Source organism: Sulfitobacter sabulilitoris (assembly GCF_005887615.1).
Taxonomy (GTDB): Bacteria; Pseudomonadota; Alphaproteobacteria; order Rhodobacterales; family Rhodobacteraceae; genus Sulfitobacter_E; species Sulfitobacter_E sabulilitoris.
The window spans coordinates 560,785-672,455 of record NZ_VANS01000002.1 but is presented as its reverse complement, the minus strand read 5'-3'; the positions used below and the strand labels follow the sequence as shown (position 1 = coordinate 672,455).

118 protein-coding genes, 1 tRNA gene and 1 other RNA gene (2 of these 120 only partly in view) are annotated in these 111,671 nt (G+C 64.0%); 54 read left to right on the top strand and 66 right to left on the bottom strand.

Going from position 1 to position 111,671, the window contains the following annotated elements:
- A protein-coding gene (locus FDT80_RS11665) for an extracellular solute-binding protein (protein WP_138662441.1) crosses the window boundary here: on the bottom strand, positions 1–814 show its beginning. It extends 1,124 nt beyond the left edge of the window; the window shows 814 of its 1,938 coding nt (coding positions 1–814); the start codon lies at positions 812–814; the stop codon falls past the left edge of the window.
- Between the two features lie 185 nt (positions 815–999).
- Positions 1,000–1,509: a c-type cytochrome gene (locus FDT80_RS11660; RefSeq protein WP_138662440.1), complete on the bottom strand. Its 510-nt coding sequence runs from the start codon at positions 1,507–1,509 to the stop codon at positions 1,000–1,002.
- Between the two features lie 123 nt (positions 1,510–1,632).
- Between FDT80_RS11660 and FDT80_RS11655 the strand changes: the two genes are divergently transcribed.
- A complete protein-coding gene (locus tag FDT80_RS11655; protein ID WP_138662439.1) occupies positions 1,633–2,478 on the top strand; it encodes a prephenate dehydratase in 846 nt (281 codons plus the stop codon).
- A gap of 14 nt (positions 2,479–2,492) precedes the next feature.
- On the opposite strand, the gene FDT80_RS11650 is transcribed toward FDT80_RS11655, so the two are convergent.
- The 4 genes from FDT80_RS11650 to nudC are packed head-to-tail and all read right to left on the bottom strand — an operon-like array spanning position 2,493 to position 4,777.
- The gene (locus FDT80_RS11650) at positions 2,493–2,933 is read right to left on the bottom strand and encodes a hypothetical protein (RefSeq protein ID WP_138662438.1); all 441 of its coding nucleotides are present in this window, start codon (positions 2,931–2,933) and stop codon (positions 2,493–2,495) included.
- Entirely contained in the window at positions 2,921–3,229 is a 309-nt protein-coding gene (locus tag FDT80_RS11645; protein ID WP_138662437.1) for a hypothetical protein, read from the bottom strand. Before FDT80_RS11645 ends, FDT80_RS11650 begins: the two co-directional genes overlap by 13 nt.
- Before the next feature lie 55 nt (positions 3,230–3,284).
- Positions 3,285–3,767, bottom strand: a complete 483-nt coding sequence (locus FDT80_RS11640) for an SRPBCC family protein (protein WP_138662436.1) — start codon at positions 3,765–3,767, stop codon at positions 3,285–3,287.
- 41 nt (positions 3,768–3,808) lie between these two features.
- Positions 3,809–4,777 carry an NAD(+) diphosphatase gene (nudC, locus tag FDT80_RS11635; protein ID WP_138662435.1) on the bottom strand — a complete coding sequence of 323 codons (969 nt, stop codon included), beginning with the start codon at positions 4,775–4,777 and terminating at the stop codon, positions 3,809–3,811.
- A 209-nt stretch (positions 4,778–4,986) separates the two neighbouring features.
- Here nudC and FDT80_RS11630 point away from each other — a divergent pair, with 209 nt between their 5' ends.
- The 3 genes from FDT80_RS11630 to FDT80_RS11620 all read left to right on the top strand — a co-directional run bounded on the left by FDT80_RS11630 (position 4,987) and on the right by FDT80_RS11620 (position 7,623).
- On the top strand, positions 4,987–6,807 hold the full coding sequence (locus FDT80_RS11630; RefSeq protein WP_138662434.1) for a 5'-nucleotidase C-terminal domain-containing protein: 1,821 nt from the start codon (positions 4,987–4,989) through the stop codon (positions 6,805–6,807).
- A gap of 51 nt (positions 6,808–6,858) precedes the next feature.
- Positions 6,859–6,955: signal recognition particle sRNA small type (gene ffs, locus FDT80_RS11625), an RNA gene on the top strand.
- 95 nt (positions 6,956–7,050) lie between these two features.
- A complete protein-coding gene (locus FDT80_RS11620) occupies positions 7,051–7,623 on the top strand; it encodes a TetR/AcrR family transcriptional regulator (protein WP_138662433.1) in 573 nt (190 codons plus the stop codon).
- 5 nt (positions 7,624–7,628) lie between these two features.
- Here FDT80_RS11620 and ypfJ read toward each other — a convergent pair whose 3' ends face one another.
- Entirely contained in the window at positions 7,629–8,471 is an 843-nt protein-coding gene (gene ypfJ, locus FDT80_RS11615; RefSeq protein WP_138662432.1) for a KPN_02809 family neutral zinc metallopeptidase, read from the bottom strand.
- 63 nt (positions 8,472–8,534) lie between these two features.
- On the opposite strand from ypfJ, the gene FDT80_RS19205 reads away from it, so the two are divergent.
- From FDT80_RS19205 to FDT80_RS11585, 6 genes are all read left to right on the top strand, one after another.
- A complete protein-coding gene (locus tag FDT80_RS19205; RefSeq protein ID WP_342777648.1) occupies positions 8,535–8,864 on the top strand; it encodes a DUF202 domain-containing protein in 330 nt (109 codons plus the stop codon).
- Between the two features lie 43 nt (positions 8,865–8,907).
- Complete coding sequence (locus FDT80_RS11605; RefSeq protein ID WP_138662431.1) at positions 8,908–10,671, top strand: DNA polymerase III subunit gamma/tau; 1,764 nt, start codon at positions 8,908–8,910, stop codon at positions 10,669–10,671.
- A gap of 71 nt (positions 10,672–10,742) precedes the next feature.
- Complete coding sequence (locus FDT80_RS11600; RefSeq protein ID WP_138662430.1) at positions 10,743–11,087, top strand: YbaB/EbfC family nucleoid-associated protein; 345 nt, start codon at positions 10,743–10,745, stop codon at positions 11,085–11,087.
- A 76-nt stretch (positions 11,088–11,163) separates the two neighbouring features.
- Positions 11,164–11,757: a recombination mediator RecR gene (gene recR / locus FDT80_RS11595; protein ID WP_138662429.1), complete on the top strand. Its 594-nt coding sequence runs from the start codon at positions 11,164–11,166 to the stop codon at positions 11,755–11,757.
- A gap of 174 nt (positions 11,758–11,931) precedes the next feature.
- The gene (locus tag FDT80_RS11590) at positions 11,932–13,017 is read left to right on the top strand and encodes a bifunctional transcriptional activator/DNA repair enzyme AdaA (RefSeq protein WP_138662428.1); all 1,086 of its coding nucleotides are present in this window, start codon (positions 11,932–11,934) and stop codon (positions 13,015–13,017) included.
- Complete coding sequence (locus FDT80_RS11585) at positions 13,004–13,771, top strand: isocitrate lyase/PEP mutase family protein (RefSeq protein WP_138662427.1); 768 nt, start codon at positions 13,004–13,006, stop codon at positions 13,769–13,771. The genes FDT80_RS11590 and FDT80_RS11585 overlap by 14 nt, the downstream gene beginning before the upstream one ends.
- Positions 13,772–13,917: 146 nt before the next feature.
- Here the strand turns inward: FDT80_RS11585 and FDT80_RS11580 are convergent, their stop codons facing one another.
- A complete protein-coding gene (locus FDT80_RS11580) occupies positions 13,918–14,700 on the bottom strand; it encodes a DUF1013 domain-containing protein (protein ID WP_138662426.1) in 783 nt (260 codons plus the stop codon).
- A gap of 128 nt (positions 14,701–14,828) precedes the next feature.
- On the opposite strand from FDT80_RS11580, the gene FDT80_RS11575 reads away from it, so the two are divergent.
- Positions 14,829–15,458 (top strand): ribonuclease T2 family protein, encoded by a 630-nt coding sequence (locus tag FDT80_RS11575; RefSeq protein WP_138662425.1) that lies wholly within the window; start codon positions 14,829–14,831, stop codon positions 15,456–15,458.
- Positions 15,459–15,716: 258 nt separating this feature from the next.
- On the opposite strand, the gene FDT80_RS11570 is transcribed toward FDT80_RS11575, so the two are convergent.
- From FDT80_RS11570 to FDT80_RS11560, 3 genes are all read right to left on the bottom strand, one after another.
- Entirely contained in the window at positions 15,717–16,691 is a 975-nt protein-coding gene (locus FDT80_RS11570; RefSeq protein ID WP_138662424.1) for a quinone oxidoreductase family protein, read from the bottom strand.
- A gap of 61 nt (positions 16,692–16,752) precedes the next feature.
- Entirely contained in the window at positions 16,753–17,736 is a 984-nt protein-coding gene (locus FDT80_RS11565; RefSeq protein WP_138662423.1) for an NAD(P)H-quinone oxidoreductase, read from the bottom strand.
- Positions 17,737–18,044: 308 nt separating this feature from the next.
- The gene (locus FDT80_RS11560) at positions 18,045–18,755 is read right to left on the bottom strand and encodes a COQ9 family protein (RefSeq protein WP_138662422.1); all 711 of its coding nucleotides are present in this window, start codon (positions 18,753–18,755) and stop codon (positions 18,045–18,047) included.
- A gap of 127 nt (positions 18,756–18,882) precedes the next feature.
- Here FDT80_RS11560 and rpsU point away from each other — a divergent pair, with 127 nt between their 5' ends.
- Positions 18,883–19,089 (top strand): 30S ribosomal protein S21, encoded by a 207-nt coding sequence (rpsU, locus tag FDT80_RS11555; protein WP_138662421.1) that lies wholly within the window; start codon positions 18,883–18,885, stop codon positions 19,087–19,089.
- A gap of 248 nt (positions 19,090–19,337) precedes the next feature.
- Here the strand turns inward: rpsU and FDT80_RS11550 are convergent, their stop codons facing one another.
- Complete coding sequence (locus FDT80_RS11550; RefSeq protein WP_138662420.1) at positions 19,338–20,255, bottom strand: hydrogen peroxide-inducible genes activator; 918 nt, start codon at positions 20,253–20,255, stop codon at positions 19,338–19,340.
- Positions 20,256–20,381: 126 nt separating this feature from the next.
- Between FDT80_RS11550 and katG the strand changes: the two genes are divergently transcribed.
- From katG to FDT80_RS11535, 3 genes are all read left to right on the top strand, one after another.
- Positions 20,382–22,556 (top strand): catalase/peroxidase HPI, encoded by a 2,175-nt coding sequence (katG, locus tag FDT80_RS11545; RefSeq protein ID WP_138662419.1) that lies wholly within the window; start codon positions 20,382–20,384, stop codon positions 22,554–22,556.
- A gap of 428 nt (positions 22,557–22,984) precedes the next feature.
- Positions 22,985–23,713 (top strand): DUF2189 domain-containing protein, encoded by a 729-nt coding sequence (locus FDT80_RS11540; protein WP_246039926.1) that lies wholly within the window; start codon positions 22,985–22,987, stop codon positions 23,711–23,713.
- Positions 23,714–23,822: 109 nt separating this feature from the next.
- Positions 23,823–24,254, top strand: coding sequence for a universal stress protein (locus FDT80_RS11535; protein WP_138662418.1), 432 nt, complete (start codon positions 23,823–23,825; stop codon positions 24,252–24,254).
- Positions 24,255–24,357: 103 nt separating this feature from the next.
- On the opposite strand, the gene FDT80_RS11530 is transcribed toward FDT80_RS11535, so the two are convergent.
- From FDT80_RS11530 to FDT80_RS11515, 4 genes are all read right to left on the bottom strand, one after another.
- Positions 24,358–25,896, bottom strand: coding sequence for an AMP-binding protein (locus tag FDT80_RS11530; protein WP_138662594.1), 1,539 nt, complete (start codon positions 25,894–25,896; stop codon positions 24,358–24,360).
- A gap of 274 nt (positions 25,897–26,170) precedes the next feature.
- Positions 26,171–27,754: a GMC family oxidoreductase gene (locus FDT80_RS11525; RefSeq protein WP_138662417.1), complete on the bottom strand. Its 1,584-nt coding sequence runs from the start codon at positions 27,752–27,754 to the stop codon at positions 26,171–26,173.
- Between the two features lie 33 nt (positions 27,755–27,787).
- Positions 27,788–28,153, bottom strand: a complete 366-nt coding sequence (locus tag FDT80_RS11520; RefSeq protein WP_138662416.1) for a hypothetical protein — start codon at positions 28,151–28,153, stop codon at positions 27,788–27,790.
- A 34-nt stretch (positions 28,154–28,187) separates the two neighbouring features.
- The gene (locus tag FDT80_RS11515; protein ID WP_138662415.1) at positions 28,188–28,646 is read right to left on the bottom strand and encodes an Lrp/AsnC family transcriptional regulator; all 459 of its coding nucleotides are present in this window, start codon (positions 28,644–28,646) and stop codon (positions 28,188–28,190) included.
- A 142-nt stretch (positions 28,647–28,788) separates the two neighbouring features.
- Between FDT80_RS11515 and ald the strand changes: the two genes are divergently transcribed.
- The gene (ald, locus tag FDT80_RS11510) at positions 28,789–29,907 is read left to right on the top strand and encodes an alanine dehydrogenase (protein ID WP_138662414.1); all 1,119 of its coding nucleotides are present in this window, start codon (positions 28,789–28,791) and stop codon (positions 29,905–29,907) included.
- Positions 29,908–29,970: 63 nt separating this feature from the next.
- Here ald and mscL read toward each other — a convergent pair whose 3' ends face one another.
- On the bottom strand, positions 29,971–30,405 hold the full coding sequence (gene mscL, locus FDT80_RS11505; RefSeq protein ID WP_138662413.1) for a large conductance mechanosensitive channel protein MscL: 435 nt from the start codon (positions 30,403–30,405) through the stop codon (positions 29,971–29,973).
- A 151-nt stretch (positions 30,406–30,556) separates the two neighbouring features.
- Here mscL and FDT80_RS11500 point away from each other — a divergent pair, with 151 nt between their 5' ends.
- Positions 30,557–31,264 carry a glutathione S-transferase family protein gene (locus tag FDT80_RS11500; RefSeq protein ID WP_138662412.1) on the top strand — a complete coding sequence of 236 codons (708 nt, stop codon included), beginning with the start codon at positions 30,557–30,559 and terminating at the stop codon, positions 31,262–31,264.
- Between the two features lie 4 nt (positions 31,265–31,268).
- On the opposite strand, the gene FDT80_RS11495 is transcribed toward FDT80_RS11500, so the two are convergent.
- The 4 genes from FDT80_RS11495 to pheS all read right to left on the bottom strand — a co-directional run bounded on the left by FDT80_RS11495 (position 31,269) and on the right by pheS (position 36,948).
- On the bottom strand, positions 31,269–32,879 hold the full coding sequence (locus FDT80_RS11495; protein ID WP_138662411.1) for a GMC family oxidoreductase: 1,611 nt from the start codon (positions 32,877–32,879) through the stop codon (positions 31,269–31,271).
- A 59-nt stretch (positions 32,880–32,938) separates the two neighbouring features.
- Positions 32,939–33,388 (bottom strand): YtoQ family protein, encoded by a 450-nt coding sequence (locus FDT80_RS11490; RefSeq protein WP_138662410.1) that lies wholly within the window; start codon positions 33,386–33,388, stop codon positions 32,939–32,941.
- A gap of 24 nt (positions 33,389–33,412) precedes the next feature.
- The gene (pheT, locus tag FDT80_RS11485; RefSeq protein WP_138662409.1) at positions 33,413–35,812 is read right to left on the bottom strand and encodes a phenylalanine--tRNA ligase subunit beta; all 2,400 of its coding nucleotides are present in this window, start codon (positions 35,810–35,812) and stop codon (positions 33,413–33,415) included.
- Positions 35,813–35,874: 62 nt separating this feature from the next.
- Complete coding sequence (gene pheS / locus FDT80_RS11480) at positions 35,875–36,948, bottom strand: phenylalanine--tRNA ligase subunit alpha (RefSeq protein ID WP_138662408.1); 1,074 nt, start codon at positions 36,946–36,948, stop codon at positions 35,875–35,877.
- 144 nt (positions 36,949–37,092) lie between these two features.
- Between pheS and FDT80_RS11475 the strand changes: the two genes are divergently transcribed.
- Entirely contained in the window at positions 37,093–37,500 is a 408-nt protein-coding gene (locus FDT80_RS11475; RefSeq protein WP_138662407.1) for a GFA family protein, read from the top strand.
- 258 nt (positions 37,501–37,758) lie between these two features.
- On the opposite strand, the gene rplT is transcribed toward FDT80_RS11475, so the two are convergent.
- From rplT to pyk, 4 genes are all read right to left on the bottom strand, one after another.
- Positions 37,759–38,124: a 50S ribosomal protein L20 gene (rplT, locus tag FDT80_RS11470; protein WP_138662406.1), complete on the bottom strand. Its 366-nt coding sequence runs from the start codon at positions 38,122–38,124 to the stop codon at positions 37,759–37,761.
- An 18-nt stretch (positions 38,125–38,142) separates the two neighbouring features.
- Positions 38,143–38,343, bottom strand: a complete 201-nt coding sequence (rpmI, locus tag FDT80_RS11465; protein WP_138662405.1) for a 50S ribosomal protein L35 — start codon at positions 38,341–38,343, stop codon at positions 38,143–38,145.
- Between the two features lie 140 nt (positions 38,344–38,483).
- Positions 38,484–38,708 carry a hypothetical protein gene (locus tag FDT80_RS11460; protein ID WP_138662404.1) on the bottom strand — a complete coding sequence of 75 codons (225 nt, stop codon included), beginning with the start codon at positions 38,706–38,708 and terminating at the stop codon, positions 38,484–38,486.
- 32 nt (positions 38,709–38,740) lie between these two features.
- The gene (pyk, locus tag FDT80_RS11455; protein WP_138662403.1) at positions 38,741–40,186 is read right to left on the bottom strand and encodes a pyruvate kinase; all 1,446 of its coding nucleotides are present in this window, start codon (positions 40,184–40,186) and stop codon (positions 38,741–38,743) included.
- 137 nt (positions 40,187–40,323) lie between these two features.
- On the opposite strand from pyk, the gene FDT80_RS11450 reads away from it, so the two are divergent.
- Together FDT80_RS11450 and FDT80_RS11445 are read left to right on the top strand one after the other, a co-directional pair.
- Positions 40,324–41,061, top strand: a complete 738-nt coding sequence (locus tag FDT80_RS11450; RefSeq protein WP_138662402.1) for an N-formylglutamate amidohydrolase — start codon at positions 40,324–40,326, stop codon at positions 41,059–41,061.
- A gap of 23 nt (positions 41,062–41,084) precedes the next feature.
- The gene (locus FDT80_RS11445) at positions 41,085–41,411 is read left to right on the top strand and encodes a DUF1244 domain-containing protein (RefSeq protein ID WP_138662401.1); all 327 of its coding nucleotides are present in this window, start codon (positions 41,085–41,087) and stop codon (positions 41,409–41,411) included.
- 85 nt (positions 41,412–41,496) lie between these two features.
- Here the strand turns inward: FDT80_RS11445 and FDT80_RS11440 are convergent, their stop codons facing one another.
- From FDT80_RS11440 to dgcN, 3 genes are all read right to left on the bottom strand, one after another.
- Positions 41,497–42,360: a D-amino-acid transaminase gene (locus tag FDT80_RS11440; protein WP_170311851.1), complete on the bottom strand. Its 864-nt coding sequence runs from the start codon at positions 42,358–42,360 to the stop codon at positions 41,497–41,499.
- Between the two features lie 8 nt (positions 42,361–42,368).
- Entirely contained in the window at positions 42,369–43,334 is a 966-nt protein-coding gene (gene dgcA / locus FDT80_RS11435; protein ID WP_138662400.1) for an N-acetyl-D-Glu racemase DgcA, read from the bottom strand.
- A 67-nt stretch (positions 43,335–43,401) separates the two neighbouring features.
- Positions 43,402–44,403, bottom strand: coding sequence for an N-acetyltransferase DgcN (gene dgcN, locus FDT80_RS11430; protein ID WP_138662399.1), 1,002 nt, complete (start codon positions 44,401–44,403; stop codon positions 43,402–43,404).
- A 266-nt stretch (positions 44,404–44,669) separates the two neighbouring features.
- On the opposite strand from dgcN, the gene FDT80_RS11425 reads away from it, so the two are divergent.
- Positions 44,670–45,626, top strand: coding sequence for an L-malyl-CoA/beta-methylmalyl-CoA lyase (locus FDT80_RS11425; RefSeq protein WP_138662398.1), 957 nt, complete (start codon positions 44,670–44,672; stop codon positions 45,624–45,626).
- A gap of 95 nt (positions 45,627–45,721) precedes the next feature.
- On the opposite strand, the gene FDT80_RS18890 is transcribed toward FDT80_RS11425, so the two are convergent.
- The gene (locus tag FDT80_RS18890) at positions 45,722–45,883 is read right to left on the bottom strand and encodes a hypothetical protein (RefSeq protein WP_170311850.1); all 162 of its coding nucleotides are present in this window, start codon (positions 45,881–45,883) and stop codon (positions 45,722–45,724) included.
- A 291-nt stretch (positions 45,884–46,174) separates the two neighbouring features.
- Between FDT80_RS18890 and FDT80_RS11415 the strand changes: the two genes are divergently transcribed.
- Positions 46,175–47,137 carry an acetyl-CoA carboxylase carboxyltransferase subunit alpha gene (locus tag FDT80_RS11415; RefSeq protein ID WP_138662396.1) on the top strand — a complete coding sequence of 321 codons (963 nt, stop codon included), beginning with the start codon at positions 46,175–46,177 and terminating at the stop codon, positions 47,135–47,137.
- 69 nt (positions 47,138–47,206) lie between these two features.
- Here the strand turns inward: FDT80_RS11415 and FDT80_RS11410 are convergent, their stop codons facing one another.
- Together FDT80_RS11410 and FDT80_RS11405 are read right to left on the bottom strand one after the other, a co-directional pair.
- Positions 47,207–47,857, bottom strand: a complete 651-nt coding sequence (locus FDT80_RS11410) for a GntR family transcriptional regulator (RefSeq protein ID WP_138662395.1) — start codon at positions 47,855–47,857, stop codon at positions 47,207–47,209.
- Positions 47,858–47,900: 43 nt separating this feature from the next.
- Positions 47,901–48,593: a M48 family metallopeptidase gene (locus FDT80_RS11405; protein WP_138662394.1), complete on the bottom strand. Its 693-nt coding sequence runs from the start codon at positions 48,591–48,593 to the stop codon at positions 47,901–47,903.
- A 112-nt stretch (positions 48,594–48,705) separates the two neighbouring features.
- On the opposite strand from FDT80_RS11405, the gene FDT80_RS11400 reads away from it, so the two are divergent.
- The 3 genes from FDT80_RS11400 (at position 48,706) to FDT80_RS11390 (ending at position 50,266) form a co-directional block, all read left to right on the top strand.
- Positions 48,706–49,035, top strand: coding sequence for a TIGR02300 family protein (locus FDT80_RS11400; RefSeq protein WP_138662393.1), 330 nt, complete (start codon positions 48,706–48,708; stop codon positions 49,033–49,035).
- Between the two features lie 116 nt (positions 49,036–49,151).
- Positions 49,152–49,227: transfer RNA gene (locus FDT80_RS11395), tRNA-Ala, on the top strand.
- A 124-nt stretch (positions 49,228–49,351) separates the two neighbouring features.
- The gene (locus FDT80_RS11390; RefSeq protein ID WP_138662392.1) at positions 49,352–50,266 is read left to right on the top strand and encodes an MBL fold metallo-hydrolase; all 915 of its coding nucleotides are present in this window, start codon (positions 49,352–49,354) and stop codon (positions 50,264–50,266) included.
- A gap of 13 nt (positions 50,267–50,279) precedes the next feature.
- Here FDT80_RS11390 and FDT80_RS11385 read toward each other — a convergent pair whose 3' ends face one another.
- The 11 genes from FDT80_RS11385 to FDT80_RS11335 all read right to left on the bottom strand — a co-directional run bounded on the left by FDT80_RS11385 (position 50,280) and on the right by FDT80_RS11335 (position 58,979).
- The gene (locus FDT80_RS11385) at positions 50,280–50,714 is read right to left on the bottom strand and encodes a DUF302 domain-containing protein (RefSeq protein WP_138662391.1); all 435 of its coding nucleotides are present in this window, start codon (positions 50,712–50,714) and stop codon (positions 50,280–50,282) included.
- A gap of 57 nt (positions 50,715–50,771) precedes the next feature.
- A complete protein-coding gene (locus FDT80_RS11380) occupies positions 50,772–51,215 on the bottom strand; it encodes a DsrE family protein (protein ID WP_170311849.1) in 444 nt (147 codons plus the stop codon).
- 54 nt (positions 51,216–51,269) lie between these two features.
- A complete protein-coding gene (locus FDT80_RS11375; protein ID WP_138662390.1) occupies positions 51,270–52,301 on the bottom strand; it encodes a c-type cytochrome in 1,032 nt (343 codons plus the stop codon).
- Positions 52,285–53,547, bottom strand: coding sequence for a sulfite dehydrogenase (gene soxC / locus FDT80_RS11370; RefSeq protein ID WP_138662389.1), 1,263 nt, complete (start codon positions 53,545–53,547; stop codon positions 52,285–52,287). The genes FDT80_RS11375 and soxC overlap by 17 nt, the downstream gene beginning before the upstream one ends.
- Before the next feature lie 30 nt (positions 53,548–53,577).
- Positions 53,578–55,275 (bottom strand): thiosulfohydrolase SoxB, encoded by a 1,698-nt coding sequence (soxB, locus tag FDT80_RS11365; RefSeq protein ID WP_138662388.1) that lies wholly within the window; start codon positions 55,273–55,275, stop codon positions 53,578–53,580.
- Between the two features lie 99 nt (positions 55,276–55,374).
- Positions 55,375–56,172, bottom strand: a complete 798-nt coding sequence (soxA, locus tag FDT80_RS11360) for a sulfur oxidation c-type cytochrome SoxA (RefSeq protein WP_246039938.1) — start codon at positions 56,170–56,172, stop codon at positions 55,375–55,377.
- An 84-nt stretch (positions 56,173–56,256) separates the two neighbouring features.
- Positions 56,257–56,586, bottom strand: coding sequence for a thiosulfate oxidation carrier complex protein SoxZ (gene soxZ, locus FDT80_RS11355; protein WP_138662386.1), 330 nt, complete (start codon positions 56,584–56,586; stop codon positions 56,257–56,259).
- Positions 56,587–56,606: 20 nt separating this feature from the next.
- A complete protein-coding gene (soxY, locus tag FDT80_RS11350; protein ID WP_138662385.1) occupies positions 56,607–57,023 on the bottom strand; it encodes a thiosulfate oxidation carrier protein SoxY in 417 nt (138 codons plus the stop codon).
- A 45-nt stretch (positions 57,024–57,068) separates the two neighbouring features.
- Entirely contained in the window at positions 57,069–57,542 is a 474-nt protein-coding gene (soxX, locus tag FDT80_RS11345; protein WP_138662384.1) for a sulfur oxidation c-type cytochrome SoxX, read from the bottom strand.
- A gap of 115 nt (positions 57,543–57,657) precedes the next feature.
- Positions 57,658–58,227, bottom strand: a complete 570-nt coding sequence (locus tag FDT80_RS11340; protein ID WP_138662383.1) for a thioredoxin family protein — start codon at positions 58,225–58,227, stop codon at positions 57,658–57,660.
- Between the two features lie 14 nt (positions 58,228–58,241).
- A complete protein-coding gene (locus FDT80_RS11335; RefSeq protein WP_138662382.1) occupies positions 58,242–58,979 on the bottom strand; it encodes a cytochrome c biogenesis CcdA family protein in 738 nt (245 codons plus the stop codon).
- 76 nt (positions 58,980–59,055) lie between these two features.
- On the opposite strand from FDT80_RS11335, the gene FDT80_RS11330 reads away from it, so the two are divergent.
- From FDT80_RS11330 to FDT80_RS11320, 3 genes are all read left to right on the top strand, one after another.
- Positions 59,056–59,430, top strand: a complete 375-nt coding sequence (locus FDT80_RS11330; RefSeq protein WP_138662381.1) for a thioredoxin domain-containing protein — start codon at positions 59,056–59,058, stop codon at positions 59,428–59,430.
- A 108-nt stretch (positions 59,431–59,538) separates the two neighbouring features.
- A complete protein-coding gene (locus FDT80_RS11325; protein ID WP_138662380.1) occupies positions 59,539–59,874 on the top strand; it encodes an ArsR/SmtB family transcription factor in 336 nt (111 codons plus the stop codon).
- A 39-nt stretch (positions 59,875–59,913) separates the two neighbouring features.
- Entirely contained in the window at positions 59,914–60,960 is a 1,047-nt protein-coding gene (locus FDT80_RS11320; protein WP_138662379.1) for a YeeE/YedE family protein, read from the top strand.
- Here the strand turns inward: FDT80_RS11320 and FDT80_RS11315 are convergent.
- The 6 genes from FDT80_RS11315 to FDT80_RS11290 all read right to left on the bottom strand — a co-directional run bounded on the left by FDT80_RS11315 (position 60,944) and on the right by FDT80_RS11290 (position 66,036).
- The gene (locus tag FDT80_RS11315; RefSeq protein ID WP_138662378.1) at positions 60,944–62,698 is read right to left on the bottom strand and encodes a SulP family inorganic anion transporter; all 1,755 of its coding nucleotides are present in this window, start codon (positions 62,696–62,698) and stop codon (positions 60,944–60,946) included. The two genes, FDT80_RS11320 and FDT80_RS11315, sit on opposite strands and share 17 nt — an antisense overlap.
- Before the next feature lie 24 nt (positions 62,699–62,722).
- Positions 62,723–63,607 carry an MBL fold metallo-hydrolase gene (locus tag FDT80_RS11310; protein ID WP_138662377.1) on the bottom strand — a complete coding sequence of 295 codons (885 nt, stop codon included), beginning with the start codon at positions 63,605–63,607 and terminating at the stop codon, positions 62,723–62,725.
- Between the two features lie 11 nt (positions 63,608–63,618).
- A complete protein-coding gene (locus FDT80_RS11305; RefSeq protein ID WP_138662591.1) occupies positions 63,619–64,071 on the bottom strand; it encodes a DUF6691 family protein in 453 nt (150 codons plus the stop codon).
- A gap of 3 nt (positions 64,072–64,074) precedes the next feature.
- The gene (locus FDT80_RS11300; RefSeq protein ID WP_138662376.1) at positions 64,075–64,506 is read right to left on the bottom strand and encodes a YeeE/YedE family protein; all 432 of its coding nucleotides are present in this window, start codon (positions 64,504–64,506) and stop codon (positions 64,075–64,077) included.
- Entirely contained in the window at positions 64,506–64,721 is a 216-nt protein-coding gene (locus tag FDT80_RS11295) for a YgaP family membrane protein (RefSeq protein WP_138662375.1), read from the bottom strand. Before FDT80_RS11295 ends, FDT80_RS11300 begins: the two co-directional genes overlap by 1 nt.
- Before the next feature lie 331 nt (positions 64,722–65,052).
- Positions 65,053–66,036, bottom strand: a complete 984-nt coding sequence (locus FDT80_RS11290) for a response regulator (protein ID WP_170311848.1) — start codon at positions 66,034–66,036, stop codon at positions 65,053–65,055.
- 464 nt (positions 66,037–66,500) lie between these two features.
- Here FDT80_RS11290 and FDT80_RS11285 point away from each other — a divergent pair, with 464 nt between their 5' ends.
- The 9 genes from FDT80_RS11285 to FDT80_RS11245 all read left to right on the top strand — a co-directional run bounded on the left by FDT80_RS11285 (position 66,501) and on the right by FDT80_RS11245 (position 76,116).
- Positions 66,501–67,379, top strand: a complete 879-nt coding sequence (locus tag FDT80_RS11285; protein WP_138662373.1) for a LysR family transcriptional regulator — start codon at positions 66,501–66,503, stop codon at positions 67,377–67,379.
- A gap of 91 nt (positions 67,380–67,470) precedes the next feature.
- Positions 67,471–68,298: a putative hydro-lyase gene (locus FDT80_RS11280; protein ID WP_138662372.1), complete on the top strand. Its 828-nt coding sequence runs from the start codon at positions 67,471–67,473 to the stop codon at positions 68,296–68,298.
- Positions 68,299–68,348: 50 nt separating this feature from the next.
- Entirely contained in the window at positions 68,349–69,380 is a 1,032-nt protein-coding gene (locus FDT80_RS11275; RefSeq protein WP_138662371.1) for a TRAP transporter substrate-binding protein, read from the top strand.
- Between the two features lie 33 nt (positions 69,381–69,413).
- Positions 69,414–69,962 (top strand): TRAP transporter small permease subunit, encoded by a 549-nt coding sequence (locus tag FDT80_RS11270; RefSeq protein ID WP_138662370.1) that lies wholly within the window; start codon positions 69,414–69,416, stop codon positions 69,960–69,962.
- A complete protein-coding gene (locus FDT80_RS11265) occupies positions 69,959–71,242 on the top strand; it encodes a TRAP transporter large permease (RefSeq protein WP_138662369.1) in 1,284 nt (427 codons plus the stop codon). The genes FDT80_RS11270 and FDT80_RS11265 overlap by 4 nt, the downstream gene beginning before the upstream one ends.
- A 91-nt stretch (positions 71,243–71,333) precedes the next feature.
- Positions 71,334–72,014, top strand: coding sequence for a DUF1045 domain-containing protein (locus FDT80_RS11260; protein ID WP_138662368.1), 681 nt, complete (start codon positions 71,334–71,336; stop codon positions 72,012–72,014).
- Positions 72,015–72,074: 60 nt separating this feature from the next.
- Positions 72,075–72,485, top strand: a complete 411-nt coding sequence (locus FDT80_RS11255; RefSeq protein WP_138662367.1) for a rhodanese-like domain-containing protein — start codon at positions 72,075–72,077, stop codon at positions 72,483–72,485.
- A gap of 151 nt (positions 72,486–72,636) precedes the next feature.
- Complete coding sequence (locus tag FDT80_RS11250) at positions 72,637–74,790, top strand: DEAD/DEAH box helicase (RefSeq protein ID WP_138662366.1); 2,154 nt, start codon at positions 72,637–72,639, stop codon at positions 74,788–74,790.
- 180 nt (positions 74,791–74,970) lie between these two features.
- Positions 74,971–76,116 (top strand): sensor histidine kinase, encoded by a 1,146-nt coding sequence (locus FDT80_RS11245; RefSeq protein WP_138662365.1) that lies wholly within the window; start codon positions 74,971–74,973, stop codon positions 76,114–76,116.
- A gap of 348 nt (positions 76,117–76,464) precedes the next feature.
- On the opposite strand, the gene FDT80_RS11240 is transcribed toward FDT80_RS11245, so the two are convergent.
- The 5 genes from FDT80_RS11240 to FDT80_RS11220 form a co-directional block, all read right to left on the bottom strand.
- Positions 76,465–77,520: a fatty acid desaturase gene (locus FDT80_RS11240; protein WP_138662364.1), complete on the bottom strand. Its 1,056-nt coding sequence runs from the start codon at positions 77,518–77,520 to the stop codon at positions 76,465–76,467.
- Positions 77,521–77,674: 154 nt separating this feature from the next.
- Positions 77,675–78,940, bottom strand: coding sequence for an ABC transporter permease (locus FDT80_RS11235; protein ID WP_138662363.1), 1,266 nt, complete (start codon positions 78,938–78,940; stop codon positions 77,675–77,677).
- Complete coding sequence (locus FDT80_RS11230; protein ID WP_138662362.1) at positions 78,937–79,743, bottom strand: taurine ABC transporter ATP-binding protein; 807 nt, start codon at positions 79,741–79,743, stop codon at positions 78,937–78,939. The genes FDT80_RS11235 and FDT80_RS11230 overlap by 4 nt, the downstream gene beginning before the upstream one ends.
- 36 nt (positions 79,744–79,779) lie before the next feature.
- Entirely contained in the window at positions 79,780–80,178 is a 399-nt protein-coding gene (locus tag FDT80_RS11225) for a Rid family hydrolase (RefSeq protein ID WP_246039925.1), read from the bottom strand.
- Positions 80,179–80,265: 87 nt separating this feature from the next.
- Positions 80,266–81,276 carry a taurine ABC transporter substrate-binding protein gene (locus tag FDT80_RS11220; RefSeq protein WP_138662361.1) on the bottom strand — a complete coding sequence of 337 codons (1,011 nt, stop codon included), beginning with the start codon at positions 81,274–81,276 and terminating at the stop codon, positions 80,266–80,268.
- 398 nt (positions 81,277–81,674) lie between these two features.
- Between FDT80_RS11220 and FDT80_RS11215 the strand changes: the two genes are divergently transcribed.
- The 8 genes from FDT80_RS11215 to FDT80_RS11180 all read left to right on the top strand — a co-directional run bounded on the left by FDT80_RS11215 (position 81,675) and on the right by FDT80_RS11180 (position 92,789).
- Complete coding sequence (locus tag FDT80_RS11215; RefSeq protein ID WP_138662360.1) at positions 81,675–83,066, top strand: aminotransferase family protein; 1,392 nt, start codon at positions 81,675–81,677, stop codon at positions 83,064–83,066.
- Positions 83,067–83,413: 347 nt separating this feature from the next.
- Entirely contained in the window at positions 83,414–83,671 is a 258-nt protein-coding gene (locus FDT80_RS11210; RefSeq protein ID WP_138662359.1) for a glycine zipper 2TM domain-containing protein, read from the top strand.
- Positions 83,672–83,806: 135 nt separating this feature from the next.
- A complete protein-coding gene (gene pdxR, locus FDT80_RS11205; protein WP_138662358.1) occupies positions 83,807–85,270 on the top strand; it encodes a MocR-like pyridoxine biosynthesis transcription factor PdxR in 1,464 nt (487 codons plus the stop codon).
- Between the two features lie 108 nt (positions 85,271–85,378).
- Complete coding sequence (xsc, locus tag FDT80_RS11200; protein ID WP_138662357.1) at positions 85,379–87,157, top strand: sulfoacetaldehyde acetyltransferase; 1,779 nt, start codon at positions 85,379–85,381, stop codon at positions 87,155–87,157.
- A 3-nt stretch (positions 87,158–87,160) separates the two neighbouring features.
- Positions 87,161–88,255 carry an acetate/propionate family kinase gene (locus tag FDT80_RS11195; protein WP_138662356.1) on the top strand — a complete coding sequence of 365 codons (1,095 nt, stop codon included), beginning with the start codon at positions 87,161–87,163 and terminating at the stop codon, positions 88,253–88,255.
- A 25-nt stretch (positions 88,256–88,280) separates the two neighbouring features.
- Positions 88,281–91,085, top strand: a complete 2,805-nt coding sequence (locus FDT80_RS11190; protein ID WP_138662355.1) for a molybdopterin oxidoreductase family protein — start codon at positions 88,281–88,283, stop codon at positions 91,083–91,085.
- Positions 91,086–91,170: 85 nt separating this feature from the next.
- Positions 91,171–91,917 (top strand): 4Fe-4S dicluster domain-containing protein, encoded by a 747-nt coding sequence (locus FDT80_RS11185; RefSeq protein WP_138662354.1) that lies wholly within the window; start codon positions 91,171–91,173, stop codon positions 91,915–91,917.
- Positions 91,917–92,789 carry a dimethyl sulfoxide reductase anchor subunit family protein gene (locus FDT80_RS11180; protein ID WP_138662353.1) on the top strand — a complete coding sequence of 291 codons (873 nt, stop codon included), beginning with the start codon at positions 91,917–91,919 and terminating at the stop codon, positions 92,787–92,789. Before FDT80_RS11185 ends, FDT80_RS11180 begins: the two co-directional genes overlap by 1 nt.
- Before the next feature lie 3 nt (positions 92,790–92,792).
- On the opposite strand, the gene dapA is transcribed toward FDT80_RS11180, so the two are convergent.
- Entirely contained in the window at positions 92,793–93,668 is an 876-nt protein-coding gene (gene dapA, locus FDT80_RS11175; protein WP_138662352.1) for a 4-hydroxy-tetrahydrodipicolinate synthase, read from the bottom strand.
- Positions 93,669–93,798: 130 nt separating this feature from the next.
- Here dapA and FDT80_RS11170 point away from each other — a divergent pair, with 130 nt between their 5' ends.
- Complete coding sequence (locus FDT80_RS11170) at positions 93,799–95,772, top strand: lytic transglycosylase domain-containing protein (RefSeq protein WP_170311847.1); 1,974 nt, start codon at positions 93,799–93,801, stop codon at positions 95,770–95,772.
- Here the strand turns inward: FDT80_RS11170 and FDT80_RS11165 are convergent.
- Both FDT80_RS11165 and mnmC2 read right to left on the bottom strand, forming a co-directional pair.
- Entirely contained in the window at positions 95,737–96,624 is an 888-nt protein-coding gene (locus FDT80_RS11165) for a DMT family transporter (RefSeq protein ID WP_138662351.1), read from the bottom strand. The genes FDT80_RS11170 and FDT80_RS11165 overlap by 36 nt on opposite strands.
- Positions 96,621–97,292, bottom strand: coding sequence for a tRNA (5-methylaminomethyl-2-thiouridine)(34)-methyltransferase MnmC2 (mnmC2, locus tag FDT80_RS11160; RefSeq protein WP_138662350.1), 672 nt, complete (start codon positions 97,290–97,292; stop codon positions 96,621–96,623). Before mnmC2 ends, FDT80_RS11165 begins: the two co-directional genes overlap by 4 nt.
- Positions 97,293–97,356: 64 nt before the next feature.
- Here mnmC2 and FDT80_RS11155 point away from each other — a divergent pair, with 64 nt between their 5' ends.
- Entirely contained in the window at positions 97,357–98,403 is a 1,047-nt protein-coding gene (locus FDT80_RS11155) for an NAD(P)/FAD-dependent oxidoreductase (RefSeq protein WP_246039924.1), read from the top strand.
- Between the two features lie 7 nt (positions 98,404–98,410).
- Here FDT80_RS11155 and FDT80_RS11150 read toward each other — a convergent pair whose 3' ends face one another.
- From FDT80_RS11150 to FDT80_RS11140, 3 genes are all read right to left on the bottom strand, one after another.
- Positions 98,411–98,953, bottom strand: a complete 543-nt coding sequence (locus tag FDT80_RS11150) for an NADPH-dependent FMN reductase (protein WP_138662349.1) — start codon at positions 98,951–98,953, stop codon at positions 98,411–98,413.
- 124 nt (positions 98,954–99,077) lie between these two features.
- Positions 99,078–99,743, bottom strand: a complete 666-nt coding sequence (locus tag FDT80_RS11145; protein WP_138662348.1) for a YiaD family glycine zipper/OmpA-like lipoprotein — start codon at positions 99,741–99,743, stop codon at positions 99,078–99,080.
- Positions 99,744–99,912: 169 nt separating this feature from the next.
- Positions 99,913–100,773, bottom strand: a complete 861-nt coding sequence (locus tag FDT80_RS11140; protein ID WP_138662347.1) for a methylated-DNA--[protein]-cysteine S-methyltransferase — start codon at positions 100,771–100,773, stop codon at positions 99,913–99,915.
- Between the two features lie 154 nt (positions 100,774–100,927).
- Between FDT80_RS11140 and nth the strand changes: the two genes are divergently transcribed.
- The 3 genes from nth to FDT80_RS11125 are packed head-to-tail and all read left to right on the top strand — an operon-like array spanning position 100,928 to position 103,158.
- The gene (gene nth / locus FDT80_RS11135) at positions 100,928–101,572 is read left to right on the top strand and encodes an endonuclease III (protein ID WP_138662346.1); all 645 of its coding nucleotides are present in this window, start codon (positions 100,928–100,930) and stop codon (positions 101,570–101,572) included.
- Positions 101,569–102,558 carry an adenosine kinase gene (locus tag FDT80_RS11130; protein ID WP_138662345.1) on the top strand — a complete coding sequence of 330 codons (990 nt, stop codon included), beginning with the start codon at positions 101,569–101,571 and terminating at the stop codon, positions 102,556–102,558. The genes nth and FDT80_RS11130 overlap by 4 nt, the downstream gene beginning before the upstream one ends.
- Before the next feature lie 3 nt (positions 102,559–102,561).
- Complete coding sequence (locus tag FDT80_RS11125) at positions 102,562–103,158, top strand: GNAT family N-acetyltransferase (RefSeq protein ID WP_138662344.1); 597 nt, start codon at positions 102,562–102,564, stop codon at positions 103,156–103,158.
- 7 nt (positions 103,159–103,165) lie between these two features.
- Here FDT80_RS11125 and FDT80_RS11120 read toward each other — a convergent pair whose 3' ends face one another.
- Together FDT80_RS11120 and FDT80_RS11115 are read right to left on the bottom strand one after the other, a co-directional pair.
- Positions 103,166–103,648, bottom strand: coding sequence for an RNA pyrophosphohydrolase (locus FDT80_RS11120; protein WP_138662343.1), 483 nt, complete (start codon positions 103,646–103,648; stop codon positions 103,166–103,168).
- Positions 103,645–104,103, bottom strand: coding sequence for a GNAT family N-acetyltransferase (locus FDT80_RS11115; RefSeq protein WP_138662342.1), 459 nt, complete (start codon positions 104,101–104,103; stop codon positions 103,645–103,647). Before FDT80_RS11115 ends, FDT80_RS11120 begins: the two co-directional genes overlap by 4 nt.
- A gap of 100 nt (positions 104,104–104,203) precedes the next feature.
- Here FDT80_RS11115 and FDT80_RS11110 point away from each other — a divergent pair, with 100 nt between their 5' ends.
- Positions 104,204–106,231 carry an NADPH-dependent 2,4-dienoyl-CoA reductase gene (locus tag FDT80_RS11110; protein ID WP_138662341.1) on the top strand — a complete coding sequence of 676 codons (2,028 nt, stop codon included), beginning with the start codon at positions 104,204–104,206 and terminating at the stop codon, positions 106,229–106,231.
- A gap of 2 nt (positions 106,232–106,233) precedes the next feature.
- Here FDT80_RS11110 and FDT80_RS11105 read toward each other — a convergent pair whose 3' ends face one another.
- A complete protein-coding gene (locus FDT80_RS11105; protein ID WP_138662340.1) occupies positions 106,234–106,578 on the bottom strand; it encodes an antibiotic biosynthesis monooxygenase family protein in 345 nt (114 codons plus the stop codon).
- The gene (locus FDT80_RS11100) at positions 106,575–106,922 is read right to left on the bottom strand and encodes an NIPSNAP family protein (RefSeq protein ID WP_138662339.1); all 348 of its coding nucleotides are present in this window, start codon (positions 106,920–106,922) and stop codon (positions 106,575–106,577) included. The genes FDT80_RS11105 and FDT80_RS11100 overlap by 4 nt, the downstream gene beginning before the upstream one ends.
- 78 nt (positions 106,923–107,000) lie before the next feature.
- Between FDT80_RS11100 and FDT80_RS11095 the strand changes: the two genes are divergently transcribed.
- Entirely contained in the window at positions 107,001–107,681 is a 681-nt protein-coding gene (locus FDT80_RS11095) for a metalloregulator ArsR/SmtB family transcription factor (RefSeq protein ID WP_138662338.1), read from the top strand.
- 25 nt (positions 107,682–107,706) lie between these two features.
- On the opposite strand, the gene FDT80_RS11090 is transcribed toward FDT80_RS11095, so the two are convergent.
- Positions 107,707–108,159 carry a DUF4399 domain-containing protein gene (locus FDT80_RS11090; protein ID WP_138662337.1) on the bottom strand — a complete coding sequence of 151 codons (453 nt, stop codon included), beginning with the start codon at positions 108,157–108,159 and terminating at the stop codon, positions 107,707–107,709.
- Between the two features lie 148 nt (positions 108,160–108,307).
- Between FDT80_RS11090 and FDT80_RS11085 the strand changes: the two genes are divergently transcribed.
- Both FDT80_RS11085 and FDT80_RS11080 read left to right on the top strand, forming a co-directional pair.
- Positions 108,308–109,249, top strand: coding sequence for a zinc transporter ZntB (locus tag FDT80_RS11085; RefSeq protein WP_138662336.1), 942 nt, complete (start codon positions 108,308–108,310; stop codon positions 109,247–109,249).
- Between the two features lie 145 nt (positions 109,250–109,394).
- A complete protein-coding gene (locus FDT80_RS11080) occupies positions 109,395–110,300 on the top strand; it encodes a LysR family transcriptional regulator (protein ID WP_138662335.1) in 906 nt (301 codons plus the stop codon).
- Between the two features lie 66 nt (positions 110,301–110,366).
- Here the strand turns inward: FDT80_RS11080 and FDT80_RS11075 are convergent, their stop codons facing one another.
- Positions 110,367–111,320 carry an OmpA family protein gene (locus FDT80_RS11075; RefSeq protein ID WP_138662334.1) on the bottom strand — a complete coding sequence of 318 codons (954 nt, stop codon included), beginning with the start codon at positions 111,318–111,320 and terminating at the stop codon, positions 110,367–110,369.
- Positions 111,317–111,671 carry the 3' portion of a peroxidase-related enzyme gene (locus tag FDT80_RS11070; RefSeq protein WP_138662333.1) on the bottom strand. The gene runs 218 nt beyond the window's last position, so 355 of the gene's 573 nt are visible here — the last part of the coding sequence; its start codon lies beyond the right edge, outside the window; its stop codon occupies positions 111,317–111,319. Before FDT80_RS11070 ends, FDT80_RS11075 begins: the two co-directional genes overlap by 4 nt.

Sequence of the window (111,671 nt, the reverse complement as noted above, 5' to 3'; positions counted from 1 at the left end):
CCCTGGCCCAATAGTCCGGGTTGCGCTTGTAGACGATCCGCCGGTTCACATCGACGCTGTCGATCATGTAGGGCCCCGACCCCGGCGAGACATCGAGCCGGCTTTCATCGAGACCATAACCGGTCTTTTCATACCACGCCTTGGAATAGACCGGCACGCCGCCGACCTGGTCGATCAGGCTGCGCCTGGAGATGCCTTCGGCAAAAAAGAACTTGATCGTATGGTCGTCGATCACTTCGGCATTGGGGATGCGTTTGCGCACCGCGTCACCATAGGATTTCAGGCCCTCATCCAGCAAAAGGTTATGGCTGAACAGCACGTCATGCGCGGTCACGGGCGTGCCGTCGGAAAACCGCGCTTCGGGGCGCATGTGGAAAATCACCCATTCCTTCGACGCCGGATATTCCACCCGCTCGGCCAGCAGACCGTATGCTTCGCCGTACGCATCCGCAGGAGCCGATCCGCCCTCGGCCGGCATTTCGCCCAGCAGGCTTTCGTAGATCATCCACGACAAGGTGCCGGCACGCCCCTTGCGGCTGTAGGGGTTCATCGAATCAAACGTGCCCAGCGCGGAAAACGCGATCTCGCCGCCCTTGGGGGCATTGGGGTTCACGTAGTCGAAATGCGGAAAATCCGGCGGATAGCTCAGATCGCCGTAGAACGAATACCCATGGCTGACGATCATTTCACCGTCTTGCGCGCGCGCGGCAGAGGCCCAGACCAAAGCGGCGAGCGCCCAGATCAGCACGGCCCCGACAAGCGACCCTGTCAGGCTTGGGCTGCGGGTCATCGCGGGGCGGGCGGATCGTATCATCTGGCGCGGTCTCCTGTGGGGGGCCCGGATCTGTGGGCGCGTGGTGATTGGATGTAAGCTAACGGGGCAACGCGCCAAGTTACAAGTTGCGAAAATGTGATCTTGGGGCCGCCGCGCGTCGCCTGCCCACGAAAAAGGCCGCCTGCATCCCAGCAAGCGGCCCCTGTCGGTCGTTACGATCCGGATCAGTTGTCGAGGCTGTCGAGATAGGCGATCAGGTTGGCGCGGTCTTCGACCTTCCTCAGACCGGCAAAGCCCATCGACGTACCCGGTGCCCAATCGCTCGGCTTTTCGAGAAAGCCGTTCAGGTTCTCAGGGCTCCATTCGCCTTCTTTTTCGGACAATGCGCCGGAGTAGGAGGTATAGCCGTCGGCGCCCGCAATATCGCGGCCCACGACACCATAAAGGTAAGGACCGACACCATTGGCGCCCTCTTCCAGCTTATGGCAGGCGCTGCACTTGCGGAACACGTTGGCGCCCTTGTCGATGTCGGCGGTTGCCAGAACCTCGTCAAAGCTCGGTCCGCCCGCGACCTCTTCGGTGCTTTCGGCTTCGGCCACTTCGATCACGTAGGACGCTTCGCCATGCGCCTCCACATGGTACATCTCCTCCGCGGCCCACTTGCCCAGCAGGAAGACGAGCAAGGCGCCGCACAGGCCGCTTGCAACTTTGGTAAAGGTCATCGTGTCAAACATTGGTGTCAGGTCCATTGCTATGCGTTTGGGCGGTATCTATTGCTTCACCTTGGCGCTGGCAAGGTGTAGTTACCGCGACCAAACGCCCTGCCTGCCCTTTCAAGACGCAAGAAAGCCCCGAACATGAGCGCACAGACCCCCGCCCGCATCGCCTTTCAGGGAGAATTGGGCGCCTATAGCCACGAGGCCTGCCGCACCGCGCGGCCCGACATGTCGCCCGTGCCCTGCGCCACGTTCGAGGATGCGATCGATGCCGTGCGGCGCGGCGACGCGGAACTGGCGATGCTGCCGGTGGAAAATTCGACCTATGGCCGGGTCGCCGACATCCATTCGCTTTTGCCGCAATCGGGCTTGCACATCATCGAGGAAGCCTTTGTTCGGGTGCATATCAATCTGCTGGCCCTGCCCGGAACGGCGATCGCGGACGTGAAATCCGCGATGAGCCATACCGTTCTGCTGGGACAGTGCAAATCGTTCCTGGCCGGGCACGGTATCAAGCGGGTGACCGGGGCGGATACGGCCGGGTCGGCCAAGGATGTGGCGGCCCTTGGCGATCCCTCGATGGCGGCACTGGCCAGCGAACTGGCAGGCGAAATCTATGGCCTCGACGTTCTTGCCCGCCATATCGAGGATCAGGGCAACAACACCACGCGGTTCCTGTTGATGTCGCCGCAGGCCGACCATACCCGACGCGGCGCACACGGCATGATCACCAGCTTCGTCTTCGAGGTCCGCAACATACCCGCCGCGCTGTACAAGGCGATGGGCGGCTTTGCCACGAACGGCGTGAACATGACCAAGCTCGAAAGCTACATGGTCGGCGGATCTTTCACCGCGACGCAGTTCTACGCCGATATCGAAGGCCACCCCGAGGACCCGCCGGTGCGCCGCGCACTGGAGGAATTGGATTACTTCACCAACATGATCGAAATCCTCGGCGTCTATCCCGCGCACCGCGACCGCAACTGACCCCGCGCGCGCCGCTATCCGTGCGATGGCAGCCCGAAGACATCGATGTCGGAGGGCGTCAGCAGTCGGGCAGAGGCGACGAAACCGGCCCCGCCGTGGCGCACGACGATGACCTGCGGCGCGCTCAGATCAAACTGCGTGCCTGCGACCTCGATCGCGGCGCCGTCTTGCGTCATCGCGAACCCGACACGCCCGGCGCCGGAAAATTCGCGGTAGCCTTCGCCGCTGTTGGCGTTCCATCCGCCGCCGGCCGAGGGCCGATCGACCTGAAACCACACGACCGCAAGCCGCCGGTCGGTGCCATGGCGAAAGATATAGTCGAACGGACGGCCCTGGTGTTCGGCCGACCATGAACCATAGGTAGGCAACGCGCTTTCTCCTCCTGCCGCAAGTCCGGACGCGGCGAACAGCAGCAGCGACATCGCGCCCGCCCGCGCAAGCATCAGTACGGGCACCACCAGAAATCCCTGCGCAGGCAATTTCCCTGACCGTCGCCAAAATGATGGTAGGTCCGCTTGAACCGCTTTTCGTCGATCCCGAACAGCGCCGCCACCTGGGCCAGTTCGGCTTCGCTGCATCCGCATTTCTGATCCAGATCGCCGAAATAGATCCTGCTCAGCCCGCCCGCTTCGTCGAAATCCAAGGATTGCCGGAAGAACGCCAGATCGGCCGGGTCCAGCTTTTTCAACGGCGACCGGTCAAAGCCTTCGGACGTACAATAATCGTCGAACATACTGCGAGATGTAATCATCTGCCTCTCCCTCGATCAAAATATAGGAAAAACATGTCCGCTGGCATACGACCGGTCAAGGCTTTTGCGGTGCCGTACCCGAGGTGTAGCGATCTTCCAGCGACTTGGCGTATTCCGCGACGCGCAGTTTGTAGCGCTTGGTCAGGGACGACTTGGCCAGCTTCAGCGATTGGACGAGAAGCCGCGCCGACAGATTGTGCGGCACCAGCCCGAAATCGACCAGCACCCGGGTCCGATTGCGCGCCAACGCCATCAGCTCAAGCCGCATCGTGCCCGACAGCCCTGTCGATGTGCTCAGCAGCTCCATCTCGCTGGGGTGATCGAACTTGATCATCTCGATACGAACCTGACGCTGCTTGCCGCGCAAGGCAAAGGCGGCGTCCCACATCATGCCGACGCTTGGTTTGCGCAGCGTATCGACGCGCTGCACCTCGGCGCCCCGGCGCATCGCCGACCGCTCGAAGCCTTCGAAATCGCAGAGCATCGCGAACACGGCATCAATCGGCGCTTCAATATCTTCTTTCGTGGAAAATTTCATCGCCTGCTCGTTTCTTAATGTTGGTTAACGCTATAGTTGCGTTAATCCAGTGTGTCCGCAAGCCAGTTCTCCAGCAAGAAATGCGCGATCGCGCCCTTGCGCGCAGGCAGCATCGTGGGGTGGTCACCGGCAAAAGCCTGCATCATCTCCTCGCGCGGCACCCACATCGCATCCTCGATCTCGACAGGGTCGATGGTGATCTTTTCGCTGACCGCCTCGCCCGCGCAGCCAAACATCAGTGACGCCGGGAACGGCCAGGGCTGGCTGGCCAGGTAATCGACCGCGCCCACCTCGACCCCGGTTTCCTCGAACACCTCCCGGCGGACAGCGGCCTCCAGGGTTTCGCCCGGCTCCACAAAACCCGCGAGCAGCGAATACATGCCCTGCGGCCACCCCGGCGACCGCCCCATCAGCACCGAATTGCCCCGCGTGATCAGCATGATGACCACCGGATCGGTGCGTGGAAAATGCGAGGTTCCGCAGGCCGGGCATCTGCGGTTCCATCCTGCCTGCTGGACATCGCTGGGCGCGCCGCAGCGTGAACAGAACCGATGTGCCTCGTGCCAGCCCAATATTGCCTTGGCCGTTGCGGCAAGTTCGGCGTCGCGCGGGCTGAGCCATGACATGACCCGGCGCAATTCGGCAAAGGCCATCGTGTCGGGCAGGGCCGGGTGGCGCTGTTCGCTCGGATCATGGAACGCCCCGAGCGTGGCCATGTCCGCGCCCTCGGGCACCCAATGCGCCAGATCGAATGCGAACCGCGGCGCGCCGTCTTCGCGACCCAGCAGAATGACGTCACCCGCCGCACCGGCCAGCACCGCATGATCCAACGGCAGGCGCACCAGCTCGGCCGGGTTTTGCGGCGCGATCAGCGGCTTGCCCCGCCAGAACAGGATCGCCCGCGCATCCGGCTGTGAACGGGCCGCCGCCACCGCCGCGTCATCTGCCCGGATTTCGCCCGCCCGGTCAAAGGCGGAGCCGCCAAATGTCACTGTTTCCGCGTGTCGCATCTGATTGTGTCCGTGTTGATCGTTACTGTATCCGCGCTGTCGGGCACAACGAGTGGCACGCAAGGTTGGCTCGTGCAATCCCCTCGTGCAATCGCCCCGACGGCGTTCGCGTGAAACGGCCCTTGCACCCCATGCTGCGTTCTGTAGGTTCACAACACAGGCTAAGGTTGTCTCGAGGGGCGGAAAATCTCTGATTAGGGGTGGTAGGGATGCCGAATTCCCAATCGCGAACCGGCACAGTCGGCGGGCGTCTGCGGCTGCTGGCGACCACGGATATTCATATGGCCCTGCTTGGGCACGACTATGTCACCGACCGTGCGCTGGCGACCGGCGGTCTGGCGCGGCTTGCCCCCCTGATCGCCACCGCTCGTGCCGAAGCGCATGACGAAGGTGCCGCATGCGTCCTGTTCGACAACGGCGACCTGCTGCAAGGCACGCCTTTGGGCGATCACCTGTCCGCGACCCCCACCGATCCGCCGAATCCGGTTTCCGCCTGCCTCAATCATCTTGGCTATGACGCGATCGGGTTGGGCAACCATGACTTCGACCACGGGTTGCCATATCTGGCGCAGATGATGCAGCACTTGCGGATGCCGGCGATCAGCACGAACCTGGCATGCCGCGATTTGCCGCGCCTGCAGGCCGGCGTCATCGTGACCCGCGACATGGCGCGCACGACGGCCCCGGGCGCGCCGCCGCTGCGCATCGGCGTTCTGTCGGTGTTGCCGCCCCAGACAACGCAGTGGAACCGCCACCACATCGGCGAGAAAGCGGCCACCCGGCCCCCGATCGAGGCACTGGCCACGGCCGTTCCGGCGCTGCGCGCGGACGGGGCCGATCTGGTGATGGTGCTGGCGCATCTTGGCATAGGCGGCCCCGCAAGCGGACCGGGCAGCGAAAACGCCGCCGAAGCCATCGCGGCGCTGGACGGTGTCGACGCGGTCATCGCCGGGCATACGCATCGCCGGTTCCCGGGGCCGGATCACTTGGGTGTCGCCGGCGCGGATCCGTCCAACGGCACCCTGAACGGAACCCCCGCCGCAATGCCCGGCGCCTTTGGCCGTGATCTGGCGGTGATCGATCTGGATCTGGTGCACGAGGGGGGGCGGTGGCGTGCGCGCGCCCACAAGACGCAGTTGCGACCGTCGCCGCGCGACGGGCCGCAGGATGCGGATCTTGTCGGCGTGCTGACCCCGGCCCACAGTGCGACCCGGCAGGCCCTGGCCGCCCCGATCGGAAGCCTGAAGGCCACGATGCACAGCTATTTCGCGCGCGCCCGCCCCGGCCCGATCACCGCGTTGATCGCACAGGCGAAAATGGCCGTCCTCCGCGATGCGGTGGCGGGGGGGCCGGATGCCGATCTGCCTGTGCTCGCGTCGGCGGATGCGGCCCTGTCCGGCGGTCATGCGGGGCCCGATCACTTTATCCACCTGCGCGGCGGCGCGGTTGCGCAACGCGATATCGCGGGCCTGTGCCCCTATCCGAACTACGTCTGGGCGGTGCGGGCAACCGGCGCACAGGTCATCAACTGGCTGGAACACGCGGCGCGATTCTTTGCGCATCTGCGCGCCGGCGATCCCGATCAACCGCTGACCGATCCCACCGTGCCGGGTTTTCGGTTCGATACGCTCTATGGTCTTGATTACACCATCGACCCGACCCGCCCGCACGACCGGATCAGCGGTGTATCCTATCAAGGCAGGCCGGTGCGGCCCGGTCAGACCTTTCTGGTGGCCACCACGCAATTCCGTGCGGCGGGCGGCGGCGGGTATCATGTCTTTGACGACGACGCGCTGATGATCCGGGGCCAGACAACCCTGCGCGATGCGCTGGTCGCGTATCTCAGAACCCCCGACTGCGCCGCCGTACGCGGCGCGCCGCCCTGGCGGTTCAAACCGGGTCTCGGCGTTCAGGCCGTGCTGCACACCCACCCTGACGCGATCACCCACCTTGCCGATATCGCCGATCTGGCACCAACCCCCCTCGGCAAGACCGAAGACGGGTTCTTGCGTCTGCGCCTGTCGCTGTGATGTCTGCCGCGGGGCTTGCACCGGGCGCGCGCCTTGCCTATATGCAGCCATGAGAGGTTGGCGCGGGCAGGCGCCTCGCCAACCCGGTCAGATCCGGAAGGAAGCAGCCGTAACGAGCCCCGCTTGGGTCGTTGTCCAGCCTCTCACCCTCCCCTCCCCCTCTTCTGTCGGGCCCTGATGCGGTCCGGCACCGCCCGGATGGTGTGACTGGACCGTCCGGTCCAGCTCTGCCAGAATGCCGCGATGAACACCCGCTCCCCTTCGCTCGCGCTTTCGACCAAGGACCGTTTGATCCGCTCGGCGGCGACGTTGTTTCGGACGCGCGGATATCATGGCGTCGGGCTGAACGACCTGCTGGCGGATGCAAAGGCGCCCAAGGGATCGCTCTATCATCATTTTCCGAACGGCAAGTCCGACCTGGCCCTGGCCGCCGCCACATGGGCCTCGGATGAAATGCTGCGCCTGATCGCCGTCAGCTTCGCCGATGCGCCGACGTTCAAATCGGGCGCAACCACACTGTGTCACAAGCTTGCCAAGCTCTTTGACCTGTCCGGCAAATGGGATGGCTGCCCAATAGCAGCGACGCTGTTCGAGGGGCCCGACAACGCCGATTTCCGCGCCTGTGCCCAGCGGCTCTATGACGGGTGGATCGCCGAAGTGCACGATCACGCCGACCGTTTCGGCCTTGCTCCGGACATCGCCGACCACCAGGCGCGACACCTGTTCGTTCTGATCCAGGGCGGCTGGCTTCTGGCCCGCGCGCGCCGGTCCTCGGACGTACTGCGGGCGCTGCCCGATCTCATCGCCGAAGCCTGATCTCGCTACAGGGTGCGCGCGGCGAAGGTATCGCATTGGCGCACGTCGCCGGTGTCGAACCCCTGCCTGAACCAGCGCGCGCGCTGCTCTGACGTGCCGTGGGTAAAGGTATGCGGCTGCGGCACCTGACCGGCCTGCCGTTGCAGGTAGTCGTCACCGATCTTGCGCGCCGCGTTCAGCGCCTCTTCCAGATCGCCCCGCTCCATCAACCCCTTCACGTTCATGGCCCAGATCCCCGAAAGGCAATCGGCCATCAGTTCCAGCCGTACCGTCAGGGCATTGGCCTCGGTCCTGCTGGCACCTTGGCGCGCCTCGTTGACCTGCCCCAGAACGCCGATCTGGTTCTGCACGTGATGCGCGACCTCATGCGCGATCACGTAGGCCGCGGCAAAATCGCCGCCCGCGCCCATGCGCTGCGCCAGCAGGTCGAAAAATTCTGTATCCAGATAGGCCTTTTGATCCGCCGGACAGTAAAACGGCCCCGTCGCCCCCGACGCACCGCCACAGGCACTGCGCGTGACGCCGGAAAACACCACCAGTTGCGGTGGCGTGTAGGGGCCGCCCAACTGTTGTTCGAACACCTGCGCCCAGACGTCCTCGGTCGTGGCCAGAACCTGGCTGACGAATTGCGTCGCGCCATCGTCCTGCGCTGACACCGGCCGGCTCTGCACCGGGGCGCCGCCTCCGCCGCCAGTCAGCAGCGGCGTCACGTCGATTCCGGTGAAATATCCGATCGCCAGAACCGCCAGAACCCCGACCAGGCCCAACCCGCCCGCGCGCCCGCGCCCGCCGCCGGATCCGCGCCGCACCTCGACATTCCGACTGCGCCGAATACCCTTGAGCCGCATGGTTTTCCTCCTGACCTGGTCATTCCATATTGCCAGCGAAAGTTTCCGAACCACAATAGGGACATGACAAACGGCACCGAACTGGCCAAAGATCGCACGGACCGGGCCAACGACCGCCGCTTACTCGCCAACGAGCGGACCTTTGCCGGGTGGATCCGCACCGGAATGGCCTGGATCGGGGGGCGCGGAAATCCTCGTCATGGCGGCGTTGCTGATCTTCCGGGCCGCGCGCAGACAGGCCTGGGCCACTGTGGACCGCCTCAACCAGCACGAGGCCAAGGCTCGACCCACCCGACACGTGACCCTGGCGAGCATCGTTCTGTCGCACGCGGCATTGGCGACCGGGGCCATTCTTTGGTGGCTCTAGTGGACCTTGGCGCGCGGGCGTCATAGTTTGGCCGCGACCCTCGCGAATCCCCCCTGAACAAGGCTGCCCATGACCGACGCCCCGCAAACCGCCTATCAGGTTCTGGCCCGCAAATACCGGCCTGAAACCTTTGCCGATCTGGTGGGCCAGGACGCAATGGTGCGCACCCTCAAGAACGCATTTGCCGCCGACCGCATCGCGCAGGCCTTCATCATGACGGGCATCCGCGGCACCGGCAAAACCACCACGGCCCGGATCATCGCTAAGGGCATGAATTGCATCGGGCCGGATGGTACGGGCGGGCCCACGACAAACCCCTGCGGTCAATGCGAACACTGCGTCGCCATCATGGAAGGCCGCCATGTCGATGTCATGGAGATGGACGCGGCCTCGCGGACCGGCGTGGGCGACATCCGCGAGATCATCGACAGCGTGCATTACCGCGCGGCCAGCGCCCGGTACAAGATCTACATCATCGACGAGGTGCACATGCTCAGCACCTCGGCCTTCAACGCGCTTTTGAAAACACTGGAAGAGCCCCCCGCGCATGTAAAGTTCATCTTTGCCACGACCGAGATCCGCAAGGTGCCGGTCACGGTGCTGTCGCGCTGCCAGCGATTCGACCTCCGCCGGATCGAACCGGAAGTGATGATCGCGCTGCTGAAAAAGATCGCCACCGCAGAGCAGGCCGACATCGCCGAGGACGCAATGGCGCTCATCACCCGCGCCGCCGAAGGGTCGGCGCGTGACGCGACATCGCTCCTGGATCAGGCGATCAGCCACGGTGCGGGTGAAACCACCGCGGCGCAGGTCCGCGCAATGCTGGGGCTGGCCGACCGGGGCCGCGTGCTCGATCTGTTCGACATGATCCTGCGCGGCGACGCGGCGGGTGCCCTGACCGAACTCAGCGGGCAGTATGCCGACGGCGCCGACCCCATGGCGGTGCTGCGCGATCTGGCGGAAATCACCCACTGGGTCTCTGTGGTCAAGATCACGCCCGAAGCCGCCGAGGACCCCACCGTATCGCCGGACGAACGCGCCCGCGGACTGCAGATGGCCGAAACCCTTCCGATGCGCGTGCTGACGCGCCTGTGGCAGATGCTCCTGAAGGCGCTGGATGAGGTCGCAAGCGCCCCGAACGCGATGATGGCCGCCGAGATGGCGATCATCCGGCTGACGCATGTCGCGGATCTCCCCTCCCCCGAAGAACTGGTGCGCAAGCTCAACGGCCAGACCCCGCCGCCCGCACCCCCCGGTGGCGGCCAGGCGGGTGGCACCGGCGCCGCGGCACAGACCACCGCCCCGGCACCGACACAGTATCGGCGCGACACCGGCGCCGTCTCCGGCGGTTCGGGCGGTCCCTCCGCGGCCCTTGCCATAGACGCCGACGCCGCGCTGGCGCGCTTTCCGACGTTCGAACATGTGGTCGAACTGATCCGCATCAATCGCAACGGGAAACTGCTGGCGGATGTCGAAACCGATGTCCGGCTTGTCTCGTACCGGCCGGGCCGCATCGAATTCGAACCCACCGATCGCGCGCCCCGTGATCTCGCGCAACGCCTCGGACAACAGTTGCAGATGTGGACCGGCAACCGCTGGGCCGTGACCGTGGTCGGTTCCGGCGGCGGCAAGACCATCGACGAGGTCCGGAACGCCAAGCAATACGCGCTTGAGGCGGAAGCAACCGGTCACCCGCTGATGCAGGCAGTGCTCACCCAGTTTCCCAACGCCCGCATAACGGCCATCCGCACCCCCGACCAGATCGCCGCCGCAGCCGTCGAGGAGGCCCTGCCGGAAGTCGAAGACGAATGGGATCCCTTCGAGGACAACTGAGCGCAGCGGCTCTTGCCCGACAGGGATCAGGCCCACATATAAAGACGTAGCCAAACCAACAGGAGAGACAGATGCTCAAAGGACTAGGAGCCATGGGTGACATGGGCAAGATGATGAAGGCCGCGCAGGAAATGCAGGGCAAGATGGCCCAGTTGCAGGAAGACATGCACAGCATCATGGTCGAAGGCGAAGCCGGCGCGGGACTGGTCAAGGCGACCTGCACCGCCAAGGGCGAGCTGAAGTCGCTCGACATCGACCCCTCGATCTTCAACGGCGACGACAAGGAAGTCGTCGAGGACCTGATCCTCGCCGCGATCAAGGACGCCCAGGGCAAGGCCACCGAACGCGCGCAAAAGGAAATGTCGAAACTGACCGAAGGCATGGGTCTGCCCGCCGACATGAAGCTGCCGTTCTGACCTTCCAAATGGACATAAATACCGCCGCCGGAGGCATATTTCTCTTTCGGCGCGCCCTGCGCCACCGGCCAGCGTCGTGAGCAGCACCAGGGACATCGACGCCCTGATCGAGCTGATGGCCAAGCTTCCGGGCCTTGGCCCCAGATCGGCGCGGCGCGCGGTCTTGCACCTCATCCGCAAGCGCAGCCTGCTGCTCACGCCTTTGGCCGATGTCATGCAGATCGTGGCCGCCACGGCCCGCGAATGCCTCAACTGCGGCAACGTGGGCACCACCGATATCTGCGATATCTGCACGTCGGAAAAACGCGCCAATGGCGAACTTTGCGTGGTCGAGGACGTGGCGGATCTGTGGGCGATGGAACGATCGGGCGTGTTCAAGGGGCGCTACCACGTCCTGGGCGGGACGCTGTCCGCGCTGGATGCAGTGGGCCCCGAAGACCTGCGCATTCCCCGTCTGGTCGACCGCGTGGCCTCCGAGGGGATCGACGAAGTGATCCTCGCGCTCAACGCGACGATCGACGGGCAAACGACGGCGCATTACATCGCCGACCAACTGGAGGGGCGGGCCCGCCTGACCTCCCTCGCTCAGGGCGTCCCCATCGGGGGCGAGCTGGACTATCTCGATGACGGAACGATCACCGCCGCCATGCGGGCCCGTAAAGCGCTCTGAACCGCTCGGTCGCGCGGCACCCGTAACGAGTCTCCTTGAAAGCGAACGGCGTGGATGAATCGAATTATCCGCGCCCCTCGCCGGGCGGTCAGAGGTCTGCAAGAAATTCCGCCTATTTGAAATACGCGCCCGATTTCCGGCGGCACCGCGATACGTAATCGGCTATCAATGGTCATGCTTTTTGATCTCCCTGACCACACCACGCTTTACCGTGCGCTTCTCGACCGTGATGCACGCTATGACGGGCAGGCCTATGTCGGCGTTTCCTCGACCGGCGTGTTCTGTCGCCTGACCTGCCCGGCGCGCAAACCGAAATCCGAAAACTGCCGCTTCTACCCATCCGTCGGCGACTGCATCTCCGCCGGATTTCGCGCCTGCAAGCGGTGCCACCCCCTGCAGCCGATCGCGCAGGCGGACCCCGTGATCGCCAGGCTGCTTGCCGCGTTGGAGGCCAGACCGGAGCACCGCTGGACCGAAACGGACATCGCGCGAATGACCCTCGATCCCTCCACGGTGCGGCGAAGCTTCAAGCGTCATTTCGGAATGACCTTTCTCGACATGGCGCGTCAGCGTCGCCTGCGCGAAGGGTTCACGGCGCTGTCGCAGGGCGCCAAGGTGATCGAGGCACAGATCGATGCGGGCTTTGCTTCGCCCAGCGCCTTTCGCGCCGCTTTTGCCAAGTTGCTGGGGCGCGCACCGGGCAGCCTGACGGCGCAGGCGCTGTTGCTGGCCGACTGGATCGAAACGCCGCTGGGGGACATGATCGCCATCAGCAGCGCCACCCATCTGCATCTGCTGGAATTCATCGACCGCAAGGCCCTGCCACGCGAAATCGCCGTCCTGTCACAACAGGCCAAGGGCAATCTGGGCATCGGATCCCATTCCCCGACGGAAATGATCCGGTCCGAGCTTGCCGCCTTTTTCGCGGGGCAATCGGCCAGCTTCGCAACCCCGCTTGCGCTGCAGGGCACCGCCTTTTCGCGACAGGTCTGGGCCGAACTGCGGCGGATCTCTCCGGGCACCACTCAAAGCTATTCGGACATCGCGCGGCGCATCGGCCGACCCTCGGCCATCCGCGCCGTGGCGCGGGCGAACGGCGCCAACCAGATCGCGCTGGTCATTCCATGCCATCGGGTGATCGGCGCGGATGGCGCATTGACCGGCTACGGCGGCGGTCTCTGGCGCAAGCAGCGGCTGCTTGAAATCGAACGTCAGTACAAAGCGGCTGACCCCAGGGATGGACACCATGACCCAGATTGAAAAGGCCCGCGATTTCCGGGCTCTGCACAGGCCCGGCGATCCCCTGGTCCTCTACAACGTCTGGGACGCAGGCGGCGCCGAAGCGATTGCCAGGGCCGGCGCGCCCGCCATCGCGACGGCAAGCTGGTCGGTGGCCGCGGCGCAGGGCTTCGAGGACGGTCAGGCGATCCCCTTCGCCTTGCTGCTCGGCATCGTCAGTCGAATGGCAGCCGCCGTCGATCTGCCCGTCAGTGTCGATTTCGAAGGCGGGTATGCCGAGGATACCGACAAGCTCCAGGACAATCTGCGCCAGCTTGTCCGCGCGGGCGCCATCGGGATCAATTTCGAAGACCGCGTGATCGGCGGATCGGGTCTTTACCCGCTGGCCGACCAGGAGGCGCGGATCACGGCATTGCGTCACGCCGCCGACCGCGAGGGCGTCCCGCTTTTCATCAATGCCCGGACCGACCTGTTTCTTGAGGCCCGTCCGGATGGCAAACCCGCCGCATTGATCGAGGAAGCGAAAACGCGGGCTGCCGCCTATGCCGCTGCGGGCGCGGATGGTCTTTTTGTACCGGGGCTGACCGATGCTGACCTGATCGGCGCCTTGTGCCGGGACATCGAAACGCCGGTGAACGTGATGATGACCGGCGATCTGACGATCGGGGCAGCAACGCAGGCCGGCGTCTCGCGGATCAGCTTCGGGCCCGCGTCCTATGCCGCGGCGATGAACGATCTCGCGGCGCGCTACCGCGCCCTGAACCTCGCCGGTTGACCGAACGGCCTGCCGCGACTGGGGGCAGGGGCAATCCCTCGGGGGGTTGATGGCGGTCGTTCGCGCGACGCGGGCTGCCTGGAACAATGACACCCGGCGCATCGCTGCACCGGGTGTTCAAACGACTGGTCGTGGCCAAGACGATATCAGCGGCTGGGCGCGTCGTCGTCGTCCTCTTCATCCTCGCCGTTGCCTTCGGGCAGCTTGAAGAAGCTGTCGGCATCCGAGTAGTCGCCCTTGTCGGCGGTCTCTTCCTCGTCGTCCTGCGCGTCGTCACCAGACAGGGTGAAAGTCTCCAGACCTTCGATCGCCGTGGGCATCCGGGGCTCTGCCTCCATGCCAAGGCTCTGCTCGGTGCTGACCAGCTTGCGGCGCTCGTCGTCGCTCATCACGGGTGCATCGGCAGCCTTCTTGGCGGCGGCCTTTTGCACCGCGGCGTCCAGTTCGGACTGCTTGCACAGACCCAGGGCAACCGGATCGATCGGCTGGATGTTCGCGATGTTCCAATGTGTCCGCTCGCGAATCGCCTGGATGGTCGGCTTGGTCGTGCCGACGAGCTTGCTGATCTGGCCATCGGTCAGTTCGGGGTGGAATTTCACCAGCCACAGGATCGACGCCGGCCGGTCCTGACGCTTTGACAAAGGTGTATAGCGCGGGCCCCGGCGGGCTTGCTCGCCCTGTGCGGCGGCGTTGAATTTCAGTTGCAGCTTGTGCGCCGGATCGGCCTGCGCGGCGTCGATTTCGTCCTGCGTCAACTGGTTGTTGGCGATGGGATCAAAGCCCTTGACCCCCTGCGCCACATCGCCGTCCGCAATGCCCTGCACTTCCAGTTCGTGCATGCCGACGAAATCGGCGATCTGCTTGAAACTGATCGTTGTGTTGTCCACCAGCCAGACGGCTGTCGCCTTGGCCATGATCGGTAGTGCCATGTCTGTCGCTCCTCTAAGCATACCTTCCCCGTCGCCTGAAGTGGCTGTCCCGGTGGCCGGAACGGTTTCCATTGTGGGGGAACTTGGGGCCTATATAGTAAGACACAGCGAATAAAGAAAGCCCCTCAATGCGTACCCTCGTGATCTGGCTGATGATGGCCCTGCCGCTGGCCGCCGAAGGCGAGCGCGCCGGCGCGTTCGACTATTACGTGCTATCCTTGAGCTGGTCGCCCAACTGGTGCGCGCTCGAGGGTGACGCCCGCGGGTCCGAGCAATGCGACGCCCGGCACGATCACGGCTGGATACTGCACGGGCTCTGGCCGCAATACCATCGCGGCTATCCCAGCTATTGCACCACATCGCAGCGCGGCCCGTCGCGCACCATGACCGAAGCGATGGCCGACATCATGGGCACCAGCGGACTGGCCTGGCATCAATGGAAAAAGCACGGCCGGTGCAGCGGGTTGTCGGCACAGGCGTACTTCGCCCTGTCGCGCGCCGCCTATGACAGCGTGCTGCGCCCGGAGGTCTTTCGCAAACTCGACCGAGCGGTCCGCCTGCCCGCGCGGGTGGTCGAAGAAGCCTTCATGAAAGCGAACCCCGACATGGAAGCCGACGGCGTGACGATCACCTGCAAGGCGGGCCACATCCAGGAGGCCCGCATCTGCCTGTCGCGCGACCTTGCGCCGGTGCCCTGCGGGCAGGACGTCGTGCGCGATTGCGCTCTGACGGACGCGCTTTTCACCCCTGTCCGCTGACGCATTGCACGCCGTACCAAGAACGATCCTGCCTCCGGCCGAGGTATCTCAGGCCAAAAGAAACGGTATGTAACCACGGCGGGACGGCCTGCTGCCACGGAACAGGCTGAGGAGCCGATGACCGTGCCAGAAGACGCCCCTTTGGCGACAGCGCGTTGTTCCTGCCCACGCGTTGCCCCGACGTGGCAGCGCGCGGGCAAACCGCTTCTTTTGGCGATAAACACCTCCGCCGGAGGCAGCGGGCACCGTCCGTTTTACCTAAACCGTCAGGATCGTGCTGCCGGTGGTCTTGCGCGCCTCAAGCGCCTGATGCGCGGCAGCGACGTCCTCCAGCGGGAACCGCTGATCGATCTTGATCTTGACGTCGCCCGACCGCACCTTGCCGAAAAGCTGTGATGCCATCTCCTGACAGGCGTGATGATCCGCGATATGCGTGAACAACGTCGGACGCGTGATCTTGAGCGATCCCTTCTGCCCCAGAATACCGACCGAAAATGGCGGCACCGGGCCAGAGGCATTGCCGAAACTGATCATCATTCCCAGCGGTTTGAGCGAATTGAGCGAACCGTCAAAGGTGTCGGCCCCCACGGCATCCATCACGACATCAACACCCTTGCCGTCGGTCAGCTTCTTGACCTGCGCAACCCAATCCTGTGTCCGGTAGTTGATGCAGTGGCTGGCGCCGTGATCCAGCGCCAGTTGGCATTTGTCATCCGTGCCCGCCGTCCCGATCAGGGTGATCCCTTCGGAGCGCGCCCACTGGCAGGCGATCAGGCCAACGCCGCCCGCTGCCGCGTGAAACAGGACCGTGTCGCCGCGCTTGAGCGGTGTCGTGCGGTGAAAGAGGTAGACGACCGTTAGCCCCTTGAGCATCATCGCGGCACCGTCATCGAAGGAAATATCGTCAGGCAGCGGGCAAACCTGTGCCGCCGGCATCACGCGGGCCTGTGCATAGGCGCCCGGTGGCATCGAGGCATAGGCGGCGCGGTCGCCCGCCTTGAGGTGCGTGACGCCCTCGCCCACGGCTTCGATCACACCGGACGCCTCCATCCCGAGCGGATGCGGCAGTTCGAGCGGATAAAGCCCGGTGCGCTGGTAGACGTCGATGAAGTTCAGCCCGCAGGCTTTGTGGGCAATGCGGATCTCGCCAGGTCCCGGTTCGCCCACCGGGCGGTCCACGACCTGCATCACCTCCGGTCCGCCAAACGCCTCTATCATAACTGTTTTCGCCATGTCGTGTCCTTTCGCTGCGCGGGGCTTGCCCGCAAAATACCTGTCGCCGGCGGAATCCGGATCAAGCGACTTTCAAAACGATCTTGCCAATATGCGCGCTGCTTTCCATGCGCGCATGGGCCTGCGCCGCGTCGGCCAGTGCAAATTCCTGGTCCATCACGGGCGCCACCTTGCCCGCCGCCAGCAGCGGCCAGACCGCCTCCGCCAGATCCTGCGCGATCCGTGCCTTGGCCAGGTCGCTTTGCGGGCGCAGGGTGCTGCCGGTCATCGTCAGCCGCCGCATCATCAACGGCGCGAAATTGACTTCGACCTTGGGCCCCTGCAGGAACGCGATCTGAACCAGCCGCCCGTCCATCGCCAGCGCCTCAAGATTGCGCGGGATATATTCGCCGCCCACCATGTCGAGGATCAGGTTCGCCCCGCCTTGCGCCTTCATCACCTCGACGAAATCGGACGTGCGGTAATTGATTGCCTCTTCCGCCCCCAGGTCGATGCAGGCAGAGCATTTCTCGTCCGAGCCGGCGGTGACGAAGACGCGCGCACCAAAGGCATGCGCAAGCTGGATCGCGGTCGTGCCGATGCCAGACGATCCGCCATGCACCAGGAACCGCTCGCCCGCCTGCAATCCTCCACGGGTGAAGACGTTGGACCATACGGTAAAGAATGTTTCGGGCAGGCAGGCCGCCTGCCCGAGGCTGAGTCCGTCGGGGATTGGCAGGCAATGCGCCGCGGGGGTCGCCACATATTCGGCATAACCGCCGCCCGGCAGCAACGCGCAGACCTTGTCGCCGATGGCCAGATCGGTGACGCCGTCGCCCAGCGCGACCACCTCGCCCGAGGCTTCCAGCCCCGGCAGATCGCTCGCGGTCGGGGGCGGCGCGTACATGCCCGCGCGTTGCAGCGCATCGGGCCGGTTGACCCCCGCATATGCCACCTTGATCACGACCTGGCCGTGCGCGGGCTCGGGCACGGGCCTTTGGGTGAGTTGCAACACCTCCGGCCCGCCCGGTTTGGTGATTTCAACGGCGCGCATCTGGTCGGTCATCTGCTGTTTCCTGATCTGTGGTCAATGTGTCGCGACCAGCATCGCGCATCGCAGGGCCGGGCGCAATCACGGCTGGACGCACATTTTTCTCTCACCCTGTTTCTCTCGCCCTGCGCTCGCACGATGATCGTCGTGTCGCAGCCTGCCAGTGCTCTTGTCACCTTTGCCATGGCTGCGGCTCTGCGGCACGATGAGTCTCGGGCTCTGTCCGGTGCTTAACCGCTACACGCTCATGACGCTGCGCGCCATGCGGTGGCGATCGCCGGATCCGGCGGTGGTGGCCTGCAGACCGCAACGCGGCTTGTCGGCTAGTGATCCCGGCTTTCGCGTGGGTCTGCCCAGCGCCCCGGCAATCCCGACCGGCTGGCTTTCGACGGGGCCTTGATGTGCCCCAAAAGCCAGTTCGGCCCGGCCATCAGCCGCGACAGGGTCGGGCTGTCGCGCACATGCGCTTTCAGCTTTTCGATCTGCATCACATTGTCGATCCGACGATCCAGAAAGGCCCATGTCGCCTCGTTGTCCGTGCTGCTGTCACCCAGCCAATAGAGCAATGTGGCGCTATAGACCGCGCTGAGCGTCGCACGTTTGGTGTACCAGTTCACATCGTCCGACGTGTCGCCAAGCGCCGTCCAGATGGCATCGGCCGTTCCCCAGATCAGCGCGCTGCCTTCGGCGGCGTGATGCGGCAACGCAAAAAGCGTGGACCCGCGCCGCGCCAATTCCTTGTCGGCAATCAGATCGAGCCGGATTCGGACCGCAGCGGCGATCTTGTCGCGAAACTTCATGCCGTCAAAACTGGCATCCCTGATCCGCTGCACCATCTGCGCATCGCCGCGCTTGTGATAGGCCACCGCAAGGTCCAGCGCCCCACGCGGACAGACCGCCCGTGCAACGCCGGCATCTATACCGGTATCGCGCACCGCGTCCTCGAAGGTCGCGGGCGACCAGCCCTCAAAGGCGACATGCTTGAGCGCGGCATCCAGCAGGTCGTTCTTGGCTTTTTCGTAGGCTACGGTCATCGCTTCGCTCCTTTTGCGCCGGTGGTTCGCGCAGGCATCCTTGGACTGGACAAACTAGGGCATGCTTGCTATATGCCCACTTCCTGCAATTCCTTGCAACTCAACTTAGAAAGGTGGTGAAAACCACATGCAGGTTAGTGTTCGCGACAACAACGTCGATCAGGCGCTTCGTGCCCTGAAGAAAAAGCTGCAGCGCGAAGGTGTCTTCCGCGAGATGAAGCTCAAGCAACATTTCGAGAAGCCCAGCGAGAAACGCGCGCGCGAGAAAGCTGAAGCGATCCGCCGTGCCCGCAAGCTGGCACGCAAGAAAGCACAACGCGAAGGCATGATGTAAGTCATCCCTCGCATTTTGCGACAGAGACAACGACCCCCCGCAGGCACCCGCCCGCGGGGGTTTGTGTTTGTGGGGTCGGCGGATTAGGTGCCGTACCGGTCAGGCGGCGAGGATGCTACGCGAAGCCGACCCTGCCCAATCCTGACCGACGTCCGAGCAGACCGGATCACCCCCTGTCGTTCCGCCGACGCGTCATGACGAAAACGCGGACACATCCCGCGACTCCCCCATACTGTGGTGCGAAACGGCTATTGCCCTTGTGCGCGGCTATCACGCTTTTTCTGCCCGACTTCGCGGATGATCGCCCCGATCGTCATCAGCTGGTCCGACAACGGGTTCGTCTTTCTCCAGACCATTCCGATGGTCCGCGACGGTCGCGATTGGGGAAACCGCGCGATGGAGACGTCAGCAGACCGTGTTTCGAGCGACAGCGCGATTTCCGGAATAAGCGTCACGCCCATGCCCGCGCTGACCATTTGCACCAGCGTCGAAAGCGAATTCCCCTCCATCAACTGGCGCGGCTTGGTCTTGGCGAACTGGCAGAACGACAAGGCCTGATCGCGAAAGCAATGCCCCTCCTCCAGCAGCAACAGGCGCATCGATTGCAGCATTTTGGGGCTCGGAACGGGTTTGCCCGCGTCTTCGGACGGGCGCACCAAAACGAAATCCTCTTCGAAAAGCGCGAATTCCCGCAACGTGGGCTCAGACATCGGCAATGCTACGACCGCAAGGTCAAGCCGCGCTTCCAACAGGTCGTCGATCAAGGATCGCGTCACCGATTCGCGAAGTTCCAGCTCGAGCCCGAGGAACCGCTGAGACAGCGCGGTAATGATTTCCGGCAGTATGTACGGCGCGACGGTCGGGATGATTCCCAGTCGCAGCCGGCCTGCCAGCGGTGTGTTGGACGCCCGCACGAGATCCTCGAGCTCTTCCACTGCAAGCAGGATTTCGCGGCCCTTCCTGATGAAATCCTCACCGGTCGATGTCAGACGGATCTTTCGGGCATTGCGCTCGACCAGCGGCGTGCCGAACATCCCCTCCAACTCCTTGACCTGCAAGGACAGGGCCGGCTGCGAGATCGAACATGCCTCGGCGGCGCGCCCGAAATGCTGATGACGGGCCAGCGCATCGAAGTATCGCAGTTGCTTGATCGTCAGGTTCATCATTAGCGTAGCTTATAGCGGCTTTAAGATTATTCAATTGGAGTTTATAGATGCCGTAGGCTATTTTGCGCAACCAATGTACCGGCGCATCGCCGCTGGCTCGATCGATCAAACCAATTGGAGAGACTCATGGACGGAAACAACGTGAACGCGACAGGGGGCTGCCCGGTCATGCACGGCGGCAATACCACGGTGGCAAGCCCGGTGACGAAGTGGTGGCCCAGAGCGCTGAACATCGACATCCTCCATCAGCATGGCGCCCGCACCAACCCGATGGATGCCGACTACGACCATCGCGAGGCGGTCAAGGGTCTGGATTTCGAAGCTGTCAAAGCCGATCTTCATGCCCTGATGACCGACAGCCAGGACTGGTGGCCCGCCGACTGGGGTCACTACGGCGGTCTGTTCATCCGCCTTGCGTGGCACGCGGCGGGTTCTTACCGTTTGGGCGATGGCCGTGGCGGTGCGGGCACGGGCAACATCCGTTTCGCGCCGTTGAATTCCTGGCCGGACAACGCCAGCCTCGACAAGGCGCGGCGCCTGCTTTGGCCGATCAAGAAGAAATACGGCAACGCCCTCTCCTGGGCGGACCTGATCGTCCTGTCGGGCACGGTCGCCTATTCCTCCATGGGGCTCAAGACCTTTGGCTTCGGCTTCGGACGCGAGGACATCTGGGGCCCGGAAACCGACATCAACTGGGGCAACGACAGTGTTCTGGAGGCGCCGACGGACGAGCGTGTCGAGGACATCAACGACCCAAGCACGATGTACAACCCGCTGGCGGCGTCGCACATGGGCCTGATCTATGTGAACCCGGAAGGCGTGAACGGCAATCCGGATCCGGCGCTCACGGCTGAATACGTCCGCACGACGTTCTCGCGCATGGCGATGAACGACGAAGAGACCGCCGCGCTGACGGTGGGCGGGCACACGGTCGGCAAATGCCACGGCATGCAGGCCGAAATCGGCGCGGCACCCGAAGGTGCGACCCTCGCGGAAGCGGGACTTGGCTGGAGCAATCCGAAGTTCGAAGGCAAGGCCAACCAGGCGCATACATCGGGCCTTGAGGGCGCATGGACGACCAACCCGACCCAATGGGACAACGGATACCTTGAACTTTTGTTCGGCTACGAGTGGCAGACCACGAAATCCCGCGCCGGTGCGTGGCAGTGGGAACCGATCGATATCGCCGAAGAGCACAAGGTGCCGGATGCCTCCGATCCGTCGGTCAAGCACAACCCGATCATGACAGATGCCGACATGGCGATGAAGGTCGATCCGATCTACCGCGAAATTTGCGAGCGGTTCCACAAGGACCCCGAGTACCTTGCCGAGACCTTCGCGCGGGCGTGGTTCAAGCTGACGCACCGCGACATGGGGCCAAAGGTGAACTACTACGGCCCCGACGTACCGGCCGAAGATCTGATCTGGCAGGATCCGGTCCCGGCGGGCAACACCGGCTACGATCTGGCGGCCGTCAAGTCCAAGATCGCCGACAGCGGCCTGAGCGCGGCCGACATGATCGCAACTGCATGGGACAGCGCGCGAAACTTCCGCGGCTCCGACAAGCGGGGCGGCGCCAATGGCGCGCGCATCCGTCTGGCGCCGCAGAAGGACTGGGTGGGCAACGAGCCCGAGCGTCTGGCCAAGGTGCTTGGCCTTCTCGAGCCCATCGCCACCGAGACGGGCGCGTCACTGGCGGATGTGATCGTTCTGGCCGGCAATGTCGGGCTTGAGCAGGCGATCAAGGCCGCTGGCCACGATGTCGAGGTGCCCTTTGCCAAAGGCCGCGGCGACGCGACCGAGGAGCAGACCGACGCCGACAGCTTCACCGATCTTGAGCCCCTGGCCGACGGATTCCGCAACTGGCAGAAGGAAGACTATGCCGCCCGTCCCGAAGAGCTGATGCTGGACCGGGCGCAACTGCTTGGCCTGACAGCGGCGGAGATGGTCGTGCTTGTGGGTGGCATGCGCGTTCTCGGCACCAATTACGGTGGGTCCAGGCATGGAGTGTTCACCGACCGCGAAGGCCAACTGACGACAGACTTTTTCGTCAACCTGACCGATATGGGCTATAGCTGGCACCCGGTCGATCAGGACGGGATCTATGAAATCCGCGATCGCAAGACCGGCGCGGTCAAATGGACAGCGACAAGTGCCGACCTGGTGCTGGGGTCCAACTCGATCCTGCGCGCCTACGTCGAGGTCTACGCCCAAGACGACAACGCCGAAAAGTTCGTGCGCGACTTCGTGGCGGCCTGGACGAAGGTCATGAATGCGGACCGGTTCGATCTGGTAGCCTGAACCACATGTCCGGGCAGCCCGTCTGCCCGGACATTTTCCGGCCGCTTTGAACGGTCGAACATACCCCCCCGCCCCTGCTGTCGCGGCGAGGGTTCGCCAGGCAACGGCATCTGATCGCACGGCGGCTTTTGCAGGTCCGGCCCGTGTTGCATGCCCCGAAAAGCGGGCGATCCGCGCGTACTGCGCGCGCATCTTGATCCACATCAAGGATACTTCGTGCGGCCCATGGTCCCTGGTGTCAGGGGTGGCAGGGGTCCGGCCTTGTCACCACGACATCACTGAACACCCCGTTCAGTGAAGACAACGGCGGCGCATCACGCCCCCGCAAGGCAGACCAGACCACCGTGCAAGCAACTGACCCACAGCCCCATCGCGCCGCACGTCAGGCGTTATCCGGTGCGCCCCGCTTCAGGGCGCCGACGCTTTCGTTGCTTGTGCAGGCCTTGGCGCTCGGCTGGTCCGATCTGCGGCGCGCGCCGCGCTTTGGCCTGATGATATCGGGGTTCTACGTGCTTTTCGGTTGGCTGATGGCGTGGATCACGGCACAGACGGGAAACACGTACTGGCTTGTCCTCGCCGCTTTCGGGTTTCCCCTCTTTGGACCATTTGCCGCCGTTGGGCTGTACGAGGTGTCGCGCAGGTTGCAGACCGGTCAGCCGCTCGACTGGTCCGGCGTGATCGGCGTGGTGCTGCAACAACGCGAACGGCAACTGCCGCTGATCGGGGCCGCGATCATCTTCATATTCCTGTTCTGGTTTTTCATCGGGCATATGATCTTTGCCCTGTTCCTCGGCCTGTCCCGGATGACCAACATCTCAAGCTCGTTTGCCGTCTTCCTGACGCCGAATGGGGTGACGATGCTCGCGGTGGGGACGGCGGTCGGCGCACTTTTTGCGCTTTTGCTGTACAGTATCACCGTGGTGGCATTGCCGATGCTGCTGGACCGCGAAGTCGATGTCATGACCGCGATGATTGCCAGTTTCAGCCACGTCATGTCCTACCCCATGGTGATGTTGGGGTGGGCCGCCTTTGTCGCGGTCGCGACACTGGCGTCGCTTGCGCCATTCTTTCTCGGGCTTCTTGTCGTTTTCCCGATCCTCGGCCACGCGACCTGGCACTTCTACGACCTGTCGATCCTTCCCGCGGACCCGGCTTGAAACCTCAAGGCTGCGCAACGGCCTGCACTTCGTGCACCTTGATTTCAATCAAGGATTCACCGCCGCCCGGTATCGCATAGTTTGACCGCACCAAAACGAAAGGCACGTGATGTTCAAGAAAATTCTGGTTTCATTCGACGGCTCCGACCACGCCGAATCGGCGTTGCGCGTCGCTGCCGATCTTGCGGAAAAGTACCAAGGGAGCCTTGAAATCGTCCATGTTCCCGAACTCCAGACGACCGCCATCGCAGTGGGCGCAAGCGCCGTCGTGATCCCCGTGAACGAAGAGAAGGTGCGCCAGGCCGCCGACGACGTGCTGGCGCGGGCAGCGGACATCGCGCGGCAATCGGGCCACGACGCCACGACGCAGGTTCTGCAAGGCAGTCCCGCCGAGGCCATTCTGCACCATGCCACGGACACGGGCGCCGATCTGATCGTTGCCGGGCGTCGAGGGCTGGGCACGCTGCGCGGGCTGCTGATGGGCAGCGTCTCGCAAAAGCTGACCGCGCATGCGACCTGCCCCGTCCTGACCGTTCTGTGACCGGTCGCGGCCCGACAAGCCCGGGCGCCGGCCGGTCGGGCACCGGATACGTCGGCCCGCCGCGAAAGGGCCAAAAAGACCGCGGGCAGCACGGCCTGTCCCTTCAGGGCGCCGATCCGTCGGCGTCCTCGTGCAGTCTGGCGCGCAGGTCGGTCTTGAGCACCTTTCCGTAGTTGTTCTTCGGCAGGGCCGCGACAAAATGATATGCCTTGGGCCGCTTGAAGCGGGCGATCCGCGCAAGGCACAACGCATCGAGCGCAGCGGTATCGACAGTCTGTCCCTCGTGGCCCACCACAAAGGCCACCACGACCTCTCCCCATTCGGGATCGGCCTGCCCCACCACCGCGACCTCGTGCACCCCCGGATGGCTCAGCAGGACGTCCTCCACCTCTCTCGGATAGATGTTGGACCCGCCCGAGATGATCATGTCCTTGGACCTGTCGTGCATGGTGACATAGCCGTCGGCATCCATCCGGCCCATGTCACCGGTCCACAGCCAATCGCCGCGCAGCGTTTTCGCGGTGGCCCCGGGATCTTGCCAATACCCCGCCATCACGGTGGCCCCCCGGACCGCGATTTCGCCGATCGCGCCGTGCGGTAGTTCCTTACCATCCTCGCCAAGGATCGCGACATCGACCAGGCTCTGCGCCGTGCCGACCGAATTGAGCCGCTCGCGCCAGCGCCGATGATTGCGGTCGGCCACGTCATGCCGGGTCAGCGCGGTGATGCCCATGGGGCATTCGCCCTGACCGTAAATCTGGACGAACCGGGGACCCATGACATCCACCGCCTCCAGGATATCAGCCTCGTACATCGGTCCGCCCGCATAGACGACCGTACGCAGCCCGTCGCCGGTGCTGCCTGTCGTTTTCGCGACATCGACAAGACGGCGCACCATGGTCGGCGCGGCGAACATGGACACCGGGCCGATCCCGGGTGCCAGTTGGAGGATCTCCCGCGCGTCGAATCCGCCACTTGCGGGAACGACGTGGCGTGCCCCGCGCAGGACATGCATGAAATTGTAGAGCCCCGCGCCATGGCTCATCGGTGCGGCGTAAAGGATCGCATCCTCCGCGCGGACATCGTCCACATCCACAAAGTAGCACATGGTCATCGCGGCAATATTTCCGGCGGTGATCATCACGCCCTTGGGTCGGCCCGTCGTTCCGGAGGTATAGAACAGCCAGAGGACATCATCGGCGCTGCAGGCCGCCGGTGCCGCGGCAGGTGCGCCATGCCGCATCGCGTCAAAATCCCCGCGCCCGACCGAGACGACCTGAACCCCCTTTGGCGTGAGGCCTTTCAAGCCGGCGGTTGTTTTGTCATCGCCGAATACCAGGCATGCGCCCGAGGTTCCGATGATCCAGGCCGCTTCGCGGGCATGCAGCTTGGCGTTGATCGGCACCGCAACCGCGCCGATCCACCAGATCGCATAAAGCGCCTCGAGGTAGGCGGTGCAATTGCTCAGAAACAGCGCGACGCGGTCACCCTTTTCGACACCTCTCGCGGCAAGCGCCCCTGCGACGGCTGCGGACCGCCCGGCAAATTCCGAATAGGTCGCATCCAGCCGGGTCCCGGTGAGCAGTGCAGGCGCCTTGGGCGACCGACGCGCGGTACGGCGCAGCCATTCAGCCGGGTTCATGCCAACGATGCGTGCGTCCATACCTGCCTCCCGGTTCCGGGCCAAATGATACCGCCCGATGCCATACGGGCCAATTCCGCGTCGCGGCGCAACCCGATCCCCATGAACGGCCCTGCGGCGATCGCGTTCGATCATGCGTCGAATGGGCGAATCCAGCCCAGAACCGGATGATCCGCCGTCGCGGCAGCACCTTTGCCGACATCTGCGGCCTGGGCGGCATGATCCGACAGGGCAAGGCCGCACGAGCCCTCGGGTGCGTGGCACATGATCCGGGTCAATCCCGCCCCAGGATCATGTCGCTCGCCTTTTCCGCCATCATGATCGTCGGCGCGTTGGTGTTGCCGCTGGGGATGCTCGGCATGGCGCTGGCGTCGACCACTCGCAATCCTTCCACCCCGCGCAGGCGCATCTGACCGTCCAAAGGGGCAGCCGCGTCGTTGCCCATCCGCACGGTGCAGGTCGGGTGAAAGATCGTCGTGCCGATACGCCCCGCCGCCTCCATCAGCGCCTCCTCGTTGTCGGATGACATGCCGGGGCTGATCTCTTGCGGGGCATAGCGGGCCATCGGGGATTGCGCCATGATGCTGCGCGCCTGCCGGATGGCATCGACCGCCACGCGCCGGTCGCCCGGCGTGCTCAGGTAGTTCGGCGCGATGACGGGCGCGTCATGCGGATCGGCGCTTGCGATCCTGATTGTGCCCCGGCTTTCGGGGCGCAGGTTGCACACGCTGGCGGTCAGGGCCGGAAAATCATGCAGCGGCTGGCCGAACGCCTCGAGCGACAGGGGCTGTACGTGATATTCCAGATCGGGCGTCGCAAGCCCCTCGCGCGAGCGGGAAAAAGCGCCAAGCTGGCTGGGCGACATCGACATCGGGCCCGAGCGGTTGATCAGGTATTCCAACCCGATCCGCGCCTTGCCCCAAAGCGAATTCGCCATCGTGTTCAGCGTTTTGGCCCCGGTCAGCCGCCACGCGCAGCGCAGTTGCAGATGGTCTTGCAGGTTTTCACCGATCTGCGGCACGTCGCGAACGACGTCGATGCCGTGATCACGCAACACGCCGCCCGGCCCCAGACCGGAGAGTTGCAGGATCTGCGGGCTGTTCACCGCCCCCGCGGACAGGATCACTTCGGCCTCGGCGCGCACGACATGAGCAGTGCCGCCATGGTCATATTCCACGCCGACGGCGCGGCCGCCCTCTATCACGATGCGGCGGGTGTGCGCCTGGGTCAGCACCTTCAACCCCGGCCCGCCGGTGGTGCGCAGGAATGCCTTTGCGGTGTTCATCCGCCAGCCGCCACGCTGGTTGACGCGGAAATACCCCACACCTTCGTTGTCACCGGTGTTGAAATCCGTGACCGCCGGCAGCCCCCAGGCCACAGCGGCATCGCGCCAGTGATCCAGCACGTCCCAATGCAGGCGCTGGTTTTCCACCCGCCATTCGCCCCCCGCGCCATGCAGATCGCTGGCGCCCTCGACGTAATCCTCGGACCGTTTGAAATACGGCAGCACATCGTCCCAGCCCCATCCGGTCAGACCCGTCTGCCGCCATCCATCGTAATCCGCCGCCTGCCCGCGCAGATACAACATTCCGTTGATCGAACTGCACCCGCCCAGGACCTTGCCGCGCGGATACAGCAAAGACCGCCCGCCCAGGCCCGGCTCGGCGGCGGTGCGGTACATCCAGTCGGTGCGCGGATTTCCGATGCAATAAAGATACCCCATCGGGATATGCACCCAATGATAGTTGTCCTTTCCGCCGGCTTCCAGCAGCAGCACGCGGTTGCCTGCCTCGCTCAGCCGTTTGGCCAGCACGCAGCCCGCGCTGCCCGCGCCGACGATGATGTAATCCCAAGTCAAGCCGATGCTCCTGCGGTCACGTGGCCCCAGTCTCTACAGAAAGCGTGCAGATACAATCGTATAGTTGAACCGCTGCACCGTGGGCCCCGGCACCGTACAGCCAAGAGGGTTGGACCGCCCGGGCGACCATGTTCCGGTCCGTTCGCGGCTGCGCCTTTGGTTCTGATAGGTCCAGTCGACACGGTAGGTCACGGAAATCCTGCGGTCGGGATGCGCATTGCGCAGCTGCAGATAGCGCCCGCCAAATCCTGCCGGCCCGCAGGGCTGGTTCGCGACCACCTGCAAAAAGCCGCGCGCGTTTTCCGCCGGCGCATCCTGCGTCGTCGGCGGGGTCATCGTGCAGGCCGCCAGCGCCAGTGACAAGATCGCCGCCTGCCCCGCCCGTGAAATCATTGCCAATACCACTGCCGCTCCTCCCTTTGCTGCGGTTCCATCATACCGGCAACGCCGTGGTCTTGAAGACCGTGCGCAACGCGAATGACGACTGCATCTGCCCGACCCCCGGCAACCGCGCGAGGTACTGACGGTGGATGCGCGCGAAATCCTCGGTGTTTTCGGCCACGACCTTGAGAAGATAGTCCGCCGATCCCGCCATCAGGTGACATTCCAGAACATCGGGAATGAGCCGCACCGCGCGCTCGAAGGCGTCCAGCACCTCATCCGCCTGCCCCTGCAGCGTGATTTCGACGAAGACCGTCGTGGCCACGCCGAGCTTGCGCGCATCCAGAAGCGCCACATAGTCGCGGATGTATCCTTCCTGCTCCAATCGCTGCACCCTGCGATGGCACGCGGATGGCGACAAATTAACCGCCTCCGACAGCTCGGCGTTCGACATCCGCCCCCTGCGTTGCAGCGCGGTCAGGATACGGCGATCTGTGGCGTCTAACGGCATTGGCGCACGAACCTTCGAACTTGTGACCCTTTGACCGCAGGTTATTCGACAAACAGGCGCTTTGGCGACCCACATTCGCTGCGCAATTGCATTGGCGTCGCTTTATGATCCGCGACAAACAGCACTTACGGAGGATGGATCCATGAAAATCGGCTGCCCGACAGAGATCAAACCACAGGAATTCCGCGTGGGCCTGACACCCAACGCGGCGCAGGAAGCGGTCAACCACGGCCATACCGTCCTTATCCAGTCCGGCGCCGGGATCGGTGCCGGGTTCGAGGACGCCGACTATATCGCCGCCGGAGCCGAGATCATCGCAACGGCCGAGGATGTGTTTGCCAAGGCCGACATGATCGTCAAGGTCAAGGAGCCGCAGGCGGGCGAGCGCAAGATGCTGCGCGAGGGCCAGTTGCTGTTCACCTACCTGCATCTGGCGCCCGACCCCGCGCAGACCAAGGATCTTCTGGCCAGCGGCTGCACCGCCATCGCCTATGAGACGGTAACCGATCGCAACGGTGGCCTGCCGCTTCTGGCGCCGATGTCCGAGGTGGCCGGGCGCCTTGCGCCGCAGGTCGGCGCGTGGACCCTGCAAAAGGCCAATGGTGGGCGCGGCGTACTGATGGGCGGCGTGCCCGGTGTTGGCCCTGCGCGAGTGATGGTGATCGGCGGCGGCGTCGTGGGCACCCATGCGGCGCGCATCGCCGCGGGCATGGGCGCGGATGTCACGGTGCTCGACCGGTCGCTGCCACGGCTGCGCTATCTTGACGATGTCTTTGGCGGCACCTTCAAGACCAGCTACGCCAGCGCCGGCAATACCATCGAACTTGCCCGCATGGCCGACATGATCATCGGCGCGGTTCTGATCCCCGGCGCAGAAGCGCCCAAGCTGATCACCCGCGCGCAACTGTCCGAACTGAAGCCTGGCGCGGCCCTTGTGGACGTGGCGATCGATCAGGGTGGCTGTTTCGAGACGTCAAAGGCCACGACGCATCAGGATCCGATCTATGACGTCGATGGGATCATGCATTACTGCGTGGCCAACATGCCCGGCGCGGTCGCGCGCACTTCGACCATCGCGCTTGGCAACGCCACGATGCCGTTCATGCTGGCGCTGGCCGACAAAGGCTGGAAGCAGGCCTGCCTCGACGATCCGCACCTGATGGACGGGCTGAACGTACATGCCGGCCATCTGACCTATTACGCGGTCGGCAAGGCGCTAGGGATCGACGTGATGTCACCCAGCATCGCCGTCAAGCATTAGGCGCTTGTCCCGTCCGGCCCGCCGGTTGATATCGGCGGGCCGGATCTTTGCGAGGGCGCGTGTTCAGCGGCCCTTGGCCAACTGGTCGCGGATCTCCAGCAGAACATCCAGTTCGGACGGGCCCGTCTTTACCTCTGGCGCAACGTCGTCCGGCTTTTCCGCCGCCGACTTCAGCTTGTTGACCGCCTTGACCAGCATGAAGACCACGAACGCGATGATCAGGAAATTGATGCAGGCCGTGACGAATGCACCGTAGGCAAATATTGCCGCACCGCTTTCGCGGGCCGCGTCAAGGCCAACACCGGCGGGCACATTGCCCGACAATACGACATACATGCTTGTGAAATCGACACCGCCCAGGATCAGGCCGATGATCGGGTTGATCAGATCGCCCACCAGCGACGACACGATAGCGGTGAAAGCGGCACCGATGATGATGCCCACCGCCAAATCCATCACATTGCCCTTGGCAATGAAGTCCTTGAATTCATTGATCATAAAGTTCCCTCGCACGCAGTGCCCTCTTTTGGGGCGGTGTTGATTATGGTCGACTGTGCACTGATTAACACAGCCCCGCGCATTCTACGCAGTGTTTTTGTCGCCCGGCATGATTAGCTGATGTCGTACATTTTTCTCAAAGAGGTGCCCCATGGCTGACCTGTCTGTTTATCCGATCACCAAGAAATGGCCGCCGCAGAATCCCGAAATTCTGCAGCTTTATTCCTTTCCCACCCCGAACGGCGTCAAAGTGTCCATCGCGCTCGAGGAAATGGGCATCCCCTACGAGGCGCATACCGTGACCCTGTCGGACAAGGACGTGAAAAGCCCCGAGTTCCTGTCGCTCAATCCCAACAACAAGATCCCCGCGATCATCGATCCGAACGGCCCCGACGGCACACCCGTGACGCTGTTCGAAAGCGGTGCGATCCTGCTGTACCTGGCGCAGAAATCCGGGCGGCTGATCGGCCGGACCGCCGCCGACAAGGCGCATGTCACGCAGTGGCTGATGTTTCAGATGGGCGGCCTTGGACCGATGTTCGGACAGATGGGATTTTTCAGCAAATTCGCCGGGTCCGAATGGGACGACAAGCGCCCGCAGCAACGCTACATCGACGAAAGCAAGCGCCTGCTGGCGGTGTTGGAACGGGAACTGGCGGGCAAGGAATGGATCGCGGGCGACTATTCGATCGCGGACATCGCGATTGCGCCATGGCTTGCCGCGCTTGAATTCTACGGCACCCAGGACGCAGTCGGCTGGTCGGATCATCCGAACGCCGTGGCCTATCTTGACCGTTTTCTGGCGCGGCCCGCCGTGATCAAGGGGCGCCAGATTCCGCCGCGCGAGGTTGCCGCCTAAGGGATCACGACGCCGCCGCGCGGATCATCGCGGCGGCTTTTTCGGCGATCATGATCGTGGGCGCATTGGTGTTGCCGCCGATCAGTCGCGGCATCACCGACGCGTCCACCACCCGCAACCCCTTGAGCCCGTGGACACGGCACGACGGATCCACCACCGCCATGTCGTCCGTGCCCATCTTGGCCGTGCCGACGGGGTGATAGATCGTATCGGCGCGGTTGCGGATGTCCGCCTCGAGCGCGGCATCAGATCCGTCATGCGGGTAAAGCTGCGCATCGCGCCACGGATCCAGCGGCGGCGCGGTCAGGATCGCTTGCATCTTGCGCGCGCCCAGCTTGAGCAGTTCAAGGTCGCGCGGATCGTCCAGATAGTTCGGATCGATCCGCGGGGGCTTGCGCGGATTGGTCGACTGCAGACCCACGTGCCCCCTGCTGAACGGGCGCAGCACGCAGACATGGCACGAAAACCCATAGCGAAAGTGGATCTTGCGCATGTGCTGATCGACGATACCGACCACGAAATGCAGTTGCAGATCGGGTCGGTCCACGTCCGGCGTCGATCGCAGAAACGCACCGCCTTCGGCAAAGGGCGAGGCGAACATCCCCGTTCCGTCACGCCGCCAACGCAGGCCGGCCGCGGCCAGTTGCATCAGCCCCTTTGGGCCAAGCCCGACCACGTCGTCGCGCTTCGACCGATAGCTCAGAACGTAATCCAGGTGGTCCTGAAGGTTCCGGCCCACGCCCGGCAATTCGTGCTCCACCTCGATCCCGTGGCGGGCCAGCTCGTCGCGCGGCCCGATGCCGGACAAAAGCAGGACCTGCGGCGACCCGAACGCGCCGCCGGACAGAACGACTTCGCGTCGTGCCTCGACCACCTCTCGCCGGCCGGCGCGGTCGATCACGACGCCGGTGGCGCGACCGCCCTCGATCACCACCTTCATCGCGATGGTCTTTGTCAGAATGGCCAGGTTCGGCCGTTGCCGCACGGTCGGGGACAGATACGCCGCCGCCGCCGAACACCGCTCGCCCCGGTGCGGCCCAGCGTGGAATTGCGTCACCTGGTAAAGCCCGGCTCCTTCCTGCCGGGGGCCGTTGAAATCGTCGGTCTGGCGCACCTGTTGACAGGCCGCCGCCTCGACAAAGGCATGGGTTATCGCGCGCGGCTCCGATTGTTCGGCAACCTGCAGGGGGCCGTCGGCACCATGATAGGCATCCGCGCCGCGCACATTGCCTTCGGCCTTCTTGAAATAGGGCAGAACGCTGTCCCAATCCCAGCCCGCGCATCCCATGTCGGCCCATTCGTCATAGTCACGCGCGTGACCGCGGGCATACAGCATCGCATTGATCGCGGATGACCCGCCCAGCCCCTTGCCGCGCGGCTGGAACCCGCGGCGTCCGTTCAGGCCCTTTTGCGGTTCGGTGTGAAACGCCCAGTTGTTGATCCTGGGGCGGCCCGACACCATCGCGGCCACCAGCGCGGGCGCACGGACAAAAATGTCGCGCCCCTCCCCGCCCGCCTCGATCAGGCAGACCTTCGCCTTTGCGTTCTCGCTCAGCCGCGCGGCCAGCACGCATCCGGCAGAACCACCGCCGACGATCACGTAGTCGAATTCCATAAAGCCGCCCCCCTGCTTCCCGCTATCGTAGTGGGGCCGGGGGGCGGCTGGCAAATGGATTAGCCGGGCAGCGCCCCCGTCAGCACATAACGCAGGATCTGTACGACCTGCGCCGGGTCTTCGGCCACGGCGAGGGCCGCGGCGTCCACCTCTTTCAACGCATGGGCATGATCCGGCCCATGCAGGATGATCAGCGACTTGCCCAGTGCCGCGGCATAGCCCGCGTCGAACGCCGCGTTCCACTGCTTGTACTGGTCGCCGAACCGCACGACGACGACATCGGCCTCGGCGATCCCCTTGCGGGTGCGGATCGCATTGACCATCGCCCCCTTGTGGTCGTGCCAGTATTTCCTGTCCTCGCCGCCCAAGATCGCCACGCCGCAATCGTCGCTGGCGGCGTGATCGGTCACCGGGCTGCCAAAGACCACATCGAGCCCGTGTGCACCGGTCGTGATCTGCTCGCGCCAGTCGGTGTGGATTTCACCCGACAGATAAACCTTCAGCGTCATCGCTTAACTCCTTCGATCTGACTTTCAGCCGCGCAGCACGCCGCCGGTGGCCTTGGTCACCTTTTCGATCACCTTGGCGCCCACGGCTTCGATATCCTTGTCCTTGAACGTCTTGTCGGTGGGCTGCATCCGCACCGTCAGCGCGAGCGATTTCTTGCCCTCGCCCAACGACCCACCGATGAATTCGTCAAAGACCCGGACTTCCTGAACGATCGCCTTGTCCGCCCCCATCGCGGCGTTGATCAGCGCCTGCGCCTCGACCTCGGCATCCACGACAAAGGCGAAATCGCGCTCCACCGCCTGCAGATCGCTGACCTGCAACGCGGGCCGGGTGGCGCCCGTCTTGCGCGGGATCGGCACCTCGGCGGGCCAGAGGGTAAAGGCCATCGCCGGCCCTTTGACATCCATCGCCTCCAGGACGCGGGGGTGTACCTCTCCGAACACGCCCAGCACCTTTTTCGGACCAAGGCAGATCATCCCGTGCCGGCCGGGGTGCCACCAATCCGCCGCCCCGCGCAGAATCTGCGACTTGGCGGGTGCGCCCATCGCGGCAAGAACCGCCTCGGCATCGGCCTTGACGTCAAACACATCGACCGCGCGCGCGGCGCCATGCACATCCTTGGGCCCGGTGCGCCCGACCAGCAGCCCCGTGACCAGCAGATGCTGCTCGCCAGGCTCGCCCCCGTGAAATGCGGGGCCGACCTCGAACAGCGCCATGTCGGCAAAGCCGCGCGCCTGGTTGCGGGCCGCCGCCTGCAACAATCCGGGCAACAGCGCAGGGCGCATATGGCTCATCTCGCTGCTGATCGGGTTTTCAAGCCGGGTCGCGTCGTCGCCGCCGCCGAACAGCTTGGCCGACGCTTCGTCGATAAAGCTGTAGGTGACACATTCGTTGTAGCCCAGCGCCGCCGCCGTACGCCGCGCGATACCTTCGCGGCGCTGCATCGGCGATAAGATCGGGCGCGGCACCCCCGGCGTCAGACGCGGCAGCGGCCGCCCCTCGAGTTTGGTCAGCGACGCGATGCGCGCGACCTCCTCGACCAGGTCGGCCTCGCCCTGAACGTCGGGCCGCCAGCTTGGCACATGCGCCAATGTCCCCTCGAGGATGAAACCCAGCGCCGTCAGCGTCTGGCGCTGCTCGCTTTCGGGAATGTCCATGCCCACGAGCGATTGAACGCGCGCGGCGTCCAGCTTGTAGGCGCGGCGCGTGTCCGGGATCTTGCCCGCCACGATCACCTCGGACGCTTCACCGCCCGCATGGTCCAGGATCATCCGCGTCGCATGCTCGATCCCGTAGGGCGTCCATTCCGGGTCGATCCCGCGTTCGAAGCGATACCGCGCGTCCGAGTTGATCTTGAGCGCGCGGCCCGTGTAGGCGGTGCGGACCGGGTCGAAATAGGCCGCCTCGAGAAACACGCTCACGGTCTCTTCGGTGCAACCGGTGCGCAGCCCGCCCATCACGCCCGCGATGCTTTCCACGCCATTGTCGTCCGAAATCAGCGTCATGCCTTCGTCGAAGGTGTATTCCTTTTCGTCCAGCCCCATCAACGTCTCGCCGCCTTTGGCGCGATGCACGCGCAGGGTATCGCCCGCGATCTTGTCGGCATCAAAGACATGCAGCGGACGATTGCGATCGTAGGTGAAGAAATTGGTCACATCGACAAGGAACGAGATCGGGCGCAATCCGATGGCGCGCAGACGATCCTGCAACCACTGCGGGCTGGGGCCGTTCGTGACGCCCCGGATCATCCGGCCAAAGAACACCGGCGCCTGTTCCAGCGTGTCGGCGTCGATGCTGACCTTGACGGGGCAGGCAAATTCACCCGGCACCGCATCGACTTCGCGCTTTTTCAGCTTGCCCAGGCCGCGCGCGGCCAGATCGCGCGCAATGCCGCGCACGCCCAGCGCGTCGGGCCGGTTCGGTGTGATCGCGATCTCGATCACCGGATCGACCTTGGCGGGGTCATGTTCGGCAAGCCAGTCGACGAAACTGTCACCGACGTTGCCCGCGGGCAGCTCGATGATGCCGTCGTGCTCTTCGCTCAGCTCCAGCTCGCGTTCCGAGGCCATCATGCCGTAGCTGTCGATGCCGCGGATGTTGCCCACGCCGATCGTGGTGTCGATGCCAGGCACGTAGACGCCCGGCTTGGCCACAACGACCGTGATCCCCTCGCGCGCGTTGGGTGCGCCGCAGATGATCTGCTTGACGCCCTCGTCGGTCTGCACCTGGCAGACCCGCAAACGGTCCGCGTCGGGGTGCTTTTCCGCGCTTTCCACATAGCCCAGCGTGAAACCCCGCAGGGCGGCACCACGATCCTCGACCCCCTCGACCTCAAGCCCGAGATCGGTGAGCGCATAGGTGATCTCGTCCAGCGTGGCGGTGGTCTCAAGATGATCTTTGAGCCAGGAGAGTGTGAATTTCATCTGTGTCTTCCCGTGTGTGGCCGCGAAATGGCCTTGTCAGGTCGTAAAGCCGTAGCCGCGAGTTACCGCGACAGCCCGCCATGCAGCGTTGGCTGGTCCAGTGACGCGAAACCATAATGCCGCAACCACCGCAAATCGCTGTCAAAGAACGCCCGCAAATCCGGGATGCCGTATTTCAGCATCGCGATCCGGTCGATTCCCATGCCAAAGGCAAAGCCCTGCCACTTGTCGGGGTCGATCCCGCCCGCGGCCAGCACCTTGGGGTGCACCATGCCCGAGCCGAGAACTTCCATCCAGCCGTCGCCCTCGCCGATGCGCAATTGACCGTCAACCCATGAGCACTGAATGTCCACCTCCGCCGACGGTTCGGTGAAGGGGAAATGGGAGGCGCGAAACCGCGTCTTGATGCCGTCGATTTCAAAGAAAGCGCTGAAGAATTCCTCCAGCGTCCACTTCAGGTTTGCCATCGATATGTCGCGGTCAATGGCCAGCCCCTCGACTTGGTGGAACATCGGTGTATGCGTCTGGTCATAGTCCGCGCGGTAGACGCCACCGGGACAGATGATGCGCAACGGCGCGCCCTGCGCCTCCATCGTGCGGATCTGCACCGGGCTGGTGTGGGTGCGCAACACGTGTGGCGGACGGTTGTCGCCCTCGGCGCGGTGCATGTAAAACGTGTCCATCTCGGCGCGCGCGGGGTGGTGGCCGGGAATGTTCAGCGCGTCGAAATTGTACCAATCGGTATCGATGCGCGGGCCCTCTGCCACGGAAAACCCCAACTCGGCAAAGATCGCGGCGACTTCCTCGCTGACCTGGCTGATCGGGTGGATCGTGCCTTCGCGCCGCGGGCGGACGGGCAATGTCACGTCCAGCCATTCCGACCGCAACCGCTCGTCCAGCGCCGCATCGGCAAGGCCGGCCTTCTTGGCGCTCAGCGCCGAATTGATCTCGTCCTTGAGGGCATTCAGCGCCGGACCCGCGGCCTGACGCTCTTCCGGCGTCATCTTGCCAAGCTCGCGCATCTTCAGCGCGACTTCGCCCTTTTTGCCCACGGCGGCAAGGCGGATCACCTCAAGAGCGGCCTCGTCGGTCGCCTCGGCAATCTGCCCCAGATATTTGCGCTTGAGATCGTCCATGACCGCTCCGCCTGCTTTATGTCGCAGACGTGCTACCAGAACCGCGCCTGAATACAAGCCGCCGCACCCGGTTTCGCGCATCCCTCTTGCCGCGGGGCCGCGTCCGCCCCACACTGGACACGCCCGGCAAGAAGGAGACAGCGGATGACACTGACAGGCGGATGCTACTGCGGCGCGCTGCGCTACAGCGCGCAGGGCGCGCCCACGTTCAAGGCGCAATGCCATTGCCGCGAATGCCAATACATATCCGGCGGCGGGCCGAATTTCTTCATGCTGATGCCGCAAGACGGGTTCGAATACACCAAGGGCAGCCCAAGGTTTTTTGCCCGAAGCGATCTGGACACACCGGTGACGCGGGAATTCTGCACCGACTGCGGCACCCACATCGCGACGCGGCGCCCCGGGTTGGCCTCCGTCATCCTCAAGGTCGGCACTTTGGACACCCCCGCGGCCTATGACCAACCGGCGATGGCGATCCACACCCTCGACCGACAACCCTTTCACCAGATCAAGGACGGCCTGCCGCAGTTCGAGCGATTGCCGAAAAGGTAATGCCCGTTCGCCCGGTTCTACCGCGGTCGGGGCTCGGCCCCAGTTCCCGGGGCATTCAGACACAAAAGAAGCGAAAGACAGCCTACTTCTTTTGTTTTCTAAATATCCCCGCCGGAGGCACCGATCGCGGATCTTTTGTAAAAAAGATCCGCGAAACATGTCGCGCGGCGCAAGCCGCACATCAAGACAGCGTCGGACATGAAAAAAGCGCCGCTTCGGCATGAAGCGGCGCTTTGGATACCGTTTTGACAGCGGCGCTTATGCGGCCAGTGCGTCCTGCGCCTGCTTCACGATCGCACCAAAGGCGTCGGGTTCGTGCACGGCCAGATCGGCCAGGACCTTGCGGTCCACTTCGATACCGGCCAGCGACAAGCCGTTGATGAAGCGCGAGTATGTCAGCGCCTCGTCATGGCTGCGCACGGCGGCGTTGATCCGCTGGATCCAAAGCGCACGGAAGTTGCGCTTGCGGTTCTTACGGTCACGGGTTGCGTATTGGTTGGCCTTGTCGACGGCCTGACGCGCGACCTTAAAAGTGCTCTTGCGGCGACCGTAGTAACCTTTGGCGGCCTTGATGACCTTCTTGTGGCGGGCGTGGGTGACTGTTCCACCTTTGACTCGGGACATGTCTGTATTCCTTCTGGCTTAGCGGTCGTAGGGCATGAAGCCCTTGATGATCTTGGCGTCGGGCGCGGACAATACCGTCGTACCCCGTGCGTCGCGGATGAATTTCTTGGTCCGCTTGATCATGCCATGCCGTTTGCCGGCCTGGCCGCCGATGACCTTGCCAGTGGAGGTCACCTTGAAGCGCTTCTTGGCGCTTGATTTCGTCTTCATCTTGGGCATTTCCGTCTCCTATGGTTCGGGTCGGTATTGCGCGCGACTCGGCATGCCACATTGGCCGGTCCCGCGGATCGAAGTGCGCCGTATAGGCGGCAATCGCAGGACATGCAAGAGGGGTCGGACCGCCCGGACCCAACATGGCCTCAGGGCATGTACCGCCCCACGACACGCACAAAGATGTCCGGCACCTCCTCCAACGCGTACCCGCCCGGAGTGTACTGGATCGCATAGAGAACCAACCCCCCCGCAATCAGTATCGTGAGGGCAGATGCCCGCGGCGCGCGCCCGTCGCTGATCGCCGAAAGGATCGATGGAACCGAGAAAGCCGCAACAATAATGCCCAACACCAAGGCGAGATCGGGGTCCATGACGGGTACTCCACTATTTACGTGGCGTCACGCTACTCCGGATCGGTGCTGAAAATCAAACGTTCGTCGCAGGGCGCGACCCGCAGGATGTTCGTGCTGCCCGGCACGTTGAACGGCACCCCGGCGGTGACGACGATCTGATCCTGCGGTCCGGCAAACCCTTCGGAACGCGCCGCGCGTGCCGCGGCAACCACAGCCATCTTGAACCTGTCCAGCGTTTCGGTCAGTACGCAGTTCGTCCCCCAGCTTAGCGCCAGGCGCCGCGCCGTGCCGACAAGCGGCGTCATCGCGATGATCGGAACGCGGGGGCGTTCGCGCGCCGTCAAGAGCGCTGTCGTCCCGCTTTGGGTGAAGCAGCAGATCGCCTTGATGTCGGTAGTCTCGGCGATCTCGCGCGCGGCCGACACGATGCCATCGGCGATCGACTTGCCTTCGGTGATACGCGAGGCTTCGATGATCTGGGTATAGGTCGGATCCTGTTCGACCTCGATGGCGACATTGTTCATCGTCGTCACGGCCTCGACCGGATAGCTGCCCGCCGCCGATTCCGCCGACAGCATCACTGCGTCGGCCCCCTCATAGATCGCGGTTGCCACGTCCGACACCTCGGCACGGGTCGGCATCGGGCTTTCGATCATGCTCTCGAGCATCTGGGTCGCCACGATAACGGGCTTTGCCGCCGTACGGCATTTGCGGACCAGTCGCTTCTGGATCGGCGGCACATTCTGGACGGGCAATTCAACGCCCAGATCCCCGCGCGCCACCATTATCCCGTCGCTGGCGGCGAGGATCGCCTCGAAATGCGTCACCGCAGAGGGTTTTTCGATTTTCGACAAGATCGCGGCCCGGCCCTTGGCCAGATCGCGCGCCTCGACGACGTCTTCGGCCCGCTGGACAAAGGACAGGGCAAGCCAATCCACGCCGAGCGCGCACACGAATTCCAGATCGGCGCGGTCCTTGTCGCTGAGCGCGGCCAACGGCAGCATGACGTCGGGCACGTTCACGCCCTTTCGATTGGAGATCACACCGCCCGCGACCACCGTGCAGTCGGCGTAGTCGTCGCCGCACCTCTCGACCCTGAGGCGGATCTTGCCATCGTTGACCAACAGGCTGGCCCCCGGTTCGAGCGCCGCGAAAATCTCGGGGTGCGGCAGGCAGACCCGGGTCCGGTCGCCTTCGGCGTTGTCCAGATCGAGCCGAAATGCATCGCCTTCGTCAAGCTGCTCGCTTTCCTGTGCAAAGACACCGACGCGCAATTTCGGCCCCTGAAGGTCCGCGAGGATACCGATCGTCGATCCGGTATCCTGTTCGATCTGCCGAATGATCCGGTGCTTTTCGCGAATCTCGTCATGGCTTCCGTGGCTCATGTTCAAACGGAAGACATCCGCGCCGGCCACATGCAGCGCGTGGATCATGTCGTAAGTGTCCGACGCCGGACCGAGGGTCGCCACGATCTTGACATTGCGAAGCCGTCTCATCCTATCATGCATCCTTTTTTCTGTCGTGGCGCGCCCAAATCATTGCGATGTTATCGCTAACGACGCCCAGGGCTTATCACCCGGTTTTCATTTTCAGGCAACTGCCCTAACAGTGCGATGACTAAGGTGTAAGGTAAATGACATACACTCCTTTTTTTAGCGATGGCCTCGACCGACCAGGGCGCTGGCTTGTCGTATGCGACCACGCGTCGAACCTGGTTCCGCCGGCGGTCGCAGGCGGTGACCTGGGCCTGTTGCCCGCGGACATGGACCGGCATATCGCGTTCGACATCGGCGCCGCCGGGGTCAGCCGTGCGCTGGCGCAGCGGCTCGACAGCCCGGTGATCCTGTCCAATTTCTCGCGGCTTGTCGTTGACCCGAACCGCGGCGAAGACGACCCGACGCTTCTGATGAAGCTCTACGACGGTACGTTGATCCCCGGCAACCGCCACGCCGACGCGGCAGAACGCGAACGCAGGCTCGATCTGTGCTACCGGCCCTACCATGCCGCGCTGGCCGATCTGGCCGCGCGTCCGGGCACGGTCATCGTGTCGGTTCACAGCTTTACGCCGCAGTTGCGCGGGCGACCGCCCCGGCCATGGCAGATCGGCGTCCTGTATGCCGACGACCGGCGGTTCGCCGACCCGTTGATGGCGCATCTGGCAGCAGAGCCGGACCTGACCCTGGGCGATAACGAACCCTACACCGGCCGAATGCGCGGCGACACGATGGACCGCCACGCCCTGCGCCACGGCCGGCCGCACGTGCTGATCGAACTGCGCAACGACCTGATCGCAGAGGACTACGGCCAGACCGCCTGGGCCGACCGGATGGCGCCGATACTTGAAACGGTTCTGGCCCGGACCGATCTTTGACTGACCCAACAGGAGCTTCCGACATGCCCGATGCCACCCCGACCCAGACCGAAATCGAACTGCAGGCCGCGGCCTACCGGCGCCTGCAGCAGCACCTGATGCAGGACCGCACCGATGTGCAGAACATCGACTTGATGAACCTGGCGGGGTTTTGCCGCAACTGCCTGTCCCGCTGGTATCAGGAAGCAGCGGCGGAACGCGGCATGGAGATGACCAAGGACGAGGCGCGCGAACTGTTCTACGGCATGACGATGGACGAGTGGAAGGCCACCTACCAGACCGAGGCCAGCGGAACGCAACAGGATGCCTTCAAGACCGCTTTCACCGAAAACGTCGAAAGGAAATCCTGACCCGACCGCACCGCCCGTCGTCTTGCAAGGGAAACGGACCGGAACTTTCAGAATTCCGGGCAGGGACCGCAAGCCGCCGCAGATGTCAGATCGCGGCCTTGCGGCTCTCGTCCAGATAGATCTCGCGCAGGCGTGGCGCGACCCGTCCCGGCACACCGCCGCCAAGCGCGACCCCGTCGATCTCGACCACAGGCATCACGAAAGTGCTGGCCGAGGTGACAAAGGCCTCATCGGCCTCCTGCGCCTCGGCGATGGTGAAATCACGCTCCTCGACCTCCATCTGCGCTTCGCGGGCAAAGCGCAGCACGGCGGCACGCGTGATACCGTGCAGAATGGACTGCGACAGGCTGCGGGTGATGATCCGGTTGCCCTTGACGATATAGGCGTTGTTGCTTGTGCCCTCGGTCACCACGCCGTCCTCGACCATCCATGCGTCGTCGGCGCCCGCCTTTTTCGCCATCATCTTGCCCATGCTGGGATAGAGCAGTTGCACCGTCTTGATATCGCGCCGCCCCCAGCGGATGTCTTCGATGCTGATGACCTTGATCCCCTGTTTCGCCGCCGGATTGTCGGCCAGTCCTGGCTTGTTCTGAGTAAACAGAACGATCGTCGGATCGGTCGTTTCGGGATCGGGAAAAACGAAATCCCTGTCGCCCGGCGCACCGCGCGTGATCTGCAGATAGATCATCCCCTCGTCGATCCCGTTGAGGCGCACCAACTCCCGATGAACCTCCAGCAGATCCTCGCTCGAGATCGGGTTGCGCATGTCCAACTCGTCCAGTGACCGCTGCAACCGCAGGGCATGACCTTCGAAATCTATCAGCTTCCCATCCAGCACCGACGTCACCTCGTAGACGCCGTCGGCCATCAAGAACCCGCGATCAAAGATCGACACCTTCGCCTCAGTCTCGGGCAGGTACTCGCCATTCACATATACCGTGCGCATCATCGTCTCTCCTATCCCCAGAGGGCCGCGCTGGGCGGATGCACCCCGCGGGCGTCAAACTTCAAGGCCATCTCACGGTCTTCGGCCAACAACAGTGGCCCGTCAAGGTCGGTGATCGTCGCCCCCTGCGCCACCAGCGTCGCGGGCGCCATCGCCAGGCTCGACCCGACCATGCAGCCGACCATCACGCCATACCCCTGCGCAATGCCCTCTGCCCGCAGCGCCAGCGCCTCTGTCAGACCGCCGGTCTTGTCCAGCTTGATGTTGATCACATCGTATTTGCCCTTCAGCCCGGCCAACGACCCGCGGTCGTGACAACTTTCATCCGCACAGACAGGCACCGGCCGGTCCATCCCGATCAACGCCTCGTCATCGCCCGCGGGCAAGGGCTGCTCGACCAGGTCGACGCCCAGGCGCAGCAGGTGCGGCGCCAGGTCCGCATAGACCTCCGCCGACCAGCCCTCGTTGGCGTCGATGATGATCCGCGAGGCCGGCGCACCGGCGCGCACCGCCTCCAGCCGCGGCATGTCGTCGGGTGTGCCCAGCTTGATCTTCAGCAGTGGCCGATGCGCGTTTCGCGCGGCCTGCGCCTGCATCTTCTCCGGGCTGTCCAACGACAGGGTATATGCCGTGATCTCCGGCCCCGGTTCGGGCAGCCCGGCCAGCTCCCAGACCCGCCTGCCCGCGCGCTTGGCCTCAAGATCCCACAGCGCGCAATCCACCGCGTTGCGCGCGGCCCCCGCCGGCAACAGATCGTAAAGCGCCGCACGCGTCACATCGCCCGGCAGCGCCTCGATCTGCGCCGCCACAGTATCCAGCGTCTCGTCGTAGCGCGCGTAGGGCACGCATTCGCCCCAACCGGTCAAATCGCCCTCACCGATTCGAACCGTCAGCACCTGCGCCTCAGACCGGGATCCACGGCTGATCGTGAACACCTGCGCCAGCGGAAAGATATCCCGGCTTACCTCAATGCGCATCACATCCTCTTCTTTGGGTCCAAAATACTCCCGCCGGAGGCTCCGGCGGTGGCCGCAAGTGCGGGCCTCACAGGCGTTCCAGCGCGTCCGCCAAACGCGCCGCCCCCTGTCGGAACGGATCGACCGTTGGCAGCCCCGTCTCACGCTCGACCTGCGCCAGATAGGCCAACGCCTCATCCTCGCCCAAGGCCTGCGTGTTCACCGACACGCCAATCACCTCGCAGGCGGGGTTGGCCACCCGCGCCATCGTCAACGCCGTCTCGCGCAGCGCCTCCAGCGACGGAAGCGCGTAATCCGGCAGGCCGCGCATCGTCTTGCGTGTCGGCTCGTGGCTCAGGATCAGCGCGTCGGGCTGCCCGCCGTGGATCAGCGCCATCGTGACGCCGGAATAGGACACGTGGAACAGGCTGCCCTGCCCCTCGATGATGTCCCAGTGATCCTCGTCATTGTCGGGGGTCAGCCATTCCACCGATCCAGCCATGAAATCCGCGATCACCGCGTCCAGCGGAATGCCTTCTCCGGTGATCAGGATCCCGGTCTGCCCGGTGGCGCGGAAGGAACTCTTCATGCCCCGCGCCTTCATCGCGGCGTCCAGCGCCAGCCCGGTGTACATCTTGCCCACCGAACAATCGGTGCCGACCGCCAGCACGCGCTTGCCACGCCGCCTGACGCCATTGGCAATCGGATACTCCACCGACGGCACGCGCACGTCGTGCAGCGACCGCCCGTTCGCCTGCGCCGCCGCGGCCAGTTCCGGCACGTCGCGCAACAGGTTGTGCAATCCGCTCGCCAGGTCAAAGCCCGCCTCGAGCGCCGCGACCAGCACCTCGCGCCAGGCGGCGCTGATCTTGCCGCCGCGATTCGCCACGCCGATCACCAGCGTCCGGGCGCCGGCGGCCTTCGCCTCCTCCAGCGTCATGTCGGGCAGGCGCACATCGGCCTGACACCCATCCATCCGGAACTGGCCGACGGCGTTTTCGGGCCGCCAGTCCTTGATGCCCTGCGCCACTTTCGCGGCCAGTTGATCCGGCGCGTCGCCCAGAAAAAGAAGGTACGGGGTTTCGATCATGGCTCAGGCTCCTTATGCGCGATTGCTGCAGCCTGGCCGATATATCGCGCAATGACCGTGCTTTTCCATCCCATGCCGCCGGTTAGTTGCACAATTCTGCGCCCGGCGCCGGTTTTCGCGCCGGTTGATAGCGTTCAGCGGCACAGCCGACCCTGCCCGCAGCGACCGGATCATGCTGCACCTGCAAAATCGGCTTGCGGGCGGTCGCGCAATTTAATACCAGACCGACCAATGCAACCGCAATAATATTACTCGAAAGGTGCCCCATGAGCTTCCGTATTCAGCCCACAGCCCCCGCACGCCCCAACCGCTGCCAGTTGTTCGGACCCGGATCGCGCCCGGCCATCTTCGAGAAAATGGCGGCAAGCGACGCCGACGTGATCAACCTCGACCTCGAAGACAGCGTGGCCCCGTCCGACAAGGACAGCGCGCGCGCCAACGTCATCGCGGCCATTTCCGACATCGACTGGGGCACGAAAACGCTGTCGGTGCGGATTAACAGTCTCGACACGCCCTACTGGTATCGCGATGTGATCGACCTGCTGGAACAGGCGGGCGACCGTTTGGATCAGATCATGATCCCCAAGGTGGGCTGCGCGGCGGATGTCTATGCCGTCGACGCGCTGGCCACGGCGGTCGAAACCGCCAAGGGCCGCACGAAAAAGATCAACTTCGAGGTCATCATCGAAAGCGCCGCGGGCATTGCCCATGTCGAGGAGATCGCCGCCAGTTCCCCCCGGTTGCAGGCGATGAGCCTCGGCGCCGCGGATTTCGCCGCGTCGATGGGAATGCAGACCACCGGCATCGGCGGAACCCAGGACAACTACTACATGCACCACGATGGACAGCGGCATTACTCCGACCCGTGGCACTGGGCGCAGGCGGCGATCGTGGCCGCCTGCCGGACCCACGGCGTTCTGCCGGTCGATGGCCCCTTTGGCGATTTTTCCGATGACGAGGGCTTCCGCGCGCAGGCGCGCCGCTCCGCGACCCTGGGCATGGTCGGCAAATGGGCGATCCATCCCAAACAGGTCGCCCTGTCGAACGAGGTCTTCACCCCCTCGGACGAGGCCGTCGCCGAGGCGCGCGCCATTCTCGAGGCGATGGAGAAAGCCACCGCCAAGGGCGAAGGCGCCGCGGTCTACAAGGGGCGCCTGGTGGATATCGCCAGCATCAAGCAGGCCGAGGTCATCGTCCGCCAGTCCGAGATGATCAAGGGCTGACGCCGACCGCGACACGGCCTGCGCCGCCGCGCGGGCCGTTCTTGACAGGCGCGGCCGGACAATCAGCCCCGTCGCCATGCGCCGATACGGTTCCGTCAGACAGAGGTCTTTTTGTCATGGGCCGCGCACTGGTGCGCCTCGGATGTCCAGCCGGGCGCATCGATCATCTCAAAGCTCAGACTGACGCGATCGAGATACAGATAAAGTGCCGCAACAGCCCCAAGAATGCCCGACAGCATGTAATTCACCAGCGTCATGATTGGCCTCGATTTCGCCCAGATTTCGCCTTATTTCACGCCAGAGCTAACAAAAACCGGCCACGGCACAAGGAATCGCGAGGAAACAATCTGTTTTCCGCTCTGTCATGGTGCCTGTCGCGTCGATGCCGGGCGATTGACCGGAGATGCGAAACAATCGGCAACGCTCTGCCGGGGCCCCGGCGTCCCGCTGTGGACGATGATCCAGGCCAGCCGGCCCACCCGCTTGCGAAGCGTTGCAAATGCGCGCAAGGCCCGGCATACAACTGCAACCCCAAGCGGAGCCAGCGAATGACACAGTATATGGATTTCGAAAAACCCCTCGCCGAGATCGAAGGCAAGGCCGAGGAATTGCGCGCGCTGGCCCGCAACAATGAAGACATGGACGTCACATCGGAAGCCGCGGCGTTGGACGCAAAGGCCAAAGCGATGATGATCGACCTGTACAAATCGCTGACCCCTTGGCGCAAGTGCCAGGTCGCGCGCCACCCCGAGCGACCGCATTGCAAGGACTACATCGAAGCGTTGTTCGACGAATACACTCCGCTGGCCGGCGATCGCAATTTCGCCGACGACCACGCGGTGATGGGCGGACTGGCACGGCTGGGCGATACCCCGGTCATGGTGATCGGCCACGAGAAAGGCAACGATACCAAGTCGCGGATCGAGCGGAATTTCGGAATGGCGCGGCCCGAAGGCTACCGCAAGGCGATCCGCCTGATGGATCTAGCAAACCGCTTTGGCCTGCCGGTCATCACGCTGGTCGATACCCCGGGCGCCTATCCCGGCAAGGGCGCCGAGGAGCGCGGGCAGTCGGAGGCGATCGCGCGTGCAACCGAAAAATGTCTGCAGATCGGCGTGCCGCTGATCGCCGTGGTGATCGGCGAAGGCGGATCGGGCGGTGCCGTCGCCTTTGCCACCGCGAATCGCGTCGCCATGCTGGAACATTCGGTCTATTCGGTGATCAGCCCGGAAGGCTGCGCATCGATCCTGTGGAAAGACGCGGAGAAGATGCGCGAAGCGGCCGAAGCACTGCGCCTGACCGCGCAGGACCTGCGCCAATTGGGCGTGACGGACCGCGTGATCGACGAACCGCTGGGGGGTGCGCACCGCGATCCCGCCAAAGCCATCGAAGCGGTCGGCAAATCCATCCAGGCGATGCTCAAGGAGCTTTCCGGCAAAAGCCGCAGCGAACTGATCGATGATCGGCGCCAGAAATTTCTCGACCTCGGGTCCAAGGGTCTTGCCGCCTGATGTCCCAGTGACCGATTTGGTGCATGGAAAACGGACCGGAAATTTCGAACATTCCGGCGCGCCGCGCGGCTAGCTCGCCAGCATCCGCAAGCCCTGCGTAACGTCCGATCGCACGGCCAACCGCAGCCCCGGCTCGTCGCCCGCCCGCAGGGCCGCGATGATGAGCTTGTGAAACTGCGGCGCTTCGGTCCGTCGCAGCCGCCCATAGAGCGCGCGCATCGTCGGGCCCATCTGCAACCACACCGTTTCCGCCATCGCCAGCATCGCAGGCGCCTGCGCCCGCAGGTAAAGCGTGCGATGAAACTCCAGGTTGGCACGGATATAGCTGACCGCATCGCGATGGGCGATCGCCTCGGATACCGAAGTATTGATCGTTTGCAGCCGTTCGATCAGCGCCATGTGCGCACGCGGCAACGCGCGGCTGGCCAACTCGACCTCGATCAGCGCACGCAGCGCCGCCAATTCCTCGATCCGCTCGTTGCTGAGTTCGGGCGTGGAAATGCGCCCCGACACGGACATGGTCAGCGCCCCTTCGGCGGCCAGCCTGCGCACGGCTTCGCGCACCGGCGTCATCGACACCTCGAATTCGCGACCGATACCGCGCAGGGTCAGCGCCTGACCCGGGGGGATGTCGCCATGCATGATCCGCGTCCGCAGACGGCGGTACACGCGGTCATGGGCGACGGGGGCGGCATCGACGGGGCGCGGGCTGAGGTTCATGGGTGAACTTGTGATCACAACCGCCGCCGGGGTCAAGCGGCACCTAGGGCGCGAACCGATAACGGTGCAGATCGCCGCCTTGACCGCGCAACCATCCGCGCGGGCGGCTGTAGTCGCCATAGGCGTCTGTCACACGCGCCCAAAAGGCGGGCGAATGGTTCATCTCGACCAGATGCGCGACCTCATGCGCCGCGACATAGCTCAAGACCTCGGGCGGAGCCAGGATCAGCCGCCACGAATACATCAACCCGCCATCCGCCGTACAAGACCCCCAGCGCGACCGCGTATCGCGCAGCGTGATCCGGTCATAGCGCACCCCCAGACGCGCGGCGAAATGATCCGATGCTTCGGCCAGCCGATTGCGCGCCAGTTGCTTGAGGTGCCCGGCCAACCGCGGCCCCACGTCCTGCGCGGCGCCGGGCACGGCGATTCGACCCGCCGCGATCTCGATCCGCCGCCCGACGCCCGGCACCACATGGTGCGGTGTCCCGCCAATCGGCACATGCGCCCCGTGCCGCACCACCACATCCGCGCCGCGTGCGTCCAGATGGCCGCGAATCCACTCTTCTTTCTGTGCGGCGAAACGCAAGGCTTCGGCATCGCGCACGCCGCGCGGAAGGGTCAGGGTGACACGCCCGTCCAATTGCGAGATTCGCAGTGAAATGCGCCGCGCTCTGGGACTGCGGCGCAGGATCAGCGGAATCGGCGGTGCGCCGGGCAGAAAGTGATCGCTCATCGGGCCCTCTTGATCAGCCGCCACATGGGGTCAGGCCTTTACAGCACTCACCTCATATGGCACTTGGCCTGAATCATCTACACGCAACAGCAATTCGAAAAGGGGGTTTTTCATGCCCAAGGAAGAATGGGGAACGAAGCGCCTCTGCCCCACAACCGGCAAACGGTTCTATGACCTCAACAAGACGCCGATCATCAGCCCTTACACCGGCGAAGAGGTCGTGGTCGACAACTCCAAGTCGCGCATGATCGCGGCGGATGCCGAAGACGCGGCGACAGCCAAGGCGAAGAAGTCCGAAGAAGCCGAAGACGTGGTCCTGGACGACGATGACGAAGATGTCGATGTCGATCTGGGCGACGATATCCTCGACGACGACGAAGAGGACGACGACGACGTGTCGCTTGACGAGATCGCCGATGTCGCCTCGGACGACGACGACTAAAAACTGAATATCGGCAGGACCGGGTTTTTTTGACTTGATCCTGCCTATGGATGCGCCTAGACACCGGCGCACCGGATCAGGCAATGATCCTCGCGGGGCCCAGGGCCCTTCGGTTTGGGGCCTTAGCTCAGCTGGGAGAGCGCCTGCATGGCATGCAGGAGGTCAGCGGTTCGATCCCGCTAGGCTCCACCAAACCGACCCAATCCGTACATATTCCGTACCCTTTCTGACTTGTTACCGGCCGCACTGTGCGCTTGCATGAGCGGTCGCGTTACGGCATCATATTCTCATAAGTGAATTTATGGGGCGCCGCAAAATGCAGATCACCCGACGCATGCTTTTGGGCGGCCTTGGCGCCGGGGTGCTGGTCGCGGGCCCGACGCGGCTGCTGGCGCGCCAGACCCTGAGCCTTGGCGATATCGAAGTGACCACAGTCAGCGACGGTCATCTGGTGCTGCCGGGTCAGTTCCTGTTTCCCGACCTGCCCGAGGACGAACTGGATTCGATCCTGTCGCAGCACGGCGTTTCGCGGGACGCGGTGCAGCCACCGTGCAACGTGACGCTGATGCGCGCGCGGGGTCGGACCGTCTTGTTCGACGCGGGCTCCGGCGACGGGTTCATGCCAAGCGCGGGACGCCTGCGCGACGCACTGGGCGCGATCGGAATCATGCCAGAGGATGTCACCGACGTCGTGTTGACCCACGGTCATCCCGACCATCTTTGGGGTGTTCTGGATGATTTCGACGACCCGATGTTTGCCAACGCCAGTTACCTGATGGGCCAGCGCGAATTCGACTACTGGTCCGATCCGGACACCGTGGACAGCATCGGACCCGAGCGTGCCGCCTTTGCCGTGGGCGCGGCCCGGAGGCTGGAGGCGATAGCCGAACACTGCACCTTTTTCGGCGATGCGGAGGAACTGCTGCCGGGCGTCATGGCGCATGCCACTTTCGGCCATACACCCGGGCACATGGGATTCGAGATCCGACAGGGGTCCGAAGCGGTGCTGGTCGCGGGCGATGCCATCGGCAATCACCACGTGGCCTTTGCCCGCCCCGACTGGCGCAGCGGGGCCGATCAGGACCGCGACATGGGCGCCGCCACGCGCCTGCGGCTGCTGGACATGCTCGCACAGGATCAGACCATGCTCATCGGATTTCATCTGCCCGATGGCGGGATCGGCCGGGTGGAACGGTCGGGCGATGCCTACCGGTTCGTCCCGGCGCTCTAGCCGGCCGCGCCGGTTACTCCAGCGCTTCCATGGCGATGTCATCCAGAAGGGACTGAACCTCTTGCATGGCCCCGTCTGGATAGGTGCGATAGCCGATCATCACCTCGCCCCCCCGATCGGCGACGAAGACGCCATAGGGGCAATGGGCGATGTTCATCGGGTCCGCCTCCATCACCGCACGCGACACCTGAGCCGAGCAGAACAGGAAGACGTCGGCCTGCGTAAACAGCTCGACGTCCGAGCCCACATCCGCGGCTGTCCGGTTCAGCATATCGCCGACGTGGCTTACGTAGTCGATCACCAGCCCGCGCCCGACAATCGCGCTTTCCACGGCAAAGGTCGCGTCCTCGAACGAGCCTTCGAATGGATAGCTGACAGCCTGATCCTCGGCTGCGGCAGGCACTGCCAGACCCGCGACAAGGGCAAAAGAAAGCAAAGAACGTTTCATCACAGTGTCTCCTTCCTCAAAATGGGGCAACGTGGATCACGCGGCCCTGCAACGGCATCATGGCCGCACGATCGTCCATCCCGCTTCGTCCAGCGTGATCAGATCGACCACTCCGGCAGGCACATGTTCGGCCATCGCCACGACCGGGATCTCCTTGCCCTCCTTGCGGGCCATTGCCGCCACGGTGTTGTCGCAGGCCGCAAAGCTGACGTTGTGCATGGATTGATCGAAGGATTTCAAACGCTCCAGCACCGGCGATGTATCCTCGCGCAGCATGTGAAGCCCGGCGTTGAAGGCCACGATCCTGATCTCCACCTCCTCGCCAAGATCGGAATAGTGGCGCGCCACGTTCGCCGCCACGTTCAGCACGGTGTTCATCTTTTGCGGATCGTTGTCGCTGATCTGAAGCGCGAGGCGGTGCATGCCATCCTGGGCCATCGCCGCCGTCGCCAGCGTCAGTGCCACGATCGCAACCGCCAGTCGATTGAAGAGTGCAGTCATTGAAATCCTCCCGGAAATGAAAAGCCCGGGCGCTTGGGCCCGGGCAACTGTCGTTCAGTCGAATGTGGCGAGATAGGCCGCCACCGCCGCGCGGTCGTTCTCTTTTTTCAGACCCGCAAAACCCATCTTGGTGCCCTTGATGTAGGACCTTGGAGCCAGCAGGAATTCCGACATCGTGTCAGACGTCCAGACCAGCCCCTGCCCGGCCATTTCCGTCAAAGGTTTGGAATAGCGGAAATCATCGACCGCCCCGGCCGCGCGGCCGATCACGCCGTTGAGGTGCGGGCCGACGCCGTTCTCGGCCTCCTCACCGACCTGGTGGCAGGCCTTGCACTTGCGGAACACCTTCTCTCCGGCTTCGATCAACGCCGGATCCACGGCGGCGACCTCGGTCTCGGGTTCGGTCTCGGGCGCGGCGGCGGCATCCGCTTGCGTGGCGGCCTGCTCGGCGGCCTTGGCGGCGGTTTCCTCGGGCGTGACATCGATCACCGCGGCGCGCGCCGTGATCTTCACCTCGGTCTTGCAACCGCTCATGCAGGGCTCGGCGCTAAACTGGGTCAATTCGACCTCCGCCCGGTCATCCATGAAGAACCCGCCCTCATTGGGCATTTCCACTTGGGTGAACGTGTCGCGGCTCAGCTCGAAATCCTCGTCCACGATGTAGTTGAGGTAAAGCAAGTAGGCCGTGATCGCATAGACCTCGTCGGCCTCCAGCGACTGGGCATAGCCGAATGGCATCGCGCGGTTCACGTAGTCATAGACCGTCGAAAGATAGGGCCAGTAGGAGCCGACAGTCTTGACCGGGCGATCGTTGGTCAGGCTGCCTTCGCCACCCGCAAGCACCGGCCAACGACCCACCGCCTCGCCGAAATCACCGTGGCACACCGCGCAATTGTCGGCAAAGAGCAACTCGCCGGTGGCCACGTCGCCCGACCCTTCGGGCAGGCCCAGACCGTCCGGGCGCACGTCTATGTCCCAGACCGCGATCTCTTCGGGCAGGGCCTCGCGGCCAAGACCCAGCGGCCCGGCCTGCGCGGTGCCGGCGGCGAGTGTCGCAAAAAGCGCGGCTTTAAGAAATCTCGACATTTTCCGCGATCCCTTCCGCGTTGATGGCCCATGTCTGGATGCCGTTGTTGTGGTAGATCGAATTCTCGCCACGGATCTTGCGCAGCATGTCCTTGGTCGGCTGCACATAGCCTGTGCTGTCATGCGCCCTGCTTTGCAGCAGCAGGGGCGACCCGTCCCAATCGAATTCATAGTAAAAGCGGTGCATCGATTTTTCCAGCGACGGCCCCGACATCCGCGCCTGGTGCCAATTGATGCCGCCATCGAGCGTGACATCCACCCGCGGGATCGTTCCGCGCCCGGACCAGGCGACACCGGTGATGACGGTATGGCCCTTGCCGTGGGTGATCGGCGCCTGCGGGCTGGGCGAGGTGATGACCGATTTCGCATCCATCTCCCAGGTAAAGCGCCGCGCGGAGCCATCGGCCAGAAGGTCGGTGTATTTGCTGGTCTCTTCGCGGTGGTGCCAAGGCTGGTCGCCCACTTCGATCCGGCGCAGCCATTTGACCCACATGTTGCCTTCCCAGCCGGGCACGACAAGGCGCACGGGGTATCCCTGCTCGGGGCGCAGGGCCTCGCCGTTCATCTTGAACGCGACAAGGCAATCGTCCATCGCCTTTTCCAACGGCACGGACCGCGTCATGGCCGATGCATCCGCACCTTCGGGCAGCAGCCATTTGCCTGCGGTCCTGACGCCCGCTTCCTCAAGGATCAGGCGCAGCGGCACACCGGTGTACATGACGTTGTGGATCATGCCGTGGGTGAACTGGCAGCCATTGAGCTGCGCGCCACGCCATTCCATGCCGGAGTTGGCCGCACATTCCAGGAAATACACGTGGTTTTCGCGTGGAAAGCGCATCAGGTCCTCGAGCGTGAACACCATCGGCGTGTCCACCAGACCGTTGATCATCAGACGGTATTCGCGCGGGTCCAGCCGCGCGACGCCCGCGTGGTGCCGCTCGAAACACAGCCCGTTAGGGGTGATGATGCCATCCAGCTCGTGCAACGGGGTAAAGTTGATCGACGATACCGTGTCTGCCGTCAGCCATTCGACGTTGCGCCGCTTGACGTGCGCCTCGTACTCGGACGGCATACCATACGGTGACGTATCGACGCCGTCGCCCAATTCCTGCATCCACGGCTTCACGGCAATCGCCGGATCCGCCGCCCGGGCCTGACCCCCGAGGGTCAAACCCGCGCCCATCGTGGCCGCGCCTTGCAGAAAGGCCCTTCGCGACGGCTTCTTGCCATTGAACTTCAGTGTCATCTTGTCTGCCTCTCCTTTGTCCGCGCGCCCTTACGCGCCGACCACGTCCACGCTGGTGTTGGGTGTCACGGAAACGGTGCCCTGTGCCCGGATATGGTCTTCGACCACGTCCCAGATCGGCGGGCCTTCGGTGCCTTCGTTGACCGAGGCCCACCCCGCGACCTGATAGCTGCGCGCGGGGTCGATGCGCTCTCCGGTCTTGAGCAGCGTCAATTCGGTGATGCGGCTGCCCTGTGGTTGAGTGATGTCGATCCGATAGCCAAGCCCGCCCGTGCGGACCATGTCGCCGCCCTGCTGGTAATAGGGATCGGGGTTGAACAGGTTGTCGGCGACATCCTCAAGCACCACGTGCAGAAATTCGCCGGTCATTTCCGTCCGGTACGCCTCCGGATAGGTCATGGACGTGACGTTCCAGATATCCTCGCGCGTGATGTCCTGCCCCGGCAGGATCGACGGTCCCCAGCGCACGCCGGGCGACAGGGCGATCTCGGCTTCGCGCTGCGTCAGAAGCGCGTCGCAAATCAGATCGTCCCAGGTGCCGTTGAAATTTCCGCGCCGGTACAAGAGTGCATCGCTCTGTCCGATGACCTCGCTCAGGTGTTCGGTGAAGGGCGCGCGCTGTTCGTCGATCACGGCCGTGACCGCCGGATCGGGCGCGATCACATCCGAAAAGATCGGGATCAACTTGTGGCGGAAGCCCATCATGCGCCCGTCGCGCACATCCAGATCGACGCGGGACACGAATTTCCCGTTGGAGCCAGATGCCACGATGATCGTCTCGCCCACCAGAACAGGTTCGGGCAGCGCGTCATGGGTATGGCCGGACAGGATCACGTCGATGCCACCGACGATGCCCGCCATCTTCTTGTCCACGTCAAAGCCGTTGTGGCTCAGGCAGACGACAAGTTCCGCGCCCTGCGCCCGCACCTCGTCCACCATCTCCTGCATGTGCTCGTCGCGGATGCCAAAGGCGTATTCGGGGAACATCCAGCCGGGATTGGCGATGGGCATATAGGGGAACGCCTGACCGATCACGGCGATCCTGACGCCGCCACGCTCAAAGAACCGGTAGGGCGGGAAAAGTTCGGCCGGTTCATCCCATTCGGCGTCGAAAATGTTCTGACCCAGCGCCGCGAAGGGCAGGTTTTCGACGATTTCATTCACGCGGTCCGACCCGAGAGTGAATTCCCAATGGAACGTCATCGCGTCGGGCTTGAGCGCGTTCATCACGTTGACCATGTCCTGCCCTTGCGTATGGTAGCAGGTATAGCTGCCATGCCACGTGTCACCACCGTCGAGCAGCAGCGCATCGGGGCGCTCGGACCGGATCTGGTTGATGACGGTGGACACGCGATCCAGCCCGCCGACACGGCCATAGCCCTGCGCCAGCGCGGCAAAATCGCCCGAACTCAGCGCGTAATGCGACGGGCTGCCATCCTCGATCCCATAGAGGCGGCGGAAATCGGCGCCGGTGACATGGGGCACCTTGCCCTTGTTGGGGCCGACGCCGATGTTGACGGAAGGTTCGCGGAAATAGATCGGCTTTAGCTGTGCGTGAATGTCAGTGACATGGATCAGCGACACGTTGCCAAAGGTATCGAACTGCAACAACTGGTCCTGTGTCAAAGCCTGTTGCGCGGCCAGCCGACCCCAGTTGCCGAACCCCGACGTGCCCAGAATGGCCGAAGCCGCCATGCCAGTCTGAAGAAAATCGCGCCGCGAGATCATGTCGAGCCCTTCCCAGTCGCATAACACATGCGAATTTGTGAATGTTTATGAGTGTGCAAAACCCCGCTCCGCACACGCGGCGCGGGGCCCTGCCCGTCTTCAGTTGCGAACGGATGGGCCTTCGACGCCAAGCCCGTTGCCGCGCGACGCCACATAAAGCTCAAGCGCCACGAATTCCGGGCTACCCGCATCGTAGGTTTCCGCCCGCGTGTCCCGAATGCAGCCCTTGAACCGCGAATGCACCGCGTTCAGCTTGGTGTTCTTGAGCCGGTAGGTCGGAAAGCCGTTGATCTGGCCCTGGCTCAGATGATCGGCGCGGATCATCCTGCCATAGTTGTCCTCGTGACAGTTGGCGCAGGACAGTTCGAGCTGACCGGTCCGGGTATAGTACAGTTCCTTGCCCTGCTCCCAGGTGGATTGCGCGGGGCCGTCGATGGCCACGTCGACGGGCATGCCACGCGACACCGACGCCAGAAGCGCCGTCATGTTGACCATGTCGCCGCCGGTGTATTTCCACTTGTCCGCGCCCATGCGGGTGGTCCGGCAATCGTTGATCTGCATCTCGAGCGTGCGAACTTCGCCAGCGGCCTCGTTCCACTTGGGATAGACCGGGCGAACGCCGGCCATTTCCTCGGGGGCGCCGTGGCAATCGGCACAGGATTTGCCTTCGGAGCCATCTGCGGAGGCCCATTTTTCCTCGGCCTGTTCAACAAAGATCATGCCGGGATTGTCGAAATCATCCGCCTGCATGGCCCGTGTTTCGGCACCGCGGAACAGCCAGCCGGACATGACCTCGTCCAGGGCGTCCGAAATATGCGCGGGCGCCGCCGTGCGGGTGACGATTTCCGTTTCCTCGTTGATGATCAGCGTGTCGTCGACCGGATCGGCAAGGCCCATCGACGCCGAAAACAGCACCACCCCCAGCGCGCCAAGCGCCTGTGTCGTTCTTTTCATGTTCCATCCTCCCTGATGCATGATCGACTAGCCGATCGCGATGCTCTTGCTGTCTTCGTAGATCGACCCGTCATCGTCGTACCAGGTGAACTTGAACTCACCGGCCTCGGGCACGGTGGCCATGAACTCGAAATAGGGGTTGGTGGAAATCGCCGGTTCCAACGTCACGTCGATGACGTTCTCGCCGTTGAAGTCGCAAGTGAAGCGATTGATGATCGACCGCGGAATGACGTTGCCGTCATCGTCCTTGCGCTGGCCCGATTCCATTTTGTGACTGATCAGCGTCTTGATCGTGACAGCTTCGCCAGCGGCGGCTGTCTTCGGGACCTTGACGCGGGGTTTTACACCAGATGCCATGTTCAACTCTCCTTGATGCCTTAGCCGCCGCAGCCGCCGATTGTGACTTTGACCGTGGCTTTCGCCTGCGCAAACGACCCGTCCGCCAGCCTGGCGATCGCCAGAACGTCCTGCGTGCCTGCCAGGCGGATCCGGGTTGACGCGGATTGGCTTGCGGCCAGCGGACCGAACTTGAACGTCGCCACCGGCGGGGTCGGATTGCCGAGCGCCAGCACCATGATCTCGCTCGCGCCCGGCGCGGATACTTCGATCGGAACGGTGTTTCCGTTTTCGGCGATTTCAGGAGCGGTCAGCGTGATGCCGGTGTCGGCCAAGGCCGCGCCACCGGTAAAGGCTTGGATCGCCTCCTCGCCTGCCGCATAGGCGGTGTGGGGCAGATGTGCCGCCAGCAGCGCACCCGCGCCCAGCGCAATCGCCTGTCGTCTGGTCAATTCCATGTCTGTGAACTCCTGATCTTGATCATTGCCGGGGGGTGGCGCGCGTCACTCTTTCAGCGTCGCGAGATAGGCAACCACGTCTTCGATTTGCTGCGCCGCGAGGATCGGACCGAATGTCTCGTCCGCGGCCTTGCCGGTGTAGGCATTGCCGGGCCGGATGAAACCTTCGGTCTTGTAGAAGGCGGGCATCATGGTTTCGGGGAACATCATCTTGGCATTCGCCACGATTCCGCGCAGCTCCGCTTCGCTCCAGCGGTCGCCGGCCCCGTCAAGCATCGGGCCGATCTCGCCCTGGAACGGAACCTCGCTGAGGTCGCCGACGGCGTGACAGGCCACGCAGTTGCCCAGCTTCTTGCTGCCGACGATTTCACGCCCGGAGACCGGATCGCCCGGTGCACCGCTCAACGACTGTGCGACCTGACCATCGTCAAAGGCCACTTGCGTCGGTGCGATTTCGCCGGCCCATGCTGATGTGGCGCAGGCCACCGCGGCAATGGCTGTTGTGATATGAAGTTTCATGCGCCCTCCCGAAACACATTCAAAGTTTCGTATATCATAGGGCGCGAAAACCAGACTGCGCAAGATCAAATTCCGAAAAATGAATTTATCCTGCTTGACGCTTGTTCTCAAAGCCCTATTCGGCGCGCCGCTGTTCGATCATTCGGGCGTGATACTTCTGGAAACTTGCGTCTTCCTCTGTCGCGTAGCGTTTTTCCCGCACCCAGGTCAAAAGATCGAGCGTGGTGCCCGGTCCAAAGGCGCCGGGCATCGTCGCCACGGCTGCCTGAGCGGCCGAGTGTCCCTCCGGCACGTCCTCGGGCAGAAACAGGATCGTCGGCGTGAACAGCAGACCCCATTTGCCGGCCGCCTGTTTCTCGGTCAGGACCTCGCCATCGAAATCCGTCAGCTCGACGTCGCCGAACAGGTTCATCTGCACGACAAAGAAATGATCGCGGATATAGCTGTCGATCTCCTCGCGCGGGAACACCTCCTGATGCATCTTGGTGCAATAGATGCAGCCGCGTTGCTCGACCAGCAGCACCAGCCTTTTGCCTTCGGACTTGGCCTCCGCCAGGTCTTCGCGCAGATCCTTGAACGTGTCGCGCATCCAGTCCGTCTTGTGCAGCCCGTCATCGCCAAGCTCCGCCGCCCCGAGCGGCAAGGCCAGAATCAGCGCGGCCATGGTCAGCAATAACCGTTTCATTTCATTCTCCTCCCTCAGATCGATTGAAAGACATCGAATGTCTCCAGCATCCATTGCGCGATGATATTCACGCTGTCGGTCGCGATCAGCACGGCGAACACGATCAACAGACCACCCATCGCCTTTTCCACCAGGGGCAGGTACCGCCGGAACCCCGCCGCGAAACGCAAGAACGGCCCGATGAACAAAGCCGCCGCCATGAAGGGCGCGGTCATCGCAAAGCCGAACACCAGCAGCAGCAGCAACCCGCGCATCGCGGTCGCTTCGGTGCTGGCGGCAAAGATCACGGCCGTGAGAACGCCGCCGACGCAGGGCGTCCACCCGGCGGCAAAGGCAAGCCCCACGACATAGGCGCCCAGCACAGACATCCTTTGGGTGCTGCCCGCCTGTGTCTGGAACACCCGGTTCAGTACGCCAATGCGCAACACGCCCAGAAAATGCAGCCCCATGATCAGCACGACACCCGCCGCGAACAGCCGGAATTCCGTCATGTGACTGCGGAACGCCTGGCTGAACCCAAAGGCCGCCGCCCCCAGCAGGACGAACACCGTGATGATCCCCAGCGAAAACATCACCGACGCGGCAAAGGCGCGGACCCGCAGACCGGGCGGCAGATCGCCCTCTGCGCTGATTTCCGCCATCGACGCGCCCGCCATGTAGCTTAGGTAAAACGGCACGATAGGCAGCACGCAGGGTGAAAAGAACACGATAAGCCCGCCTGCCAGCGCACTGAGGATGGAAACATCCAGCATACGAGCCCTCCCCGACTTGCGCGTTTGACACATTCAAACTATGTTATGTGTTACATCGGCGTCAATCGGAACTGTCATGCATCGCATCCTTGCTGCTCTTTTCTCATTCTGGGTCGCGATTGCCGGCACGGCGACCTTCGCGCGCGCCGCAGAATTGGTGATGGTCGAACAGCACGGCTGCCATTGGTGCCAACAGTGGGACGCAGAAATTTCGCATATCTATCCCAAGACCCAAGAAAGCCGACGCGCGCCGTTGCGGCGGGTGCAATTGCACGATCTGCCCGCCGATATCGCATTTTCGTCGCCGCCGGTGTTCACACCCACCTTCGTCCTGGTCGATGCGGGCCGGGAACTTGGCCGCATGGAAGGCTACGCCGGAGCCGATTTCTTCTGGCCGATGCTGTTGCGTCTGCTCGACACACATCCCGACGCGACAGTGCCGCAATCGTGATCTCCACGGCCTGTGCCGGGTCAATCGAGGGCGCGAAACAATTGCAACGGTGCGTCGATTGCCGCTAAAAGGACGGCTATCGCCCCTTTCGGGAGACCAGAGGCCACAATGACACTGCCTGTAATCTCAAACGACATGTCCGACGCCGAGATTGAGCGGATGATGACCAGCGCCTGCGATGCCGCGAATTTCCTCAAAGCGCTCAGCCATGAGGGACGCCTGATGATTCTGTGCCACCTGGCGACGGGCGAAAAATCCGTCACCGAACTGGAGGAGTTGCTGTCGGCGCGACAGGCCGCCGTATCCCAGCAGTTGTCGCGCCTGCGCACCGAAGGGCTGGTGACGCCGCGCCGCGACGGCAAGGCGATATACTATCGCCTGAGCGACAGCCGGGCGATCAAGGTGCTGGACGTGGTATATGATCTGTTCTGCAAAACCGGTTGACCGACCCGGACTGCAGCATCCTGACGGGGGGACGGTGACATGCTGAGCGGGCTTTCGGAACCAATGTTGATCGCACTGATCGGATGCGCGGGGGGCGTGCTTTTGGGCCTTGCCGCACGGCTGGGCCGGTTCTGCACTCTCGGCTCGATCGAAGATGTCCTGTATCAGTCCAGCGATGTGCGTCTGCGGATGTGGGGGCTTGCCATCGGCATCGCGGGTCTGGCCAGCTTCGGGCTTGCGGGGCTGGGGGCGCTCGATCTGTCGCAGACGCTGTATTACCGGGTGCCGTGGTCGCCGCTGGCCAGCGTCCTGGGAGGGCTGATGTTCGGCTATGGCATGTCGATGGCGGGCAACTGCGGCTTCGGCGCGCTGGCACGCTTCGGCGGCGGCGACCTGCGGTCTTTCGTGATCGTCACCGTGATGGGGCTTTCGGCCTTTGTCATGCTGTCCGGGCCACTGGCCGGTTTGCGTGTCAGCTTCGAGGCCGCTACCGCGATATCGTCGCAAATGCGTGGCTATCCCGACCTGCTGCAGGGGCTGACCGGCCTGCCCGTCGTCATCGGCGGGCTGCTTATCAGCCTGGCCATCACGCTTGCGTCGCTGGGTGCCCGGCATTTTCTGGCCGACCGGCGAGCGGTGCTGTGGGGCACGGTGGTGGGGCTTGCCGTGGCCAGCGGTTGGGCCGGCACGCAGTGGGTCGCCGACACCGGGTTCAGCGGACAGACCGTCGTGTCGCATACGTTTTCCGCCCCCTTGGGCGAAACGATGCTCTACCTGATGACCTCCAGCGGCGGCGGCCTCAGCTTTGGGGTCGGATCCGTATTTGGCGTGCTGGCCGGAGCATTCTGCGGCAGTCTGATCAAGGGGCATTTCCGGTGGGAGGCCTGCGAGGATCCGCGCGAACTCAAGCGCCAGATCCTCGGCGCGGTGCTGATGGGCTTTGGCGCGGTTCTGGCCGTCGGCTGCACCATCGGCCAGGGAATATCGGCGTTTTCGGTGCTGTCGTTCAGCGCGCCGATCACGTTTGCCGCGATCTTTGCGGGGGCCGCGATCGGCCTGCGCCAGTTGATCACCGGCTTTGCGTAGCCAGACGAACCGGGCGGCTGGGCGTCGGCGCGAGCGCCATGACGGCATCGTATTGCGACATGAAGACCTGCCCTGTCAGCTTCTCAAGGAAGTCGGCCCGCTTGAGCCGGTCCATGACCGGGCCCTTGACCTCCGACAGATGCAGGGTGACGTCGCGCTCCGACAGGCGCGTGTTGATCGCCTCGAGCGAATCCAGCGCACTCAGATCAATCTCGTTGACCGCTGAACACATCAACACCACATGTTCGATCGACGGGCTCTTGGCCACGCGGTCATGGACGTAATCCTCCAGGAACCGGGCATTCGCGAAATAGAGGCTTTCATCGACCCGAAGGCTGAGAAGGCGTGGATCGGTCAGCACGTCATGCCGTTCGATGTTGCGAAAATGCTGCGTGCCCGGCACCAGGCCCACCTCGGCCACATGCGGGCGCGACGTGGTGTAGAGATAGAGCAACACCGACAGCACCACGCCCGAGGACACGCCCACCTCGACCCCCAGGGCCAGCGTCATCAGGATCGTCGTCGCCACCGCCATGCAGTCCGCGCGCGAATAATTCCAGCTGCGGCGCAGGACTTTGAAATCCACAAGGCTGAGCACGGCCACGATGATCGTGGCGGCCAGCGTGGCGGTGGGCAGAAAATAGATCAGCGGCGTCAATGCCAGCGCCGCGATGGCCAGCCCCATGGCGGTGAATGCCCCCGCAGCCGGGGTTTCAGCGCCCGCATCGAAATTCACCACCGACCGGGAAAACCCGCCCGTCACCGGAAACCCGCCGGTGAAGGCGGCCGCCATGTTGGCCGCACCCAGCCCGATAAGCTCCTGATCGGGATCGATGCGCTGGCGTTTCTTGGCCGCCAGCGTCTGCGCCACCGAAATCGATTCAACGAACCCGATCACGGAAATCAGCAATGCGGGCACCAGCAACGGCCCGATCACAGCGGGCGACAGCGACGGCACCGTCAGCGGCGGAAGGCTTTGCGGGACATCGCCCACGATCGACACCCCGCGCGCCGCCAGATCGAACTGCCAGACCGCCGCCGTGCTGAGCGCGACTGCCACGACCGGGCCGGCCTTTGTCAGCACATCGGCCAGCCCCGCGCCGGCGCCGAGCCGTCGCAAGACCGGCTTCAGCCCGTGCCGCACCCAGACCAGAAACGCGATGACGGAGCCGCCGATAGCCAGGGTGATCCAATGCACGTCGCCCAGATGGGTCGCTAGCGATAGGGACAATTCGATCAGGGTGTGCCCCTCTGCGCCGATCCCCAGCACATGCTTGAGCTGACTGCCCGCGATCAGGATGCCGGAGGCGGTGATGAAACCGGCGATCACCGGATGCGACAGGAAATTCGCAAGAAAGCCGAGCCGGAATATACCCAGCGCCAACAGAATTGCCCCCGACAGAGCCGCCAAGGTGAGCGCGGCCACCGCATAGCCCATCGTGCCCTGCGCGGCCACCTCGCCCAGCGCGGCGGCGGTCATCAGCGACACGACCGCGACCGGCCCGACCGCCAGCGCGCGGCTGGTGCCGAATATCGTATAAAGGATGATCGGTGCGATCGAGGCGTAAAGCCCTGCTTCGGGCGGCAGGCCCGCCAAAAGGGCATAGGCCAGCGATTGCGGGATCAGCATGATCGTGACGATCACCGCCGCGATCAGATCACCGGTCAGCGCGCCCCTGTCATACCGCCGGCCCCATTTCAGGATCGGCAGATAGCGCGCTAATTCCTTATGGCTCATGTCCGGGCCCGACCCGGAAACAGGTCACAGGCCATTCACCGGCACCTTGAGCATCGGGCGCCCGTCCTTGTCCTTGGGCACCTCGCCCGCGCGCATGTTCACCTGCAGCGAGGGGATGATGAGCTTGGGCATGTCCAGTTGCGCATCGCGTTCGGTGCGGAACTTGATGAAATCCTCGCGCGTCTTTCCGCCGCCGACGTGGATGTTGTGCGCCTTCTCCTCGGCCACCGTGGTTTCCCACTGAATTTCGCGGCCGTTGGGGCCGTAGTCGTGACACATGAAAAGCCGCATGTCGTCAGGCAGGCTCAGCACCTTTTGAATGCTGTCATAAAGCTGGCCCGCGTCACCGCCCGGAAAATCGGCGCGCGCCGAACCGCCATCGGGCATGAACAGGGTATCGCCCACAAAGGCGGCATCGCCCATGACATGCACCATGCACGCGGGCGTATGCCCGGGCGTATACATCGCAAAGCCCTGCATTTTGCCGACCGCGTAGGTATCGCCGTCCTTGAACAGCGCGTCGAACTGGCTGCCGTCGCGTTGAAATTCGGTGCCTTCGTTGAAGATCTTGCCGAAGGTCTCCTGCACCACCATGATCTTTTCGCCGACCCCGATCTTGCCGCCCAGCTTCTGCTGGATATAGGGCGCGGCGCTCAGGTGGTCCGCATGCACATGGGTTTCGATGATCCAGTCCAGCGTCAGCCCCCGCCGCTGCACCTCGGCGATCAGCGCATCGGCGTGATCGTACGTGATGCGCCCGGCGGCATAGTCGATGTCCATCACGCTGTCGATGATGGCGCAATGGTCGCTGTCGGGATCCTTGACGATATAGCTGATCGTGTTGGTCGCAGGGTCGAAATGGGCCGAGACGTCGGGCTTGACGTTCATGTTCACGGGATATTGCGTCATGTGTGTCTCCGTTATGATTGAGCCGACGAACGCGCGCCAGGGGTGCCGGTCTGCACGGTGCGGGCCACCGCCTTGGCCAGCAAGATACCAGCAATCAACGCCGCCACAAAGACGAACACCTCTGTCCGGCCGGTGCCCAGCGCGGGAAGCGCACCGCCGGGACAGAACCCGGCAAGCCCCCAGCCCACGCCGAAGATCGCGGCACCGCCCAGCAACCACGGGTCGAGTTTCGTGTTGCTTGGCAATTGAAACTGCGTCTCGAGAACCGGGGCCGGCCGAGCCAGGACAAAGCGATAGCCGAGAAAGGTCACCGCCAGCGCGCCGCCCATCACGAAGGCAAGGCTGGGGTCCCACGCCCCTGCCACGTCAAAGAAATTCAGGACCTTGGCCGGATTGGCCATGCCGGACAGCGAAATCCCGACGCCAAAGATCAGACCGATCAGGTATCCTGCAACAAGTCGCATCATCTATCCTCCGAACCCGTGGCGCACCAGGTAGACGGTAAGCGCCGTGGCCACCATAAATGTCCCGGTCGCGGCGAAGGATCGCCGGGACAACCGGGCCATGCCGCAGACGCCATGCCCCGAAGTACAGCCCGACCCGAAGGTCACACCGACCCCCACCAGGACACCGCCCAGCACGAGCATCGGCCAGGATGACGGCACCTGCACGACGGGCATCTCTCCGCTGAGCAGCCACAATGCCGCCGGGCCGCTGATCATGCCGGCCAGCACGGCCACCCGCCATGACCAGTCACCCAGGGACACAGGCGACAGAACACCCGCCAGGATCCCCGTGGCACCCATGATCCGGCCCAAAACCAGCATCAACAAGACCGACGCGATGCCGATCAGCGCACCACCCCCCAGCGATTGCCAGGGGGTAAAAACCGTTTCCATTACGTTCTCCCGTTGGTGGACAGGCCCAGAACCGAATACAGGGGGCAGGTTCCGGCGATCGCCGTGGCCAGCAAAACGATCCCGACGATCACGCTGGAATAGGTCAGATAGACGTTTTCGAACCCACTCCAGACGTTCACAAAGGGCAGCACCAGCAAAACAAGGCCGAGGACGGCCCGGATCACGCGATCGGTTGTTCCTACATTGGCAGTCATAGCTTGAACTCCTTTTGCTAATAGCGCGGAGTTTAGGGCCAGTGTGCAGGCGGTTAAGTGACTTAAGTCACCAAATTCCGGGGATTATGAAATTTTTCCCTGCACCGGGGAACATGGGCACCCGGCCAAAGCCGGGGGCGGATCACGTCACCGCATTTCCGGGGCATCGGGCCGGGCGTGCGGACCGTGAAGAGAAGGGGTATTCAGGGATCGGCGCACCAGGCCGCCGGGGATTGACGCCCCCCCTTGAAAAGGCCGCGCCGGTCGCTGATCGCGGATCGAACGCGCGAACGAAAAGGGGCCGCACGATCGGCGGCCCCCTTGTCTGACGTCAGTGCGAAGCGACCCTGTCGGGTATCCGCTGTTCTACCACGTCGCTGCGTTCTTTCTTGTCGGACCGGGTCTCGACCCGGGCGACCACGCGGTCGAATGTCTTTTTCACCCGCTGGGTGCGGCTTGCGTTGGGCCGAAGCGGGCTGCCCACCGACGCTTGCAGGGCCATTGGCTGTCCGTCGTCGAACGTCGGGTTGGTTTCCGTCAGCAAAGCCTGGATATTTTCCTCCAGCTCCTGGCAGGGCAGCAACGCGGGATTGTTGGAGATGCAAATGAACACGCCGTTGCCCGCGTAGGACATCAGGTAGCCGTCAGACACCAGAACCTGCGAAATGCAATCGGCAAATTCGGTCAGCGCATACATGAATTCATCTGTGGTCGCGCGCGCATAAAGGTCGGCGACACCGTCGATCTTGACCGCGAACACCTGGCTGACCGACAGACCGGTCCGCGACAACTGCGACACGTAGTTGCCCAGCGCGAAGAAATCGATCAGGCGATCAACCTCGTCGATCTTGACCTCGTCGGCCAGCGCGAATGCGTGTCCGGCGCCGAACCGGGTATAGCCGATGCGCCCGCCCTCGGATTGATCCGCCTCGAACTTGGCCGTCACGAGTTTTTCGGCGACACGGATGCGCGCGGTCATTTCCGCGATGTCAAAGGGTTTGGTGATGTAATCGGTGGCGCCCGCCGCAAAGGCGCGTTCGATGAAGTCCTTTTCCGCCATCGCGGTCAGCATGATGATCGGCACCCTCCGGTAGGCGCGCATGCGCCGCACCTGAGCGCAAAGTTCGATGCCATCCATGCCGGGCATCTGGATATCGAACAGCAGACAATCGAAATCGGTTTCGGCACGTCGGATGGCGGCCAGCGCCTCGGCCCCCGAGGATACGGTTGTGATGTCGTCATATCCGGCCGCGCCAAGAAGCGTGGGTACGAGTTCAAGAATGAATTGGTCGTCGTCTACTGCCAGTATTTTCATAGCTCTACCCTTTACGAAGCGGATGAAGTTTATGCGAACGCTGCGCCGATGCCGACCGCCATCCAGTGCAGGAAACAGATGCCCGAAGGGCTGCTGCGCTGAAGACATAATCTGGCATAAATACGCGTTCACTTCTGATCGGCTCGGGCGGCACAGTATGACTGCGGCCTGCCCGAGGGTGGGGGTTCAATCCGTAAAACAAACGGAACTTACTACTCTTCCGCCCCCCTGCTCGCTGCTCGAACATGATGCAACCACAGCGGGACACTGATCACTTAACCAACTATTAATTCCGTATCTGGGCGGAACTGTGACCAAATAATGCAACTCGACATTAACTGCCTGGATCGGCGAAAAGCTGCCGCAAATCGCGACAGCGCTCCAATGGGCCGATCAAATGATCCAGATTTTCGATTACAAGGGCGACATGCCGATCAAGATTTCAAAACAATCAAGGCCAATACATGACGCTTGAGCAACTGCGCACGTTTTTCTGGGTTGCCCGACTGGGCGGATTTCGCAAGGCCGCCGAGCAGTTGCACCTGTCGCAGCCGGCCGTATCGACCCGCATCGCCAACCTGGAGGACGAATTGCGCGTGCCCTTGCTGGACCGGCAATCCACCGGACTGGTCCTGACCAAGCAGGGGACGGTACTGCTGAACTATGCCAAGCAGATGTTGTTCGTCGAAGAAGAAATCAAAAAGCGCGTCGCCTCTCCGGCCGAGACCGAAGGCCTGTTTCGCATCGGCGCCTCGGAAACCATCGCGCAAAGCTGGCTGCCCGAGTTCCTCAAGGCGTTCAACGACGATTATCCGCGCATCAACCTGGAACTGACGGTGGACATTTCTGTCAACCTGCGCCGCAGCCTGTTGGACCAGACGCTTGACCTGGCGTTTCTGATGGGGCCGGTGTCGGAATTTTCGGTGGGAAACGTGGCGCTGCCGCGGTTCGACCTGCATTGGTACAAATCCACGGCGATGGGCGATGTCGACCTGACGCGCACGCCGGTGATTTCATATTCGTCCAAGACCCGGCCCTACCGCGAGCTGATGCAGGATCTGGCCCATGCCGTCGGGCCCAATGTACGGGTCTATTCGTCGGCGTCGCTGTCGGCGAGCCTGCAGATGATCGCGGCAGGTATTGCCGTCGGGCCCTATCCCCGGGCCCTTGCCGTCGATCTGCTGCGCGACGGGATGATCACCGAGTTCGACCCCGGCTTTACCTCGAAACCGCTTGAATTCACCGCCTCATACCTGGCCGAGCCGCACAGCTTTCTGTCGCAGACCAGCGCACGGATTGCACAGAGGGTCGCCGAGGCCTGGGCGACGCATCATCCGACCTGACATTCATTTTTTGGATCGAAATCTATTAAAAATGATAATTTGATTGGATTTTAGTCTTATGCGAGCGTTGCCGCAACCGGAGACCGCTGCCATGACGCAAACCCAAATCCCCCATGCTGACCTTGTCGGCCAAAGTGCCGGCGCCGTGCGCGCCGCCATTCGTGCCGGGCGCTACGACCGGCACACCGCCGGGTTGGCGCCGGGCCACCTGCAATGCAATCTTGCCATCCTGCCGGAAGCCTACGCGCTGGACTTTCTGCGGTTTTGCCTGCGCAACCCCAAGCCCTGCCCGATCGTGGGGGTGAGCGACACCGGCAATCCGATGCTGCCGACGCTGGGCCGGGATATCGACATTCGCACCGACGTGCCGCGGTATCGCGTGTTCCGCGACGGCGCGCTGGCGGAGGAAGTCACCGACATCTCGGACATCTGGCGCGATGATCTGGTGACGGTGGCGCTGGGGTGTTCGTTCACTTTCGAAAACGCGCTTGTCGCCAATGGCATTCCGGTGCGCCATATCGAACGTGACCTGACCGTGCCGATGTTCCGCACCAGCCTGCCGCTGGTGCCCGCGGGGCGTTTTTCGGGCGAAATGGTCGTGACGATGCGGCCCATCGCCAAGAACCGCGTCGAGGACGCCTATCGCATCAGCGCGGCCTTTCCGCAGGCGCACGGGGCACCGATCGGCCAAGGCGACCCGGCAGCGATCGGCATCGCCGATCTTGACGCGCCGGACTGGGGCGATGCGGTCGAGGTCGCGGCGGGCGAAGTGCCCGTCTACTGGGCCTGCGGCGTGACCCCGCAAAACGTCCTGCTGGCTGCCAACCTGCCCCTCTGCATCACCCATGCCCCTGGTCACATGCTGATCGCGGACGTCGCCGAGGACGCGGAAACCACCGTTCTGCCGCCCGGGGGCTGACCCCCGAAATCATCACGTCAAAAAATCGAAACACCACGGAGGATATCATCATGCGTACAACCCTTGCCATTCTGGCCACAACCACCGCGCTGGCCCTGCCCGCAAGTGCCGAAACCCTTGCCGTCGTCGGAAGCTGGTCCGGTCTGCCGCTGCACAAGCAATATGAAAACCCGTACTGGAGCACGACGCTCCCCGAAGCGTCGGGCGGCGATCTGACGGTTGAGCTGACAACCCACGACCAGATGGGGCTGGGCACCGGCGACGTCTATAACCTGCTGGGCCAGGGCGTCTATGACGTCGGCATGACCGTGGCGGATTACGCCGTGGCAGACGCGCCCGAGCTGGAAGGTCTGGATGTTCCGCTGCTGGCGCTGACCGCGGACGAGGCCCGCGCGATGGTCGATGCCGCCCGCCCGATGGTCGACGACATCTATGCCAACCGTTTCAATTCCAAGGTGCTGGCCATCGCGCCCTATCCGCCGCAGGTCGTGTTCTGCAACGCGCCCATCGCCGGGCTGGCCGATCTCAAGGGCCTGAAAATCCGGGCGTCGGGCCGCATGACCGGTCTGCTGCTCGAAGCCCTGGGCGCCGAAGCGGTCGCCGTGTCCTTCTCCGAAGTGCCGGGGGCGCTGCAGAAGGGCGTGGTCGATTGCGCCGTGACCGGTGCCGGGTCGGGCTACAGCGCGGGCTGGTGGGAAGTGTCCACACACCTGATGCCGCTGCCGCTTGGCGGCTGGGATCCGGTCGTGACGGCCATGAACCTCGACAAGTGGAACAGCCTGAGCGCCGAGACGCAGACCCTGATCGCCGACACCATCAAGACCGACTTCGAGGATCCGGCCTGGGACAGCGCACAAAACGCGCTTGCCAATGACGTGGCCTGCCTGACCGGTACGGGCGACTGTGCCTCTGGCGATGCGCGGTCGATGACCCTCGTCGAAGCGTCGGACGAAGATTTCGCCACTGCGCGCGAGATCCTCGAGACCGAGGTGCTGCCCGATTGGGCGACACGCGCGGGTGGCGACTGGGCCACGCGCTGGAACGACACGATCGGCAAAACCGTCGGCGTGACCATCAACTGATCGTCCGCCACCTGACCAAAAGGAGAAACCGGCATGGACCAACGTCTGCTTGAAACACTGCGCAGCCTCAACCGATGGGTCGCCGTCGCGGTCGGGCTGATGTTGCTGGCCTGTGCCGGTTTCGTCCTTCTGGATATCATTCTGCGACAGGTCGGAACGTCATTTGGCGGCACCGACGAGATCAGCGGCTACGTGATGGCGATCGCAACCTCATGGGGCATGGCATTCACGCTGCTGGAACTGGGCCATGTGCGCATCGACCTCATCCGCAGCCGTGTAGGCGATCTTGGCCGGTCCCTCTTCGATCTGTTCTCGATGGTGGTGCTCAGCGCCACCATCGTGCTGATCGCCATTCGCTGCTGGCCCGTCGTCGAAACATCGCTGTCCAACGCATCGCGCGCCAATACGGTTCTGGCCACGCCGCTGATCTGGGTGCAGGGGCCGTGGTTCGCGGGCTGGGTCTGGTTCGCCCTCATGTCCTGCATCATCACACTGATCGCGGCAGGTATGATCCTGCGCGGTCGCTATGACCAATCCGAAGCGGCCATCGGGGCCTTTGCCGAAGTGGACAGCCTGCAATGATCACCTATGTCGCCGTCGGCCTTCTGGCCCTGCTCAGCCTGTCGATTCCCGTTGGCATCGTTCTGTTCCTCCTGGGGTTCGGCGTGGATGTCTTCTTCAGCGCCTTCCCGTTGATGCGGGGACTTGGCAACATGGTGTGGTCTTCGTCGAACTCCGCCACGCTGATCGCCATCCCCTTCTTCGTGCTGCTTGGTGAAATCCTCGTCCGTTCCGGTGTCGCCACGCGCACCTACGCGGCGCTGGACCGCTGGGTCAGCTGGCTGCCCGGCGGGCTCATCCACGCCAACATCGCCACCGCGACGCTGTTTTCCGCGACCTCCGGGTCATCGGTGGCAACCGCCGCGACCGTCGCCACCGTCGCCATGCCGCAGGCCGAAAAGCTGGGCTATGACCCCAAGCTGTTCTCCGGTGCGATCGCGGCGGGCGGGACCCTGGGCATCATGATTCCGCCGTCGATCAACCTGATCGTCTACGGCTTTCTGACCCAATCCTCGATCCCGCAGTTGTTTCTGGCGGGTCTTGTGCCGGGCCTCGGCCTGGCGCTGGCCTTTGTGGTGATCACCGCCATCGTCTGCATGATCCGTCCGGATCTGGGCGGTGAGCGGCGGTTGTTTCCCTTTGCGCAGATGCTGCGCGCGCTGGTCAACCTGGTGCCGATCATCCTGCTGTTCGCAGCCATCGTCGGATCGATCTACAAGGGCTGGGCCACCCCGACCGAAGCCGCCGCCGTGGGGGTTGCAGGTACTTTCGTCATCGCCGGACTGTTCGGCGGGCTGTCGCTGCCGATGCTCAGCCAAAGCATGTTGGGCACGGTCAAGATCACCTCGATGATCATGCTGGTGGTCATCGGTGCGTCGTTCCTGAACTTCACGCTCGCCTCCGCCGGGCTGGGGCGTGAACTGCGCGACTTCCTGACCGGTCTCGGCCTCACGCCGTTCCTGACGCTGCTGGTGATCGTGGGCATCTATATCGTGCTGGGGTTCTTCATCGAAACCCTGTCGTTGATGGTGGTCACGATCCCGATCATCGTCCCGCTGGTGGCGGAACTGGGCTATGACGTGATCTGGTTCGGCATCCTGATGATCGTGCTGATCGAAATGGCGCTGATCACGCCGCCTGTCGGGCTTAACCTGTACGTGGTGCAGGGGGCGCGAAAATCCGGCACCATGACCGAGGTGATGCTGGGCACGCTGCCCTACGTGGCGATGATGATCGCGATGGTCGCGGCACTGATCGCCTTCCCGCAGATCGCGCTCTATCTGCCGAGCGTGTTGCAATGATCTGATGCGCCGCCTTGGCGCATCGCGGAATTCATGACATGGCTGCACCGCGCCTTGGCTAGCGCGGTGCAGTTTTTCTGGCGGTCCGACCATGTTCACACGCTATGCGGTTTTCTACACGCCACCTCCGGGCGGGCTGGCGGCCTTTGGCGCGGCATGGCTGGGCTGGGACAGTCGCAAGGGCACCAAGCGCCCGCATCCCGATGTGCCCGGCGTGGATGTCGCGGCGATCACCCGCACGCCGCGCCGCTATGGCCTGCATGCAACGATGAAGGCTCCGTTTTCCATCGCGCCGGGCACCGACCCGGGTGACCTCGACGCGGGGCTTGCCGATCTGTGCCAGAGCATTGCGCCCGTCCGTCTGGACGATGGGCTGGAGCTTTCGGATCGGTACGGCTTCATTGCCCTGCGTCCGCGCGCGCCCTGTCGTGGGCTCGCCCAACTGGAGAGCAGCGTGGTGCGGGAACTGGATCCTTTCCGCGGCCCCTCCTCGGTGGAGACGCTTGCAAAACGCCGCCGCGCAAACCTGAGCCCGCGGCAGGAGGACTATCTGGTCCGCTGGGGCTATCCCTATGTCATGGAGGAGTTCGAGTTCCACATCACCCTGACCGGTCGCGTCAAGGGGGACGCCGCCATGGCCGTGCGCGCCGCGCTGGCCTCGCGGATTGCGCCACTGCTGACCCGGCCCTGCGTCATCGACGCGCTGACCCTGATGGGCGAGGACGAGAGCGGCTGTTTCCACGAAATCTCGCGCCATGGCTTGCAGGGCTGAGCCGCCGGATTGCCTGGCGGGCCGCGATGGTCCACTCTGGCCAAAACGGAAAGGACCTCCATGACCCGCACCCTCAAGACCTCTGTCGCCGAAATGGTCGAAGCCGCCCGCGCCCGCATCGAGGAAATCGAAACCCCCGACGCCATCGAGATGCTGGGCGATCCGGAGGTGGTGATCGTCGATCTGCGCGATATCCGCGAACGCGAACGCATGGGCTATATCCCCGGCAGCTTTCATTGCCCGCGTGGCATGGCGGAATTCTGGGTCGATCCGGACAGCCCCTATTTCAAGGACATCTTCGCCAAGGACAAGAAATTCGTCTTTCACTGCGCCTCGGGGTGGCGGTCGGCGCTGACCGTGGCCACGCTCAATGACATGGGGTTTCCCGCCGCCCATCTGAAAGAGGGCTTTGGCACCTGGGAAAAGCAGGGCGGCCCGGTTGTGTATCCCGAAACCGACCGCACCAAATAGCGCCTTCGCGCCGCGACGTCACAAACCGTGTCATAGATTTGCATCGACTCTGCCGCGCAATGCGCTTAGGGACGCGGGCAACCCCGGCGGCAAACCCCTTTGCGCGCCGTCGTGCCCATTTTCAGGGCACCAACCCAAGACAGGTAGCTCCTTGATACAGACGATCTCCGACGCATTGGCCCAACAGGGCTATGATACACTGACACCGGTCCAGGACGCGGTCACCGACCCCGCGCTGGCACAGGCCGACTTGCTGGTGTCGGCCCAGACCGGATCGGGCAAGACGGTGGGCTTTGGCCTCGCCATCGCGCAGACGCTTCTGGGCGATGCCGACCGCTTTGCGCAGGCGGGCGCGCCGCTGGCGCTGGTCATTGCGCCGACACGCGAATTGGCGATGCAGGTCAGCCGCGAATTGACATGGCTCTATGCCAAGGCGGGTGCCGTCGTGACAACCTGTGTCGGTGGCATGGACGCGCGCGCGGAACGCCGCACACTGGACCGTGGCGTGCACGTGGTCGTCGCCACACCGGGTCGTTTGTGCGATCACATCAAGCGCGGCAACATCGACCTGAGCCAGATTCGCGCCGTCGTTCTGGACGAAGCCGACGAAATGCTGGATCTGGGCTTTCGCGAAGAGCTGGAATTCATCCTGTCGGAATCGCCCGACACGCGCCGCACCCTGATGTTTTCGGCCACCGTGCCGCCTGCCATCGCAAAGCTGGCCAAAAGCTACCAGAAAGATGCCCAGCGCGTTGAAACCGTGTCGGAAACCAGACAGCACGCCGATATCGAATACCGGGCGCTGAACGTCCACCCCAGCGACCTGGAAAAGGCGATCATCAACCTGCTGCGGCTTTACGAGGCGCAAAACGCCATCGTCTTCTGCAACACCCGCGCCGCCGTGGCGCGGCTGACGACGAAGCTGACCAACCGTGGGTTTTCCGTCGTGGCGCTGTCGGGCGAGCTGACGCAGTCGGAGCGGACAAATGCCCTGCAAGCCCTGCGTGACGGGCGCGCGCGGGTTTGCGTGGCCACCGATGTCGCGGCGCGCGGCATCGACCTGCCCAACCTCGAATTGGTGATCCACGCCGATCTGCCGTCGAACTCCGACACGCTGCTGCACCGCTCTGGCCGGACGGGCCGGGCCGGTCGCAAAGGCGTGTCCGCGCTGATCGTGCCGCCCAAGCTGCGCACCAAGGCCAACCGCCTGCTTGGCGGGGCCAAGCTGCGCGCGGAATGGGGCGGCGCCCCCACCGCCGCCGAAGTGACGGCGCGCGATGAAGAACGCCTGCTGGGCGATCCCGCTTGGACCGAAGCCGCCCCCGAAGAGGCGCAGGAGTTCGTCGCACAACTGATCGAGAAGTTCAGCGCCGAGCAACTCGCCTCTGCCTTCGTGAACCTGTACCGCGCGCGGCAATCCGCGCCCGAGGAACTGAACGAGCCCGGCGCACCGGGAGAGGCGACCGCCCCCCGCGGCGAGTTTGGCCCGTCGGTGTGGTTTTCCGTCTCGACAGGGCGAAACGATGGCGCCGAGCCGCGCACGCTGTTGCCGATGTTGTGCCGCCTGGGCGACCTGACCAAGGACGACATCGGAGCGATCCGTATCCAGCCCAGCCACAGCTTCGTGGAAATCCTCGCCGCGCGCGCCGATGCGTTCATCGCGTCCGTCGGGCCGGACATGACGCTGGAAGCCGGTGCGAAACTGACCCGGCTCGACGCCGCGCCCAATCTGGATCGCGGCCCCAAGCCCGGTGGCAAACCCCGCGGCCCCAAACCGGATTTCAAGAAACCGGCGCGGGCCACGAAACCGGCCTACGATCCGCTGGACAGCGGCCCGGTCGCAGACGCTCCGCGCCCGGCACCCGCACCCAAGGCCGGGGCCGTGGCCGAGACGCCGAAGCCCTTCAAGCCGGCGGCGGCGCCAAAAGGGAAGCGCCCGCCCAAATCGCACAAGACCGAGCGGTCGCCGATGAAGCCCGGCGCCACGCCAAAGCCCAAATCGGGCGATGCAGCGCCTGCGCCCCGCGCCAAGCCGGTCTGGACCAAGGACCGGCGCGACGCGCCGCCCCGCGACAGGCAGGATGCCCCGGCAGATCGCGGCGGCGACAAATCCTACACCAAGGGAAAGGGCGCTCCGAAAGGCAAGCCAAACGGCAAACCCGCGGGCAAGCCCTTTGCCAAACCCGGAGCCAAGCCCGCCGGCGATGGCGGCAAGAGCCGCGCGGCCGATCCGTCCAAACGCTTCAGCCCGCCGAAGAACCGCGGCAAGCAGGGCGCGAACGCGACCCCGCGCCGCAAGCCCTGAACGGCAGACCCTGATCGCCCCGGCGCCGAAGAAACGCGGCGTCGGGGCGCGATTAAGCCTGAATTAATCCAAATCACCTATCCCGACACTGACCGCCCCCGGCACTTGAGCGTGGAGCGGTCTGCATTTGCCCGTGACCCTGTTTCAGCGGCGCGGGCTTTGACAGCGCATGGGTGATACGTGACCAGCCAAAGACACTATTTGCAAAGCGAACTCGAAACCCTGTTTCAGGAGGATCCCGGCATGTGGCGGTTTCTTCAGCAGGGATCCCTGGATGGCTGCTGGTACTGGGATCTGGAAACCCCGGACCAGGAGTGGATGAGCCCGGAATTCTGGGCCCTGCTGGGTATAGATCCCGCCACCAAACGCCACGATCCGTCCGAATGGCAGGATCTGATCTTTGCCGAGGATCGCGATCTGGCACTGGAAAATTTTCAAAGGCACTGCGCCGATGCAAGCCATCCCTATGATCAGGTCGTGCGGTACAGACACGCCGATGGCTCTACCGTTTGGGTACGCTGTCGCGGAATCGCGATCCGCGATGCCACCGGCAAACCGATCCGTATGCTGGGCGCGCATAACGACCTGACGGCGATCAAGACCGCGGAACAGAAGATCATCGCCGAAAAAGACGCCGGCTTGGCGGCGCACGAAGAGCTGCAGTCCTTTGCCTATTCCATTTCCCACGACCTCAAATCCCCGGTCAATACACTCGACCTGTTGCTGGGGGAACTCCAGACCGGTCAGGCCGACCGCATGGACCAGGACGGTCGAGAGCTTTTGACCATGAGCCTGCAAACCGTGCACCGGATGCAGAGGCTGATCGACGACGTGATGCGCTATACCCGCGTAATCGGCGACGATGGACACCGCGAAACCATCGATCTGAAGTCGGTGGTCGAGGATGTGGTCGCCGATCTTCATGCCATGGTGCAGCAGACGGGCGGCACGATCGACGTCGGCGACCTGCCGCCCTTGACCGGCAATTCGAACCAGGTACGGATCCTGTTTCAGAACTTGCTGGAAAATGCGTTCAAATACCGAAACCCAGATGTGCCGCCGCGCATCACCGTATCCGAAGTCCGCGCCGCTGACGGTCGATCCCGCGCGGTTTCCGTCAGTGACAACGGCATCGGCATCTCGGAAGAAAATCAGGACCGCATTTTCGCGATGTTCCATCGCCTTCACCGGCAGGAGGACATCCCCGGCAGCGGTCTGGGCCTGAGCATGTGTCGCCGTATCGCCAAAAGCCACGGTGGACATATCGCAGCCAGATCCACGCAAGGGAAAGGATCGACCTTTACCGTCTCATTTGCCACGCCGTGACCTGTGCCGCGCACGTATCGGATCGTTGATGCCAATCGACGATAACGCGGTGGATCACGTGCCGTGCAGGCACATCATCGGCACAGTCGAATTCGGCGAGCAGAGGATCAGCTTGGCTTGGACACGGGGCGCCTGTGCTTGTCTGCGCCGGCGGGAACCCCACCTGTCGATCTGATCCTGCCGGATGTGAACATGCCGCGTATCAGCGGCTTGCAATCTCTGGACTGCGCCCCGCCCGATACGCAGTTGTCAGGGACTGCCTGACCAAGCCCCTTACCACGGATCAAACGAACCATATCCCCGGTCTGACCCCGATGTCCCGCACCGCTTTCGGGCGCTGGTGCCGCGCTACACCGCGCCGTACCTGCGTCGCATCTGGCGGAACGACAACAGGCGTCGCTCGCCCTCGTCCCAAAGATGCAGGCGCGCACAGGCAATGCTTTCCCGGATGCTGAGCCGTTGCGCCTGTGCCAGTTCGGAGTGGTCGCGCAAAACGTCGGTCAACCGGTAGAACGGGATGCGGCTATAGAGATGGTGCACGTGGTGAATACCGATATTCGCGGTAAACCATTGCAGCACCCGCGGCATGACGTAGTGCGAACTGCCGTGCAGGGCCGCATCGTGGAGGGCCCAATCCTTATCGGCGGACCAATGCGTTTCCTCGAATTGGTGCTGCACGTAGAACAGCCAAACGCCCAGCGTGGCCGCGATCAGCGTCGTCGGCACGAATACCAACAGCAGCGTGGACCACCCGCCGAAGTAGACGATCCCCCAGACACAGGCCGCGATGGCCAGGTTGGTGCCCAGCGCACTGGTCCAGATTTGCCAGCCGCCGCGCATGAAATTCACCGGAATGCGGTTTTCGAGATAGAACACATAGACCGGGCCAAGAACGAACAGGACAAGGGGATTGCGGTACACGCGATACGCCAGCCGCCCGGCCCATCCGCGCGATCGGTATTCCGCCACCGTCAGGGTTTTGACATCGCCAAACCCGCGCTTGTCCAGGTTGCCGGTCGCCGAATGGTGGATCGCATGCGACCTGCGCCACACGTCATAGGGCGTCAGGGTCAGAACGCCGAGCGCGCGGCCGGTCCAATCGCTCAGCCGTCTGTTGGCGAAAAAGGCGCCGTGCCCGCAATCGTGCTGGATGCAGAAAAGGCGGACCAGGAACAATCCGTTGAGACAGGCAATCGCCAGCGCAAGCAGGGAACTGACCGATGTGGCCCACCATGCGAGCGCCCACAACGCCAGAAACGGCAGCAGGCTGACCGCGACTTCGAAGGCGGATCGCGCCGGATCGGGCTGCCGGTATTGCGACAGGGTTTTCACCCATGATGCCGCGGCACGCGGCGCCGGAGGTGCGGCAACAGCCTCACCGGTGGAGATCGTCTGAGAAATCATGAACCCTTGCCTATCAACTGCGCGCGCCCCGATGGGATAAACGAGTGACACGATTACACAAGCGGATTGACCAAAGATGAAGGGAAACGTGGCGTTCTGCCGCTGATTGCGGCGCATGCGTCACGCGTGTCACGCTTTGTCTGGCCACGCCAACCTAGCCGCGGCCTTTCCATGGCACCAGGATCCGCTCGGCCCAGCGCATCAGCATGTCGATGCCAAAGCCGATGACCCCGATCAGAATGATCCCCATGATCACGATATCGGTATTCTGGAACTTGGAGGCGACCATGATCATCATGCCGGCCCCCTTTTCCGCCGCGACCAGTTCGGCCGCCACCACTGTGCCCCAACAGACCCCCATCGCCACCCGCGCGCCGGTAAAGATTTCCGGCAGGGAATTGGGGATGATGACATAGCGCATGATCTGCCACTTGCTGGCCCCAAGACTGTAGGCCGCGTGCACCTTTGAGATATTCACACCCGACACACCCGACCGCGCGGCAATCGCCATGATCCAAAGCGCCGCGAGAAACAGCAGGATGATCTTGCCCGTCTCGCCGATGCCGGCCCAGATGATGACCAGCGGGATCAGCGCGAGCGGCGGCACCGGGCGCATGAATTCGACGATCGGGTCGAACCACCCGCGAAACCAGTTGCTGAGCCCCATCGCATAGCCCAGCGGTATCCCGACGATGGCGCCGCACAAGAACCCCACCACGACGCGGAACAGCGAATAGCCCAGGTGTTCCCACAGGGTCGACCCGCGAAAGCCTTCGCCCGCAATTTCGATCACGCGGCTGACCACGGCCTCGGGCGCGGGCAGCCAGATCGGCTCCATCTGCCAGCCCTTTCTGGGTTCGAAATTCAAGGTCCCTTTCGGGCTCATTCCGACGCGGCCGAATTCGGTGTCCACACTGCGGCCCGGCCCGATCTTCTGGCCGTCGACCTCGATCACCTCGGCCCCGGCATCGCGCCCGATCTCGTCGTTGCGGTCCACCCGGATCAAACCGCTGCGCCATGCGCCCACGGTCGCGCTGTCGTTCTTGGCCCATCCGTCGCCGGGGTCGACCTGCGGCGCGGTCGCGTCCTCGGAAATGGGATGCACCAGAACCGTCACCGTCGCGGTGTCGCGATCATTGCCGACGGCGGCGGTGTATTCAAAGGTCGCAACCCCTTCGAAGGGTCCCGGCGCATGCAGGAATTTGGGCAACAACGCCGACCCGGTGAACATGCCCCACAACAAAAAGATCGTCAGGATCGAGATGACAGAGGCATAACGATTGCTGACCACCGCGCTTTCATCGCCGAACGTCACGGTCTTGAGCGAACCGTAATCGCTGCGCCCGCGGCGTTCCATGACAAAGCGGACCATGTAAAAAGCGGCGACAAAGATACCTGCATAGATCAGAAAGGGGATCATGCGCTTTCCTCCTGCCGGCCCATGATCTCTTCTTCCATGTCCCAGATCATGCTCAGGATTTCCTCGCGCTTTTGCGCAAATTCGGGGTGTTTCTTGACCTCGCGCAGATCCGCGCCCACACCCATTTCGGCAAAGGGCAGACGGTATTCGCGGTGAATGCGCCCCGGTCGGGGGGCCATCACCAGCAACCGTTCACCCAGCAGCAGCGCCTCTTCGACGGAGTGGGTGATCAGGATGATCGTCTTGCCCGTCTCTTTCCAGAGCTTGAGCACCAGGCTTTGCATCTTTTCACGGGTCAGCGCGTCCAGCGCGCCCAGGGGTTCATCCATCAAGATCACATCCGGATCATTGGCCAGACACCGCGCGAGCGCCACACGCTGCTGCATGCCCCCCGACAATTCATAAACCGCCTTTTCCTTGAAATCCTGCAGGCCGACGACATCAAGCAGGCGGTTGACCACCTTGGCCTTGTCATGCTTCGGCATACCCTTCATCGAGGGGCCAAAGCCCACGTTTTCACGCACGCTCATCCATTCGAACAGCGCGCCTTGCTGAAACACCATGCCGCGTTCGGCGTCGGGGCCTTTGACGTCATGCCCGTTCAGCACGATCTTGCCCTCGGTCGGGGCCAGAAATCCGGCGACGATGTTCAGCAGCGTGGTCTTGCCGCAGCCCGACGGCCCCAGCACGCTCAGCAACTCGCCCGCCTTGAGGTCAAGCGACACGTCCTTGAGCGCCTGCACCGCTCCGCCATCCGGCAGGTCGAAACGCATCGACAGGTGTTCAATGGATAGTCCGGTCATAACTGTTCCAGTGTCGTTGTGGGGCGCGGGCGGCAATCAGCCCTGCCAGTCGGAAATTATCGCGTCTGCTTGGTATTCGACCAGCCGGCCGGGGTTCTCGAAACGGCTGACCGCCAGGATCGTAGCGACCCGGCGAACATCGCGGGAATAGTCGTTGCGGCCGTCGATGGTGGCTTTCCAGTCGTCGATGTCGGTCCGTATCACCTGCGGGCGCGCGCCGTCCTGCAAGCCCGATCCGGCCTGCTCCAGCGCGGATTTGATGCTCTCAAGGCATTGCCGCGGCTGGGCGGCAACATCGCCGGTCCCGCAATCCGGCCCCGCCGGAGCAGTGCCACCGATGCCGGTACGAGCGCCGGCCCGCACCGCGCGGCTGCCCCCGACGACAGCGTCCATCGGGTTGCCGTTCGATATCAGTTCGCTTGGATATGACGTCATACCGCGCGCCCTTCGCTGCCGACACTCGTTTCGGATGCCGGGGCGCACCGCGACCACGGTGCGCCCCCAAGTCGTGAAGGTACGGGCCTACATGCCCATCGCGGCTTGCAACGGTCCGGTGTTGACCGTGCCGTCATAGCTGTCGAGCGCGGCATCGATGCTGCCCGCTTCGACAAACACGTTGGCCACGCCCTGCATGAATTCCTGGCTGCCACCGCCAAGCCATTTCGGGCCAAGCTGCGTTTCGACATCCGGGAACACGAAGCCCGCCAGCGTCTCCTGCGCCGCCGCCTCGTCCATGCCGGCATCCTTGGCGATCACCGGCAGCATTTCGGCCGTGTTCTCGCCCGAGTTCCACATCGCGTTGGCATCCGCCGTCACCTTCAGGAACTTCGCCAGCAGTTCGCTTTCCTCGGCCACGAAATTCGCGGGCGCCGATGTGACGTCGAACACCAGGATACCCAGCTCTTCCTTTTCCGCGCCGGTCAGCAGCACGTTGCCGCTTTCCTTCATCCGACGCAGCGCGCCGCCCCAGCCGCAGGCCATGTCGATCGACCCCTGGGCCAAGGCCGCGGCCCCTTCGGCGGGGGCCATGTCAACGACGTTCAGGCTGGCCACGTCGACGCCGAAATGGTCCATCTGCTTGAGAAAGCCATAGTGCGCCGCCGTGCCGAGCGGGACGGCGACCTTCTTGCCCGCAAGTTCAGCGGCCGAATCCTTGGTGATTTCGAGCGCGGAATTGACCACGCAATTGTCGTTGTCGGAATAGGACACGGCCACATCCACGACCTGGATGTCCTGCCCCGCCGATGCCGCGACCACGAAAGGCGGCACGCCCTGGCTGACGCTGATCTGCACGTCACCGGATGCCATCGCGGCGCTCATCGCGGTGCCGGTGTCAAAGCTGACCCAGTTGATCTTGACGCCCATTTCCTCTTCGTATGTGCCCATTTCCTTGGCATATTGGAACGGCATCGGCCATTCGAGGAAATAGGCCACCGTGATTTCGCCGCCGTGTCCCGCCGCGAAGGCGCCCTGCGCGCCGGCCAGCATCGCCGCGCCGGCAACTGCGCCCATCAGATTGGTCTTGATTGTCATGTGTAAGGTCTCCCGTGGTGGTGCCGCGCCCAGGCGGCTTATTCTTGATACGGGCGGTCTTCCGCCTCGTTGCACCGGACGCGCCCGCCCCGCACCCGTATGATCGGAGCCGATATCGCCGCGCCAATCAATGTTTTTTCTGCGGCAGCGGCGTGTGTCCAGAATCCGAAAACCAGATCTTGATCTTTTGAAATGTCGAAAAAGCCCTTTGTTTTCAATTCAACGCCTCCGGACCGCCCACCGCGCCACGCCCGCACCCCCTTGTCTGGAATCACCAATGGGGGCAAACTGGCCCTACTTGCCAACCGGAAAAACCTGTGGTGTCAGGAGGACAAAGCGCCACCTGCGCGCGGGTTTCACTGCGCTGCGCGCCTCACTGCAGATCGAAAGGCCACATTATGGACGGCACATTCAGCGAAAATGATATTTCCGGCGTCGTCGAAGCGGATCGCGCCCATATCTGGCATCACCTGAGCCAGCACAAACCCTACGAGACGACCGATCCGCGGATCATCGTCGAGGGCCGCGGAATGCGCGTGTGGGACCAGAAGGGCAAGGAACACCTCGATGCGGTGTCGGGCGGCGTCTGGACGGTCAATGTCGGCTATGGGCGCGAGCGGATTGCCAATGCCGTGCGCGATCAGTTGATCAAGCTGAACTATTTCGCAGGTTCCGCCGGATCGATCCCCGGCTCCATGTTCGCCGAAAAACTGATCGAAAAGATGCCCGGACTGTCGCGCGTCTATTACTGCAATTCGGGGTCCGAGGCGAACGAGAAGGGCTTCAAGATGGTGCGCCAGATCGCGCACAAGCGCTACGGCGGCAAGAAGCACAAGATCCTGTACCGCGACCGCGACTATCACGGCACCACCATCGGCTGCCTGTCGGCAGGCGGCCAGGATGAACGCAACGCGCAATACGGCCCCTTCACGCCGGGGTTTGTCCGGGTGCCGCATTGCCTTGAATACCGCAGTTTTGAACAAGATGGCGCGCCGGTCGAAAACTATGGTGTCTGGGCCGCCGATCAGATCGAGAAAGTCATCCTTGCCGAAGGGCCCGATACGGTGGGTGGCTTGTGCCTAGAGCCGGTGACGGCAGGCGGCGGCGTCATTGTCCCGCCCGACGGCTATTGGCCCCGTGTGCAGGAGATCTGTCGCAAGTACGACATCCTGCTGCACATCGACGAGGTCGTTTGCGGCGTGGGCCGCACCGGCGAATGGTTCGGCTACCAGCACTACGGCATCCAACCTGACATGGTGACGATGGCCAAGGGTGTGGCGTCCGGTTACGCCGCCATCGCCTGCCTTGTGACGACCGAAGAGGTGTTCAACCTTTTCAAGGACGACCACACCGATCCGATGAACTATTTCCGCGACATCTCGACCTTTGGCGGCTGCACGGCGGGGCCGACTGCCGGGCTCGAGAACATGGCGATCATCGAGGACGAGAACCTGCTGTACAACACGACCCGCATGGGCGCGTACATGCTTGACCAGTTGGCCGCGCTGGCGGACCGTCACAGTGTGATCGGGCAGGTTCGCGGCAAGGGCCTGTTCCTGGGCGCCGAACTGGTCGCGGATCACGACAGCCGCGCGCCCGTGCCGGAGGCGCGCGTGCAGCGGGTCGTCGGTGACTGCATGGCGCAGGGCGTCATCATCGGTGCCACGAACCGGTCGCTGCCGGGCAAGAACAACACGCTGTGCTTTTCGCCGGCGTTGATCGCCACCCGCGATGACATCGACCAGATCGTCGCGGCGGTGGATGGCGCGCTCAGCCGCGAATTCGGCTGATCACCCTGGCCGCTGCACGCCTTTTTCCGGTGCGCGGCGGTGTCCCGGTCTGGCGCGGTCGCGGGGCGCACAGCCATCGACGGTCATGCCACGGACCTGAAAGGCCGGTTGCACGCCAGCGCGCGCAGCGGTGCCATCAGGGCACCGCATCGTGCCGCACTGCGCTTTTGCGTCGTTGCGTCACAACAATGAACTCAAAGGCCGGCGGACCAAAGCCGAAGCAGAAAAATGTTGATCTGGCGCAGTGTGCGACCGGACGTGCCGGATAAAGCTTTCGCATCTGCATTGACCCGGGGAACCAATATGCGGTCTCAACAGTTCTATCACTACTCAACTTGGAGGAAGTCATGAAGAAGTTTCTTATTGCTCTGCCGATGATGGCCTTGCTCGCCGCCTGTGATACGCCCACCCAATCGACGCTGACAGGCGCCGCAGCCGGCGCGGCCGTCGGCGCAGCCGTGTCTGGCGATGACGACAAGGTCGTCGGCGCACTGATCGGCGGAGCGGCGGGTGCCGCTGCCGGTAACTACATCGGTCGCACGCAGGCCGGTGCTTGCGTCTACCAGCGCCCCGATGGCTCGCGTTACACGGCATCCTGCCCGTAACCACGACACTACCAAATCCGATCACGCCGCCGCGCCTCTTGGGCCCGGCGGCGTTTTCAATGGTGCAACCGGACCCCGCGCACCATACCGATAGGACCAGATTGCCCAGCGATTAGGTCCAGGCTATGCTGCGGCATGGCCCTGCCCGTTGAAACCTTTTTTCTGCACTCCGACGCGCAGGGCACGCTGCAGGCGCAGATCCAGCAGATGGTCGCCCAAGGCATCCTGTCGGGCCGATTCCAGCGCGGTGAAAAGCTGCCCTCGACCCGAAAACTGGCGATTCATCTGGGCGTCAGCCGGATCACTGTGACAATCGCCTACACGGAATTGCTGGCCAACGACTATCTGACGTCGCGGGGCCGGTCAGGATACTTCGTTTCCGAAAACGCGCCGGTGCCGCCCGCCTTTGACCCCGGCCCCCGCGGCCCGGACGGGGTGGATTGGACCCGCGCCATCGGACAGCGGTTCTCGGGCGGCGACACGCCGCGCAAACCGCCCGACTGGGCCCGCTACCGGTTTCCCTTCATCTATGGCCAGGCGGATCCGACCCTGTTCGACCACGCGAACTGGCGGCTCAGCGCGCTGCAGGCGCTTGGCCAGCGGGATTTCACATCCCTGACCACGGATTATTATGACCAGGACGATCCACAGCTTGTTGAATTCATCGCCCGCCACACCTTGCCGCGCCGCGGGATCAACGCGCGACCCGAACAGATCCTGATCACGCTGGGCGCGCAGAACGCGCTTTGGCTGACGGCGCAGGTCTTGTTGACCCAGCGGCGCAGCGCCGTTCTCGAGGATCCAAGCTATCATGCCTTGCGCGACATATTGCGACAGTCGCGGTGCCACGTGACCCCGGTCCGCGTGGACCGCGATGGTCTGCCGCCCACGGCGATACCGCCCGGAACGGATGTGATTTTCACCACCCCCAGCCACCAGTGCCCCACCACCGCGACCATGACGATGGCGCGGCGTCACGCGCTGCTGGACCGCGCCCGCGCGATGGATGCGCTGATCGTCGAAGACGACTACGAATTCGAAATGTCCTTTCTCAAGCCCCCCTCGCCGGCGCTGAAATCGCTCGATGCGGATGGGCGCGTGATCTATGTCGGCAGCTTTTCCAAATCGCTGTTTCCGGGCCTGCGGCTTGGCTATCTGGTGGGGTCCGAGCCCTTCATCCGCGAAGCCCGCGCATTGCGCGCCAGCGTGTTGCGCCACCCGCCCGGCCATATCCAGCGCACCGCCGCCTATTTCCTGAGCCTCGGGCATTACGACGCGCAGATTCGCCGGATGGGGCGCGCGTTTCACGACAGGCGCCGCGTGATGGAGCAGGCCATTGCGGACACGGGCCTGCGGATCGCCGGGCAAGGCGCCTATGGCGGATCGTCGTTCTGGATGCGCGCGCCGGATCACGTGGACACCGACCGATTGGCGGAACGACTGCGGGCGAAAAGCGTTCTGATCGAACCCGGTCGCGCCTTTTTCGACGGCGAGGACCGCCCGAAGAACTACTACCGGATTGCCTATTCATCCATTCCGTCGGCACGCATCGCCGAAGGTGTTGCGCTGATCGCCGAGGCGGTGCGATCCGCTGTGTGATCTGGCCGCATCCGGCTGGCGCAACTGGCCCTAACGCACCGGTCCATTTGGCCTTAGCGTCACCTCACCCGGATTCGTCCGCAAATCTTTCTCCAAGGATTCCCCCTGATGAAAATGACCACCGAAGAAGCCTTTGTGAAAACCTTGCAGCGGCACGGCATCGAACACGCCTTTGGCATCATCGGGTCGGCCATGATGCCGATTTCAGACCTGTTCCCGCAGGCCGGGATCCAGTTTTGGGACTGCGCGCACGAAGGGTCGGCGGGCATGATGTCTGACGGCTACACCCGCGCGACCGGCAAGATGTCGATGATGATCGCCCAGAACGGCCCCGGCATCACCAACTTCGTCACGGCGGTCAAGACCGCCTACTGGAACCATACGCCGCTGCTGCTCGTGACGCCGCAGGCCGCGAACAAGACCATCGGCCAGGGCGGGTTTCAGGAAGTCGAGCAGATGAAGCTGTTCGAGGACATGGTCGCTTATCAGGAAGAAGTGCGCGACCCGTCGCGCGTGGCCGAGGTGCTGACGCGCGTCATGTCCAAGGCCAAGCGCCTGTCGGGCCCGGCGCAGATCAATATCCCGCGCGATTTCTGGACCCAGGTTGTCGATATCGAAATCCCGGATCCGGTCGAGTTCGAGGTGTCGCCGGGCGGTGAAAATTCGGTTGCCGCCGCCGCCGGACTGATCTCGGAGGCGAAAAACCCGGTGATCCTGAATGGCGCCGGAGTGGTTCTGTCCAAAGGCGGGATCGCCGCGTCGATGGCGCTGGCCGAACGGCTCGATGCGCCGGTCTGCGTGGGCTATCAGCACAATGATGCCTTTCCCGGATCACACCCGCTGTTTGCGGGGCCGTTGGGATATAACGGGTCCAAGGCGGGGATGGAGCTGATCCGCGACGCCGACGTGGTGTTGTGCCTTGGCACCCGGCTCAATCCGTTTTCGACCCTGCCGGGCTACGGCATGGACTATTGGCCCGCGAGCGCCAGGATCATCCAGGTCGATATCAACCCCGACCGGATCGGCCTGACGAAAAAGGTGTCGGTGGGCATTGTCGGCGACGCGGCCAAGGTCGCACGGGGCATCCTGTCGCAGCTTGCCGATCACGCCGGTGACGCCGGGCGCGCCGAACGCAAGGCCCGCATCGCACAGACGAAATCGGCTTGGGCGCAGCAACTGTCGTCGATGGACCACGAAGATGACGATCCCGGCACCACCTGGAACGAACGCGCGCGGCAGGACAAGCCCGACTGGATGAGCCCCCGCATGGCATGGCGCGCCATCCAGAGCGCCCTGCCGACCGACGCGATCATCAGTTCCGACATCGGCAACAACTGCGCCATCGGCAACGCCTATCCGGCGTTTGAGGCGGGGCGCAAATACCTTGCGCCCGGTCTGTTCGGCCCTTGCGGTTATGGTCTGCCCGCGATCGTCGGGGCCAAGATCGGCTGCCCGGATGTTCCGGTGGTCGGGTTTGCGGGCGATGGCGCGTTCGGGATCGCGGTCAATGAACTGACCGCCATCGGGCGCGGCGAATGGCCGGCGATCACGCAGGTGGTGTTCCGCAACTACCAGTGGGGCGCGGAAAAGCGCAACTCGACCCTGTGGTTCGACGACAATTTCGTGGGCACCGAACTGGACGAGGACGTGTCCTATGCCGGGATCGCCACGGCCTGCGGATTGAAGGGTGTCGTCGCCCGCACGATGGAGGACCTGACCGCCGCCCTGTCCAAGGCCATCGACGACCAGATGAACCACGGCAAGACCACCCTGATCGAAGCGATGATCAACCAGGAACTGGGCGAACCCTTCCGCCGCGACGCGATGAAGAAACCCGTGCCCGTCGCGGGGATCAGCAAGGATGACATGCGACCGCAGGCCGTCTGATCGATGCCTGACGCGGGCCCCTGTCTGGTGTTCAACGCAGGGTCCTCGTCGATCAAGGCGGCGGTGTTCGACCAGCATCTGGTACAGGGGCTGACCGCCGAGGCGTCGGGCATCGGACAGGCGGGAGCGCTGCGCATCGGGGATCATGTGCGACAGCTTGGTCTGCCGGATCATGCCGCCGCGCTGGATCACCTGATGGCCGGCCTGGCGCAGGCCGGGCTGCCGCTGTCCGGTCTGGGCGTGGTGGCGCACCGGGTCGTGCATGGGGGTGACGCCCTGACCGCGCCCGCCGCGATCACGCCGCAGGCCCGCGCGGCCATTGCCGACTGTGCCGCGCTCGCGCCGCTGCACAACCCGCCGGCGCTTGCGGTGATCGATCACATCGCGCTTGCCGCGCCCGACCTGCCGCAAACCGCAAGCTTCGACACCGCCTTTCACGCCACCATCCCCGAGGTCGCGCGCCGCTATGCCCTGCCCGATCTGCCGCAAACCGCGGCGATAAAGCGTTATGGCTTTCACGGGATCAGCTATGCCGCGATGGTCGCCAACTGGACCAGGGCCACCGGAACCCCCTTGCCCCGGCGGCTTTTGGCGCTGCACCTTGGCAACGGATGTTCGATCTGCGCGATCCGCGACGGTCGTTCGGTCGCCACGACAATGGGTTATTCGCCGTTGGAAGGGCTGACAATGGGCACAAGGTCGGGCAACATCGACCCGAACGCCGTTCTGCGATTGGTGGATGACATGGGACTTGAGGCGACGCACGACCTGCTCAACCGACGCGCCGGATTGCTTGGCCTGTCGGGCATCAGTTCAGACATGCGCCGGCTTGGCCAGTCGGACGACCCGAGGGCCCGCTTTGCCATTGACCATTTCTGCTATTGGGCGGCGCGGCATGCCGGGTCCATGCTCGTCGCGATGGGCGGCTTCGACGCCATTGCCTTCACTGGCGGCATTGGCGAGAACGACAAGACCGTACGCCAGCGTATCGTTGCGTCGCTCGCCTTTGCCGGAGAGAAGCCTGTGCAGGTGATCCACGCCGAGGAAGAACGCCAGATCGCCGCCGACGCGTGGCAAGTGATGGAGCCCGCCGCGTGACAGTTTCCAGCAGAACGGACCAGACATGCAGCCAGTGATCGACCTGAGCCCAAAAGTGTCTGACGAGGTCCGCCGCACGACCTGCTACATGTGCGCCTGCCGCTGCGGGATCAATGTGCACATGAAGGCGGGCAAGGTCGTCTATATCGAAGGCAACCGGGATCATCCGGTCAACAAGGGCGTACTCTGTGCCAAGGGATCGGCCGGAATAATGCAAGTCAACGCACCCTCGCGTCTGCGCGCCCCGTTGAAGCGCGTCGGGCCGCGCGGGTCCGGCGAATTCGAGGAAATAAGCTGGGATGAAGCCTTGCAGATCGCGACCGGCTGGCTGGCCCCCATTCGCGCAAAAAACCCCGAAAAACTGGCTTTTTTCACCGGTCGCGATCAGTCGCAGTCGTTCACGAGCTACTGGGCGCAAAACTTCGGTACGCCGAACTACGCGGCACACGGCGGGTTTTGTTCGGTCAACATGGCTGCGGCGGGCATCTACACGATGGGCGGCGCGTTCTGGGAATTCGGACAACCCGATTGGGACCATACCAAGCTTTTCATGCTGTTCGGCGTGGCCGAAGATCACGACAGCAACCCGATCAAGATGGGAATAGGCAAGATCAAGGCCCGTGGCGCGCGGGTGATCGGCGTCAATCCGATCCGCACCGGATATAACGCCGTGGCCGACGATTGGGTCGGCATCACGCCCGGCACCGACGGGCTGTTCATCCTGTCGATGATCCATGTGCTGATGAAGGCGGGCCGGATCGATCTCGACTACCTCGCGCGCTATACCAATGCGCCTGTGCTGGTGAACGGCGACCCCAAATCGCCGGAGTTCGGTCTTTTTCTGCGCGATGACGCGGGCAAAGAGCTTGTGATCGACCGCGCCACAGGCAAGCTGACCCCCTTTGACCACCCCGGCGTCCGTCCGGATCTTGCCGCGACGCATCGCGCCGGCGGCATCACGCACCGCCCTGTCTTTCACCAGATGGCGGACCTCTATCTTGACCCGCAATACGCCCCAGAAGCGGTGGCGGAGCGTTGCGGCATCGCAGCATCCAGGATCCGTGCGATAGCGTCCGAACTCGCCCGCGTCGCCTTCGACGAAGCCTTCGAGTTGGATCGCGAATGGACCGATTTCCGCGGCGAGACGCACAAGACGATGACCGGCAGGCCAGTGTCATTTCACGCCATGCGCGGGATTTCGGCCCATGCCAACGGGTTTCAGACTTGCCGCGCGCTGCATGTGCTGCAAATCCTGCTGGGAACGGTCGAAGTGCCCGGCGGCTTCCGCTTCAAGCCGCCCTATCCCAAACCCGCCACCGCGCACCCCAAACCGCATTGCAAGGTCACGCCGGGGGCGCCGCTCGACGGTCCGCACCTGGGCTTCGTGCAGGGGCCCGAGGATCTTGCTCTCAAGGACGATGGAACTCCGGCGCGCATCGACAAGGCCTTCACATGGGACAACCCCATGTCGGCGCACGGTCTGATGCATATGGTCATCTCGAATGCGCATGCGGGCGACCCCTACAAGATCGACACGCTGTTCATGTACATGGCCAATATGTCGTGGAATTCATCGATGAACACGCGCGGGGTCATCGACATGCTGACCGACAGGGGCGACGATGGCGAATATGTCATTCCGCGGATCATCTATTCGGATGCGTATAGTTCGGAAATGGTCGCCTATGCCGACCTGGTCCTGCCCGACACCACCTACCTCGAACGTCACGATTGCATTTCATTGCTGGACCGCCCGATCTGCGAGGCCGACGCCGCCGCCGATGCGATCCGCTGGCCGGTGATCGAACCGGACCGAGACGTTCGCGGATTTCAAAGCGTGCTGTGCGATCTTGGCGCGCGGCTGGGCCTGCCGGGCTTTGCCAATGAAGACGGCAGCGCGACTTATGCCGACTATGCCGACTATATCGTCAATCACCAGCGCCGCCCCGGTATCGGCCCGCTGGCGGGCTTTCGCGGCGATGGCACGCAGGCCGGTCGCGGTGATCCCAACCCCGACCAGTTGAACCGCTACATTGCCAACGGCGGTTTTTTCGTCACCCATGTCCCCGACGCCGCCGCCTACTACAAACCCTGGAACACGGCCTATCAGGATTGGGCGGTCGGCATCGGCCTTTGCGACAAACCCCAACCCTACCTGTTTCAAATCTACGTCGAACCGATGCGCCGGTTTCAGCGCGCCGCCGAAGGGCACGGCGACCGCCAGCCACCCGACCACCTGCGCGACCGGATCAAGGCCACGATGTCGCCCCTGCCAATCTGGCACGAAACCGACCAGACCGGGAACGACGGCTTCCCGGTGCACGCGCTCACCCAGCGGCCGATGGCGATGTATCATTCCTGGGGCAGTCAAAACGCCTGGCTGCGCCAGTTGCACGGTCACAACCCCCTCTATCTGCCCACCAGGCTGATGCGCGAGAACGACCTGAAAGATGGCGATTGGGCGCGTGTCACCTCGCCTCACGGCGAGATCACCGTTCCGGTGCTGGAAATGACCGCGCTCAACGAAAACACCGTCTGGACATGGAACGCCATCGGCAAGCGCAAGGGCGCCTGGGCGCTCGAACCGGACGCGCCCGAAGCGACGCGCGGCTTCCTGCTCAACCACCTTATCCACGAATTGCTGCCACCCAAGGGCGACGGGCTGCGCTGGTCGAACTCCGATCCGATCACCGGTCAGGCGGCTTGGTTCGACCTCAAGGTCAGCATCGCCAAGACCACACCGCCGCAAGAATCTCTGCCTGCGTTCGACCCGATCAAATCGCCCGTGGGCACCGGCCCGAAAACGCTCCGCTGGAAGGTCGGACCATGACCCTGCTTCCAAATGGACAAAAATACCGCGGGGTCCGGGGCAGCGCCCCGGTTCCTCCCCATCCAACCAACCGGATGCCCGATCAATGACGCAACTCCCCGCCCACACCGACAAAAAGCTCGGGTTGGTCATCGACCTCGATACATGCGTGGGCTGCCATGCCTGCGTGATCTCCTGCAAGGGCTGGAACACCGAAAACTACGGCGCGCCGCTCTCGGATCAGGATCCTTATGGCGCGGCCCCCTCCGGCACCTTCCTCAACCGCGTGCACAGCTACGAAATGCAACCCGACCACGGCGCCGCACAGCTTGCCCATTTCCCCAAGTCCTGCCTGCATTGCGAAGACGCGCCCTGCGTCACGGTCTGCCCCACGGGCGCCAGCTACAAACGGGTCGAGGATGGCATCGTCCTGGTGAACGAAAGCGACTGCATCGGCTGCGGGCTTTGCGCCTGGGCCTGTCCTTACGGCGCGCGCGAACTCGATGCCGCCGAGGGCGTGATGAAGAAATGCACGCTGTGCGTCGACCGTATCTACAACGAAAATCTCGCGCCCGAAGACCGCGAACCCGCCTGCGTCCGCACCTGCCCCGCCGGAGCGCGGCATTTCGGGGATCTGGGCGACCCGGACAGCGCGGTCAGCCAACTCGTGGACCGGCGCGGCGGGATGGACCTGATGCCGGAGCAGGGCACCAGACCGGTCAACAAGTACCTTCCGCCCCGGCCCAAGGACAGGTTGCACGAAACCGACGTGCTGGCGCCTTTTCTTGCCCCCGTCGCGGAAGACCCCAAGGGCTTCTTTGCCTGGCTCGACAAAACCCTGGAGAAGCGTTGATGCATCCGGCGCCTTCGGTCATCGTCTTCACCACCTTCTCGGGCCTCGGGTTCGGCCTTCTGGTTTTTCTTGGTCTCGGCTATCCGGCGGTTTCCGGTTGGTCGGCTTTCGCCTTTTTCATGATTGCCTATCTCTGCGCGGTCGGGGGGCTGATGGCTTCGACCTTTCACCTCGGTCGCCCGGAACGCGCGCTCAAGGCCTTCACCCAATGGCGTTCAAGCTGGCTGAGCCGCGAGGCATGGTGCGCGGTCGCGGCGCTGCTGACAATGTCGCTCTACGCGGCGGCGCTGGTATTTTGGGACACGCGGATTGCGGCGTTGGGCTGGATCGGCGCGGCGTTGTCCCTATCGACCGTCGCGACCACCTCGATGATCTATGCCCAGCTCAAGACCGTTCCGCGATGGCACTCGCCCGCGACCCCGGCACTGTTTCTGGCCTGCGCGCTTGCTGGCGGTGCGCTTCTCGCGGGTCAGGTCACCTGGGCGATCTGGCTCCTGAGTGTCGCCGGGGCGGTCCAGCTCGCCGCATGGATCATCGGCGACAGCGCGTTTACCCGGTCGGGAACCACGATGGCGACAGCCACGGGGTTGGGCAGCATCGGCAGCGTCCGCGCCTTCGAGCCGCCCCATACCGGCACCAATTACCTGTTGCGGGAATTCGTCCATGTGGTCGGCCGCCGGCACAGGACAAAGCTGCGCATTATAGCGATAGGGCTGATGGCGATCGTGCCCATCGCGTGCCTTCTGGTCCCGTTCTCGCACTGGCTGGCCGGTTTGGCGGTCCTCAGCCATGTCGGCGGCGTGCTGACGGCGCGCTGGCTTTTCTTTGCAGAGGCCGAGCATGTCGTCGGCCTCTACTATGGCAAGAGATAGCGCCTAGCCCATCAATCCGGCGTGCCGCAGGCCGTCGTCGATCAGCGACTTGGTGCCATCCGTCAGTTCCGTCAGCGGCAGGCGCACTTCGGCCCGGCACAGACCAAGCCGCGACATCGCGTATTTCGCACCCACCAGACCCGGTTCGGTAAAGATGGCCTTGTGCAGCGGCATCAACAGGTCCTGGATTTCCAGCGCCTTGGAATAGTCGCCACGCGCCGTCGCCGCCTGCATCTGGCTCAGCAGCTTGGGCGCAACGTTCGCCGTCACCGAAATGCAGCCCACGCCGCCTTGCGCATTGAACCCGTGCGCGGTCGCATCCTCGCCGGACAGCTGGATGAAATCGGGGCCGCACGTCAGCCGCGTGTCACAGACACGCGCCAGATCGCCCGTCGCGTCCTTGACGCCGACGATGCGCGGCAGTTCGGCCAGCTTGCCCATCGTCGCCGGTGTCATGTCGATCACCGACCGGCCGGGTATGTTGTAGATGATGATCGGAATCTCGGCACAGTCGTGCAGCGCGGTGAAATGCGCGATCAGCCCGGCCTGCGTCGGCTTGTTGTAATAGGGCGTGACCACCAGCGCCGCATCCGCGCCGACCTTTTGCGCAAATTGCACCAGCCGCATCGCCTCGGTCGTGTTGTTGGATCCCGCGCCCGCGATGACCGGAACGCGCCCGCCCACGGCCTCGACGACCTCTCGAATCACGGTTTCATGCTCGCCGTGGCTCAGCGTGGGGGATTCGCCGGTGGTGCCGACCGGGACAAACCCGTTGGTGCCCTCGCCGATGTGCCATTCGACCAGTTTCTTGAGCGTCTCCAGATCCAGGGCGCCGTTCGCGAACGGCGTGACGAGGGCTGGCATTGAGCCTTTGAACATGGGCACGCTCCTTTATAGTCTGACTGGCCTGCGTCGGCCGTGAACCACCGCGCGTCTGGCGGGGTTGTGATTTTGATCTGCCCCGGAAACGCGATATGTGACAGAGGCTCTAGCCTTCAATTCAAGGGAAATGCAAGTGATCACACGCATCGCAACCGTTCTGGCACTTGTTTTGCTGGCCGCGACGCCGGCCCTGTCGGAGCGTCCGCGCCCCCTGGGGTGGGCGATGGACGCCCTGCGCGCCGGAAATTGGGAGGTGGCCGCGAAACTGGCCGCCCGCGACGGCGAGGTCGCCGCCGATGTGATTGAATGGCATCGCCTGCGCGCCGGTCGCGGCAGCTTTGACGATGTGGCGGCGTTTCTGGCCCGCCGGCCCGACTGGCCCGGCGAGGATTACCTGCGCCGCCAGTCCGAAGATGCGGTGGCTCAGGCGGGCGATGCCGCCGTGCTTGGGTTTTTCGGCAGCGCCGTACCGCAGACCCCGCGCGGTGTCCTGGCGCAGGCAGAGGCCCTGATCCGCGCGGGCCGAACAGGGGAGGCGGACGCCAACCTGGTGATCGCCTGGCGGACGATGCCGATGAATGCCGCCAATCATGGCAGTTTCGTCAACCGCCATACCGGGCTCTTGAAACCGCATCACGCCGCCCGGCTCGATGCGATGCTGTGGGAGGGCGAAATCGAGAACGCCCGGCGGATGTTGCCCCTGGTGCCCAGCGCCGACAAGGCGCTGGCCGAGGCGCGCATCGCGCTGCAGCGTCAGGCCGATGGCGTCGATGCCGCGATTGCAGCCGTTCCCGCCAGCCACGCGGGATCACCGGGACTGCAGTACGACCGGTTCGTCTGGCGCGCGCGCAAGGGCCGCGCCGAGGACGCTTTGACGCTGATGCTGGCGCAGTCCACCAGTGCCGAGGCGCTGGGGCTTCCGGCCAAGTGGTCAAACCGCCGCCGGTCGCTGGCGCGCGACGAGATGCGCAAGGGCAATGCGACCCGCGCCTATGCGCTGGCGTCCTCGCACCACCTGATGAGCGGATCGGATTATGCCGATCTGGAATGGCTGGCCGGCTACATCGCACTGCGGCAGCTTGAGGACCCGAAAACCGCCCTAAGGCATTTCGACAATCACGATTCCGCGGTTGAATCCCCGATCTCGAAAGGGCGCGCAGGCTATTGGCAGGGGCGTGCGCTCGAGGCATTGGGCGATGCGGCGGGTGCCGATCAAGCCTATGCCCGCGCGGCGCAGTTCCAGACCTCGTTTTATGGTCTGCTGGCCGCGGAACGCGCCGATCTGTCGTTTGACGCCGAACTCGTCGGCGACGACGCCATCGGCGATTGGCGCGACGCGGATTTCGCCGCAAGCAGCGTTTTCGAAGCCGGACTGCTGCTGCAGGCCTCCGGCGAGACCAGCCTTGCGGAGCGGTTCTGGACCCACCTGGCCGAAGGGCTGAATGCCAATGATGCGGCCCTGCTGGGACAGGTGGCGCTGGACGCAGGCCAGATGCACCTCGCTGTGATGATCGGCAAGCGTGTCGCCTATCGCGGCATCGTCATTCCCGCCGCCTATTACCCGATCCACCCGGTCATCCGGCAGCCGTTGCCGATGGCGCCCGAAATGGTGCTGTCCGTCGCGCGCCGCGAAAGCGAATTCGACCCGGGCGTGCAGAGCGGCGTTGGCGCGCGCGGCCTGATGCAGATCATGCCCGGCACCGGGCGTGACGTGGCGGGCGAACTTGGCGTTCTTGCCGCGCATACCACCGACCGGCTGATCGCCGAGCCCGACTACAACGCCGAATTGGGCGCGGCGTATCTGGCCGGTCTGGCACGGCGCTTTGATGGCAACGTGGTGATGATGTCCGCCGGCTACAACGCGGGGCCGGGACGTCCGCTGTCGTGGATGAAAACCTACGGCGATCCGCGCAGGGGCGACATCGACGTCGTCGACTGGATCGAACACATCCCCTTCCGCGAGACGCAGAACTACGTGATGCGCGTCACCGAAAGCCTGCCCATCTATCGCGCGCGTTTGGGGCACGAACCCTTGCCCATCCCCTTCAGCCAGGAATTGATCGGCTCAACCCTTTTGTCGTTCGCGCCACAGGGTGAATAGCCCCGCCGCCACGATAAGAGCGGCCCCCGTGGCCACGTTCACCCGAACGACTTCGCCAAAGACGGCAATGCCCAGAAGGGATGCAAAGACAAGCTGCAGATATGCAAAGGGCTGCACCGCGCTGGCCTCCGCGACCTCGTAGCACCGGATGAGCAGCCAGTGCCCCAGCGCGCCGGTAACGCAAAGCGTTGCCATCCACGCCCAGTCCCGCGCGATCATCGGCTCCCAAAACCATACGCCAACGCATGTTACGGCAATCGCCCCTGTCGTGCCCGTCCAGAAAAAGCTGGTGGCGGTACTGTCGCGCCGCGCGGCATAGCGCGTCAGCAGACCGTAGACCGCAAACATCACCGCCGCGATCAGCGGAATGATCGCCGCCGGGTCGAACACAGCCATTCCCGGTTGCAGGATGATAAGCACGCCGATGAACCCCACCCCGATCGCCGCCCAGCGCCGCCAGCCGACACGCTCGCCCAGGATCGGACCCGACAAGGCGGCCACCAGCAGCGGATAGCAAGTAAAGACCGCGTGGCTCTCGACAAGGCCCAGGACGGTGAAGCCCACGACCATGACGCAGATCTCGGTCACCAGCAGAAGGCCGCGCAGGATCTGAAGCGCGGGCTGTCGCGTGCGCGCGGCGGCCCGGATGCCCCCCGCCTTGCGCCGCGCGATGGCGATCACGAAGGCCGCAAAGAACCAATAGCGGATCATCACGACCATGTAGACGTTGTATTCGCCCGCCAGATGCCGCGAAATGCCGTCTTGCAAAGCAAAGACAAGCGTCGTCAGGATCATCAGGCCGATGCCAAGCCGCACGTTGTTGGACTGGCTCACGATGGTGGCATGGGTCATCTCAAAGTTCCACGCGTCATGTGGCGTTTTCGGCCATAGCCCTGCACACGGCGCACGTCAAAGCCGGCGTCGCTCAGGCCACGCCGTACGAAACCGGCGGCGGAATAGGTCGCCACCGTGCCGCCCTGCGCGGTCCGCTGGGCCACGGCCCGCATCAGATCGGGCGACCAAAGCTCCGGGTTCTTGGCCGGCGAGAACCCATCCAGAAACCACGCATCGGCGCGACCGGGCCAATCGGGCAGTGTCTCGCGGGCATCCCCATGCACGATCTCGGCCTCCAGCCCGGGCAGCGACACGTGACGCTGTTCGGGCGACCATGCCGCCAGCAAGGCATCGCGCCTGCCGTCGAACTGCGGATGCCGCGCCAGCGCGCGCGCCATGTCATCGCACGACAGGGGATAAAGCTCGAAACTGGTGAAGCGCAGCGGCTCCGCCTGCCCGGCCCGCACCCACGCGTTCCAGGCCACCAGAAGGTTCAGGCCGGTGCCAAAGCCCAGCTCGGCAATGTGGAACCCAGGCGCAAATCGCGCCGGCAGGTCGTTGCCGTCCAGAAACACGTGGTGCGTTTCCGCGGCACCGTCATCAAGGCTGAAATAGGGGTCGTCGAAGCGGGTGGACACAGGCACATCCTGCGCGTTCCAAGTCACGTCTGCCGTCTGGTTCTGCACGGGCTGCCCCTGTAAGGTCGCGCTGAAATCAAACGGACAGTGCGGCAGGGGGCAGGCTTTGGCAATGCGCGAAATGGGGGCGGATATCACGGTGCGCGGGGCGGGTATCTTTGGCCTGTCGATCGCGTGGGCCTGTGTCCGTCGGGGCGCGCGAGTGCGGCTGATAGACCCGCATGGCGCGGGCGCGGGCAGCAGCGGCGGCATCGTGGGTGCACTGGCCCCGCATGTGCCGGAAAACTGGAACCCGAAAAAGGCGTTTCAACTGGACAGCCTGTTGATGGCATCGGAATTCTGGGCCGAGGTCGAGGCGGCTGGCGGCGGCGACGCGGGGTATGCCCGCAGCGGCAGGATACAGGCGATTGCCGACGATGCCGCGCTGGCCCTGGCCCGCCGCCGCGCGGTCACGGCGCAGGACCTGTGGCAGGGGCGCGCCGACTGGAGGGTGATCCCGGCGACGGGCGATGCGTGGTCCCTGCCCAGCGCCAGCGGGATGATCGTTCACGACACCCTGAGCGCGCGAATCCACCCGCGCCGCGCGTGCGACGCGCTGGTCCTTGCGCTGCGCAGCAGGGGCGTCGAGGTAGTGGCGGAGGGCGCCGATCGTGGGCCGACGATATGGGCGACCGGCGTGCAGGGCCTCCGGGCGCTCGGCGAGGGGCGCAGCCGCATCGTCGGCGCAGGCGTCAAGGGCCAGGCGGCAGTGTTGGATTTCGCCGCGCCGCCGGACGCGCCACAGCTTTTCGTGGACGGTCTGCACGTGATCCCGCACGCCGACGGCACTGTCGCCATCGGCTCGACCTCCGAGCGGGACTATGACGCACCGGCAACGACCGATGCGAAACTCGACGAGGTTCTGGCCCGTGCGCGCGCTGCTGTTCCGGTGCTGCGCGACGCCCCCGTCATCGCCCGCTGGGCCGGTGTGCGGCCCCGCGCCCGAAGCCGCGCACCCATGCTGGGCGCATGGCCGGCGAGACCGGGGCATTACATCGCGAACGGCGGGTTCAAGATCGGCTTCGGCATGGCGCCGAAGGTCGCGCAGGTGATGGCCGATCTGCTGCTCGAGGATCGTGACACGATCCCCGAGGGTTTCGAGGTCGAGGCCTCGCTATAGCCGCGCTCTAGCGTTCGATCTCGGTCCGCAGGTTCGCCATCAACTGCGTCAGCGTGTCGATGTACATGTCGCCCTTGAGTTGGCCCGATTCATCGAACTGGTTCGACGAGTTCGCCAGATGCATTTCCGGACCCTGAAGGATGCGGGGCTGGAACGGCACCATGAATGACCGCAGGATCATCTGCGCGCGCTCGCCGCCCGCCCGGCCTGCCGCTGCGGACATCACCGCCACCGGCTTGCCCTCCCACGGGTTGCCCTCTGTCCGACTGACCCAGTCGAGCGCGTTTTTCAGTACCCCGGACGGGCCCTTGTTGTACTCCGGCGTCGAAATCAGGATCGCGTCGGCGGCTTTGATCTGTTCGGCCAACACCTGCGCCGGCTTGGGCACGCCGTCGGCCTGCTCGTCGTCGCCGTCATAGACCGGCATTTTCAGGTCGCCCTCGGTAAAGCGGCAATCACCGAACAGCCGCGCGGCCTCGCGCAGAAGCTTGCGGTTGGTCGCCTCGCGGCGGAGCGAGCCCGAAAGGCCCAAAATCGAATAAGATGCCATTGTCCGTCTTCCATATCAGTTCAAGCGTGTTGGCCTAGAACCTGCGGCGCATGGCACAAAAAGCAAGGGCCCCGGACAGGATCCGAGGCCCCTTTGGCATATTTTCCGCTGTGATCGCCGCGCCTTAGGCGTTGGGCAGAATCACGATCTCGACCCGGCGGTTCTGCGCCTTGCCAGCGGGCGTCAGGTTGCTTGCGACGGGCTGGCTTTCGCCGCGGCCGAAGGCCTGGACACGCGCGGCACCCACGCCCGCGTTCAGCAACACCTGCGCCACCGCATTGGCGCGACGCTCAGACAACTGCTGGTTATAGGCGGCATCGCCATCGCTATCGGTGTGCCCGATGATCTGGATGGTCGAATTGGGATACTGGCGCAGGTTGCCCGCCACGGCGTTCAGATCGCTCTGCAGGTCGGGGCGCACCGCAAAGCTGTCGGTGGCGAACAGGATATCCTGCGGCAGGGTCACGATCAGACGGTCGCCGGTGTTGGTGATCTGCACGTTGCTGTTGCCCACCTGGCGGCGCAGGTCGGCCTCTTGCTTGTCGAGCGAGTAGCCGATGCCGGCGCCGATCGCGCTGCCGATCACCGCGCCGACAAGTGCGCCGTCACCACGGTTGCCGTCGCCCTTGGACAACGCGCCCACAAGCGCACCGGCGCCCGCGCCGATCAGGGCGCCCTGCTGGGTCTTGGGGTTGTTGGAGTTCTGCCCGATGGCGCCCGGCTGTGTGCAGGCACCAAGTGCCACCGCACCCGACAGCGCGATGACGAGAGGAGATTTAACAGTAAACATATAAGATTGCCTTCATGCGTTGCAGCCCCGTTCGGGCAGGGCAATTGGTCTCGGACGTACATATAGGTGCGGCGACAGGGGGCGAAAAGCCGCATCCGCCGCGCATCGGCAGCTTCCCGCGCATGGTGGCCAAATGCGGGCGGGATGCGGTGCCGCGACGGACCGGCGATCACACGTCGGCGCGCGCCGCCTCGAACGCCAGCATCGCACGTTTCACCGGCAGGCCCCAGTGGTAGCCCCCAAGACCGCCCGATTTGCGCAGAGCCCTGTGACAGGGAATGAGCCAACTGATCGGATTGCGCCCCACCGCCGTGCCGACCGCACGCACCGCGCGCGGGTTGCCCACGGCCTGCGCGATTTCGGAATAGGTGGTGACCTGTCCCGTAGGGATCGTCAGCAAGGCCTCCCAGACCTTGATCTGGAACGGCGCACCGATCAGGAACAGTGGCGTTTCGCGCTGCGCGTTCAGGCCGAAGGCGGCCATCGCCCAGTCATGCAGCATCGCGGGATCTTCGACGAAGCGGGCGCGCGGCCAGCGCCCTGCCAGATCGGCAAAGGCCGCCTGCTCGCCCATTTCCGCAGCAAAGCCGATACCGCAGATCCCCTTTTCGGTGCCCATCACGAGGCCTGGACCGAAGGGGCTGTCGAACCACCCCCAGCGGATCACCAACCCCTCGCCCGCGCGGGCGAATGCGCCGGGGCTCATCGCCTCCCACCTCACGAACAGGTCGTGCAAGCGGCCACCGCCAGACAGCCCGAGCGAATGCGACGCCTCGAGCGTGGTAAAGCGATCACGCAGCAGGGTCTTGGCATGGCCCAGCGTCAGATATTGCTGATACCGCTTGGGCGATACCCCGACCCAGGCCGAGAACAGCCGCTGAAAATGCGCCGGGCTCATCCCGATCTCGGCGGCCAGCGCCTCGAGCGACAGCGGCGCATCGGCAGCGTCGATCCGGTCGATGGCGCGGCGCACCACGTTGTAGTGATAGCTGCTGTCGGAGGTATCGGGATGTGGGGCAAGCTGTGTCATGGGGCCAAAATACCCCCCGGACATCGGCAAATCGACCCGAAACTTGCGCTTAACCGGTGCGATTCGCATGTCACGGCCGCCAGACCTGACAAATTCGACGGCGGCGGCAGGCGCATCTCTTGCCCCCTCGCTTGAAACGCCTATACCAAGGCGCATGGCCAAACAGCTCGACTATCACACGATCCGCGAGATCTTTACCCGCTTTCACGCCGCCGATCCCGAACCAAAGGGCGAGCTGGATCATGTGAATGCCTATACCCTGGTCGTGGCCGTGGCGTTGTCCGCGCAGTCCACGGACGCGGGCGTGAACAAGGCCACCAAGGCGCTTTTCGCGCGCGTGGACACGCCGCAAAAGATGCTCGACCTGGGCGAAGAGGGGCTGATCGAGCATATCAAGACCATCGGCCTTTACCGTCAAAAGGCCAAGAACGTGATCAAGCTGAGCCGGATATTGGTCGAGGAGTATGACGGCATCGTGCCCAATTCCCGCGCCGCGCTGCAAAGCCTGCCGGGCGTGGGCCGCAAGACCGCCAATGTCGTGCTGAACATGTGGTGGCACCAGCCCGCGCAGGCCGTGGACACGCATATCTTTCGCGTCGGCAATCGCACAGGTATCGCGCCGGGCAAGACCGTGGACGCGGTGGAGCGTGCCATCGAAGACAACGTGCCTGCCGATTTCCAGTTGCATGCCCACCACTGGCTGATCCTGCACGGCCGCTATCACTGCAAGGCGCGCAAGCCGATGTGCCCGACCTGCATTATCCGCGATCTCTGCCCCTACGAGGACAAAACCGAATGACCCAGTACGAAATCGTGGGCATCGGCAACGCCGTTGTCGATGTCATCGCCCATGCCGACGACCATTTTCTGGATCACATGGGGATCGAGAAAGGCATCATGCAACTGATCGAACGCGACCGCGGCGAGGTCTTGTATGCCGCGATGGCCGACCGCTTGCAGACGCCCGGCGGATCGGTGGCCAACACCGTCGCGGGCGCCGGTGCGCTGGGTTTGCCCACGGCCTTCATCGGGCGGGTGCACGACGATGCGCTGGGGCGGTTTTACGCGCAGTCGATGATCGACGGCGGCACACATTTCGTGAACGCGCCCGTCGCGGGCGGCGATCTGCCCACATCGCGGTCGATGATCTTTGTCTCGCCCGATGGCGAGCGGTCGATGAACACCTATCTTGGCATCTCCACCGATCTCGGGCCCGAAGACGTGCCCGACACCGTCGCCGGCAAGGCGCGGATCATGTTCCTCGAAGGGTATCTGTTCGACAAGGACAAGGGCAAGGAGGCCTTCCTGCAAGCCTCGCGATTGACGCGCGCGGCGGGCGGCAAGGCGGGCATCGCCATCTCCGATCCGTTCTGCGTCGATCGGCACCGCGACGATTTCCTGCGTATGATCGGCGATGAACTGGATTACGTCATCGGAAACGAAGCGGAGATCCGGTCGCTGTTCGAAACCGACAACCTTGAGGATGCGCTGGCGCGCACCGCCGCGATGTGCCCGCTGGTGGTCTGTACCCGGTCGGGCGACGGCGTCACCATCATCGAAGGCGACACCCGCATCGACGTGCCCGTGCACAAGGTCGTGCCCGTGGACGCCACCGGCGCGGGCGACCAATTCGCCGCCGGTTTCCTGTACGGTCTGGCCACGGGCCGCGACCTGGCGACCTGCGGACGCATGGGAAACCTCTGCGCGGCCGAGGTCATCGGCCATGTCGGCCCCCGCCCGGAGATCGACATGATCGACGTGTTCCGCGCCGAAGGCCTGGTGTGATCCATGATCGCAGACGGCCTTCACGACGTTCCGGCGGGCAAGGTGGCGATGATCGTCACGCATCTTGAAATGCGGTCCAGACCCCGCCTGCGGCCCGGCACGCTGCCCGAGGATGTGAAATTGCGCAGGGTCACGCCCGACCTGGAGTGGTATCGCGATATCTTTGCCCGCGTGGGCGCGCTGGAGTGGTTGTGGTACGGGCGGCTGCGGCTTTCCGACGATGCGCTGAGGGGCATCATCACCGACCCCGGTGTCGAAATCTTTACTCTCGCGCACGACGGACAGGACGAAGCCCTGCTGGAACTGGATTTCCGCGAGGATGGTGCTTGCGAGTTGGCCTATTTCGGGCTGACGCCGGCGCTGATCGGATCCGGCGCGGGGCGCGCGCTGATGAACGAGGCGATCAGCCGCGCCTGGGCGCGCGACATATCACGGTTTCACGTCCATACCTGTACCATCGACAGCCCGCAGGCGCTGCCCTTCTACCTGCGCAGCGGGTTTTCCGTGACGCGCCAGCAGGTTGAAATCGACGACGACCCGCGCGTGCTCGGGGTCCTGCCCGAAACCGCGGGCCCGCACGTGCCGCTCTTGCGGCCCTGACCGAGGATTAGAGCCTGTCACCGAATGCGTTCAGCACCGACTGGTAGACCGCGCGCTTGAACGGCACGATATTGGCCACAAGGTCCTGCGGCTTGAGCCAGCACCACTGTGAAAACTCCGGATGCTCGGTTGCGATGTCGATCTGGTCATCCGACCCGTGAAAGCGCAACAGGAACCACTTTTGCTCTTGCCCGCGGAACCGCCCGCGCCAGATGTTCGGCACCAGATCGTGCGGCAGGTCGTAGGGAAGCCAGCCCTCGGTCTCGGCCTCGATGGTGACAAGATCGGCGGTGATCCCGGTCTCTTCCCATAATTCGCGCAATGCCGCGTCGCGCGGCGTCTCGCCCTTGTCCACACCGCCCTGCGGCATCTGCCAAGCGGCGGCGTCGTTGTCGCGGCGCTGGCCGACGAACACTTCGCCGGCCGCGTTGACGACCATCAGCCCGACACAGGGGCGGTATGGCAGCTTGGCGATCTCGTCGGGCGTCATGTCAGCGGTTTCTCCATCAGGGCGCGGTCGATCGATTGACCGGCGCGGTCTATGCTTTGGCGTGTGATAACCCGAAACCCCATCGCGTGAAAGGCGGGCTCGGCCATCAGGCTGGCATGGGTCCGAAGCCGCGCGGCCCCCTGTGCGCGCGCGTGCGCCTCGATCCGGTCGTACAGACGGCGAAAGCCACCTTGCCCCCGCGCGCCCGGCACGATGAAGGCAAGGTCGATATACTCCGGCGGTTCGAGCGACATGAACCCGGTGATCGCGCCAGACCGCTCGATCACCGCGGTGTCGAGCCCGGCCAGCCGCGCGCTCCACGGGTCACCGCTGCGCGGCTCTGGCGACCAGGCGGCGCGCTGTGCCTCGGTATAGGGGCTGGGGCCATCGCGCACAGCGGCGTGGAACACTAGCGCCAGCGCATCCGCGTCCCTGGGATTTGCCCATCTGATCACCTATCGCCCCTCCAGCTGCATGCGGTGACGCCGCGTTGCGCGTGACTTGATGCACCAGTTAGGGTGATGGTCTGGCAGTCACAACCGGGGAGGGTTCGACATGGCCGAATATCCGCATCTTCTGGCACCGCTCGATCTGGGCTTTACCACGCTCAAGAACCGCGTGCTCATGGGGTCCATGCACACCGGGCTGGAGGAGACGAAAGACTGGAACCGTGTCGCGGAATTCTATGCCGACCGGGCGCGCGGCGACGTTGCGTTGATGGTCACGGGCGGCATCGGTCCCAACCTCGAAGGGTCGGTTCTGCCGGGTGCCGCCATGATGGTCAGCCAGCAGGACATCGACAACCACGCCATCGTCACCCAGCGCGTGCACGAGGCGGGCGGCAAGATCGCGATGCAGATCCTGCACGCGGGCCGCTATGCCTACGGCCCCAAGTGCGTGGCGCCCAGCGCGATCAAATCGCCGATTTCTCCCTTCCCGCCCACCGAACTGGACGAAGAAGGCATCGAGAAGCAGATCAACGACATCGCGGACACCGCCCTGCGGGCCAGGCAGGCGGGCTATGACGGGGTCGAGATCATGGGTTCGGAGGGGTATTTCCTTAACCAGTTCCTGGTCACCCACACCAACAAACGCAGCGACCGCTGGGGCGGCAGCTATGAAAACCGGATGCGCCTGCCGATCGAAGTGGTGCGCCGCACGCGTGAAAAGGTCGGAACCGATTTCATCATCATCTACCGGCTGTCGATGATCGACCTGGTGCCCAACGGGTCCACGCATGACGAGGTCGTGCAACTCGCGCAAGCGGTGGAACAGGCGGGGGCCACAATCATCAACACCGGCATCGGCTGGCACGAGGCGCGCATTCCGACCATCGCCACATCCGTTCCGCGCGCGGCCTTTGCATGGGTCACCAAGAAACTGATGGGCAAGGTCGGCATCCCGGTGATCACCTCGAACCGTATCAACACTCCGCAGGTGGCCGAGGACGTACTGGCGGATGGCTGCGCCGACATGGTGTCGATGGCGCGCCCCATGTTGGCGGACGCCGATTTCGTAGCCAAGGCCAAGGCCGGAAAGGCCGATCAGATCGCCCCCTGCATCGCCTGTAACCAGGCGTGCCTCGACCATACGTTCGGCGGCAAGATTTCAAGCTGTCTGGTGAACCCGCGCGCCTGCTACGAGACGGAGCTGCGGATCGAGCCCGCGGCAGAGGCGAAATCCATCGCGATCGTCGGGGCGGGTCCCGCTGGCCTTTCGACCGCGATCACCGCCGCCGAACGCGGACACAAGGTGACCCTGTTCGACAAGGCCGACGAGATCGGCGGACAGCTCAACATGGCCAAACAGGTTCCGGGCAAGGAGGAATTCTGGGGCCTTGTCGATTGGTATCGCGCGATGGTCGCCGATCTGGGCATCACGACCAAACTGGGGCAAGTCGCCAGCGCCGGGGACCTTGCCGGCTTCGACGAGGTGATCATCGCGACCGGCGTGATCCCCCGTGACCCGGGCATTCCCGGACAGGACGCGCCGCATGTCGTCAGCTATATCGACGTGCTGCGCGGTCAGGCGAAGGTCGGCAAGCGCGTGGCCATCGTGGGTGCGGGCGGCATCGGATTTGACGTCGCCGAATACCTTGTCCACCAAGGCGACAGCCCGACCGAGCATTTACCGGACTGGATGCGCGAATGGGGCGTCACCGACCCGGCAGAGCATCGCAGCGGGCTGGCCCCCGAGGGCCCGCAGCCCAGCGCCCCGGCGCGCGCCGTGACCCTGTTGCAGCGCAAGTCGGAAAAGCCCGGCAAGCGGCTGGGCAAGACGACCGGATGGATTCACCGTGCCGCGCTCAAGATGAAGGACGTCAAGATGATCGGCGGCGTGAATTACGAACGCGTCGAAGACGGCGGCCTGATGGTGTCGTTCGGCGACGCGCGGGAGAACCCGACGCTGATCGAGGCGGACACGATCGTGATGTGCGCGGGCCAGCTTTCGGAACGGTCGCTGGCGGACGCGCTCGAGGCGCAGGGCACCAGATGCCACGTGATCGGCGGCGCGGATGTGGCCGCCGAACTGGACGCGAAGCGCGCAATCAACCAGGGCACACGGCTGGCCGCGGCGCTCTGACCTCAGCCGTGCATGGCGACGCTGTCCTCGGGCGCTTCGGCGCGGTCCATCAGGCCATAGTCGCGGATCACGCCCGCAACGCGCAGGCGGTAATCGGCAAAGAGACCCTTGCGGCCAAGCATCTGCATCTTGCGGTGCTTGGCCAGTTTGCGCCAGCGGTTCACGGCCTCCTCGTCCTCCCAGAAGGACAACGACAGCATCTTGCCGGGGTTGGTGATGCTCTGGAACCGCTCGACCGAGATGAAGCCCTCCATCTCTTCGAGAACGGGGCGCATCTGCGCCGCGTAATCGAGGTATTCCTCGCGCTTGCCGTCGGCGGGTTCGACTTCGAAAATGATACCTATCATGCTGGCTCTCCCTGTTGGCACGTGGCCATGTCCGCATGTGGCCCCGAAGCCAGCCTGAGGAATGTCCGGTCTTCGCGTAGCAAGAAACGCCCGCGCTGCGCAAATCCATAATTTTCCCGCCCCAGCGGGTCATCAGCCAGCCGCGCGCGATACGCCTCGTAGGCGGCCAGGCTGGGAATGTTGTAAATGCCGTAGGCCAGCGTCGATGACCCTTCGTGCGGGGCGTAATACCCCACAAGGTCCGCGCCGCAGCGCGGAATGGCCTGCCCCCAATTGCGCGCGTAGTGTTCGAACTGCGCCTTTTTGGCGGGATCGATGTGATAGCGGATGATACAGGTCAGCATGACCGTCTTTCCCTTCGGTTGCGTCGCACCAACCTGTAGCAGATGGACAGGCGCACATACTTCGACTAGCATCGAACTATGAAAGAAGGTCCGGATATCGCCCGAATCGCCATGCTGATCGGCGACCCTGCGCGCGCCAACATCCTGACCGCGCTGATGTCGGGCAAGGCGCTGACGGCGACCGAACTGGCGGCAGAGGCCGGCGTCAGCCCGCAAACCGCCAGTTCCCACCTGCGCAAACTGGAGGACGGCGGCCTGCTGCGGCAACGCAAGCAGGGGCGTCACCGCTATTTCGCCCTGCGCGACGAAGCGGTGGCGCAGACGCTTGAGGCCCTGATGGGGCTCGCGGCCCACCGTGGTCATTTGCGGCACCGTACCGGCCCCCGCGACACCGCCCTGCGCGACGCGCGCGTTTGCTACAATCACCTGGCCGGGGATCGCGGCGTTCAGATGTTCAATGCGATGCGCGCGCAGGGGCACCTGTGCCTCGAGGCCGGCGGCCTGACCCTGTCGCGGGCCGGGGCCGGGTTCGTGCGCGACCTTGGCGTCGATCTCGAGGCGCTGGACCGCAGCCGCGCGCCGATGTGCCGCGAATGCCTGGACTGGAGCGCACGGATGTCGCATCTCTCCGGCAAGCTGGGCCGGGCATTGCTCGCGCAGTTCTGTGACGCCGGATGGACCCGACGACAGGAGGGATCGCGGATCGTGACGTTCACGCCCAAGGGGCGAGCCGCGTTTGACAGGGCATTTCCCGCCTGACGACGCGCCGCCGGGTTGTGGCAGGTCATTCGACCGTGATCGTTATCACATCGGACACGATCGGCGTGGCGTGCGGAACATGGCCATAGTCACCCAGCACCAGTTGCAGTGTGTGCTCTCCGGGGGGCAGTTCGATCGTCGTTTCGGTCTGGCCGCCGCCGAAATGCTTGTGATGGTCATCCGACGGCAAACCCATCGACAACTCATCCGCGCCATCCTCTCCCTCGCCCAAAGGGGGGCGGTCGATCAGCAAATGATGATGGCCCGTCATCTCCTGCTCCGTTCCCGCCGGCGCCACGCCCATACCCGACAGGCCGAACACGATCATGACCGGCGACGTGACCGTCGCGCCATCCTCGAGGTTGACGAAATAAACCCGGGCATCGGGGTTCGACGGTGTCTCTCCTCCGGCCAAGGCCGGCAGGGTCGTCAGCAACGTGGCGGTCGCAATGGCCAAAACGCTCAGGATTGTCTTCATGGAAATCTCCTTTGGTGGATGTGATGCCGCGGGCATCCCGCAATGTTGGCACGTTAGCATAAAGATCCGAAGGGTGCGCGCGATAGGTGGCCGTTGTCAGTGCCCGACCGTCAGGGCAAAGTGCCGCCAACCGACATGGGGGGCCGACATGCCAATCTGCGTTTTCGACATCTATCCCGACGGCAGCACGACCGTCCCCGAAGATACCGCGCTGACCGGGCCGGGTGTGTACCGCTGGTGGCATTACGATCTGTCCGAACCGTCGCTGCGCGACTGGGCCTATGCCAGCCTGCCCGACATCCCGGCAGGCGCGCTGATGCAGCCCGAAACCCGACCCCGCTGCGACAGGTTCGACGACGGGCTGATCCTGAACCTGCGCGGTATCAACCTGAACGTCGGTCAACCTGCCGATCAGATGGTGTCGGTGCGCATGTGGGTGTCCCAAGGAGTGGTCATCACGGTGCGGATGCGAAGGGTCTTTGCCATCGACGACATCCGCCGCGCGGCAGAAAAAAACAAGGCCCCCCCGACGGTTGCTGCGTTTCTGGACACCCTGATCATTCGGCTGACCGACCGGGTCCAGGAAAAGGTGCTTGAAATCGCGCGGATCACGGAAGATTTCGAACTGGACCTCGAGGACGCCAGCACACCGCCCCCCGCCGACCTGCCCGAGACCCGCCGCAGCGTGATCCGCCTGCTGCGATACCTTGAGCCGCAAAGCGACGCGCTGATCCGGCTGGCGGCCATCGATTTGCCGCTGATCCCCGAGCAGGACGCGCTGCGCCTGCGCGAACTGGCAAACCGCACGATCCTGGTGGTCGAAGAGCTCGACAGCCTGCGCCACCGGATGTCAGCCGTCCAGGACGCCCACGAAACCGCGTCCAATACGCGGCTGGCGCGCAATGGCTATGTCTTGTCGGTCGTCGCGGCCATTTTCCTGCCGCTGGGGTTTCTGACCGGGTTGTTCGGTGTCAACATTGCGGGCATGCCCGGCACGGATTGGCCACTGGCCTTTGCGGTGCTGTGCATCTCGATGGTGGTGCTGGCAGCGGTGCTGCTGGGGGTCATGCGCTGGCTGCGTTGGCTCTAAGCCGTCGGAAACACAGCGTTCTCGTGTTTCCACGCCCTCAACGATCCATGCAATGACCCCGATACTGTCCCACCGCTGCCCCGATCTTGCCTGAATTGGCCGCCATACCTCTGGCTCAAGCGAATGCAGTTTAGAAGGAATGGCAATGGACCGCCTGACAGAAATGGAAGCCTTTGCCACGGTTGTGGATCAAGGCGGATTCACGGATGCCGCCAAGAAGATGGGGATTTCGAAATCCGCTGTCTCAAAACACGTCTCGAGCCTCGAAGCGCGGCTTGGCGCACGTCTGCTCAACCGGACGACGCGCCGGGTCAGCCCGACGGAAATCGGCCTTGCCTACTATGATCGCGCCCGCCGCGTTCTGAACGATGCCGGCGAGGCGGACGCGCTCGTCACGTCGATGCAAAGCGCGCCTTCGGGGTTGTTGCGGATCTCTGTCGCGACCGATTTCGGGGTCAACCACCTGTCCCCCGTCCTGAGCGAGTTTCTGGCCGATTTCCCCGACATCACCGTGAACATGGTCCTCAACAACCGCTACGTCGAACTGATCTCGGAAGGGTTCGACATGGCCGTGCGCATCGGCGAGCTGGAGGACAGCACCCTGCGCGCCCGCAAACTGACCGAAACCACCAAGCGCATGATCGCAAGCCCGTCGTATTTCGAAAAATACGGCCGGCCCGACAAGATCGACGATCTGAACGATCACAAGCTTCTGCACTATTCCAACCAGTCCAGCGGCAACGTCTGGAAGTTGACCGCGCCGTCGGGCGAAAAGCGCCAGGTCCGCACCGCCGGCTGGCTCAGCGTCAATGACGGCCAGTCGTTGCTCAACGCGGCGATCTCGGGGCTTGGCATCGCATATCTGCCCAGCTTCCTCTACTCCGACGCGATGGAAAAGGGGCTGATCGTCGATGCCATCCCCGAACTCCCGCTCGAGACGCAAGGCATCTACGCTGTTTATCCGCCCGGCCGGTTCACCCAGCCCAAGGTGCGCGCCTTCATCGATTTCCTCGTCCATGCCTTTGCGGAAAAAGGCCCCGCTGACTGGTAACGCCATCACCAATTCCCCCTCGGTGACGACTGCCCTCGGCGCGTATCCACGCTCCGGGGGCATTTTTCATTCCGCAGAGAGCAGCACCGCTTCGACGCGGCGGTTCTGGTCGCGGCCCGCCGCATCGAGGTTGGTTGCGACAGGCGACAGATAGCCCATTCCTTCGGCATCCAGCCGGTCGGCCGGAACACCGTGTACGTCGATCAGCCGGTCGCGCACCGATTGCGCACGGCGGCGCGACAGTACGATATTGGGATCCAGGCCGCCCACCGTATCGGTGTGCCCGACCAGCGCCAGCCGCAACTCAGGCCGCGTGTTCAGAAATCTGGCCAGAACCGCAAGCGATGCGAACGGACCCGGCCCAAGGGTGGCGCTGCCGCTGTCGAACTCCAGATCGCGCAGGACAGCGTGCCCCTGCGACAGCAATATCCCTGGCAGGTCGTCTGCTGTTGCAGGCGGCCCTGACCGCGATGACGCGGGCGGCGGGGATGTGCCGCGCGCGATGGTGTCGCCGCCTGTCGGCCCTGCCCGGATAATCTGCACGTAAGCAGAGGAGGCCGAGGCGCTGGCCAGCACCGTGATCACCTCTTGGGGCGTATCGACCGGTCCGCGCGATGCGGTCAGGTAGCGGTAGGCGCGGATATTCACGTACATGTTGGGGCCCGGCAAGGTTTCGACAGCGAACCGGAAATCAAACCCGCCACAGGTGCGCGCGGTGCATTCGAACACGATGTCATAGCCCGCCGCTTCGATCTGCGCCCGCAGGGGGGCCATCACCTGCAGCGTCGTCAACGCGCCGGTGTCGATCCGCCAGGCCTGCCGCGAGACCGGCCCCTCGATCACCCGCACGGGAACGCCGCCCTCCGCAAACACGCCGACGGGCGCGGCGAAACTGTCCAGCGTGCTGTCGCGCTCGACCGTCAGGCGGGCGTTGGCGGGCAATTGCAGGTCCAGCGCAAGGGCCGGCACACCAACCGCCAAAGACATCAGTCCGCCAAGGATCGCGGCGCGGCGGCTCATCGCGCCTGCGCGTGATATTCGTCGTTCGGGCGCATCGCGGTGGCGCTGGCCACGCGGTTGGTCATGTTGAAAAAGCCCGCCACCGACGCGATATCCCAAATGTCGCGGTCGCTGAACCCGTGATCGCGCAGGATCTGGCGGTCTGCCTCTTCGATGCTGGCGCTTGCCGTCGTCATCCGTGCCGCGAAATCCAGCATGGCGCGCTGCCGCGCGTCCAGCGGCGCCACCCGGTAATTCATCACCAGCGCCTCGCCCAGCTTGGGGTCGCCCGACAATTGGCGTACCGCGGCGCCATGCGCCACGAGGCAATAAAAACACTTGTTGATCGAGGACACGACCACCGCGATCATC

Coding starts and splice junctions, on each gene's coding strand:
- FDT80_RS11105 (WP_138662340.1), bottom strand. CDS start 106,578: ATGATAGGTATCATTTTCGAAGTCGAACCCGCCGACGGCAAGCGCGAG.
- FDT80_RS11425 (WP_138662398.1), top strand. CDS start 44,670: ATGAGCTTCCGTATTCAGCCCACAGCCCCCGCACGCCCCAACCGCTGC.
- FDT80_RS11585 (WP_138662427.1), top strand. CDS start 13,004: ATGACCCAGATTGAAAAGGCCCGCGATTTCCGGGCTCTGCACAGGCCC.
- FDT80_RS11265 (WP_138662369.1), top strand. CDS start 69,959: ATGATCACCTATGTCGCCGTCGGCCTTCTGGCCCTGCTCAGCCTGTCG.
- FDT80_RS11565 (WP_138662423.1), bottom strand. CDS start 17,736: ATGACCGACCAGATGCGCGCCGTTGAAATCACCAAACCGGGCGGGCCG.
- FDT80_RS11460 (WP_138662404.1), bottom strand. CDS start 38,708: ATGGACCCCGATCTCGCCTTGGTGTTGGGCATTATTGTTGCGGCTTTC.
- ald (WP_138662414.1), top strand. CDS start 28,789: ATGAAAATCGGCTGCCCGACAGAGATCAAACCACAGGAATTCCGCGTG.
- FDT80_RS11400 (WP_138662393.1), top strand. CDS start 48,706: ATGCCCAAGGAAGAATGGGGAACGAAGCGCCTCTGCCCCACAACCGGC.
- FDT80_RS11120 (WP_138662343.1), bottom strand. CDS start 103,648: ATGACGCCCGACGAGATCGCCAAGCTGCCATACCGCCCCTGTGTCGGG.
- pheS (WP_138662408.1), bottom strand. CDS start 36,948: ATGGACGATCTCAAGCGCAAATATCTGGGGCAGATTGCCGAGGCGACC.
- xsc (WP_138662357.1), top strand. CDS start 85,379: ATGAAAATGACCACCGAAGAAGCCTTTGTGAAAACCTTGCAGCGGCAC.
- FDT80_RS11100 (WP_138662339.1), bottom strand. CDS start 106,922: ATGCTGACCTGTATCATCCGCTATCACATCGATCCCGCCAAAAAGGCG.
- FDT80_RS11125 (WP_138662344.1), top strand. CDS start 102,562: ATGATCGCAGACGGCCTTCACGACGTTCCGGCGGGCAAGGTGGCGATG.
- FDT80_RS11495 (WP_138662411.1), bottom strand. CDS start 32,879: ATGGAATTCGACTACGTGATCGTCGGCGGTGGTTCTGCCGGATGCGTG.
- FDT80_RS11445 (WP_138662401.1), top strand. CDS start 41,085: ATGCCCGATGCCACCCCGACCCAGACCGAAATCGAACTGCAGGCCGCG.
- mscL (WP_138662413.1), bottom strand. CDS start 30,405: ATGATCAATGAATTCAAGGACTTCATTGCCAAGGGCAATGTGATGGAT.
- FDT80_RS11490 (WP_138662410.1), bottom strand. CDS start 33,388: ATGACGCTGAAGGTTTATCTGTCGGGTGAAATCCACACCGACTGGCGC.
- FDT80_RS11295 (WP_138662375.1), bottom strand. CDS start 64,721: ATGACTGCCAATGTAGGAACAACCGATCGCGTGATCCGGGCCGTCCTC.
- FDT80_RS11280 (WP_138662372.1), top strand. CDS start 67,471: ATGACGCAAACCCAAATCCCCCATGCTGACCTTGTCGGCCAAAGTGCC.
- FDT80_RS11385 (WP_138662391.1), bottom strand. CDS start 50,714: ATGAAACGTTCTTTGCTTTCTTTTGCCCTTGTCGCGGGTCTGGCAGTG.
- FDT80_RS11600 (WP_138662430.1), top strand. CDS start 10,743: ATGCTCAAAGGACTAGGAGCCATGGGTGACATGGGCAAGATGATGAAG.
- FDT80_RS11410 (WP_138662395.1), bottom strand. CDS start 47,857: ATGAACCTCAGCCCGCGCCCCGTCGATGCCGCCCCCGTCGCCCATGAC.
- FDT80_RS11230 (WP_138662362.1), bottom strand. CDS start 79,743: ATGACCGGACTATCCATTGAACACCTGTCGATGCGTTTCGACCTGCCG.
- FDT80_RS11620 (WP_138662433.1), top strand. CDS start 7,051: ATGAACACCCGCTCCCCTTCGCTCGCGCTTTCGACCAAGGACCGTTTG.
- FDT80_RS11110 (WP_138662341.1), top strand. CDS start 104,204: ATGGCCGAATATCCGCATCTTCTGGCACCGCTCGATCTGGGCTTTACC.
- FDT80_RS11450 (WP_138662402.1), top strand. CDS start 40,324: ATGACATACACTCCTTTTTTTAGCGATGGCCTCGACCGACCAGGGCGC.
- FDT80_RS19205 (WP_342777648.1), top strand. CDS start 8,535: ATGACAAACGGCACCGAACTGGCCAAAGATCGCACGGACCGGGCCAAC.
- FDT80_RS11255 (WP_138662367.1), top strand. CDS start 72,075: ATGACCCGCACCCTCAAGACCTCTGTCGCCGAAATGGTCGAAGCCGCC.
- FDT80_RS11375 (WP_138662390.1), bottom strand. CDS start 52,301: ATGTCGAGATTTCTTAAAGCCGCGCTTTTTGCGACACTCGCCGCCGGC.
- FDT80_RS11475 (WP_138662407.1), top strand. CDS start 37,093: ATGACACTGACAGGCGGATGCTACTGCGGCGCGCTGCGCTACAGCGCG.
- FDT80_RS18890 (WP_170311850.1), bottom strand. CDS start 45,883: ATGACGCTGGTGAATTACATGCTGTCGGGCATTCTTGGGGCTGTTGCG.
- soxZ (WP_138662386.1), bottom strand. CDS start 56,586: ATGGCATCTGGTGTAAAACCCCGCGTCAAGGTCCCGAAGACAGCCGCC.
- FDT80_RS11335 (WP_138662382.1), bottom strand. CDS start 58,979: ATGCTGGATGTTTCCATCCTCAGTGCGCTGGCAGGCGGGCTTATCGTG.
- FDT80_RS11575 (WP_138662425.1), top strand. CDS start 14,829: ATGCGTACCCTCGTGATCTGGCTGATGATGGCCCTGCCGCTGGCCGCC.
- pheT (WP_138662409.1), bottom strand. CDS start 35,812: ATGAAATTCACACTCTCCTGGCTCAAAGATCATCTTGAGACCACCGCC.
- FDT80_RS11235 (WP_138662363.1), bottom strand. CDS start 78,940: ATGATCCCCTTTCTGATCTATGCAGGTATCTTTGTCGCCGCTTTTTAC.
- FDT80_RS11660 (WP_138662440.1), bottom strand. CDS start 1,509: ATGTTTGACACGATGACCTTTACCAAAGTTGCAAGCGGCCTGTGCGGC.
- soxA (WP_246039938.1), bottom strand. CDS start 56,172: ATGGGCCTTGCCGATCCGGTCGACGACACGCTGATCATCAACGAGGAA.
- FDT80_RS11195 (WP_138662356.1), top strand. CDS start 87,161: ATGCCTGACGCGGGCCCCTGTCTGGTGTTCAACGCAGGGTCCTCGTCG.
- katG (WP_138662419.1), top strand. CDS start 20,382: ATGGACGGAAACAACGTGAACGCGACAGGGGGCTGCCCGGTCATGCAC.
- FDT80_RS11405 (WP_138662394.1), bottom strand. CDS start 48,593: ATGAGCGATCACTTTCTGCCCGGCGCACCGCCGATTCCGCTGATCCTG.
- FDT80_RS11155 (WP_246039924.1), top strand. CDS start 97,357: ATGCGCGAAATGGGGGCGGATATCACGGTGCGCGGGGCGGGTATCTTT.
- ypfJ (WP_138662432.1), bottom strand. CDS start 8,471: ATGCGGCTCAAGGGTATTCGGCGCAGTCGGAATGTCGAGGTGCGGCGC.
- FDT80_RS11590 (WP_138662428.1), top strand. CDS start 11,932: ATGCTTTTTGATCTCCCTGACCACACCACGCTTTACCGTGCGCTTCTC.
- FDT80_RS11165 (WP_138662351.1), bottom strand. CDS start 96,624: ATGACCCATGCCACCATCGTGAGCCAGTCCAACAACGTGCGGCTTGGC.
- FDT80_RS11530 (WP_138662594.1), bottom strand. CDS start 25,896: ATGAACCCGGCTGAATGGCTGCGCCGTACCGCGCGTCGGTCGCCCAAG.
- FDT80_RS11085 (WP_138662336.1), top strand. CDS start 108,308: ATGCCAATCTGCGTTTTCGACATCTATCCCGACGGCAGCACGACCGTC.
- FDT80_RS11320 (WP_138662379.1), top strand. CDS start 59,914: ATGCTGAGCGGGCTTTCGGAACCAATGTTGATCGCACTGATCGGATGC.
- FDT80_RS11095 (WP_138662338.1), top strand. CDS start 107,001: ATGAAAGAAGGTCCGGATATCGCCCGAATCGCCATGCTGATCGGCGAC.
- FDT80_RS11655 (WP_138662439.1), top strand. CDS start 1,633: ATGAGCGCACAGACCCCCGCCCGCATCGCCTTTCAGGGAGAATTGGGC.
- FDT80_RS11260 (WP_138662368.1), top strand. CDS start 71,334: ATGTTCACACGCTATGCGGTTTTCTACACGCCACCTCCGGGCGGGCTG.
- FDT80_RS11180 (WP_138662353.1), top strand. CDS start 91,917: ATGCATCCGGCGCCTTCGGTCATCGTCTTCACCACCTTCTCGGGCCTC.
- FDT80_RS11535 (WP_138662418.1), top strand. CDS start 23,823: ATGTTCAAGAAAATTCTGGTTTCATTCGACGGCTCCGACCACGCCGAA.
- FDT80_RS11645 (WP_138662437.1), bottom strand. CDS start 3,229: ATGATTACATCTCGCAGTATGTTCGACGATTATTGTACGTCCGAAGGC.
- FDT80_RS11560 (WP_138662422.1), bottom strand. CDS start 18,755: ATGACCGTAGCCTACGAAAAAGCCAAGAACGACCTGCTGGATGCCGCG.
- soxB (WP_138662388.1), bottom strand. CDS start 55,275: ATGATCTCGCGGCGCGATTTTCTTCAGACTGGCATGGCGGCTTCGGCC.
- FDT80_RS11275 (WP_138662371.1), top strand. CDS start 68,349: ATGCGTACAACCCTTGCCATTCTGGCCACAACCACCGCGCTGGCCCTG.
- FDT80_RS11605 (WP_138662431.1), top strand. CDS start 8,908: ATGACCGACGCCCCGCAAACCGCCTATCAGGTTCTGGCCCGCAAATAC.
- rpsU (WP_138662421.1), top strand. CDS start 18,883: ATGCAGGTTAGTGTTCGCGACAACAACGTCGATCAGGCGCTTCGTGCC.
- FDT80_RS11325 (WP_138662380.1), top strand. CDS start 59,539: ATGACACTGCCTGTAATCTCAAACGACATGTCCGACGCCGAGATTGAG.
- FDT80_RS11415 (WP_138662396.1), top strand. CDS start 46,175: ATGACACAGTATATGGATTTCGAAAAACCCCTCGCCGAGATCGAAGGC.
- FDT80_RS11380 (WP_170311849.1), bottom strand. CDS start 51,215: ATGACTGCACTCTTCAATCGACTGGCGGTTGCGATCGTGGCACTGACG.
- nth (WP_138662346.1), top strand. CDS start 100,928: ATGGCCAAACAGCTCGACTATCACACGATCCGCGAGATCTTTACCCGC.
- nudC (WP_138662435.1), bottom strand. CDS start 4,777: ATGCGACACGCGGAAACAGTGACATTTGGCGGCTCCGCCTTTGACCGG.
- FDT80_RS11240 (WP_138662364.1), bottom strand. CDS start 77,520: ATGATTTCTCAGACGATCTCCACCGGTGAGGCTGTTGCCGCACCTCCG.
- soxY (WP_138662385.1), bottom strand. CDS start 57,023: ATGGAATTGACCAGACGACAGGCGATTGCGCTGGGCGCGGGTGCGCTG.
- FDT80_RS11440 (WP_170311851.1), bottom strand. CDS start 42,360: ATGATGCGCACGGTATATGTGAATGGCGAGTACCTGCCCGAGACTGAG.
- dgcN (WP_138662399.1), bottom strand. CDS start 44,403: ATGATCGAAACCCCGTACCTTCTTTTTCTGGGCGACGCGCCGGATCAA.
- FDT80_RS11340 (WP_138662383.1), bottom strand. CDS start 58,227: ATGAAACGGTTATTGCTGACCATGGCCGCGCTGATTCTGGCCTTGCCG.
- FDT80_RS11315 (WP_138662378.1), bottom strand. CDS start 62,698: ATGAGCCATAAGGAATTAGCGCGCTATCTGCCGATCCTGAAATGGGGC.
- dapA (WP_138662352.1), bottom strand. CDS start 93,668: ATGTTCAAAGGCTCAATGCCAGCCCTCGTCACGCCGTTCGCGAACGGC.
- FDT80_RS11130 (WP_138662345.1), top strand. CDS start 101,569: ATGACCCAGTACGAAATCGTGGGCATCGGCAACGCCGTTGTCGATGTC.
- FDT80_RS11500 (WP_138662412.1), top strand. CDS start 30,557: ATGGCTGACCTGTCTGTTTATCCGATCACCAAGAAATGGCCGCCGCAG.
- pyk (WP_138662403.1), bottom strand. CDS start 40,186: ATGAGACGGCTTCGCAATGTCAAGATCGTGGCGACCCTCGGTCCGGCG.
- FDT80_RS11150 (WP_138662349.1), bottom strand. CDS start 98,953: ATGGCATCTTATTCGATTTTGGGCCTTTCGGGCTCGCTCCGCCGCGAG.
- FDT80_RS11290 (WP_170311848.1), bottom strand. CDS start 66,036: ATGAAAATACTGGCAGTAGACGACGACCAATTCATTCTTGAACTCGTA.
- FDT80_RS11145 (WP_138662348.1), bottom strand. CDS start 99,743: ATGTTTACTGTTAAATCTCCTCTCGTCATCGCGCTGTCGGGTGCGGTG.
- pdxR (WP_138662358.1), top strand. CDS start 83,807: ATGGCCCTGCCCGTTGAAACCTTTTTTCTGCACTCCGACGCGCAGGGC.
- FDT80_RS11225 (WP_246039925.1), bottom strand. CDS start 80,178: ATGACGTCATATCCAAGCGAACTGATATCGAACGGCAACCCGATGGAC.
- rplT (WP_138662406.1), bottom strand. CDS start 38,124: ATGTCCCGAGTCAAAGGTGGAACAGTCACCCACGCCCGCCACAAGAAG.
- FDT80_RS11330 (WP_138662381.1), top strand. CDS start 59,056: ATGCATCGCATCCTTGCTGCTCTTTTCTCATTCTGGGTCGCGATTGCC.
- FDT80_RS11390 (WP_138662392.1), top strand. CDS start 49,352: ATGCAGATCACCCGACGCATGCTTTTGGGCGGCCTTGGCGCCGGGGTG.
- FDT80_RS11270 (WP_138662370.1), top strand. CDS start 69,414: ATGGACCAACGTCTGCTTGAAACACTGCGCAGCCTCAACCGATGGGTC.
- FDT80_RS11305 (WP_138662591.1), bottom strand. CDS start 64,071: ATGCGACTTGTTGCAGGATACCTGATCGGTCTGATCTTTGGCGTCGGG.
- soxC (WP_138662389.1), bottom strand. CDS start 53,547: ATGACACTGAAGTTCAATGGCAAGAAGCCGTCGCGAAGGGCCTTTCTG.
- FDT80_RS11075 (WP_138662334.1), bottom strand. CDS start 111,320: ATGAGCCGCCGCGCCGCGATCCTTGGCGGACTGATGTCTTTGGCGGTT.
- FDT80_RS11515 (WP_138662415.1), bottom strand. CDS start 28,646: ATGCCGTTAGACGCCACAGATCGCCGTATCCTGACCGCGCTGCAACGC.
- FDT80_RS11215 (WP_138662360.1), top strand. CDS start 81,675: ATGGACGGCACATTCAGCGAAAATGATATTTCCGGCGTCGTCGAAGCG.
- FDT80_RS11190 (WP_138662355.1), top strand. CDS start 88,281: ATGCAGCCAGTGATCGACCTGAGCCCAAAAGTGTCTGACGAGGTCCGC.
- FDT80_RS11185 (WP_138662354.1), top strand. CDS start 91,171: ATGACGCAACTCCCCGCCCACACCGACAAAAAGCTCGGGTTGGTCATC.
- FDT80_RS11140 (WP_138662347.1), bottom strand. CDS start 100,773: ATGACACAGCTTGCCCCACATCCCGATACCTCCGACAGCAGCTATCAC.
- FDT80_RS11300 (WP_138662376.1), bottom strand. CDS start 64,506: ATGGAAACGGTTTTTACCCCCTGGCAATCGCTGGGGGGTGGTGCGCTG.
- FDT80_RS11310 (WP_138662377.1), bottom strand. CDS start 63,607: ATGACGCAATATCCCGTGAACATGAACGTCAAGCCCGACGTCTCGGCC.
- FDT80_RS11080 (WP_138662335.1), top strand. CDS start 109,395: ATGGACCGCCTGACAGAAATGGAAGCCTTTGCCACGGTTGTGGATCAA.
- FDT80_RS11210 (WP_138662359.1), top strand. CDS start 83,414: ATGAAGAAGTTTCTTATTGCTCTGCCGATGATGGCCTTGCTCGCCGCC.
- FDT80_RS11090 (WP_138662337.1), bottom strand. CDS start 108,159: ATGAAGACAATCCTGAGCGTTTTGGCCATTGCGACCGCCACGTTGCTG.
- FDT80_RS11570 (WP_138662424.1), bottom strand. CDS start 16,691: ATGGCGAAAACAGTTATGATAGAGGCGTTTGGCGGACCGGAGGTGATG.
- FDT80_RS11170 (WP_170311847.1), top strand. CDS start 93,799: ATGCAAGTGATCACACGCATCGCAACCGTTCTGGCACTTGTTTTGCTG.
- FDT80_RS11550 (WP_138662420.1), bottom strand. CDS start 20,255: ATGATGAACCTGACGATCAAGCAACTGCGATACTTCGATGCGCTGGCC.
- FDT80_RS11220 (WP_138662361.1), bottom strand. CDS start 81,276: ATGACAATCAAGACCAATCTGATGGGCGCAGTTGCCGGCGCGGCGATG.
- FDT80_RS11580 (WP_138662426.1), bottom strand. CDS start 14,700: ATGGCACTACCGATCATGGCCAAGGCGACAGCCGTCTGGCTGGTGGAC.
- FDT80_RS11630 (WP_138662434.1), top strand. CDS start 4,987: ATGCCGAATTCCCAATCGCGAACCGGCACAGTCGGCGGGCGTCTGCGG.
- FDT80_RS11640 (WP_138662436.1), bottom strand. CDS start 3,767: ATGAAATTTTCCACGAAAGAAGATATTGAAGCGCCGATTGATGCCGTG.
- soxX (WP_138662384.1), bottom strand. CDS start 57,542: ATGAAACTTCATATCACAACAGCCATTGCCGCGGTGGCCTGCGCCACA.
- dgcA (WP_138662400.1), bottom strand. CDS start 43,334: ATGCGCATTGAGGTAAGCCGGGATATCTTTCCGCTGGCGCAGGTGTTC.
- FDT80_RS11285 (WP_138662373.1), top strand. CDS start 66,501: ATGACGCTTGAGCAACTGCGCACGTTTTTCTGGGTTGCCCGACTGGGC.
- rpmI (WP_138662405.1), bottom strand. CDS start 38,343: ATGCCCAAGATGAAGACGAAATCAAGCGCCAAGAAGCGCTTCAAGGTG.